At 58.4% G+C, this 114,476-nt stretch carries 109 protein-coding genes (2 of these 109 only partly in view); 66 read left to right on the top strand and 43 right to left on the bottom strand.

What is annotated here, in order from left to right; all coding sequences use genetic code 11:
* Positions 1-1,400, top strand: the 3' portion of a protein-coding gene (locus tag D4A39_RS08175; RefSeq protein ID WP_119917848.1) for a mechanosensitive ion channel domain-containing protein. 889 nt of this gene lie to the left of the window's left edge; only the last 1,400 of its 2,289 coding nucleotides appear in the window; its start codon lies beyond the left edge, outside the window; the stop codon is at positions 1,398-1,400.
* A gap of 200 nt (positions 1,401-1,600) precedes the next feature.
* On the opposite strand, the gene D4A39_RS08170 is transcribed toward D4A39_RS08175, so the two are convergent.
* Complete coding sequence (locus tag D4A39_RS08170) at positions 1,601-2,446, bottom strand: metal-dependent hydrolase (protein ID WP_119917847.1); 846 nt, start codon at positions 2,444-2,446, stop codon at positions 1,601-1,603.
* Between the two features lie 84 nt (positions 2,447-2,530).
* On the opposite strand from D4A39_RS08170, the gene D4A39_RS08165 reads away from it, so the two are divergent.
* Complete coding sequence (locus D4A39_RS08165) at positions 2,531-3,520, top strand: hypothetical protein (protein ID WP_022985853.1); 990 nt, start codon at positions 2,531-2,533, stop codon at positions 3,518-3,520.
* Between the two features lie 130 nt (positions 3,521-3,650).
* On the opposite strand, the gene D4A39_RS08160 is transcribed toward D4A39_RS08165, so the two are convergent.
* Positions 3,651-6,530: a GGDEF domain-containing phosphodiesterase gene (locus D4A39_RS08160; protein WP_233552441.1), complete on the bottom strand. Its 2,880-nt coding sequence runs from the start codon at positions 6,528-6,530 to the stop codon at positions 3,651-3,653.
* A 176-nt stretch (positions 6,531-6,706) separates the two neighbouring features.
* Here D4A39_RS08160 and uvrD point away from each other — a divergent pair, with 176 nt between their 5' ends.
* On the top strand, positions 6,707-8,869 hold the full coding sequence (gene uvrD, locus D4A39_RS08155) for a DNA helicase II (protein ID WP_119918023.1): 2,163 nt from the start codon (positions 6,707-6,709) through the stop codon (positions 8,867-8,869).
* Between the two features lie 84 nt (positions 8,870-8,953).
* The gene (locus tag D4A39_RS08150; RefSeq protein WP_119917846.1) at positions 8,954-10,090 is read left to right on the top strand and encodes a TRAP transporter substrate-binding protein; all 1,137 of its coding nucleotides are present in this window, start codon (positions 8,954-8,956) and stop codon (positions 10,088-10,090) included.
* A 98-nt stretch (positions 10,091-10,188) separates the two neighbouring features.
* Here D4A39_RS08150 and D4A39_RS08145 read toward each other — a convergent pair whose 3' ends face one another.
* The 3 genes from D4A39_RS08145 to D4A39_RS08135 all read right to left on the bottom strand — a co-directional run bounded on the left by D4A39_RS08145 (position 10,189) and on the right by D4A39_RS08135 (position 12,691).
* Positions 10,189-10,584 (bottom strand): acyl-CoA thioesterase, encoded by a 396-nt coding sequence (locus tag D4A39_RS08145; protein WP_022985849.1) that lies wholly within the window; start codon positions 10,582-10,584, stop codon positions 10,189-10,191.
* A gap of 191 nt (positions 10,585-10,775) precedes the next feature.
* On the bottom strand, positions 10,776-12,146 hold the full coding sequence (locus D4A39_RS08140; protein ID WP_438502574.1) for a TRAP transporter large permease: 1,371 nt from the start codon (positions 12,144-12,146) through the stop codon (positions 10,776-10,778).
* Positions 12,146-12,691 (bottom strand): TRAP transporter small permease subunit, encoded by a 546-nt coding sequence (locus tag D4A39_RS08135; RefSeq protein ID WP_022985847.1) that lies wholly within the window; start codon positions 12,689-12,691, stop codon positions 12,146-12,148. The genes D4A39_RS08140 and D4A39_RS08135 overlap by 1 nt, the downstream gene beginning before the upstream one ends.
* A gap of 289 nt (positions 12,692-12,980) precedes the next feature.
* On the opposite strand from D4A39_RS08135, the gene D4A39_RS08130 reads away from it, so the two are divergent.
* The 9 genes from D4A39_RS08130 (at position 12,981) to arsH (ending at position 21,439) form a co-directional block, all read left to right on the top strand.
* Positions 12,981-14,033: a substrate-binding domain-containing protein gene (locus D4A39_RS08130; protein ID WP_031226646.1), complete on the top strand. Its 1,053-nt coding sequence runs from the start codon at positions 12,981-12,983 to the stop codon at positions 14,031-14,033.
* Positions 14,034-14,199: 166 nt separating this feature from the next.
* Complete coding sequence (gene pstC / locus D4A39_RS08125) at positions 14,200-15,588, top strand: phosphate ABC transporter permease subunit PstC (RefSeq protein ID WP_022985845.1); 1,389 nt, start codon at positions 14,200-14,202, stop codon at positions 15,586-15,588.
* An 18-nt stretch (positions 15,589-15,606) separates the two neighbouring features.
* Positions 15,607-16,875 (top strand): phosphate ABC transporter permease PstA, encoded by a 1,269-nt coding sequence (gene pstA, locus D4A39_RS08120; RefSeq protein WP_022985844.1) that lies wholly within the window; start codon positions 15,607-15,609, stop codon positions 16,873-16,875.
* A 13-nt stretch (positions 16,876-16,888) separates the two neighbouring features.
* Positions 16,889-17,776: a phosphate ABC transporter ATP-binding protein PstB gene (pstB, locus tag D4A39_RS08115; protein ID WP_022985843.1), complete on the top strand. Its 888-nt coding sequence runs from the start codon at positions 16,889-16,891 to the stop codon at positions 17,774-17,776.
* A 20-nt stretch (positions 17,777-17,796) separates the two neighbouring features.
* On the top strand, positions 17,797-18,510 hold the full coding sequence (gene phoU, locus D4A39_RS08110; protein WP_022985842.1) for a phosphate signaling complex protein PhoU: 714 nt from the start codon (positions 17,797-17,799) through the stop codon (positions 18,508-18,510).
* A gap of 289 nt (positions 18,511-18,799) precedes the next feature.
* Positions 18,800-19,117: a metalloregulator ArsR/SmtB family transcription factor gene (locus D4A39_RS08105; RefSeq protein WP_031226644.1), complete on the top strand. Its 318-nt coding sequence runs from the start codon at positions 18,800-18,802 to the stop codon at positions 19,115-19,117.
* A gap of 15 nt (positions 19,118-19,132) precedes the next feature.
* Complete coding sequence (locus D4A39_RS08100; protein ID WP_022985840.1) at positions 19,133-19,627, top strand: arsenate reductase ArsC; 495 nt, start codon at positions 19,133-19,135, stop codon at positions 19,625-19,627.
* On the top strand, positions 19,627-20,646 hold the full coding sequence (gene arsB / locus D4A39_RS08095; RefSeq protein WP_119917845.1) for an ACR3 family arsenite efflux transporter: 1,020 nt from the start codon (positions 19,627-19,629) through the stop codon (positions 20,644-20,646). The genes D4A39_RS08100 and arsB overlap by 1 nt, the downstream gene beginning before the upstream one ends.
* Before the next feature lie 82 nt (positions 20,647-20,728).
* Entirely contained in the window at positions 20,729-21,439 is a 711-nt protein-coding gene (gene arsH / locus D4A39_RS08090) for an arsenical resistance protein ArsH (protein WP_119917844.1), read from the top strand.
* 43 nt (positions 21,440-21,482) lie between these two features.
* Here arsH and D4A39_RS08085 read toward each other — a convergent pair whose 3' ends face one another.
* Positions 21,483-22,034, bottom strand: coding sequence for a YaeQ family protein (locus D4A39_RS08085; protein ID WP_031226643.1), 552 nt, complete (start codon positions 22,032-22,034; stop codon positions 21,483-21,485).
* Positions 22,035-22,108: 74 nt separating this feature from the next.
* A complete protein-coding gene (locus D4A39_RS08080) occupies positions 22,109-22,663 on the bottom strand; it encodes a TMEM165/GDT1 family protein (protein ID WP_102792797.1) in 555 nt (184 codons plus the stop codon).
* A 362-nt stretch (positions 22,664-23,025) separates the two neighbouring features.
* Here D4A39_RS08080 and D4A39_RS08075 point away from each other — a divergent pair, with 362 nt between their 5' ends.
* Positions 23,026-23,232 (top strand): SlyX family protein, encoded by a 207-nt coding sequence (locus D4A39_RS08075; protein WP_102792798.1) that lies wholly within the window; start codon positions 23,026-23,028, stop codon positions 23,230-23,232.
* Between the two features lie 20 nt (positions 23,233-23,252).
* Here D4A39_RS08075 and D4A39_RS08070 read toward each other — a convergent pair whose 3' ends face one another.
* The 4 genes from D4A39_RS08070 to D4A39_RS08055 are packed head-to-tail and all read right to left on the bottom strand — an operon-like array spanning position 23,253 to position 28,851.
* The gene (locus tag D4A39_RS08070; protein WP_022985834.1) at positions 23,253-25,394 is read right to left on the bottom strand and encodes a hypothetical protein; all 2,142 of its coding nucleotides are present in this window, start codon (positions 25,392-25,394) and stop codon (positions 23,253-23,255) included.
* Between the two features lie 10 nt (positions 25,395-25,404).
* Complete coding sequence (locus tag D4A39_RS08065; RefSeq protein ID WP_147393896.1) at positions 25,405-26,787, bottom strand: hypothetical protein; 1,383 nt, start codon at positions 26,785-26,787, stop codon at positions 25,405-25,407.
* Complete coding sequence (locus D4A39_RS08060) at positions 26,771-27,403, bottom strand: hypothetical protein (RefSeq protein ID WP_022985832.1); 633 nt, start codon at positions 27,401-27,403, stop codon at positions 26,771-26,773. Before D4A39_RS08060 ends, D4A39_RS08065 begins: the two co-directional genes overlap by 17 nt.
* Positions 27,403-28,851, bottom strand: a complete 1,449-nt coding sequence (locus tag D4A39_RS08055) for a hypothetical protein (RefSeq protein WP_147393895.1) — start codon at positions 28,849-28,851, stop codon at positions 27,403-27,405. Before D4A39_RS08055 ends, D4A39_RS08060 begins: the two co-directional genes overlap by 1 nt.
* Positions 28,852-29,107: 256 nt before the next feature.
* Between D4A39_RS08055 and D4A39_RS08050 the strand changes: the two genes are divergently transcribed.
* Positions 29,108-30,163 (top strand): alpha/beta fold hydrolase, encoded by a 1,056-nt coding sequence (locus D4A39_RS08050; RefSeq protein ID WP_022985830.1) that lies wholly within the window; start codon positions 29,108-29,110, stop codon positions 30,161-30,163.
* 13 nt (positions 30,164-30,176) lie between these two features.
* Positions 30,177-30,461, top strand: coding sequence for a hypothetical protein (locus D4A39_RS08045; RefSeq protein WP_119917842.1), 285 nt, complete (start codon positions 30,177-30,179; stop codon positions 30,459-30,461).
* Between the two features lie 3 nt (positions 30,462-30,464).
* Here the strand turns inward: D4A39_RS08045 and D4A39_RS08040 are convergent, their stop codons facing one another.
* From D4A39_RS08040 to D4A39_RS08030, 3 genes are all read right to left on the bottom strand, one after another.
* Positions 30,465-31,523: an AraC family transcriptional regulator gene (locus tag D4A39_RS08040; protein WP_119917841.1), complete on the bottom strand. Its 1,059-nt coding sequence runs from the start codon at positions 31,521-31,523 to the stop codon at positions 30,465-30,467.
* Between the two features lie 153 nt (positions 31,524-31,676).
* Complete coding sequence (locus D4A39_RS08035) at positions 31,677-32,798, bottom strand: PilT/PilU family type 4a pilus ATPase (RefSeq protein ID WP_022985826.1); 1,122 nt, start codon at positions 32,796-32,798, stop codon at positions 31,677-31,679.
* A 15-nt stretch (positions 32,799-32,813) separates the two neighbouring features.
* Complete coding sequence (locus tag D4A39_RS08030) at positions 32,814-33,848, bottom strand: type IV pilus twitching motility protein PilT (protein WP_022985825.1); 1,035 nt, start codon at positions 33,846-33,848, stop codon at positions 32,814-32,816.
* A 223-nt stretch (positions 33,849-34,071) separates the two neighbouring features.
* On the opposite strand from D4A39_RS08030, the gene D4A39_RS08025 reads away from it, so the two are divergent.
* The 6 genes from D4A39_RS08025 (at position 34,072) to D4A39_RS08000 (ending at position 39,957) form a co-directional block, all read left to right on the top strand.
* A complete protein-coding gene (locus D4A39_RS08025) occupies positions 34,072-34,758 on the top strand; it encodes a YggS family pyridoxal phosphate-dependent enzyme (RefSeq protein ID WP_022985824.1) in 687 nt (228 codons plus the stop codon).
* A gap of 43 nt (positions 34,759-34,801) precedes the next feature.
* Positions 34,802-35,611: a pyrroline-5-carboxylate reductase gene (gene proC / locus D4A39_RS08020; protein ID WP_022985823.1), complete on the top strand. Its 810-nt coding sequence runs from the start codon at positions 34,802-34,804 to the stop codon at positions 35,609-35,611.
* Positions 35,612-35,769: 158 nt separating this feature from the next.
* Positions 35,770-36,318, top strand: a complete 549-nt coding sequence (locus D4A39_RS08015) for a YggT family protein (protein ID WP_022985822.1) — start codon at positions 35,770-35,772, stop codon at positions 36,316-36,318.
* 171 nt (positions 36,319-36,489) lie between these two features.
* Complete coding sequence (locus D4A39_RS08010) at positions 36,490-37,950, top strand: sensor domain-containing diguanylate cyclase (protein ID WP_022985821.1); 1,461 nt, start codon at positions 36,490-36,492, stop codon at positions 37,948-37,950.
* An 88-nt stretch (positions 37,951-38,038) separates the two neighbouring features.
* Positions 38,039-38,476 carry a PaaI family thioesterase gene (locus D4A39_RS08005; protein ID WP_022985820.1) on the top strand — a complete coding sequence of 146 codons (438 nt, stop codon included), beginning with the start codon at positions 38,039-38,041 and terminating at the stop codon, positions 38,474-38,476.
* A gap of 344 nt (positions 38,477-38,820) precedes the next feature.
* The gene (locus D4A39_RS08000; RefSeq protein ID WP_022985818.1) at positions 38,821-39,957 is read left to right on the top strand and encodes a hypothetical protein; all 1,137 of its coding nucleotides are present in this window, start codon (positions 38,821-38,823) and stop codon (positions 39,955-39,957) included.
* A 51-nt stretch (positions 39,958-40,008) separates the two neighbouring features.
* Here the strand turns inward: D4A39_RS08000 and D4A39_RS07995 are convergent, their stop codons facing one another.
* Positions 40,009-42,105, bottom strand: coding sequence for an ATP-binding protein (locus D4A39_RS07995; RefSeq protein ID WP_119917840.1), 2,097 nt, complete (start codon positions 42,103-42,105; stop codon positions 40,009-40,011).
* Between the two features lie 178 nt (positions 42,106-42,283).
* Between D4A39_RS07995 and D4A39_RS07990 the strand changes: the two genes are divergently transcribed.
* Positions 42,284-42,928 carry a response regulator gene (locus D4A39_RS07990; protein ID WP_022985816.1) on the top strand — a complete coding sequence of 215 codons (645 nt, stop codon included), beginning with the start codon at positions 42,284-42,286 and terminating at the stop codon, positions 42,926-42,928.
* 113 nt (positions 42,929-43,041) lie between these two features.
* On the top strand, positions 43,042-45,576 hold the full coding sequence (locus D4A39_RS07985) for a hypothetical protein (RefSeq protein ID WP_147393894.1): 2,535 nt from the start codon (positions 43,042-43,044) through the stop codon (positions 45,574-45,576).
* 100 nt (positions 45,577-45,676) lie between these two features.
* On the opposite strand, the gene D4A39_RS07980 is transcribed toward D4A39_RS07985, so the two are convergent.
* On the bottom strand, positions 45,677-46,600 hold the full coding sequence (locus D4A39_RS07980; RefSeq protein WP_119917839.1) for a hydroxymethylglutaryl-CoA lyase: 924 nt from the start codon (positions 46,598-46,600) through the stop codon (positions 45,677-45,679).
* A gap of 161 nt (positions 46,601-46,761) precedes the next feature.
* On the opposite strand from D4A39_RS07980, the gene D4A39_RS07975 reads away from it, so the two are divergent.
* From D4A39_RS07975 to D4A39_RS07900, 16 genes are all read left to right on the top strand, one after another.
* Positions 46,762-47,406: a VOC family protein gene (locus D4A39_RS07975; RefSeq protein ID WP_119917838.1), complete on the top strand. Its 645-nt coding sequence runs from the start codon at positions 46,762-46,764 to the stop codon at positions 47,404-47,406.
* Positions 47,403-48,563 carry an alpha/beta hydrolase family protein gene (locus D4A39_RS07970; RefSeq protein WP_102790439.1) on the top strand — a complete coding sequence of 387 codons (1,161 nt, stop codon included), beginning with the start codon at positions 47,403-47,405 and terminating at the stop codon, positions 48,561-48,563. The genes D4A39_RS07975 and D4A39_RS07970 overlap by 4 nt, the downstream gene beginning before the upstream one ends.
* A gap of 102 nt (positions 48,564-48,665) precedes the next feature.
* Complete coding sequence (locus D4A39_RS07965) at positions 48,666-49,523, top strand: esterase/lipase family protein (RefSeq protein ID WP_119917837.1); 858 nt, start codon at positions 48,666-48,668, stop codon at positions 49,521-49,523.
* A 528-nt stretch (positions 49,524-50,051) separates the two neighbouring features.
* Complete coding sequence (locus D4A39_RS07955; protein ID WP_022985810.1) at positions 50,052-50,501, top strand: OsmC family protein; 450 nt, start codon at positions 50,052-50,054, stop codon at positions 50,499-50,501.
* Positions 50,502-50,651: 150 nt separating this feature from the next.
* Positions 50,652-51,791 carry an acyl-CoA dehydrogenase family protein gene (locus D4A39_RS07950; protein WP_119917835.1) on the top strand — a complete coding sequence of 380 codons (1,140 nt, stop codon included), beginning with the start codon at positions 50,652-50,654 and terminating at the stop codon, positions 51,789-51,791.
* 861 nt (positions 51,792-52,652) lie between these two features.
* Positions 52,653-53,093 carry a hypothetical protein gene (locus D4A39_RS07945; RefSeq protein ID WP_119917834.1) on the top strand — a complete coding sequence of 147 codons (441 nt, stop codon included), beginning with the start codon at positions 52,653-52,655 and terminating at the stop codon, positions 53,091-53,093.
* Between the two features lie 111 nt (positions 53,094-53,204).
* Positions 53,205-53,555, top strand: a complete 351-nt coding sequence (locus D4A39_RS07940) for a hypothetical protein (protein ID WP_147393893.1) — start codon at positions 53,205-53,207, stop codon at positions 53,553-53,555.
* On the top strand, positions 53,556-54,047 hold the full coding sequence (locus D4A39_RS07935; protein WP_119917832.1) for a molecular chaperone DnaJ: 492 nt from the start codon (positions 53,556-53,558) through the stop codon (positions 54,045-54,047). It begins immediately after the preceding gene.
* A gap of 612 nt (positions 54,048-54,659) precedes the next feature.
* Complete coding sequence (locus D4A39_RS07930; RefSeq protein WP_119917831.1) at positions 54,660-55,622, top strand: calcium/sodium antiporter; 963 nt, start codon at positions 54,660-54,662, stop codon at positions 55,620-55,622.
* A 187-nt stretch (positions 55,623-55,809) separates the two neighbouring features.
* Positions 55,810-55,938, top strand: a complete 129-nt coding sequence (locus D4A39_RS18180; protein ID WP_267899599.1) for a hypothetical protein — start codon at positions 55,810-55,812, stop codon at positions 55,936-55,938.
* Between the two features lie 148 nt (positions 55,939-56,086).
* Complete coding sequence (locus D4A39_RS07925; protein WP_158586923.1) at positions 56,087-56,719, top strand: DUF3313 domain-containing protein; 633 nt, start codon at positions 56,087-56,089, stop codon at positions 56,717-56,719.
* A 20-nt stretch (positions 56,720-56,739) separates the two neighbouring features.
* On the top strand, positions 56,740-58,032 hold the full coding sequence (locus D4A39_RS07920; protein ID WP_119917829.1) for a carbohydrate porin: 1,293 nt from the start codon (positions 56,740-56,742) through the stop codon (positions 58,030-58,032).
* A 36-nt stretch (positions 58,033-58,068) separates the two neighbouring features.
* On the top strand, positions 58,069-58,785 hold the full coding sequence (locus tag D4A39_RS07915) for a hypothetical protein (RefSeq protein WP_119917828.1): 717 nt from the start codon (positions 58,069-58,071) through the stop codon (positions 58,783-58,785).
* Positions 58,786-59,065: 280 nt separating this feature from the next.
* Positions 59,066-59,485 carry a hypothetical protein gene (locus D4A39_RS07910; protein ID WP_119917827.1) on the top strand — a complete coding sequence of 140 codons (420 nt, stop codon included), beginning with the start codon at positions 59,066-59,068 and terminating at the stop codon, positions 59,483-59,485.
* A gap of 190 nt (positions 59,486-59,675) precedes the next feature.
* The gene (locus tag D4A39_RS07905) at positions 59,676-61,877 is read left to right on the top strand and encodes an OsmC domain/YcaO domain-containing protein (RefSeq protein ID WP_119917826.1); all 2,202 of its coding nucleotides are present in this window, start codon (positions 59,676-59,678) and stop codon (positions 61,875-61,877) included.
* Positions 61,874-62,275, top strand: coding sequence for a hypothetical protein (locus D4A39_RS07900; protein WP_119917825.1), 402 nt, complete (start codon positions 61,874-61,876; stop codon positions 62,273-62,275). Before D4A39_RS07905 ends, D4A39_RS07900 begins: the two co-directional genes overlap by 4 nt.
* A gap of 150 nt (positions 62,276-62,425) precedes the next feature.
* Here D4A39_RS07900 and D4A39_RS07895 read toward each other — a convergent pair whose 3' ends face one another.
* Positions 62,426-63,091, bottom strand: coding sequence for a GntR family transcriptional regulator (locus D4A39_RS07895; RefSeq protein WP_102790448.1), 666 nt, complete (start codon positions 63,089-63,091; stop codon positions 62,426-62,428).
* A gap of 144 nt (positions 63,092-63,235) precedes the next feature.
* On the opposite strand from D4A39_RS07895, the gene D4A39_RS07890 reads away from it, so the two are divergent.
* Positions 63,236-64,384 (top strand): alkane 1-monooxygenase, encoded by a 1,149-nt coding sequence (locus D4A39_RS07890; protein ID WP_022985802.1) that lies wholly within the window; start codon positions 63,236-63,238, stop codon positions 64,382-64,384.
* A gap of 115 nt (positions 64,385-64,499) precedes the next feature.
* On the opposite strand, the gene D4A39_RS07885 is transcribed toward D4A39_RS07890, so the two are convergent.
* From D4A39_RS07885 to def, 6 genes are all read right to left on the bottom strand, one after another.
* A complete protein-coding gene (locus tag D4A39_RS07885) occupies positions 64,500-65,126 on the bottom strand; it encodes a hypothetical protein (protein ID WP_022985801.1) in 627 nt (208 codons plus the stop codon).
* A gap of 75 nt (positions 65,127-65,201) precedes the next feature.
* A complete protein-coding gene (locus D4A39_RS07880; RefSeq protein ID WP_119917824.1) occupies positions 65,202-66,653 on the bottom strand; it encodes a TrkH family potassium uptake protein in 1,452 nt (483 codons plus the stop codon).
* Positions 66,654-66,807: 154 nt separating this feature from the next.
* Entirely contained in the window at positions 66,808-68,184 is a 1,377-nt protein-coding gene (trkA, locus tag D4A39_RS07875) for a Trk system potassium transporter TrkA (RefSeq protein WP_119917823.1), read from the bottom strand.
* Entirely contained in the window at positions 68,181-69,488 is a 1,308-nt protein-coding gene (gene rsmB / locus D4A39_RS07870) for a 16S rRNA (cytosine(967)-C(5))-methyltransferase RsmB (RefSeq protein WP_233552439.1), read from the bottom strand. Before rsmB ends, trkA begins: the two co-directional genes overlap by 4 nt.
* Entirely contained in the window at positions 69,475-70,455 is a 981-nt protein-coding gene (gene fmt, locus D4A39_RS07865; protein ID WP_022985797.1) for a methionyl-tRNA formyltransferase, read from the bottom strand. Before fmt ends, rsmB begins: the two co-directional genes overlap by 14 nt.
* A 182-nt stretch (positions 70,456-70,637) precedes the next feature.
* Positions 70,638-71,144 (bottom strand): peptide deformylase, encoded by a 507-nt coding sequence (gene def / locus D4A39_RS07860; protein WP_022985796.1) that lies wholly within the window; start codon positions 71,142-71,144, stop codon positions 70,638-70,640.
* 147 nt (positions 71,145-71,291) lie between these two features.
* Here def and D4A39_RS07855 point away from each other — a divergent pair, with 147 nt between their 5' ends.
* The 7 genes from D4A39_RS07855 to D4A39_RS07825 all read left to right on the top strand — a co-directional run bounded on the left by D4A39_RS07855 (position 71,292) and on the right by D4A39_RS07825 (position 77,440).
* Positions 71,292-72,362, top strand: a complete 1,071-nt coding sequence (locus tag D4A39_RS07855) for a LysM peptidoglycan-binding domain-containing protein (RefSeq protein ID WP_022985795.1) — start codon at positions 71,292-71,294, stop codon at positions 72,360-72,362.
* A gap of 73 nt (positions 72,363-72,435) precedes the next feature.
* The gene (gene dprA / locus D4A39_RS07850; RefSeq protein ID WP_022985794.1) at positions 72,436-73,506 is read left to right on the top strand and encodes a DNA-processing protein DprA; all 1,071 of its coding nucleotides are present in this window, start codon (positions 72,436-72,438) and stop codon (positions 73,504-73,506) included.
* Positions 73,507-73,634: 128 nt separating this feature from the next.
* Positions 73,635-74,183: an L-threonylcarbamoyladenylate synthase type 1 TsaC gene (tsaC, locus tag D4A39_RS07845; RefSeq protein ID WP_022985793.1), complete on the top strand. Its 549-nt coding sequence runs from the start codon at positions 73,635-73,637 to the stop codon at positions 74,181-74,183.
* Positions 74,184-74,222: 39 nt separating this feature from the next.
* Positions 74,223-75,131 (top strand): oxygen-dependent coproporphyrinogen oxidase, encoded by a 909-nt coding sequence (gene hemF, locus D4A39_RS07840; protein ID WP_119917822.1) that lies wholly within the window; start codon positions 74,223-74,225, stop codon positions 75,129-75,131.
* Positions 75,128-75,943, top strand: coding sequence for a shikimate dehydrogenase (aroE, locus tag D4A39_RS07835; protein WP_119917821.1), 816 nt, complete (start codon positions 75,128-75,130; stop codon positions 75,941-75,943). The genes hemF and aroE overlap by 4 nt, the downstream gene beginning before the upstream one ends.
* 14 nt (positions 75,944-75,957) lie before the next feature.
* Positions 75,958-76,389, top strand: a complete 432-nt coding sequence (locus tag D4A39_RS07830; RefSeq protein ID WP_031226636.1) for an ion channel — start codon at positions 75,958-75,960, stop codon at positions 76,387-76,389.
* A gap of 55 nt (positions 76,390-76,444) precedes the next feature.
* A complete protein-coding gene (locus D4A39_RS07825) occupies positions 76,445-77,440 on the top strand; it encodes a lipid A deacylase LpxR family protein (protein WP_022985789.1) in 996 nt (331 codons plus the stop codon).
* 46 nt (positions 77,441-77,486) lie between these two features.
* Here D4A39_RS07825 and D4A39_RS07820 read toward each other — a convergent pair whose 3' ends face one another.
* Positions 77,487-78,029, bottom strand: coding sequence for a gamma carbonic anhydrase family protein (locus D4A39_RS07820; protein WP_022985788.1), 543 nt, complete (start codon positions 78,027-78,029; stop codon positions 77,487-77,489).
* A gap of 182 nt (positions 78,030-78,211) precedes the next feature.
* Between D4A39_RS07820 and prlC the strand changes: the two genes are divergently transcribed.
* Positions 78,212-80,248 carry an oligopeptidase A gene (gene prlC / locus D4A39_RS07815; protein WP_119917820.1) on the top strand — a complete coding sequence of 679 codons (2,037 nt, stop codon included), beginning with the start codon at positions 78,212-78,214 and terminating at the stop codon, positions 80,246-80,248.
* Between the two features lie 56 nt (positions 80,249-80,304).
* Complete coding sequence (locus tag D4A39_RS07810; protein ID WP_022985786.1) at positions 80,305-80,499, top strand: YheV family putative zinc ribbon protein; 195 nt, start codon at positions 80,305-80,307, stop codon at positions 80,497-80,499.
* A 7-nt stretch (positions 80,500-80,506) separates the two neighbouring features.
* Here the strand turns inward: D4A39_RS07810 and D4A39_RS07805 are convergent, their stop codons facing one another.
* Complete coding sequence (locus tag D4A39_RS07805; RefSeq protein WP_022985785.1) at positions 80,507-81,094, bottom strand: protein tyrosine phosphatase family protein; 588 nt, start codon at positions 81,092-81,094, stop codon at positions 80,507-80,509.
* 322 nt (positions 81,095-81,416) lie between these two features.
* Entirely contained in the window at positions 81,417-82,193 is a 777-nt protein-coding gene (locus D4A39_RS07800) for a ferredoxin--NADP reductase (RefSeq protein WP_119917819.1), read from the bottom strand.
* 149 nt (positions 82,194-82,342) lie between these two features.
* On the opposite strand from D4A39_RS07800, the gene D4A39_RS07795 reads away from it, so the two are divergent.
* Positions 82,343-83,227, top strand: a complete 885-nt coding sequence (locus D4A39_RS07795; protein WP_119917818.1) for a LysR family transcriptional regulator — start codon at positions 82,343-82,345, stop codon at positions 83,225-83,227.
* Positions 83,206-83,739, top strand: coding sequence for a M23 family metallopeptidase (locus D4A39_RS07790; RefSeq protein ID WP_119917817.1), 534 nt, complete (start codon positions 83,206-83,208; stop codon positions 83,737-83,739). The genes D4A39_RS07795 and D4A39_RS07790 overlap by 22 nt, the downstream gene beginning before the upstream one ends.
* A 1-nt stretch (position 83,740) precedes the next feature.
* Here D4A39_RS07790 and D4A39_RS07785 read toward each other — a convergent pair whose 3' ends face one another.
* Positions 83,741-85,444, bottom strand: coding sequence for an alkyl sulfatase dimerization domain-containing protein (locus D4A39_RS07785; protein ID WP_119917816.1), 1,704 nt, complete (start codon positions 85,442-85,444; stop codon positions 83,741-83,743).
* Positions 85,445-85,533: 89 nt separating this feature from the next.
* Here D4A39_RS07785 and D4A39_RS07780 point away from each other — a divergent pair, with 89 nt between their 5' ends.
* Positions 85,534-86,544 (top strand): AraC family transcriptional regulator, encoded by a 1,011-nt coding sequence (locus D4A39_RS07780; protein ID WP_119917815.1) that lies wholly within the window; start codon positions 85,534-85,536, stop codon positions 86,542-86,544.
* The gene (gene cobS / locus D4A39_RS07775; protein WP_119917814.1) at positions 86,545-87,327 is read left to right on the top strand and encodes an adenosylcobinamide-GDP ribazoletransferase; all 783 of its coding nucleotides are present in this window, start codon (positions 86,545-86,547) and stop codon (positions 87,325-87,327) included. It begins immediately after the preceding gene.
* A gap of 238 nt (positions 87,328-87,565) precedes the next feature.
* Here the strand turns inward: cobS and D4A39_RS07770 are convergent, their stop codons facing one another.
* Positions 87,566-88,357 carry a DUF3298 and DUF4163 domain-containing protein gene (locus D4A39_RS07770; RefSeq protein WP_119917813.1) on the bottom strand — a complete coding sequence of 264 codons (792 nt, stop codon included), beginning with the start codon at positions 88,355-88,357 and terminating at the stop codon, positions 87,566-87,568.
* Positions 88,358-88,492: 135 nt separating this feature from the next.
* Here D4A39_RS07770 and D4A39_RS07765 point away from each other — a divergent pair, with 135 nt between their 5' ends.
* The 3 genes from D4A39_RS07765 to D4A39_RS07755 all read left to right on the top strand — a co-directional run bounded on the left by D4A39_RS07765 (position 88,493) and on the right by D4A39_RS07755 (position 89,948).
* On the top strand, positions 88,493-88,939 hold the full coding sequence (locus D4A39_RS07765) for a YtoQ family protein (RefSeq protein WP_022985777.1): 447 nt from the start codon (positions 88,493-88,495) through the stop codon (positions 88,937-88,939).
* Between the two features lie 145 nt (positions 88,940-89,084).
* Complete coding sequence (locus D4A39_RS07760) at positions 89,085-89,546, top strand: hypothetical protein (RefSeq protein WP_022985776.1); 462 nt, start codon at positions 89,085-89,087, stop codon at positions 89,544-89,546.
* Positions 89,547-89,585: 39 nt separating this feature from the next.
* A complete protein-coding gene (locus D4A39_RS07755; RefSeq protein ID WP_022985775.1) occupies positions 89,586-89,948 on the top strand; it encodes a SpoIIAA family protein in 363 nt (120 codons plus the stop codon).
* A 19-nt stretch (positions 89,949-89,967) separates the two neighbouring features.
* Here D4A39_RS07755 and D4A39_RS07750 read toward each other — a convergent pair whose 3' ends face one another.
* The 4 genes from D4A39_RS07750 to D4A39_RS07735 all read right to left on the bottom strand — a co-directional run bounded on the left by D4A39_RS07750 (position 89,968) and on the right by D4A39_RS07735 (position 92,552).
* On the bottom strand, positions 89,968-90,408 hold the full coding sequence (locus tag D4A39_RS07750) for an SRPBCC family protein (protein WP_119917812.1): 441 nt from the start codon (positions 90,406-90,408) through the stop codon (positions 89,968-89,970).
* 19 nt (positions 90,409-90,427) lie between these two features.
* Entirely contained in the window at positions 90,428-91,315 is an 888-nt protein-coding gene (locus tag D4A39_RS07745) for an NmrA/HSCARG family protein (RefSeq protein WP_119917811.1), read from the bottom strand.
* A gap of 74 nt (positions 91,316-91,389) precedes the next feature.
* The gene (locus tag D4A39_RS07740; RefSeq protein WP_022985772.1) at positions 91,390-91,620 is read right to left on the bottom strand and encodes a hypothetical protein; all 231 of its coding nucleotides are present in this window, start codon (positions 91,618-91,620) and stop codon (positions 91,390-91,392) included.
* A 92-nt stretch (positions 91,621-91,712) separates the two neighbouring features.
* Positions 91,713-92,552, bottom strand: coding sequence for a hypothetical protein (locus D4A39_RS07735; protein WP_119917810.1), 840 nt, complete (start codon positions 92,550-92,552; stop codon positions 91,713-91,715).
* 150 nt (positions 92,553-92,702) lie between these two features.
* Between D4A39_RS07735 and D4A39_RS07730 the strand changes: the two genes are divergently transcribed.
* Positions 92,703-93,470, top strand: a complete 768-nt coding sequence (locus D4A39_RS07730) for an ABC transporter substrate-binding protein (protein WP_022985769.1) — start codon at positions 92,703-92,705, stop codon at positions 93,468-93,470.
* A gap of 14 nt (positions 93,471-93,484) precedes the next feature.
* Here the strand turns inward: D4A39_RS07730 and recG are convergent, their stop codons facing one another.
* Both recG and D4A39_RS07720 read right to left on the bottom strand, forming a co-directional pair.
* On the bottom strand, positions 93,485-95,581 hold the full coding sequence (recG, locus tag D4A39_RS07725) for an ATP-dependent DNA helicase RecG (protein ID WP_119917809.1): 2,097 nt from the start codon (positions 95,579-95,581) through the stop codon (positions 93,485-93,487).
* Positions 95,582-95,676: 95 nt separating this feature from the next.
* Entirely contained in the window at positions 95,677-96,579 is a 903-nt protein-coding gene (locus D4A39_RS07720; RefSeq protein WP_022985767.1) for a hydrogen peroxide-inducible genes activator, read from the bottom strand.
* Positions 96,580-96,782: 203 nt separating this feature from the next.
* Here D4A39_RS07720 and D4A39_RS07715 point away from each other — a divergent pair, with 203 nt between their 5' ends.
* The 4 genes from D4A39_RS07715 (at position 96,783) to D4A39_RS07700 (ending at position 100,431) form a co-directional block, all read left to right on the top strand.
* The gene (locus D4A39_RS07715) at positions 96,783-97,628 is read left to right on the top strand and encodes an NAD-dependent epimerase/dehydratase family protein (RefSeq protein WP_119917808.1); all 846 of its coding nucleotides are present in this window, start codon (positions 96,783-96,785) and stop codon (positions 97,626-97,628) included.
* 371 nt (positions 97,629-97,999) lie between these two features.
* Positions 98,000-98,491 (top strand): 5-(carboxyamino)imidazole ribonucleotide mutase, encoded by a 492-nt coding sequence (gene purE / locus D4A39_RS07710; RefSeq protein ID WP_022985764.1) that lies wholly within the window; start codon positions 98,000-98,002, stop codon positions 98,489-98,491.
* 44 nt (positions 98,492-98,535) lie between these two features.
* Entirely contained in the window at positions 98,536-99,642 is a 1,107-nt protein-coding gene (locus D4A39_RS07705) for a 5-(carboxyamino)imidazole ribonucleotide synthase (RefSeq protein WP_119917807.1), read from the top strand.
* Between the two features lie 207 nt (positions 99,643-99,849).
* On the top strand, positions 99,850-100,431 hold the full coding sequence (locus tag D4A39_RS07700) for a TVP38/TMEM64 family protein (protein ID WP_031226621.1): 582 nt from the start codon (positions 99,850-99,852) through the stop codon (positions 100,429-100,431).
* Positions 100,432-100,748: 317 nt separating this feature from the next.
* Here D4A39_RS07700 and D4A39_RS07695 read toward each other — a convergent pair whose 3' ends face one another.
* The 6 genes from D4A39_RS07695 to D4A39_RS07670 all read right to left on the bottom strand — a co-directional run bounded on the left by D4A39_RS07695 (position 100,749) and on the right by D4A39_RS07670 (position 106,204).
* The gene (locus tag D4A39_RS07695) at positions 100,749-100,985 is read right to left on the bottom strand and encodes a DUF2789 domain-containing protein (RefSeq protein ID WP_119917806.1); all 237 of its coding nucleotides are present in this window, start codon (positions 100,983-100,985) and stop codon (positions 100,749-100,751) included.
* Positions 100,986-101,191: 206 nt separating this feature from the next.
* Positions 101,192-101,578 carry a RidA family protein gene (locus D4A39_RS07690; protein ID WP_102790474.1) on the bottom strand — a complete coding sequence of 129 codons (387 nt, stop codon included), beginning with the start codon at positions 101,576-101,578 and terminating at the stop codon, positions 101,192-101,194.
* 198 nt (positions 101,579-101,776) lie between these two features.
* Complete coding sequence (gene spoT, locus D4A39_RS07685) at positions 101,777-103,888, bottom strand: bifunctional GTP diphosphokinase/guanosine-3',5'-bis pyrophosphate 3'-pyrophosphohydrolase (RefSeq protein ID WP_102790475.1); 2,112 nt, start codon at positions 103,886-103,888, stop codon at positions 101,777-101,779.
* Between the two features lie 207 nt (positions 103,889-104,095).
* Positions 104,096-104,359 (bottom strand): DNA-directed RNA polymerase subunit omega, encoded by a 264-nt coding sequence (gene rpoZ / locus D4A39_RS07680; protein ID WP_022985758.1) that lies wholly within the window; start codon positions 104,357-104,359, stop codon positions 104,096-104,098.
* 110 nt (positions 104,360-104,469) lie between these two features.
* The gene (gene gmk, locus D4A39_RS07675) at positions 104,470-105,099 is read right to left on the bottom strand and encodes a guanylate kinase (RefSeq protein ID WP_199699432.1); all 630 of its coding nucleotides are present in this window, start codon (positions 105,097-105,099) and stop codon (positions 104,470-104,472) included.
* 112 nt (positions 105,100-105,211) lie between these two features.
* The gene (locus D4A39_RS07670) at positions 105,212-106,204 is read right to left on the bottom strand and encodes an oxygenase MpaB family protein (RefSeq protein WP_158586922.1); all 993 of its coding nucleotides are present in this window, start codon (positions 106,202-106,204) and stop codon (positions 105,212-105,214) included.
* A gap of 190 nt (positions 106,205-106,394) precedes the next feature.
* On the opposite strand from D4A39_RS07670, the gene doeB reads away from it, so the two are divergent.
* The 4 genes from doeB to D4A39_RS07650 all read left to right on the top strand — a co-directional run bounded on the left by doeB (position 106,395) and on the right by D4A39_RS07650 (position 110,856).
* The gene (gene doeB, locus D4A39_RS07665) at positions 106,395-107,387 is read left to right on the top strand and encodes a N(2)-acetyl-L-2,4-diaminobutanoate deacetylase DoeB (RefSeq protein ID WP_022985754.1); all 993 of its coding nucleotides are present in this window, start codon (positions 106,395-106,397) and stop codon (positions 107,385-107,387) included.
* 43 nt (positions 107,388-107,430) lie between these two features.
* Entirely contained in the window at positions 107,431-108,291 is an 861-nt protein-coding gene (locus tag D4A39_RS07660; RefSeq protein WP_102790477.1) for an RNA polymerase sigma factor, read from the top strand.
* Positions 108,281-109,054 carry a hypothetical protein gene (locus D4A39_RS07655; RefSeq protein ID WP_102790478.1) on the top strand — a complete coding sequence of 258 codons (774 nt, stop codon included), beginning with the start codon at positions 108,281-108,283 and terminating at the stop codon, positions 109,052-109,054. The genes D4A39_RS07660 and D4A39_RS07655 overlap by 11 nt, the downstream gene beginning before the upstream one ends.
* Positions 109,055-109,170: 116 nt before the next feature.
* Positions 109,171-110,856 carry a vWA domain-containing protein gene (locus D4A39_RS07650; protein ID WP_199175724.1) on the top strand — a complete coding sequence of 562 codons (1,686 nt, stop codon included), beginning with the start codon at positions 109,171-109,173 and terminating at the stop codon, positions 110,854-110,856.
* A gap of 49 nt (positions 110,857-110,905) precedes the next feature.
* Here D4A39_RS07650 and slmA read toward each other — a convergent pair whose 3' ends face one another.
* From slmA to D4A39_RS18200, 3 genes are all read right to left on the bottom strand, one after another.
* Complete coding sequence (gene slmA / locus D4A39_RS07645) at positions 110,906-111,490, bottom strand: nucleoid occlusion factor SlmA (protein WP_022985750.1); 585 nt, start codon at positions 111,488-111,490, stop codon at positions 110,906-110,908.
* A 91-nt stretch (positions 111,491-111,581) separates the two neighbouring features.
* Entirely contained in the window at positions 111,582-112,481 is a 900-nt protein-coding gene (gene argB, locus D4A39_RS07640; protein WP_022985749.1) for an acetylglutamate kinase, read from the bottom strand.
* Positions 112,482-112,603: 122 nt separating this feature from the next.
* Positions 112,604-114,476, bottom strand: the 3' portion of a protein-coding gene (locus D4A39_RS18200; RefSeq protein ID WP_022985748.1) for a phosphomannomutase/phosphoglucomutase. It continues 527 nt past the right edge of the window; 1,873 of the gene's 2,400 nt are visible here — the last part of the coding sequence; the start codon falls outside the window, past its right edge; it ends in the stop codon at positions 112,604-112,606.

Genomic DNA, 114,476 nt, shown 5'->3' with positions numbered 1-114,476 from the left:
TGCTGAACTTCAATGTGTCGCCGTCGGTGGGGAATGGGATGGGTACGCTCATTATGTTGTTGGCCCTGGTGTATGCGGCCCTGGTGATCTTGCGTAAACGGACGGTGCTGCGAACCGCCCTGGCGCAACGGGCCGAGCATCACCATGGCCCGGCCCGCCTGGCCTTGCTGGGCTTGTCACGGGTGTGGCACGGCCTGGCCCTGGCCTATGCCTTGCTGGTGTTTGCGGTGACGGTGTTGAATCCGGAAACGGCGGTGCCTTTCGTGGCCACGGCCACCTTGCAAACCCTGTTGTATGTGGGGGCGGGATTGCTGGTGTCGGTGGCGCTGGGACAGCTGATCGGCAAGGAAATCCACTTGTCTGAGCGTATCAATGCGAGCATGCCGCGGCTGCAGGCGAGGGTGAACACCTATGTGCCGACCGGGTTAAAAGTGATTCGTGCCTTGATCCTGACGTTGGTGTTGGTGGTGTGTCTGGATGCCTGGAGGGTATATGACCTTGCCGCCTGGTATGGCACTGAGGCCGGTGCCATGACGGTGTCGGCGTTGCTGGATATCCTGATTATTCTGGCGCTGGCGGCGGCGGTCTGGGTAGCTCTCGCCAGCCTGGTCGAGCACAAGCTCAGCCCCGGTGAAAACAGCACTCCTGCACAGGCTGCGCGGGGTGAGACGCTGATGGGGCTGTTCCATACCACGCTGGCGATCACCATTATCATCATGACCGTGATGATTGTGCTGTCCGAGATCGGTGTAGATATCGCGCCGCTGATTGCTGGCGCCGGGGTGTTGGGGTTGGCCATCGGCTTCGGTGCGCAGAAACTGGTGCAGGATGTGATTACCGGGGTGTTTATTCAGCTTGAGAACGCGATGAATACCAACGACTTTGTTAGCGTCGGCAGCCATTCCGGCACCGTGGAGCGCGTGGGTATCCGTTCGGTGGCGTTGCGGGATCTTTATGGTACCTACCACATTGTGCCGTTCTCCTCGGTGGATGCCGTGTCGAACTTTACCCGTGAATATGGCAACCACGTGGGCGAGTACGGCATTGCTTACCGGGAAAGCATTGATGATGCCATCGTGCAGCTGGAGGCCGCCTTCGAGGCCCTGAAAGACGGCGAGCACAAGGACAATATTCTTGCCCCCATGACCGTGGCGGGGGTCACGGCCCTTGCCGACAGCTCGGTGAATATTCGTGTGGTCATCAAGACTACCCCGGGCAACCAATGGGCCGTGGGCAGGGCGTTTAACCGGCTGGTGAAGATCTACTTTGACAAGGCGGGGATTGAAATCCCGTTCCCGCATACCACCCTGTATTTCGGTGAAGACCGGGATGGCACGGCGCCTGCGGCCCCGGTGCGATTGACCGATGACCGGGTGGTGTCGACCCAGAGCGGAAAGTAAGCCTTGCCGGTATCTGGCTCAACGCCCGCACTGCTGTGCGGGCGTTTTTGTGTGGTGACTTCCTCAAGGGGCGTGATGGCTGTCGGTGTGCCAGGGGATCGAGGGATTTGGGGTGATTTGCCAGAAGGCAAAAAAAAGGGCCGGCAGAAGGTGCCGACCCTGGAATCACCGGAAAGGGAGAGCTCGGTGAATAAAAAACCTTATGCGGCGTCCCGCAGGATATCGCCAAGCAGCGCTTCGAAGTTTTCGAGGTGCTGGCGGTTATCGTGATCCCACGGATGGAAGCCGGGCTTGAACCAGTCCAGCCAGGGTAGGGTAATGTTGCGGAAGATGCCTTTCTTGCCCCAGGTGTGTTTGGCCACGGCGCGCCAGCCTTTCAGGTCGGTCAGGCCGCCCTTGATGCGCACGTTGTGCAGGTAGAAAGGAATGAACAGGGCAAAGAAGATCCCGGTGGCCGCCACCAGTGTTGTGGTGCGCAGGGCGTAGGCGCCCGGGTTGCTGTCACGACCAATGACAGTGGTGTAAACATCAAAGGCCACGGCCTTGTGCTCGGTTTCTTCCAGCGCGTGCCAGTTCCAGATGGCCTGATAGCCCGGGTCTGACCCATCCATGATTTCCGGCAGGTCCAGCAGGCCGCCTCCCAGAATCGCTGTCAGGTGTTCCAGTGCTACGGTAGCGGCCAGCTGGAAGGCTTTGGGAGTGTAGGCCTGAACAGCATTGAGCAACTGGGTGACAACTTCTTCCTGCGCATGCAGCGGGATACCGCTGTCAGCCACGTAGTTGTTGTACTCGTCGTGCTCGCGGCCGTGCATGGCTTCCTGACCAATAAACGCGGTAACGGCTTTTTTCAGTTCGGGATCCGTGATCTGATCGCGGTAATTGCGTACGCTATCAATGAAAAAGCGCTCCCCTACCGGAAAGAACAGGCTCATGGTATTCAGAAACTGGCTGACATTAAGCCCGTCCCGATGCCAGGTCAGGGCCTTGGCCGGATTGAGGTTGAACTTCAGGTTGCGACGAATCGGAAGAATCGAGATCGCTTTCATGGCGCGCCTCCAAAACTGTTACATTGGTTAATGATACAATTAACCCTCAAACCATCAAGGACTTTTCCGCCCAGGCAACAGGACATGACAGACAATAAACAGGAAGTGGCAAATCGTTTACTTGATGGGTTGGTGGATTATCTGCTGGCCCGTCTCGCGCCTGCCCAGCTGGAGGGCCTGATCGAATCAGAGCTGGATTACCTGCTGGAACAAGCTGGCCGTTACACCCTGACCGAGTGGGTCAGCGCGGAGCAGATCCATCACACCGCCCGCAAGTACGCCGTGGAAATGCACATCAGCGGTGCGATTCCCGAGCTGGTGGGCGATATGGTCGAGAAATTCTATGACCAGGCAGCGGATAGTGAGCGGGTGGTGGCCGATGTCGTTGATGAAGATGTGGTGATGGCCTTGTTGGACAAGGTGCTGGAGATTCCGCTCTCTCGTCAGGGAATGGCATGGCTGGGGCGTAACCCGGTGCTGCTCGCGTTGCTGGCAGGGGGGGCCCAGATGGGACTCAAGACCTTGCTGCACCAGGGGCTACCCGCGCCGCTGCGCGAACAGCTGGGCAAACGGTTGCCGGCACGCTGGGTGTCCAGCGTGGAAACCCGCCTGCAGGAATGGTTGCTGCGACGAACCGAGCAGCTGCTGAGCGACCCCTATCTCTATCGGGACGAGAATCTGGATGAGCTGCGCGAGCTGGTGTTGGTGGCCTGGCAGGAGTTTGCCCAGCGCCCGGTGGCCGAGGTGCGTGGGCTGGTCACCAGTGAGGATATCCAGGAGCTGTTCGTGATCGGTTTCGAGTATTGGCGGGAGCTACGTCATACCGACTATTTCAACAGTCTGCTGTTGTCCGGGGTGAATGCCTTCTTTGAAAAATACGGCGACACCAGCCTGACCGAGCTGCTGGAGGAAATGGGCGTCACCCGCGAAATGATGCTCGACGACGCCCGCCGCTTCGCCCCGCCGATCCTCGACAAGCTGCGTACGGAAGGCCTGCTTGAGGAGTGGCTTCGTCGTCATCTGAAGGGGTATTTTGAGGCGGAGGAGACGCTCGCGCTGTTGAGTGAACAGTGAACAGCGCGCGGTGTCGTCGTGTGCGGTTCTTGAACACAAGAGGCCGCGTCCCAGTGATGGGCGCGGCCTCTTTGCTTCCAGTCACAGCCAGACGCCGATCGCGCCGCTGTTCACTTTTCACTGTTAACTATTAACTGTCGATGGCTTTTCTATACGCCTGCGTATGCAGCAACTCCACCAGCTCCCCTTCCGGTACCGGCTTGCTGATCAGGTACCCCTGGATGCTGTCACAGTCCATGTCGCGCAGGATGCTGAGGTGGTCTTCGGTTTCCACGCCTTCGGCGACCACGTTCATCTGCAGGCTGTGAGCCATGTCGATGATGGCGCGGGTGATGGCGGCGTCGTCGGGGCTCTTGTCCAGATCCATAATGAAGGACCGGTCGATTTTCAGGGTGTCTACCGGGAAGCGCTTCAGGTAGCTCAGTGAGGAATAGCCGGTGCCGAAATCGTCCAGGGCCAGCTCGATACCGCGGGTGCGCAGTTGCTGGAGCAGCTCGATGTTCTGCTCCATGTCTTCCATGATCAGGCTTTCGGTGAGCTCCAGTTCCAGCAGGTGGGGGGGGAGCTCGGTGCTGGACAGTACCCGGTCGACAATATCGGCCACATTCCCCTTGCGGAACTGGTGGGCGGACAGGTTCACCGAGACGCAGATGTCGCCCAGCCCCTGCTTGTGCCATTTGTAGGCCTGGCGACAGGAGCGTTCCAGTACCAGCTCGCCAATGGCGGAGATCAGGCCGGTTTCTTCGGCCAGCGGAATGAATTCGGCGGGTGGCAGCAAGCCCATGGTCGGATGCTGCCAGCGGACCAAAGCTTCCACAGAATTGATGCGGTTGGTGGCCAGGTCCATTTTCGGTTGGTAATGAACCACAAACTCGTTCTTGAAAATGGCCTTGCGCAAGCTGGTTTCCAGGGCCAGTTGTTCCACCGAGGCCACACGCATGTTACTGCGATAGAACTGGTAGTTGTTGCCGCCACTGCGCTTGGCCTGATACACCGCCATATCGGCCTGATTGATCATGCTTTGCGCTTCTTTGGCGGTATCCGGGAACAGGCTGATCCCGATACTGGCTCCCAGCAGTAACTCATGGCCATCGATGAGGAACGGCTTTTTCATGGCGTTAATGAGTTTCTGGCATTGCTGGGTGATGACATTTTCGCCGCCATGGTTTTCCAGCAACAGGGTGAACTCGTCGCCGCCGACCCGCGCCATGTTCTCGACTCCACCGGCGTGCTCGCCAAGGCGCTCTGCGGCCGCTTTGAGCAGACGATCGCCGATCTCATGACCGAGGGATTCGTTGATGGGCTTGAAACGATCCATATCGATCATCAGCAAGGCCACTTTTTCCCGGTTCAGGCGTGCCAGGGTGAGCGACTTGTGCAGGTGTTCGCGGAACTGGGACCGGTTGGGCAGTCCGGTCAGGCGGTCATAATTGGACAGAAACTGCAGTTGTTGCTCGGTTTCCTTGCGTGCGGTGAGATCGGACATCATCCCTACGTAGCGGATCACCCGTTTGTGCTCATCGCGAACGGCGCTGACCTGCAACCATTCAGGGAACATTTCACCGTTACGCCGCCGTTCGTTGATTTCCCCTTCCCAGAAGCCGTTTTCCTTGAGTGCGGCGGTAATGGACAGATAAGTCTCGCGGTTGGGGGCGGTGTCTTCATGGTCGAGAACCCGCTTGCCCAGCATCATGGATTCAGAATATCCGGTGATTTGCTCAAAGCGTGCGTTCACTGCCAGGAAGCGGAATTTGTGGTCGAGGATGAAGATCCCTTCGGGGGCGTTTTCGAAGACCGTGGCGGCCAGGCGTTGTTGCTCCTGAGCCTGACGGTCTTCGGTGATATCACGGCGAGTGCCGATCATGCGGGTGGCGCGGCCTTTTTCGGACCACTTGACCACCCGTCCCTCATCTTCGATCCAGCGCCAGTTGCCATCGGCATGGCGAAGCCGGTAGACGGCGTGGTAGCGATCGCTGTCGCCCTTGAAATGGGACACCATGGCCCGGCGGATACGGGTCAGGTCTTCCGGATGCACCAGGGTTTCCAGGTCACCGAAGAAATTCTTGAAATAGGCGCTGTCGTAGCCCAGCAGGCGGTCGAAATTGGTGTGGTAGTTGCGCCCGGTGTCCAGCATCCAGTCCCACAGGCCGATATTGCTGGCTTCCAGTGCCAGTTCCAGCCGTTCGCCGGTGGCGCCCAGGGCCTGGTTGCTCTCCTCCAGCGCCTGGGTACGTTCTTGCACCATGGTTTCCAGCCGCTCGTTGGTTTCCTGCAGGCGCTGGCGGGCTTCTTTCCGCTCGTAGATTTCCTGTGCCAGTTTCTCGTTGAGAGCTTCGGCGTCGCTGCGGGCGCGGTTCAGGTAATCAATCAAGGAGCGGTTACTGGCTTGCAGCATCATCGCCTGGTGCCCGGTGTTATGAATGCGGCGGGCGGCCAGCAGGAAGAACAACCCGAGCACGGACAGCAGCACCAATAAGGACAGTTCCGTCTCTGCCTGAGTTTGGGACAGCCGGTACATGGTGGGGCCAAGCAACATGGCCAGATACAGGAAAACCGTTGGGAAATGGCTGCTGTAGGCGGCCAGCGCCATGGTGCTGAGGCCCAGGCCAAGGCTGGCGCAGAGTAACTGGACACTGAGCAAATCCGGGCGGAAAAGCAGTTCCACAGGATTGAAAAGATAGCCGGCCATGCCAATCAGCAGGGGGGTGCTCAAGGCCAGAATGGACAGCCTCAGCCGACAGGTGGGGGTAATTTCGTCGCGTAAGAGCCGCTGGCGGCATACAAACAGCAGCGGAAGGCGAAGGATTTGAACTACGACGAAAGCCAGCAACCAACCGCTCAGCAAGGTGCGTGAGATTTCGGTGCTCCAGTACACCCCGGCCAGTGCCGCGGCGCTCAGTGACTCCAGCACAAACAGCACGAGGAGACCACTGAACAACAGTTGGCATTGTTCAGAGAGTACGCCCTTGAAAGGGGCGTGGACTGTTTTGTTCGGAGACTGCGAAGACACCTTGGTTGTTATCCTTTGGCGCTTATGCCGAGTGTTTTTGTTTGTCAGTGTACCCATCGGCAGGAAGAAGGGGAACCGCCTTTATTTGCCTATCGAAAGGGGTTTTGCAGTGGCTGCAGGAGCACGCCCTTTCTGCAGGGGTTTCTTGGGGCCACATTCTGCTAAACTCCCGCGCCATGGATGATGTGACTTCCCTTATCGATGGTTTGAACCCGGCCCAGCGCGATGCGGTGGCCGCCGATGATCGCCATTTGCTGGTATTGGCCGGTGCCGGCTCGGGCAAGACCCGGGTGCTGGTGCACCGCATTGCCTGGCAGATTGCCACCGAACAGGCCTCGCCGTTCGGTATTTTGGCGGTGACCTTTACCAACAAGGCGGCCGCCGAGATGCGCGGCCGGATCGAGCAGCTGCTGGATATGTCCGCCGAGGGTATGTGGGTGGGCACCTTCCACAGCATTGCCCACCGTTTGCTGCGCTCGCACTGGCAAGAGGCCGGTTTGCCCCAGGGCTTCGAGATTATTGATGCCGATGACCAGCAGCGCTTGATCAAGCGGGTGATCAAGGAGCTGGGGCTGGATGAGCAGCGCTGGCCGGCCCGCCAGGCCACCTGGTTCATCAATAGCCAGAAGGATGAAGGCCTGCGTGCCAAACACATGGACGCGAACGGCGACCTGTTCGCCCAGACCATGCAGAAGATTTACTACGGCTATGAAGAGGCCTGCGAGCGCGGCGGGCTGGTGGATTTCAATGAGATGCTGTTGCGGGTGCTGGAACTATTCCGCGACAACGACAGCCTGCGGGGCCACTACCAGCGCCGCTTCCGCCATATTCTGGTAGACGAATTCCAGGATACCAACAGCATCCAGTACGCCTGGTTGCGGTTGTTGGCCTATGAGGGCAATGCGGTGACCATTGTGGGCGATGACGACCAGTCCATTTACGGCTGGCGCGGCGCCAAGATCGAGAATATTCACAAGTTCAGTCGTGATTTCCCGGATACCCGCACCATCCGCCTGGAGCAGAACTACCGCTCCACAGGCACTATCCTGAAAGCGGCCAACGCGGTGATTGATAACAACAGCGATCGTCTGGGCAAGGAACTCTGGACCGAAGGTGGCGATGGCGATCCGATTCGCTTGTATGCCGGCTTCAACGAAGTGGACGAAGCCCGCTTCGTGGCGGGTCGGGTGGACAAGCTGTTCCAGGAAGGGACCGCGCGCCGGGAAATGGCAGTGCTGTACCGCTCCAATGCCCAGTCACGGGTGCTGGAAGAAGCCTTCCTGCAGGCCGGTATTCCCTACCGCATCTATGGGGGGCAGCGTTTCTTCGAACGTCTCGAGATCAAGAACGCTCTGGCGTATCTGCGCCTGATCAGCAACCGTCATGCAGATGCCGCCTTTGAGCGGGCGGTCAATACGCCCACTCGCGGCATTGGCAACAAGACCCTGGAAACGTTGAGGGAAGTGGCCCAGGCCCGCGGTTGCTCGCTGTGGGATGCCGGACAGGCCATTGTCAGTGAGCAGTTGCTTACTGCCCGGGCGATCAATGCGCTGGCCGTTTTCCTCAATCTGGTCGACCAGCTCGCACTGCAGTGTGATGGGCTGAATCTGGGGGAAACCGCCGAGCATGTGATCGAGGCCAGTGGTCTGGTGGCGTTCCATGGCAAGGAAAAAGGCGAGAAGGGGCAGCAGCGCCAGGAAAACCTGCGAGAGCTGGTGTCTGCCACCCGTGAGTTCGGTGAGGAAGATGAAGATTCCGAGATGGACTCGCTGACAGCGTTTCTCGATCACGCGGCGCTGGAGTCTGGCGAGGGTCAGGCCGATGCCCATGAGGACGCGGTGCAGATGATGACCCTGCACTCGGCCAAGGGGCTGGAGTTCCCGGTGGTGTTCATTTGTGGCATGGAAGAGGGCCTGTTTCCTCACCAGCGTTCCAGTGAGGACCCCAGTGGCCTGGCCGAAGAGCGTCGTCTTTGCTACGTGGGTTTGACCCGCGCCATGCGTGAACTGTACCTGACCCATGCGGAAAGCCGTCGCCTGTACGGCAACGAAAACTACAACCCGCCCAGCCGCTTCCTGCGCGAGATTCCCGCCGAGGCCATGGAAGAGATTCGTGCCCGCGCCGGTTTCAGCCGCCCCATGGGCGGTGGCAGCAAGCCGATCCGGGAAACCGAGGCCAACGGTATTGTGCTGGGCGCGCGCGTGTTGCATCCCAAGTTCGGTGAAGGCACGGTGCTGCACTTTGAGGGGCAGGGCCCCAATGCACGCTTGCAGATCAATTTCGACGGCGCCGGCACCAAATGGTTGGTCAGTCAGTACGCGCGTCTGGAAGTGATTTAAAGAAGGTCTGACGTCAGACGTCCGACCCGTCGACAAGAACCATGGGGTGGCCGATGACTGCTGCCCAACCACGGAGGATGACTCTTGGACCGTCGTAAATTCGTTTCTGCCCTCGGATTGGGTTTGGGTGGCCTGGCGCTGGCAGGGTGCGAGCAGAAAGACTGCCCGCCGGCCGAGCAGACCGCCGCCAGTGAGCCGGAAAAGAAGAAGCCGCAGCCGCAAACTTACGAATGGAAGATGGTTACCACCTGGCCGAAGAACTATCCGGGCCTGGGAGCCGGGGCCAACCGGTTTGCCAAGCGAGTGGAAGAAATGTCTGCCGGGCGAATCAAGATCAAGGTGTACGGCGCCAAAGAGCTGGTACCGGCATTCGAGGTGTTTGATGCGGTGCGCCAGGGCAGTGCCGAAATGGGCCACGGCGCCGCCTACTATTGGAAAGGTAAACACCCCGCCACTCCGTTCTTTACCGCCGTACCCTTCGGACTTACCGCCCAGGAAATGAATGGCTGGCTGCACCATGGTGGTGGTCAGGAACTGTGGGATGACCTGTATGCCCAGTTCAATCTCAAGCCGTTTGCCTGTGGCAATACCGGTACCCAGATGGCGGGCTGGTTCAACAAGGAGATCAACAGCGTTGACGATCTCAAGGGCCTGAAAATGCGCATGCCGGGCCTGGCCGGAGAAGTACTGGCCAAGGTCGGCGCCATCCCGGTGCAGTTGCCGGGGGCTGAAGTGTTTACCTCGCTGCAGACCGGCGCCATTGACGCGGCGGACTGGGTTGGCCCCTACAATGACCTGACCTTTGGCTTGCACCGGGTGGCCGAGTACTACTACTACCCGGGCTGGCAGGAGCCGGGCCCGACGCTGGAACTGACCATCAACAAGAAAGTCTGGGACAGCCTGCCGGCAGACCTGCAGGCGATTATTCGCTATGCCGCCCAGTCAGAAAACCAGGACATGCTGGATGAGTACACCGCACGCAACAACGCCGCCCTGGACGAACTGGTCAACAAGCACGGCACCAAACTGCGTCGCCTGCCGGATGATGTGCTGAAAGCCTTGAAAGAGGCCAGTGATGAAGTGGTCGAGGCACTGGTGGCAGATAACAAGGATGCCCGCAAGGTGTATCAGTCGTACCGCAAGTTCCGCGATGAATCCATCAATACCATGGCCATCGCCGAGCAACCGTACCTGAATATTCGCAGCGAGCTGGAAGGCTGATCGCTACGGGTTAAGGAAGCGAGTGACGAGTTTCGAGTTGTGAAAACCCTCATCCGGATGGGGGTTGTGTCCAGATCTTCGAAACTCGTTTCTCGAAACTAGTCTTGCGGCACTACCCGGGTACGCCCGGTGTCATCAATGGCTACAAAGGTGAAATGCCCTTCGGTCACCTTGGAGAGGGTGCCGGTGTCTTCACGAATCCAGACTTCCACCAGAATCTGCATGGAGCTGCGGCCGATATCCTGCAGCTGGGTATAGCAGCTGACCACCGCGCCAATGGGGACCGGGCGCAAGAAGGCCATGGAATCGATGGCCACGGTGGCGACCCGGCCACGGGCTTTTTTGCGGGCGGTAACGGCGCCGGCCAGGTCCATCTGGGACACCAGCCAGCCGCCAAAAATGTCGCCGTTCCAGTTGGAATCCTGGGGCATGGCAATGGTCTGGATGGCCAGGGTGCCAATCGGTTGCGGGGTGTCATCGGTGTGATCGGTCATGTTGTTATCCACATTTTGGTCGCGGGCCCGGGGCCGTGCGTGAAAGTGTTCGTCTGTCTTTCCGAATAACGGAATAGACCTCCAACTCGTTGAGTTCGGCGCCACTAAACAGCCTGAGCACCCTGCAGGAGCCATGCTCGCATGGCGATCCGGCCGAGGCGAGACCGGGATTGCCGCGCCCAATAGCCATGTCAGGGGTACAGCATGGCGGGCAACCAGGTGGCCAGTTGCGGAAACAGTGCCAGTATACCCAGCATCACAAGCTGAATAACGATAAAAGGTACTACCCCCTGATAGATCTGTGCGGTGCGTACCTCCGCCGGGGCCACCCCGCGCAGGTAGAACAGTGCGAATCCGAAAGGTGGGGTCAGGAACGAGGTTTGCAAGTTCAGGGCCAGCATCACTCCCAACCATACCGGATCGAGCCCCATCGCCAGCAGCACAGGTCCGACAATCGGCACCACCACGAAGGTGATCTCGATAAAGTCGAGAATAAAGCCGAGCAGAAAGATCAGCAGCATGACCATCAGGGTGGCGCCAATCACCCCTCCGGGCATGGCCTCGAACAGGCTGTGTACGGCATCTTCGCCGCCAAAGCCCCGGAACACCAGTGAAAACAGGCTGGCCCCGATCAGGATCATAAACACCATGGCGGTCACCCGGCTGGTGCTGCGGACGACTTCGCCAACAATGGCCAGGTCCAGGTGCCGGTTGAAAGCCGCCAGCAGCAGGGCGCCGAAGGCCCCGACCCCGGCGGCCTCAGTGGGGGTCGCCTTACCGGTGAGAATAGAGCCCAGTACCGCTGCGATGAGCAGCAGTGGCGGCAGCAGTCCGCGCAGGATATCGCCCCACCCGATGTCATTTGCCTCGTCGCGGGGCATGGCGGGGGCAAGATGGGGCTTCCACCAGCTAATGACCAGCACATACAGCAGGTACAGGCCCACCAGTATCAGCCCGGGGATCAGGGCTCCGACGAACAGGTCACCCACCGAAACCGTGTCCAGTGACCACAACCCCTGTTTGAGTTGAGCCTCCTGATAGGCGTTGGACAGCACGTCCCCCAACAGCACCAGGGCAATGGACGGGGGGATAATCTGCCCCAGCGTACCGGTAGCACAGATCAGTCCGGTGGAAAGTTGCGGCTGGTAGCCCTGGCGCAACATGGTGGGCAGCGACAACAGGGCCATGGTCACCACGGTGGCGCCGACGATGCCGGTGCTGGCGGCCAGCAGTGCACCGACCAGAATGATCGCCAGGCCCATGCCTCCCGGCAGTGGGCCAAACAGGCGGCCCATGCTGGATAACAGGTTTTCTGCCACCCGGGATTTTTCCAGCATGACCCCCATGAACACGAACAGTGGCACCGCCATCAGGGTGGTGTTCTCGATGATGCCGAACAGGCGGTTGGGCACAAAGGTAAGGTCAGCGGGGTTAAAGATGCCGGTGGCCATGCCGCCCGCGGCGAACAGCAGGGCGGTGCCCCCCAGGGCAAAGGCTACCGGGTAGCCGCTGAGCAGCACCAGGCACACCGCGACGAACATGATCAGCGGAATCCACTCGATCACAGGGTGTCCTCCGGGTGTGCGCTGGGTGGGGCCAATGGTGTCCCCAGCAGGGTCAGGGTATGGCGCAGCAGGTCGGCCAGTCCCTGAATGCCCAACAGGGCAGGTAGCACCAGCAACAGGGACTTGAGCAGATAGACGAAGGGCAAGCCGCCGTTGGCGGAACCTTCCTGCTCTCGCCAGCTGCTGGCCACATAGTCCAGCGACAGCCAGAACAGGGCGGCACACACTGGCAGCAGCAGGAAAAGGGTACCGAGCAAATTGACCCAGGCTCGGGTACGCGGGGAAAACCGTTGATAGAGCACGTCCACCCGAACGTGCTCGTCTTCCGCCAGGGTATAGGCAATAGCGAGCATAAACAGGGCGCCATGCAGGTAGGTCAGCGATTCCTGCAGGGCAATATTGCCAATCCCAAAGGCGTAGCGCAGTGCCACCACCAGCACCATGCCGAGCACCAGAAACAGGGCAAGCCAGGCGGAAAGGCGGCCAACGGCCGTGGTCAGGCGGGTCAGGCGATGCTGCCAGCGCAGGAACGTGTGCTTCATGACACCTTGTTATTGTTGGGTCCGAGTCAGTATGGGGGCGGATTATACGGGGCTTGGCATGACTTTTCAGCCGTCAGGCCCCGTGGTTGGCGGGTTTTTCGTTTCTGGTCAGGGGTGAGCAAATGAAAAAATTCGAATTGCTACATGGGTGTAATGTGGTTGTCATAAAGCGTCTCTAGGATGCGCTGTGCTGAAACATGAACTGGCTTGCAACATTTAGAACGACCGGGGTGGACCAAAACAATCATCGCCGGTGCCATGTAACTGGAGGCTTATTGTGAACTTCAAGATCAAAGCAACCCTGGCGAGCGCCGCCGCTGCCCTGGCTTTCGCCAGCGCCCCGGCCACTGCCGACACCCGTGATTACATTTCCATCGTGGGTTCTTCCACTGTGTACCCGTTCGCGACCACCGTCGCTGAGCGTTTCGGTCGCAGCTCTTCCAACCCGACCCCGAAAATCGAATCTACCGGTTCCGGCGGCGGCATGAAGCTGTTCTGTGCGGGTGTGGGGACCCAGCACCCTGACGTGACCAACGCGTCCCGTCGCATGAAGAAGTCCGAGTTTGCCCAGTGCCAGGAAAATGGCGTGAAGGACATCACCGAAGTGGTTATCGGTTATGACGGCATCGTGTTTGCCAACTCTTCCAAAGGCAAGCACATGGACGTTACCTTGCGTGATCTGTTCCTGGCCCTGGCCAAGGAAGTTCCGGATCCGAAAGGCGGTGAGAAGCTGGTCGCCAACCCCTACAAGACCTGGAAAGAAGTGAACCCGGCGCTGCCGAACACCAAGATCGAGGTTCTCGGTCCGCCGCCGACTTCCGGTACCCGTGATGCGTTCAACGAGCTGGCTATCGAAGGTGGTTGTAAGACCTTCCCGTGGCTGAAGGCCATCAAGGGCGAAGACAAGTCCAAGTACAAGGCGATCTGCCGCAGCATCCGTGAAGACGGCGCCTACGTAGAAGCGGGCGAGAACGACAACCTGATCGTTCAGAAGCTGGAAAAGAACCCCAACGCATTCGGCGTGTTCGGTTTCTCCTTCCTGGATCAGAACCGTGGCAAGGTACAGGGCGCTAAAGTAGGCGGTGTGGCCCCGACTTTTGATAGCATTGCGTCTGGCGACTACCCGGTATCCCGCTCTCTGTACTTCTACGTGAAGAAAGCTCACGTAGGTGTGGTACCGGGCATCGAAGGTTACGTGAAGGAATTCACCAGCGAGAAAGCCTGGGGCGGTGAGGGTTACCTGGCCGAGAAAGGCATGATCCCGCTGGCCGATGACCTGCGCGGTGACATGCAGAAACAGGCTCGTGGCCTGGTATCCATGACCGATGCCGAGCTGCACTAAGCGCTGAGTTCTGGAAGAGAAGAAAAAGCAGGGATGCTTTCAGCCCGACGGTGGAACCACCGTCGGGCTTTTTAACCAGCGATCAAATTTATGACATTTTTTTTGCAGTCAACGGTGCACCAAGGTCGCTGCGTTGACTGGAGAAAAAACCTAAACGGAGAACACCATGCAAACCGGTAATCTGCTGTTGCTGCTGGTGGTAATGATCGCCGGGGCCTATTACATGGGGCACCGCCGTTCCTTTGCCCTGGCTCGACCGCTGGGCGGCATTCGCCACCTGCACTCATTGCCGTTCTATTACGCCATGCGTACGGCAATCTGGTGTGCTATCCCGGCCCTGGTCGTGCTGGGGGTCTGGCTGGCGTTTGATGACACCCTGATTCGCAACATGGTGATGGGAAGCCTGCCGGCGGCCAGTCAACCGGTGGATGGCTCCGCTGCGAACCTGATGCTCAACCAGATCAGCAATGTGGCCAGTGGTGCCCTGTCTCCGGCTTCGGTATCACCGGAAATTGCGGCGGCAGCGGAGAAACTGAATAGCCTGCGTCAGCTCAATACCATGGCAATTACGGTTGTTGTGATCGTGGTGGCTATGCTGGGAACGGCCTGGGGCTGGGTGAAAATTTCGCCGCAAATGCGTGCCCGGCAACAGGTCGAAAAAGTCCTGCAAACACTGTTCATGCTGAGTGCCACCATCGCCATCCTGACCACGGTTGGCATTCTGATGTCGGTGCTGTTCGAATCCATCCGTTTCTTCGGCAAGGTGCCGGCTACGGATTTCCTGTTCGGCCTGCACTGGAGTCCGCAGACGGCTCTGCGTGCTGACCAGGTTGCCTCTGAAGGGGCTTTTGGGGCTATTCCCCTGTTTGTCGGCACCTTGCTGATTTCTGCCATCGCCTTGCTGGTGGCGGTGCCGGTGGGGCTGATGTCTGCCATCTACCTGGCCGAATATGCTCCCGCCAGAGTGCGCGCGTTTGCCAAGCCCGCTCTGGAAGTGTTGGCAGGCGTGCCGACGGTGGTATACGGCTTCTTTGCTGCACTCACCGTGGCCCCGGTGATTCGCCAGATCGGTGAATCCATCGGCCTGGATGTGGCCTCGGAGTCGGCCTTGGCGGCGGGCCTGGTGATGGGCGTGATGATTATCCCGTTTGTGTCGTCGCTGGCGGATGACGTGATCACGGCGGTGCCTCAGGCGCTGCGCGATGCGTCACTGGGGCTGGGGGCTACCCGTTCAGAAACCATCAAGAAGGTCATCTTTCCGGCGGCTCTGCCGGGCATCATGGGCGGTATTCTGCTGGCGGCATCGCGGGCCATTGGTGAAACCATGATTGTGGTGATGGCGGCGGGACTGGCGGCGAATCTCACCGCAAATCCACTGGATGCGGTGACTACGGTGACGGTGCAGATCGTGACCCTGCTGACCGGTGACCAGGAGTTTGACAGTGCCAAGACCCTGGCGGCCTTCGCCCTTGGCCTGATGCTCTTTATCACTACCTTGTTGCTCAACGTGATCGCGCTTCACATTGTGAAGAAGTATCGCGAGCAGTACGACTAGCGCCTGGAGGCATTCGACATGAGCAAGACCACCGAACAGGTACGCAAGTCACTGGCCAAACGCTACCGTGCTGAGCGTCGTTTCAAGGCCTTTGGTGTGGGCGCCATTGGTTTTGGCCTGCTGGCCCTGGTGCTGTTGTTTACGGACATCATTGGCAAGGGCCATAGCGCGTTCTTCGAAACCTACGTGAAGATGGAGGTGACCTTCGATCAGGACACGCTGGATATCAGTGATGTTCGTGATGAAGAGCAGCTCAATTTTGCCAATTATGATGGTGTTATTCGCAACGCCCTGCGCGAAGAGTTTCCGTCGGCCAGTGGTCGCCAGGAAAAGCGTGAGCTGTACAGCCTGATCAGCACCGGGGCCGGCTATGAACTGCGCGATTTGCTCAAGGATGACCCTTCCTTGATGGGCAAGAGCATCACCCTGTGGTTGCTCGCCGATGACGACGTCGACGTATATGTGAAATCTGCCCAGGACGACCGGTTGGAGTCCCGTCTCAGTGATAACCAGAAGAGCTGGATCGAGAGTCTGGAGGCGCAGGACCGTGTGGAGTTGCAGTGGAACCAGTCCCTGTTCACCCACGGGGATTCCCGCGAGCCGGAGCTGGCGGGTATCTGGGGGGCGGTGACCGGTTCGTTCTTCACTATGCTGGTGACCTTGATACTGAGCTTCCCTATTGGGGTGGCCGCGGCCATTTACCTGGAAGAATTTGCGCCCAAGAACAAGTTCACTGATTTCATTGAAGTGAACATCAACAACCTTGCGGCGGTGCCCTCTATCATTTTCGGCCTGTTGGGTCTGGCGGTGATTATCGGTTTGTTCGGGTTGCCCCGTTCGGTACCTGTTGTCGGGGGTATCGTTCTGACCCTGATGACGCTGCCCACCATCATTATTTCCAGCCGTGCTGCCATCAAGGCGGTGCCGCCGAGCATCCGCGAAGCGGCCATGGGCCTGGGCGCCTCGAAAATGCAGGTGGTACTGCATCATGTGCTGCCGCTGGCCCTGCCTGGCATGCTGACCGGCGCCATCATCGGTATGGCCCAGGCACTGGGCGAAACGGCCCCGCTGCTGATGATCGGTATGGTGGCGTTCATTGTGGATGTCCCGGGTGGGCCGCTGGATCCCTCCACCGTGCTGCCCGTGCAGATTTACCTGTGGGCCGATAGCCCGGAGCAGTCCTTCGTGGCCCTGACCTCCGCGGCCATCATGGTGCTGCTGTCTTTCCTGATCGCCATGAATACGCTGGCGGTGTTCCTGCGCAAGCGCCTTGAGCGGCGCTGGTAACGAGGTAAGAATCATGGATACTGCAGAAAAGTTTGATGACAAAGCGCCAGGTAACATGAAGCTGGCTGACCAGATTGAAGGTGAACAGGCAATGGACGAGACAATCCGCTATCCGGACCAGACGGTCGGAACCCCTTATGTGGACAACCCGAAGATGCGCATGCGCGACGTGGAGGTGTTCTACGGCGAGAAGCAGGCCATCCACGGCGTCAGCCTGGACATCGGCAAGAACGAAGTGGTGGCGCTGATCGGTCCTTCCGGTTGCGGTAAATCCACCTTTCTGCGTTGTCTGAACCGCATGAATGACACCATCGATATCTGTCAGGTAAAGGGCAACCTGCACCTGGAAGACCAGGATCTTTATGATCCCAAGCTCGATGTGGTGGAGCTGCGTGCACGGGTGGGCATGGTGTTCCAGAAGCCGAACCCTTTTCCCAAGTCGATTTATGACAACGTGGCCTATGGTCCCCGGATTCACGGTCTGGCCAACAAGAAATATGACCTAGACGAAATCGTGGAAACCAGCCTGCAAAAGGCGGGTTTGTGGAATGAAGTAAAGGACCGTCTGCATTCCCCTGGCACGGGCCTGTCCGGTGGTCAGCAGCAGCGCCTGTGTATCGCCCGTACCATTGCCGTAAGCCCGGAAGTGGTGCTGATGGATGAGCCCTGTTCTGCGCTGGACCCCATTGCCACCGCCAAGATCGAAGAGTTGATCGCTGAGCTGAGCGAGTCCTATACCATTGCCATCGTGACCCACTCCATGCAGCAGGCGGCCCGTGTCTCCAACCGCACCGCTTACTTCCATCTGGGGCGTCTGGTGGAAATGAATGATACCGATACCGTGTTCACCAAGCCGGAACACGATCTGACAGAAGCTTACATCACCGGCCGCTTCGGTTAAGGCACAAGGAGAGCAGGATCATGGATCGCATGCATTTTGGTGAGCACAGCTCATCCCAGTTCAACGACGCGCTGGAGTCCATCCGCAACAACCTGATGGAAATGGGTGGCCTGGTAGAAAAGCAGGTGGTGGACGCGTTGCAGGCATTGCTGCAGGCCGATTCCGCCCTTGCGGAAAAGGTGATGGAAACCGAGGACAAGGTCGACAAGCTGGAAATGCTGATCGACGAGGAGTGCACCAAGGTGCTGGCGCTGCGCCAGCCGGCGGCGTCGGATCTGCGGTTGATTATCGCCGTTACCAAAGCGGTGTCAGACCTGGAGCGCATCGGTGACGAATCCGCCAAGATTGCCCGTATGGGGCAGCAGCTGGCGGAAGAGGGTGAGTCTCCACGGGGTTATGTGGAAGTGCGTCATATCGGGAACCACGTGCGTAACATGTTGCGCGATACGCTGGACGCCTTTGCACGCTTTGATGCCAAAAAAGCGTTGGAGGTGGCTGCCGAAGACAAGGAAGTGGACCTGGAATACCGCAGTGCCATGCGCTCGCTGGTCACGTTCATGATGGAAGATCCCCGTTCCATTTCCCGGGTACTGAACATCATCTGGTCGCTGCGCGCGCTGGAGCGCATTGGTGATCACGCCCGCAATATTGGCGAGCAGGTGATCTATCTGGTGGAAGGCAAGGATGTGCGCCACATCAGCGTGGACGAGATTGAAGCGAAGTTGAAAAAGTAGGGCAGCCTCAAGCTACAAGCTACAAGGAAAACCCGGCCAGACAAGGTCGGGTTTTTTGTTTGGGCTTCCGTAGGAGCGTCGCTCGCGTCTCGTAACTCGAAACTTTCTCCTCGCCAAGGCTCGGTAATCGCGCCGCGAGCGACGCTCCTACGGCAAGGTTGTACTTTTAAACGAGGCCACGGGCCTGCCCGCTGTCACAAAGCCTTCCCCCTTTGAAACTTGTCTTTTGTAACTTGGAGCTTATAATATCCGTATTTCCGGATATATAGATATAGGGATGCCAGCGGCCATGATGACACCGACCCAATTGTGCAAATGCCTGGGTGATGACACCCGTCTCAGCCTGATCTGCCTGCTGCACGGTCAGGGTGAGGTGTGTGTGTGTGATCTGGTAGACAGCCTGCAGGCACCGCAGTCCACCATTTCCCGGCATCTGGCCCAGCTGCGCCAATGCGAGCTGGTAGTGGCTCGCCGTCAGGGCACCTGGATGCATTACCAGCTGAACCCGGCATTGCCGCAATGGGCGGCCGAGGTAATTGCCACCCTGGTGATTCCGGCCCGTGAGGACCTGAACATTACCCTTCCTAACACCGCTTGCTGCGGCTAACTCTGAGAGACGGATATGAATACGCCCCTGACAATTCTGTTTTTGTGCACCGGCAATTCCTGCCGATCCATTATTGGCGAAGCGCTGGCCGATCATCTGGGTCAAGGCCGGCTTCATGGCCTGAGCGCGGGTAGCATGCCCACTGGCACCGTTAATGAAAACGCGCTGGCTGTGTTGGCGCGCCACGGTGTCGAGGTGAATAACCCCAGCTCCAAGACCATGGATGCTCTGGAGGGTGAGCAGATTGATCTGGTGATTACCGTGTGTGATGCCGCCGCCGGGGAATCCTGCCCGGTGTGGCTGGGTGATACGCCCAAGGTGCATTGGGGGCTGGCAGACCCGGCCCACGTTACCGGTAGCGAAGACACCATTCGTGCTGCGTTCGAGACCACCTATAACGAACTGCACGCACGGATTGAAGCGCTGGCATCGCTGGACCTTGAGAGCATGAATGGGCTCGGTCTTGTCGCTTGTGCACAGAAAATCCACCGTGAGATGGGTAGCGAGTAATGCCGTTTTTTGAACGTTATCTGAGTCTCTGGGTGGCCCTGGCCATTGCCGCGGGGGTCGGGCTTGGGTTGGTCATGCCGGGTGCCTTCGAAGCCGTAGCCGGGTTTGAGTACGCCCATGTGAATCTGGCGGTAGCGGTCTTTATCTGGGTGATGGTCTACCCGATGATGATCCAGATTGATTTCACCGCCATCAAACAGGTCGGCAAGAACCCCCGCGGCCTGTTACTGACACTGGTGATCAACTGGCTGATCAAGCCATTCACCATGGCTGCGCTGGGGTGGCTTTTTTTCAAGGTATTCTTCGCCGGCTGGGTAGACCCGCAAACCGCAACAGAATACATCGCCGGCATGATCTTGCTGGGCGTGGCACCCTGTACGGCCATGGTGTTTGTGTGGAGCCAGCTTACCCGCGGGGATGCCAATTACACCCTGGTGCAGGTGTCCGTTAACGACATCATCATGGTCTTTGCGTTTGCACCGATTGCCGGTTTGTTGCTGGGCGTCAGTGACATCACGGTGCCGTGGGATACGTTGTTGCTGTCTGTGGTGTTGTATGTGTTATTGCCGCTGATTGCCGGTTTTGTTACCCGTCAGTGGCTTGGCAGCGATGAGCGGGTGGCGCAGTTTGTTCATGCGCTGAAACCGGTAAGCGTGATGGGCCTGTTGGCGACAGTGGTGCTGTTGTTTGGCTTCCAGGCCGAGACCATTTTGGCCAAACCCATGGCCATTGTGTTGATTGCCATTCCGTTGCTGATACAGACCTATGGCATTTTTGTGATTGCCTATTGGGCGGCCAAAAAACTGCGTCTCAAACATAACGTGGCAGGACCCGCTTGCCTCATTGGTACCAGCAACTTTTTCGAGTTGGCGGTGGCGGTAGCAATCAGTGTGTTCGGTCTGCATTCCGGCGCGGCTCTGGCCACGGTCGTGGGCGTGTTGGTAGAGGTTCCGGTGATGTTGTCACTGGTGGCGATTGTTAATCGTACCTCTCATTGGTTCGAGACAAGCAATTCATAGTGAATAGTTAACAGCGAAAAACCTGGATCAAGAAAGTCGTAATCATTTCTGATATTGGGTTTTCGTTGGATGGAAAGAAGAAATGAGTGATACCCCCAATCTTGATAACAACTGTTTCCGGGTTCCGACCGCGGATGCCGTGTTTCGCGACACGCCGTCGGAGCACAAACCTCGCATTTTGTTGCTGTATGGTTCGCTGCGTTCGCGGTCGTTCAGCCGGCTTGTGGTGATGGAGGCGGCCCGGATTCTGGAAGCCATGGGCGCGGAAACAGCCATCTTTCATGCCGATGGGTTGCCATTGCCCGACAGCGAAGAGGTCGATCACCCCAAGGTGAAAGAGCTGCGTGACCGGGTTACCTGGAGCGAGGGTATGGTGTGGTGTTCGCCGGAGCGTCACGGCGCCATGACCGGCATCATGAAAGCGCAGATCGACTGGATTCCTTTGTCGCTGGGGGCAGTGCGTCCCACTCAGGGAAAAACCCTGGCGGTGATGCAGGTGTGTGGCGGCTCGCAATCATTCAACACGGTAAACCAGTTGCGCGTGCTGGGTCGCTGGATGCGTATGGTGACGATACCCAATCAGTCATCGGTGCCGAAAGCCTTTCTGGAGTTCGACGACAACGATCGCATGAAACCCTCGGGGTTCTACGACCGTATTGTCGATGTGATGGAAGAGCTGGTGAAGTTCACCTACCTGACCCGCGACCGCAGCGACTATCTCGTGGACCGCTATTCCGAGCGCAAGGAAAGCGCGGAACAGCTTATGGCGCGGGTGAATCAGCGAAGCATGTAGTCGCAAAAATCAGGGCACCGACGTGATGGGTGCCCTGCCTGCTTCAGTGCGGGTTGGCCGGGTACCACTGGTCCAGCCCCATCTCTACGGAGTGCTCCGCGCTGCCGAACCACACCTGGCCATCCTGAATCATGGCCTGCAGCTGCATGCTGCGCTGGGTGCTCTCGGCGAGGGCGGCTTCACTGTCTGCGCTCACATGGATAACGCGCAGGTTATCGAACCGGGTAACCTTGTTCTTGATGCTGTCCCACCATACCTGCGGAGCACGGGGGCCATAGCAGTAGAGGGTGACCTGACGCGCCAGGCCGCAGGCTTTGCGAAGGCGTTTTTCGTCGGGCATGCCCAGTTCGATCCAGTGCTCCAGAGTGTCATCGGGGTTGCGTTGCCACAGATCCGGTTCATCGGTGCTCGACAGCCCTTTGGTGAAGGTCAGGTCTTCGTGGGCGCTGAGCGCAAACGCCATCAGGCGTAGCATCATCCGCGATTCGGTTTCCGAAGGGTGTAGCGCCACCGTCAGGTTATGGGTGGCGTAGTAGTCCCGGTCCATATCCGAGATGGTCAGCTCGGCTTTGTAGATGGTGGCAGTCAGGGCCATGGTTTCACTCGCAAACAGGGGCGCTGGCAATACGCACAGACGCAAAGTTGGATTGTAGCAGGCCTGGGGGGCCGTCAGGTCACCAGCGCGAGAATACCGAAGCCAAAAAACAGGGCGGCGCTAATCCGGTGTGCGCGGCGCTCGAACTGTTTGCCACCAAACTGGTGGGCCAGCCAGATGACTGGCAGGTTGGCGGCGATCATGCCCAGGGTTGAGCCACTGAGTACCGGCCAGAACTGGTCCTTGAACTGCACCGCCAGGGCAATCGTCGCCAGCTGGGTCTTGTCGCCGATCTCGGCAATGAAGAACAGCACGAGAGCGGTGAGGAAAGGCCCGTATTTCGGCTCTTCCTTGATCTCTTCATCGCCATCGGGAATCAGCATCCACAGGCCCAGGGCCATAAAGCTGATGCCGAGAATCCAGCGCATCCAGTCCATCGGGACGGTGTCCGCCAACCAGTCGCCAAACCAGACCGAGGCGCCGTGATTCAACAGGGTGGCGACGACTACGCCGGCCAGAATGGGCCAGGGCTTGCGGAATTTAAGGATCAGTGCCAGCGACAGTAGCTGAGTCTTGTCACCGATTTCGCCAAGGGCAACCAGCAACAGGGAACTGAACAGGGCTTCCATTGAGGTTATTCCAGAGGGGCGGGATTAACGTTGACATGAGACACCACCTGCCAATCCCGCCCCAGCGGAATGCAAGTCGTGTCTCAGGTCTCGTCAGTCCGCGTGGCCCGGAGGGCAGTGCGGGCGTGGACGCCATGCGCATGAGGCGCAACTATGTTGACGGCCACCTTGAGGCTTGTGCCGTGAAACGGCAGAGGAAAGCGATCGAGCGACTACTCCCCCAAGACGGCACAAACCATAGCGGAAATATGGATAAAGGGCCAGTACAATGGTGCGAACAGCTGCAAGCTGCCAGGCGTGCAGGTGGGCTGTCTTGCAGCTTGCCCCAGCCATTTCCGCAGGAGCGCAATAGAGAGATTCCCATGAGCGAAGACCGCTTGATTGATATCGAGACCAAACTGGCCTATCAGGAAGACCTGATCGAATCCCTCAACCAGATCGTCAGTGATCAGCAACGTCAGATCCGTGAGCTGGAAACCGCTTGCCGCAAGATGGTGGATCGATTGGTAGACCTGAGCGAGGCATTCGCTGCCACACAAGTGGAAGATGCGCCTCCACCACACTATTGATCTTCAGGCGGCGATATCCGTCAGGGAATCTTCAGCCTGATCTCGTTGTGCCATGTGCCTGCGGGAATGACCATGCGCCCAAAATCTTCTGATCCAAACCCGACCGTTCCAATCAGTGGATCACCTGCGGCGCCACCAAAATGTGCGGATTGGCCAATATCCAAATCGTTACTGATCGCCAGTTGCGGCAAGCCATCAGCGGTGTGCTGACCGGAAACCATTGACAGGCTGCCGTTGCGCCATGCGACTCGCCCGGACAGGGCGTCGATATAGAATCGGGATTGCGGGCTTGATACCTCGCCGACTCGAATATAGCTATTGTCCAAATCCAGCAGACCATTAAAGCCGATGGGTGCCGCTCCGGTGTTGGTGTCGACCGGTAGCGGGTTGAGTACAAACAGGAACTGATCGGTTTGCAAATTCACATCTATCAGTGAAACCCTGGTGAGGGCATCGTAGCTAAGGTCGCTCATATTGCCACCACCAAATAGTGCTCGAAAACGGTACTGAGCCAGATTATCTGTCTGTAACCACAGCCCACCGGGAAGTTGGGGGTAACGAGAATCACCATCGGTTACGCGCAAGAATAGGTCCCGTGCACGGTAAAAAATATCACCATTCATGAAGCCTACGCCGCGATGACTCTGGGTATCCACCAGCATAAAATGGGTGTTGGTTTGCCAGCCGTCGCCTGCGGTTGAACGCACTGCCGGATCGCTGCTGTTGGCTCGACGCCAGGCATCAGGAGATTGCGCTATCAGGGTGATATCGGCACGAATTCCCGAGTCAGTGGTTACTACGCTGGCACCCGATGCGCGACCATAGGGATAGAGAAAAATATCGGCATCAAGCTTTCCGAAGGTAAAGGCGGCGCCCCAGTCAAGCGGCGTAACTGTCCCACCGGAAAGAGGATCTTCTACTTCAACGCGCGTGTTGTAGGCAAGTAATCGCGCATCACGCATCAATATCGCGAAAGCACTTTCGTTGCTACCGGGCAGGTCATTACTGTACCACTCCCCTCCAGTGGCCATGCAGGATGACTGGTCCAGGACCCCTGAAGTGGCAGCGCCGGCACACAAACCTGAGGGCCCGCTCCCTCCTTGCATCACATCGAATACAACGGGCAGGGCGAACATCGGCCCGGGTGCTGCACCAAGTCGTTGCCATTGGCTAAAGCGGGCCACGGTTCCGTTACCACCGGCCTCCCCCAGCGACAGGGCGAAGTCGCTGTCAAAATCCCAGGCGGTGTAAAGGCTAATGCCTTCTGAGCGACTACCGGTAACGCTGCCATCAGTATCCTGAAAGGTATTGGGGCCGTTGACATAGGTGTTATAACCAACGCCCCCTGCTTGTAGATGCCATTGAGGGTTGACCAAGCCACCACGCCAGCCAAAACGCAGCAGGTTACTGCGACCACTTACATCAAAGTTGGTCGGCGAATTCTTGAACGCCAGGTCAAAGCCGATATTTACATCGGCATAGGGGGCTTGCAGAAGCAGGCCCCGGGAGTCAATGCCAACGCGTCCAAGTCCGGCGGATTGTCCATTGGCCGCGCCGGTACTGAAACGGGTATCAAGTTGCAGGTTGGCAAAGCTGAGTTCCGGACTGCCAGCAGGCCCCTGGCGATATATCACGTCACCGTTAAGTGAAAAATCCAGCGAAGCAAGATTATCCTCAAGATTAAAGGGGCCACCTCGATTACTGAGCGAAAATTGCCCGGCTGACAATAGTGCAAGACTGCCAAGTGAGCGGTCACTGGCATCGTCATTGGCGGTGTGCAGAGAGAGGGATCCAAGGGTCAATTGCTGGTTTGACCATTGTCCGGAAAGGCTCAGGTAGGGCTGCCCGGAGCCATCACTGCCAGCGTCCAGGTGCCATTGCTGCTGAAGGTTGCCACCGTGCCCCTCCAGAACAATATCCTTAACCAGGGTGCAGGCATGCTGACCATTCAGTCCGCCGGTGCAGGCACCGTTATTCAACGAATTATCATCGGTAATCCACTTGAGGGTATCGAGACGCAGTGGAGCTTGACTGCTTAGTGTCACTGATACGCCATCTGCGCCGTTAATAGATGACAGTGCGTCATCGCTCATGGCCTGCAGTGCAAGAGCGTATGGTGTGAAAAAGAGTAAAGGGATCCATAACGGGCCTGGTCGATTCATAATCGCCTCCTTAGCAGAACACCGCGCTGCCGTAACAATTGGATACCCTTGGCAAATCGATCTTGGGATTATCAATCAAAAGTTGTCCTTCAGGACCGAGCAGGCTAACCGCCGTGCCCAGGTCCACGTAGCCCACATCAATACGGTTAGGCGGATTGATGTTCAGAATTTTTGCCCCGGGAGCGTTCAGCCACCAACCCGTATTGGCAGTAGGGGCATAGGCACTTGAGCAACGGCCATTAGCAGGAATCTGCCCATACGCAGGATTGCAGGCATCAAAAGCCTGGTTATTGGGTGGTGGTGCCTTGCTGTAATTTGGCCACGCAACCCGTTCGCGTTGCATGGAAAGGAAAAAGTTTTCTGTATCTGGTGTGAGCAGGTAATGCACCTGGCGCATGTCAATGCGAAGTTGCCCATAGCCCTCATCAATGATCAGATTGGCTACACCTTGCGCGGGAAGACAGACCGCGAAATTCCAGAAATTACAGTTCAGATCGATAGCGTCGACCGTGAGTTTGGCGGCCGCCACGTGCAGGGTTTGCAGACGTGTACCACTGGCATCGACAAAGAACGGTGTTGAGTTGGCGTTACAGCCATACTGGGCTGGATTCATACGACCAAAACAGGTGTTGAGGTCAGCATCAAAAAAATTCAGCAGGTTTGCTCTCGCACGAATCGCGGCAGAAAGCTCCAGCGACAGAAATCCAGACACACTATTAATGCCAGAATGGCAGTTGACTACACCCTGACCTGTGGTGGCAGAGGGGTTGCATGCGCCACCATGCTCCTGATTGATCAGGTTGCTTTCCAGCCCTGGCCCGATGAAGCCTTCTGAAGGTTTTCCCGAGCCGGTATAATCACGACCAATTGACAGTGCACCATTAATACGCTGGCCGCCTATCTTGATACCGGCAACTTCACGCAATGTGGCGGTGCTGTCGTTTTTTATTGCCAGCTCTACATAAGGACGGATCAGTTCAAAGGCGCTTTCCGGACCGTCCAGGGATGGAAAATCCCCGTCGTTATTCACTCCCATAAAGCTCAGGTAATCAATATCAATGTCGCAAGGGGCTGACGTCGTCAGCAAATCGTTTACCCCGCCACAGCCAAGCTGGAATTTTGCAATATTGGCATTCAGGTTGAGTTTGACGTCCAGACCCATGCGATAGAAATCGAAGTTGGCGGAACCATCGCTGGGGGCATTGGCCAACGCATTGGGACCGATGTGATCAGACAGGAAAAGGCTGCCATCCTGTGCCAGTACTTGTGACAGTGCGTCATCTTCCATGGGTACCAGTTGCGCATGTACGGTTGCAGACAGGCAGGCGAATCCCAGCAGCGACAGTGCGCGCCACATACCCTTGCCGCTATGGGATTTAGAATCCGAAAACATAGGAGACACCCTCAAAACGCATGTTGGCCGGAGCATTCAATGCCCTGCTGTCTGTGGCCCGAAATCCCAACACACTGCCGGAGGCGGCATCGCGCATATAACCCGGGATGGCATTAACGGTGTCGTCGTATTCGAGGGCAACGCGACCGATGTTGGTGAACAGGTTAAGATCGTTGTAGGCGCCAACAGCTTTGTTGAATGGGTAATAGGTTCGTAGTGCGAGCATGCCGCCAGGATTGCAGTTGTCGATCAGGCATTCGCCAGCTACAGATTCGAAACGCTCAGGATCAAGATAGGGCGTATTGATCGTTGGCAAGGGGGCGCTGTCAATTCGCAGGTCATTGATCTGCAGTTCGCCATAATAATCCTTGAGCATGAGCCAGATTCCTTCGCGATCTGAAAACTCAAACCCCATTCGGCACGGGTTGAGCCCGCCGTTGTTACAACCAATCGGATTGCCTTGTGCGTTGACGTTGTTACGCAGTAGCAGGGTCAGTTGAACACCCTCGCCAGCCTGACCGGCGATGAGCGCCATTTCGTTATCGGCAAGTGGAGCAAGAGAGTCACCGTAGGCACCAGGAAACATCAGAAGAAGAAGCAGACCATAGCGTTGCATCAGCACACCCCCGGTCGGCAGCTTTCCATGTAGAACTGGTTGATCAGTAGCCCTTCAATACGAGCAGAACCCAGACTTACCCGATCGGTGGTGTAGTAAAGATTATTGTTGCCGGGCCCGCTGCTGACCGGTCCTTCTGTTGGCGTAAAGCACGCGCCGGGGCTGTTGGGATCGCAGCGGTAATTCTGGGTGCGCTGCATGCTGGAATTTTCGCCACGCTTGTCGATGCGGACCGGGCGTTTGGCGAACGCATTAAAGGTGCTGCCATTGCGAGCCTGAAACACGATGCCGTCGTCGCTGGCATTCACGGTTTCACGTGTGCCAAGGGCATTCCAGCCTGCCATGGCCGGATACCAGTCACCGTAGCGGACATAGCCATGTGATAAGCGGTAGTTCTGGCAGGCGCTGTCACTTTCGCCGCAGGCCTGTTGCCAATCCCGTGTCGCTGTTCGTGCTGTTTCGAAGCCGCGAACATCGCCGCTGTCGAGACCGTAGAATCGGTTGTAGACCGCTGGATTATCAGGAACAGGGGTGAGTTCAAGGTAGAAGTCACCGTTGTTGCCAACCGGCCCCAGCACCAATGCCTGATAGTAGACCTGGCCGAAAGGGAGAAAGGCATCCACATTACGAAAGAACAGGCCTTCATCCGGATCGAACGTTGGTGCTTCCCCAATCTGGTCGGTGGCGTTGTCAGCAGCCTGAGCAACGCTGAAACGGAAATCCCCTTGAAGGTAGCTGTGATAAAACATACCGAAGGTTTCATTGCCCGGTTCGGTATGTTGGAAAAGGCGGAAAATACTGCCGGCGGCATTACCGCGTATCAGTGTCTGGCTTTTCAGTAGTCCGCCGCCGCTGGGATTATTTGCCCCCTGTCCCATTTGCAAGGCCTGGGTGGCGGTATCGCGAGTGGCCCCTGCTTCAATCTCGCCCCAGAATGAAAAGGTGTAATCCGGCTGACGGGTAGGGGCCAGAAACTCGTAAATGGTTTTGTCAGGATTGGATGCGTCCTGGTTGATCAGGCTGCCGTCCCAGGCCATGCCTTGGGGTGACCATGAGCGCATTACGTACGGGTTGTCGAAGGGAGAGAACCAGGCAATCTGGCCGCCACGGGGACATGCTGCCGTGGAGGCATCGCAGCTGCTTTCATTCCAGTGACTGCCACCCGCCCCGGTTCCCGAAATATTAACCCCGTACCAGCGCAGGTCGCCGCGTCGCCAGCACCCTACGTTGCCACTGTTGTTACCCGCTGCGGTACAGGCTCCGGCTGGAGTGATTCCTGTTTGTTCGAAGTAGCTGGTAGGGGCCATGGCATAGCGGAACTGGTCCAGTGCCACGGCAATGCCCGCGCCGTGAGCTGCCGACATTTCCGTCTCATTGAGAGGTTGCAAGTGTGCCTGCGCTGTTCCCAGGGTGAACAGTAACAAGCCGCTTATTATTATTCTGGACATGCTCGGCTCCGCACGGAGGCGTAATGAACGAAACGCCAATGGTGCGCCCTGTGGCGATAAGAAACGCAGTGGTAAAATTTGTCAGGAAGGGGACAAATCGCGTCGCCGGGTGCCAGTATTCGCATCAGGGAAGACATATCCTGACACTCACGCGGCAAATGCAGCCATGCCGTGGGGGCGCTTGTGTCCGTGACCTAGACTGCGCCTGTCTCCACTCGCATTGAGTGGCCTGAATAAAAACAAGACAGGTAGTGTGATGATCCGGTTGTCTCTGACATTGATGTCGCTGTTGTTGTTCTTGCCGGGGTGTCAGCGACTTCCTCCCGCGAGCCCGGCGCCTGAATTTTATCTTGCCTATCCCGGTGTGCAGGAAACCCGACTTCTGCAAACTGCAGATGGGCTACAGCTTTATGGCCAGTGGTGGGCGCCTGAGCAGCAAGCACCGCGGGCCGTGATTTTGTTGCTGCATGGCACGGCGGCGCATACTGGCGTGTATGCCCCATGGGCGAACCATCTGGTGGAACACGGTTATGCGATGTTCGCCTATGACATGCGCGGCTGGGGGCAATCGCAGGGGTTTGGCCGTGCAGGCTTCAGCCGTGATGCCGAGGTGTATGTAGAGGATCTGGCCTTGGCATTTGAAGAAGTGGCACGCCGGTATCCCGGGGTGCCTGTGTACCTGCAGGGAGAATCGTTGGGGGCTGCCATTGCATTGCAATGGGATATTCGCGGAGATCAGAGGGGGCATGGTTTGATTCTGAATGCCCCGCCAGTGGTTGTGAACCTGAAGGTGGGCCCCTGGCGACAACCGGATTGGCTGTCCAATGCCATGACCTGGAATGCGGGCTTGGTTGGCCGCATGGCTCCCAATGCTGCGGTATTCAGTATGGCGGGCCGGCGCGGGCAATGGATGTGGAACAAGGCGATCTTTGATCCGTGGGCGAGGTCCTGGGTTGCCAGCGAAGTGAACATGACGCACTCGGCAATCGCTGCCAGCTACGTGACGCACTTGCAAAAGATGACAGCCGAAATTCGTGCCAATCTGGATCGTATTGATAAGCCCATGATTGTTTTGCAGGGAGCAGAGGATTATCTCGTGTCGCCAAAAGCGGCGCGGCGGTTAGTCGAGGAAAGCGCGTCTAGCGACTCGCGTTGGCATCTTTATGAAGACGGCTCCCATTGTGTGTTGCACGATGGACAAAAAAAACAGGTCTGGAATGACATTATTGTTTGGCTGGATGAACGCCTGGATCAGCAAGCAAAAGAATCGTCACCTTTCGTGATTACCCGCTTTGCGCATCATCAGCCTTGAGGTGAAACTTCCAATGAAAGACATTACGGTATTGGGCATTGTCATGATGCTGCTTGCGGGATGTTCGGGTTCGGTGCGACAAGGGCCTGTGGTGGAGCAAGAGATTTCGCCAGCGATGCTGGCGCGGACTCAGTCATTGGGGTTGCCGTTGTCATCGCAAGCGATGCCACGGTTGGCCAATGCGCTTGCTCAGGCGCAACAGTATTGCCAGCTGGATGAGCGGGAACTGAAGGTGGAAGTGCGGCAGCAATCACGTGGGGGCGATAGCATTCCTGTGGTGAAAGTGGATTGCGAATAACCGTTAGCCGTGTTCGCGGTATTGCGATGGAGTCATGCCTCTCCACTGCTGGAAGCGTCGCTGAAAGGAGCGACTGCTGGAGAACCCTAGCCGTTGGCTGATTTCGGCCACGGTCATTCCTGTTACCTTCAAATAGTCACAGGCCAGTTGTTCGCGAGTCTCGTCGAGCAACTGTTGCCATGACAACTCCTGTTCGGCCATGCGTCTGTCGAGGGTTCGAAGACCAATGTTGAGGCGGTCGGCTACGGTCTTGCGCCGTGGCAGGCCCGATAACATGAGGTCGCGAGCCAGCCATCGTACCTGCCCAATAAAGGACTGTTGTTGCTCTACGGCAGCCAGCTGTTCCCGCGCGAGTGCTTCTGCCTGTACCTGGCGTTGGTCATTAAACACATTGATGGGTAAATCCAGCGTGTGGCTGTCCAGCTCTACCTGGTTGCTGCCAGCAGAAAAGATCACCGGGCAGCCGGTGAGAGCCTCAAACGTTTCGCGTTCCTCGTCATTGATGGCTGGGTGCTCCAGCATCATGTTTAGTGGGGCCAGCGCAGGTTGTCCGGTAATAAAACGTACCATGGCCGTGCCCAGCAGCATCAGGTTGGTCATGAGATGACGGCGTAGTACGGGGTGGCGGGTCACCATGGAGGCGGTCAGCAACATGTTGCCATTGGGGCGTTCTTCCACATGGAAGCCGCCGGAGTTGCCACCAATCAAGGCCTGATATTTGGTCGTGAAGTGAAGCGCTTCGCGCAGGCTGGTGGCGCTGAAGGCCAAAGACGTCAGCGTGTTGAATATGGCAGGCATCATTTGCTGGCCAATGTGCATGCCCAGCAGTTCGTCCTGGCTGACCAACAGCAGCTCCTGAACAAACGTTTCCAGTTGGGCTGTGGGTACCCGGGCCATGGGCTGCAGTGCGCTGCCGGGATCAAGCCGGGCGCGACGCAGAACATCTTCGACCGGCAAACCCAAACGCTGTGCGCCATAGTACAAGTGGGCAAGACCGACACCGGAAACGAAATGTTCCGTGTCGCAGGCGAAGGCGTCGCTGGTTGATGGCAAAGGGTTCATGACATCATTTTGCAATAAACCGGTGTCCGGTCACAGCCTGCGAATACCGTTCGACGGAAATTCTGACAGCAGGGGAGATTTCTCCGGGGGATCGATGTTGCGGCGAGGCTGGGCGGACAAGGAGGTTATCCTTGTCCGGTGGAACCGCAGAGGCTATTCGGTATCTTCCAGGCTCAATCCGCGGGTGGCGACATCCAGGCTTGAGGCATCAGTCTCGTTGCCGAGTTTGATCATCAGGCGCAGATCGTTTGGCGAATCGGCGTGGAGCATGGCGTCTTCGTAGGTGATTTCCCCGGCGGAGTAGAGGTCGTACAAGGCCTGGTCGAAGGTCTGCATGCCCTGTTCGCGGGATTTGCTCATCAGCTCCTTGAGCATGTGCACTTCACCCTTGCGGATATGGTCCTGCACCAGCGGCGTGCCGAGCAGAACTTCAATGGCCGCGCGGCGACCCTTGCCGTCCGGGGTGGGGATCAGCTGCTGGGCGACAATGCCTTTCATGTTCAGGGACAGGTCCATCCACAGCTGGTCGTGCATATCGGCGGGGAAGAAGTGAATGATCCGGTCCAGCGCCTGGTTGGCGTTGTTGGCGTGCAGGGTGGCCAGACACAGGTGACCGGTTTCGGCGAAGGCGATGGCCTTGTCCATGGTTTCCCGGGTGCGGATCTCACCAATCAGAATCACATCAGGCGCCTGACGCAGGGTATTCTTCAACGCCACTTCAAAGCTGTCGGTGTCGATGCCCACTTCGCGCTGGGTCACGATGCAGCCCTGATGCTGGTGAATGAATTCGATGGGGTCCTCGATGGTGATGATGTGACCCTTGGAATTCTTGTTGCGGTGGCCAATCATGGACGCCAGCGAGGTGGATTTACCGGTACCGGTGGCACCCACGAAAATCACCAGGCCACGCTTTGTCATGGCCAGTTCCTTGATCACCGGCGGTAAGCGCAGGTCATCCACATTGGGGATCTTGGTTTCAATACGCCGCAGCACCATGCCGACCAGGTTGCGCTGGTAAAAGGCCGAGACCCGGAAACGGCCAATGCCGCGGGCGGAGATGGCGAAGTTACACTCGTGGTGTTCAACGAAATCCTTGCGTTGTTTTTCGGTCATCACGCCGAACACGATATCCCGGGTCATGTCCGGGGTCAGGGCGTTTTTGGTCACCGGCAGAATCTTGCCGTGGACTTTCATGCTGGGGGGCACACCGGCGGTAATGAACAGGTCGGAACCGCCTTTCTGGACCATCAGTTTGAGGAGCTCTTCGAATTCCATGGTGACATCTCCTCGTTAGATCGAGTCCGGGCTCTTGGCTTTTTCGCGGGCCACTTCCCGGGCCACCAGGCCCTTCTGCACCAGCCCCTGCAGGCACTGATCCAGGGTTTGCATGCCCAGGGCGCCACCGGTCTGAATGGCGGAATACATCTGCGCGACCTTGTCTTCACGGATCAGGTTACGGATTGCGGGGGTGCCGATCATGATTTCGTGGGCGGCTACCCGACCACCGCCGTTCTTTTTCATCAGGGTTTGTGACACTACCGCCTGCAGGGATTCGGACAGCATGGAGCGCACCATGGCCTTTTCTTCGGCGGGGAAAACGTCAACAACCCGGTCAATGGTCTTGGCGGCTGAGGTGGTGTGCAGGGTGCCGAACACCAGGTGCCCGGTTTCCGCCGCGGTGAGTGCCAGGCGGATGGTTTCCAGATCCCGCATTTCCCCTACCAGAATGATGTCCGGGTCTTCCCGCAGGGCCGAGCGCAGGGCTTCGGCGAAGCCCAGGGTGTCACGGTGCACTTCCCGCTGGTTCACCAGGCATTTCTTGGATTCGTGTACGAATTCGATGGGGTCCTCGATGGTGAGGATGTGCTCGTAACGGGTGTTGTTGATGTAGTCGAGCATGGCCGCCAGCGTGGTGGACTTGCCGGAGCCGGTGGGGCCGGTGACCAGCACAATGCCACGGGGGAACTCGGAGACCTTCTGGAAGACCTTGCCCATTCCCAGGTCTTCCATGGTCAGTACCTTGGACGGAATGGTCCGGAATACCGCACCGGCCCCCCGGTTGTGGTTAAAGGCGTTGACCCGGAAACGGGCTACACCGGGGACTTCGAAGGAAAAATCGGTTTCGAAGAATTCCTCGAAGTCCTTACGCTGCTTGTCATTCATGATGTCGTAGATCAGCGCGTGGACTTCCTTGTGCTCCATGGCGGGAAGGTTGATGCGACGTACGTCGCCGTCAACACGGATCATGGGGGGCAGACCTGCGGACAGGTGGAGGTCAGACGCGCCGTTCTTGGCGCTGAAAGCGAGCAGCTCGGTAATATCCATGGTGTCTTCTGGCGTTATTGTGCGTTATGGAAAAGGGCATGGAGAGCCCGGTTCCGTTATTATTCACCGACCGTCGGCGCACCGACGGCATCAGAAAATCGTCCTAATCGCCCTAAAGTAACCTGACCTTTTCAGGCGTTCAAGGAACTGCACCGGGAATTCGCTTTCGGCGGGAAAGCGGCGCCGCGCAGCCACACCGACAGATCAGCAGGTAAAACCGCCCATGTCCGAGACAGCCAGCCCCCTGAATACCCTCCGCCAGTCCATTGCTGCCGCCTGCCATCAGGCCAGTCGTGACCCGGAAACGGTCACCCTGCTGGCGGTCAGCAAGACCCGCAGTGCCGATGAAGTGGCGGCGTTGGCGGATCAGGGGCAGCATCATTTCGGTGAAAACTACCTCCAGGAGGCACTCGACAAGATGGATGCCCTGGCGGAGCGAGGGTTGGTATGGCACTTCATCGGCCCGATACAGTCCAACAAAACGCGTGACATCGCCGCCCGGTTTGACTGGGTGCACTCCGTGGACCGGCTCAAGGTGGCGCGCCGTTTGAGCGAGCAGCGCCCGCAGACGCTGCCCCCTCTGCAGGTGTGTATACAGGTCAATGTGGACGACGAAGCCAGCAAAAGCGGGGTGCCCCTGGAGGGCGTGGCCGAGCTCGCGAAGGCTATTGTGGACCTGCCGAACCTTACGCTGCGCGGCCTGATGGCGATTCCCCGGGCGGACAGTGATGACCACAACCGGGCGGCTTTCCGACAGCTCGCCATGACACTGTCACAATTGCGCAATACAATGCCGGCCCTCGACACGCTCTCCATGGGCATGAGTGCGGATTTCGGGGTGGCCATTGAAGAAGGCGCTACCCTGGTTCGCCTGGGTACGGCCCTGTTCGGTCCCCGCCCGGCCCGCTAGTTTCGGCGTGTCGCTTGCGCGACAACTACAGGACAACGCAGTTATGGCACAGCAACTGATCGGTTTTATCGGTGCCGGCAACATGGCAACCAGCCTGGCCGGTGGCATGGTGGCGAAAGGAATTCGCCCGGCCCGAATCTGGATGAGCGACCCCTCAAAGGATCGTCTGGACGAAGTGGCCCAGCTGCATCGGGTACACGTGAGCGCCGACAACCGGGATGTGCTTAGCCGTGTGGATGTGCTGGTGCTGGCTGTGAAACCGCAGATGATGCAGGAGGTGTGTGAGAACCTGCGTGATCTGATCGCTGATCGCCAGCCGCTGGTGATCTCCATCGCTGCCGGTATCACCGTGGCCAACCTGAAAAGCTGGCTAGGCGAGACCCCGGTGGTGCGTTCCATGCCCAACACGCCCTCACTGGTGCAGGCGGGCGCCACCGGACTGTTTGCGGCGGCGGGTGTCAGCGACGAACAAAAGGCCATGGCCAAGGAAATCCTCGGCTCTGTGGGCCTGACGTTCTGGTTTGCCGAAGAGAAAGAGCTGGATGCGGTGACGGCCGTCTCCGGGTCTGGGCCGGCCTATTTCTTCCTGCTGATGGAATCGCTGATCGAAGCGGCCAAAGCCCAGGGGCTGGATGCTGCCACCGCTCGCCAGATGGTGCTGCAGACTGCCTGGGGAGCCGCTCAGCTGGCCATTACCAGCGAAGTCGGTCCGGATGTGCTGCGCCAGCAGGTCACCAGCCCTGGTGGCACCACCGCCGCCGCCCTCAACGTGTTCGAAGAAGCCGGCTTCCGCGAACAGGTCCAGGCGGCAGTTGCGGCAGCGCGGGAACGGTCGGAAGAGCTGGCGGGATAAAGCAGTCACGAGTAACGAGTTGCGAGAAGCGAACCCCCAAACCGGCTCTGCTTTTCGAAACTCGTTACTTGCTTCTCGCTACTGATTTTTGTCCACCCTTTGAAATCTGCCCCCCTTGCCCCAAACTCTACCCCCTGTTGCGACCAACGGAGTGATCCATGAACCCCCAGGGTGCCCTGATTTACCTGCTGGACTTTGCCTTCAGCGCCTACATTTTCATTGTGCTGACCCGGTTCGTGCTGCAATTGGCCCGGGCTGACTTTTACAACCCTATTTCCCAGTTCGTACTCAAGGCCACCAATCCCTTGCTGAAGCCTCTGCGGCGCGTTGTCCCTGGTTATGGGGGCCTGGATGTGGCGTCACTGGTGCTGGTGGTAGTGCTGATCATCCTGAAAGCCATCACCATCCTGTCGATTCAGGTCGGTGGGTTCCCCTCGGGTATTGGCGGGCAGCTGATCCTGTATTCGCTGAGGGAGCTGGCCGCAGTCATTCTTAACTACATTTTCTGGGCGGTTCTGTTGCGGGTGATCCTCAGCTGGGTGGCCCCGGATCCCTACAACCCGGTGGTACGCATCGTGGTGCAAATCACCGAGCCGGTGATGGCGCCAGTCCGTAAATTGCTGCCGCCCATGGGTGGGTTTGATCTCAGCCCGCTGGTGGTGCTGTTGGGGATCCAGTTGCTGCAGATCCTGTTCAAACTTCACTGAGATATGGGTGATGTGACTCAAAAAGGCGCCGTTGGCGCCTTTTTTGTTTCGGCGGCCCAAATTTGAGGATCAGTGATATGCATTTATTGTCTTTCTGCTTTTTACTTGCGCTCAATTCGGTGGGATAAAGAACAATAGCGATGAGCAAAAAAATGAAGGGAGAGGCGTGTGATGGATGACCGCCGCGATTTCAGTGTTAGCAGCTTGCGGGAGCTGCACCGGCTGGCATTGGAGGATTATCAGGATCTGCCCAGCCTCTATCAGTCCTATCTGCGCACGGGGTGTGAGTTGCTGGGGGTGTCAGTGGGTATCGTCAGCCGTATCCAGGATCAGCAGTATACCGTGCTGGCTGTGGAAGACGAGGCGCGTACCATACAGGTGGGGGATGTCTTTACATTGGGCGATACCTACTGCTCGACAGTGATCAAGAAACAAGGCTCTGTTGCCTTGCATCACGTGGGTGCCCTGGAAGAAATGCGCAGCCACCCGGTTTATCAGGGGATGGCGCTGGAATCTTATATTGCTGCGCCGATACAGGTCGCGGGCCAGGTATTCGGCACCCTCAATTTTAGCGACTCGGCCATCCGCGCTTACCCTTTCACCATTGAAGAAATCGAGTTTCTCGAGCTCATGGCCCAGGCGATTGGCCAGGCGGTAGAGCGTGACAATCTGCGCCGTCAACGGGAGAAAGCGATTGTCGAGATGGAACACAGCGTGGCGCTATTTGAGGGGGCCTTTCGTTTTGCAGCCATCGGTATGGCCATTGTCTCGCCTGAAGGACGGTGGCTGCGAGTGAACAAGGCTTTGTGCAAGCTGGTCGGTTACAGCGAGGAGGCCTTGCTGGAGATTGACTTCCAGACCATCACGCACCCCGAAGATCTGGACACGGACATGGAGTTCGTCAATGCGCTACTGCAAGGCAAGAAAAACAGCTACTGGATGAAAAAACGCTATTTCCACAAAGAGGGGCATATTGTCTGGGTGTTACTGGCGGTATCTATTGTGCGGAATCGGGATGGTTCACCCCGGTACTTCCTGTCACAGATCGAAGACATTACTGCCCAGGTGCGGGCAGAAACGGAATTGAAAGAGCAGCGCGATGAGCTGGCCCAGCTCAATCAGGAGCTGGCAGACCTGGCGCGCACAGACCCACTGACCGGGTTAAACAATCGCATGGTATTGATGGAGTTTCTGCGCCAGGCCCATAGCGCCAGTTTGCGCTCCTGTGAGCCTTTGTCAGCGGTGTTCATGGACGTGGATTATTTCAAGGAATTTAACGATGAATATGGTCATCGTGAGGGCGATGTGGCGCTCCAGGCGGTGGCAGAAGCGCTGCAGGGGGTGACCCGTGGCAGTGATATGCTGGCCCGTTATGGGGGCGAAGAATTTGTGGCCCTGTTGCCGGGGGCAGGGATAAACCAGGCCCGCGCTGTGGCAGACCGTTTTCGCACCGCCGTTTCCGATATTAATGATCTGCCTCGCGAGATACACCTGAGTGTGGGCGTTGCAACCCTGGTGCCGGAGACCGGGACAGAACCCCCGGATGCGGACGACCTGCTTGGAGCAGCCGATCAGGCGCTCTATGCCGCCAAGGAGCAGGGGCGTAACTGTGTTCGTGCAGTGGCGCTGTAGCAGGGCGCGCAGGTAAACGGCCTGTATGGGATTGTAAGTTCCAAAAAGGAACCTAGAATGGAGTCCATCATTTCAAGAGGATTCCACCATGAACCCTGCGTCCATGACCGGCCTGCAAATCATGCAGGCTTTCGCGGCGGGCAAGATTCCCCGCGCCCCGATTTCCGAAACGATCCCCATGGATCCCGACACGGTAGAAGAAGGCCGAGTGGTGTTCATTGCCACCGCAGATGAGCGGCACACCAACCCGCTTGGCGGGGTGCATGGCGGTTTTGCCGCCACCGTTCTGGATTCGGTGACCGGCTGTGCCACGCATACCGTGCTTGGCGCTGGTGAGAGTTACGGCACCACCGACCTGAACATCAAAATGTGCCGTCCGGTTCCGTTCAACACTCCACTGAAAGCCGAAGGCAAAGTCATCAATCGGGGTCGTAACCTGGTGATATCGGAAGGCCGCATTGTCGATGACGAAGGGAAACTCTACGCCCATGCCACCTGCACCTGCATGATCATCGCGCCGCGCTAAGCGTTCGTCCCCTTCACCGCACCCCCCTGTTCAGGGGGGTCACGCTTCACCGGCAGCACCGTAGGATGTGACCAACTTCTCATGGCAGGGAAGTTGGTCATGGCAAAGGATGTGTTGGTCGTGTACCTGGCCGGCAAGGATGCCCGTTCTGCCAGTCGTACACATGACTTTCCATTTTCTCCCCTCCCGCTTTGCCGGGATTTCTGACCAGCTTTTCTCACCGTGAACACCTGATTCCGTTGTCAGGATTGGATGCATACCGCTGGGTCGATGGCCTGAACTTGCGTCATGAATCCGTATGCTGCCAACAGGGAAAAAATCAAAAAAATCCACGGGGAAAACCAATGAAAATGACATTTGGGAACAAGGCTGTTCCAGCCATGGCGCTAACCGTACTGGTGTCCGGTTGTGCAACCACCGCAAGCGAAGCACCGACCTATGATGCCAAGGGTTCTGCCGCCAGCCAGGCGGACACCTTTATTGCAGCGGAAAACGAAAAGTACATGGAAGGGGTCGACAAGATCGGGGTGTTGTCCTGCAACGTCATGTTTGGTGTCAACAGTGCAGCGTCTGCCTCAACCAGCGGCGGCTTCCGTTCCGATGCCACCCGCGCCACGGGTACAACCCGCCGTTCCGATGTCAAAGTGACCGTAACGTATGCGGCCAAAGGGGTAGAAGAAGCCGAGATGCAACGTCTTGCCAACCAGGCCTGTGATAACGCTGAGCAGCAGCTGGCCAAAGCGGGGTTTGAGGTGGTGCCGCATCAGACCCTGAAGGCGAACCCTCATTACCAGGCCATGCATGCTGAAGGCCGGGAAAGCCCCTTTGAGTACAAGGGAACAGGGGGCACACGTTATCTGGTGATGGGCCGTGAGGGAGAGACTATTTCTGATCCTCGTTACATCGGCACAGCAAGCGGTTTTGGCCAAGCGTTCAAGGCTGCAGCGGGCAGTTCTGCCCAACAACATGAAGGTCGCCTGATCAAGGATCTTGGACTCACTGGTGTGAACATCAATATCCTGATCGACTTTGCCAAGCTGGAGTCGGATGGCCATAAAACTTTTGCCGGGCTTTCCAACAAGGACTCCGCCAAGGTGGATGCCACGATTCAGCTAACCGCTCGTGGAGATGTTCGCTTCCAGCCGGTGGCACAGCAAAAATGCTGGAGTCGTTTTGGCAAGGAAGAGTGCATGATCAAGACAACCCATATGCCGGTATTCAGCACCAGCAATGCGCTGGCTACGCCCAACGCGTTCTACAGCAGCATCGAGAATGTCACGACCACAACGGACAAGCTTACTTCTGGTCTCAGCAAGGGACTGGGTTTGTTGAGTGCCATGAGTGGAACGTCCAATTCCACAGCCAGAGACATTACCCGCTACCAGGTTAATCTGATTCCTGCGTCCTATGACGCAGAAACACAGACTCTGGCCCAAGGGCTGGTTGGCATGGTTGCCGTGAAAGCGGCCTCCTCGCGCTGAAGGCGAAGCGATAAAAAGGGCCGCATTGCGGCCCTTTTTTTCGCCGTGGTATCAGACCATGGTGCTGGAGAGAGGAACTTCCAGCCTGACCTGCCAGCGACCCTGAACCTTGCGGTATTGGCAGTCTCCTCCCAGTTTGCGAGCCCGGCTGTCCATGATTTTCAGACCCCGTACCGGACCCTCGGGATGATCTGCGTTCACGCCGTCATTCTCGATTATCAGTGTTAAAACCGAGCCGCGTTGTTCAACGGTGACAGACAAGACGGTGGTTGAAGCATGTTTGAGGGCATTGGTCACCGCTTCACGCAGCATCCGGGTTAGCTCACTGAACTCGCTGGCGCCTAAAACCGTTGTACTGGCGCGGGCTTGCCAAACCAGTTCTGCGCCATGATCTTTGCAGCGCTGCAGGGTTTCTTCCTGCCACTGGAGGGTCGCGGCTTCCAGGGAGAGTGATTCTCCTTCCATGTCCTTGAGAAGATCCCGCAAGTCGTGAATGGCTTCGCGAACCAGGGGTTTGGTGGTGTCGGAGGAACGGTGCAGTAACTGCAGCAGTTTGGCGCCGAGGTCATCGTGCATATCCCTGCGTATGCGAAGCCGCTCCTCTCTGACTCCCTTGGCGTGTGCAATCCTGGCTTCAGTCACCAGCTGGTGCAGTGACAATACCAGGCTGGCTACTTGTGTATCCTGTCGATTGAAAATGCGCCCGCCTTGTTGGGCGTGCTGCAGCTTCCAGGTACGTTGCTCCAGGGGTTCAGGCACAATCAGGGTTTGTCCCTTATCAGGAATGTGAATGTGACTATCCATCATGGGTTGCACGTCAATCGCAAGGGGCTGGAATACCGCGTTCAACGCTTGCTTCATGCCGGCATTGGCCTGGGTATCCTGTTGGGCTTTGAGCATGGCGGGCAAAGCCTGTGCCAACCACTCATCCAGTTCCTGCCGATGGCGAAGGAACATTTTTTTCCACAGATACTGGCGTAACGGGAAGTACAACCAGCCAATCAGGGCGACGGACAGGGTCAGCGTGACCGGCCCGGAGAGGCTGAGCATCATGGCCAGCAGCAGATCCGTGAGCATGATAAAGAGGCCGCCCAACAACCAGGACCATAACGAAAACCACCACGGCTCCAGTGCGAAAAGGCGATGCCTTACCACGCCTAATGCCATGCCCAGATACATCAGCAGGAAAGTGGTAAAAAGCAAACCCTGAGAAGCCGGTTGAGCGACTTGGAGCATGGCAGGAAGAATCATGCCGCCGGCGAAAAAGGCGGTGCCCGCAACAATGGAAATGACGACCCAGCGTAACGCGGATCGGTCGCCCTGCTGTTGTCGCGTTTGCCGCCACTGCCAGACTGAACCTAATAACCCCGCCAGAAAGATCCCCATCACCCAGGAATGAAAACCGTCAACCGGGCTTGCAACCCATTGTCCTTGATCAATAACGATGGCCACGGCAAACGTGAGGTAAAACCCTGCGGTAAGCCAGCGATACGGGAAGCGGCGCGGGTAGTTCCACAGGAAAGCGGCGAGCGATGCGGAAAACAGCAAGGCGCCAAAATGATTCAGACCGGACAGCCAGGTAAACAGTGAGCCGGAAATAAAAAAATCACGGGTGCTGTAGATTGCCGCGGCCGAAGAGAACAAGACGTAACTCAGCCCTGTTACCGCGAATGAATGGATGGAAAGCTCGCGCTTGGCGGGTACCCAGACAAGAATACAAATCACCATTCCGGCTAGCCCGCAGACCAGCTGTAACCAGAAAAGGCCGGGAAGCTGGGTCAGCTGGCGTTGCTTTGACTGCACGGGGTAGTGGTTGTCGGCGTCATCTACCAGCAGCAACGTGCCCTCGGTAAGCCATTGGGACAGTTTGCTATGTGTGTCGAAAAAACGATTGAGATCGCTGTAGTAAGGCAGCACATCCGGCTCTTCCAGTAGCAGGGTGGGCGTGGCGGGAAGGGTGGATTGGCCATTACTGAACGCAACCACCGTCACTTTTCCTGAATCCGGAAGGTGGGCGACAAGTTGTTCGTCATTCTGTTGAAAAACCATGTTGCTGGAGGGCAGGGTCAGCGCGATGGCGATGGCCGTCAGGCCATAAAGCGCGACAAGGAAAAGCCCGGTGATAATTCGTGTTTTCAGCGAAAGCATGCATGTTCCCTGTGTGCAAAGACATTGTCCCACCCCCGCTTTCGGGGGGTTGATCCTTGGGGTTGTCAGCGATTACTACTAGCGTTCTTCGAACAATCTGTTTTTGGCATGTTGAAGAATATATGATTTGTGTGTGTTGAATCACATTTTATGTTTATCGCGAGTTTGGAGCACAAGCATGGATGCAATCAGGCAGGTATTGATTGTTGAGGATCTGCCAGATGTGGCTCAATGGCTGCGCGATCAGGTAATGAATTTACTGTCACCTGAGCGCATAGAGCAGGCCAGCACGCTGTTGCAAGCCCAGGAAAAAATTCGCGAGCAGGCCTATGATCTGGCGCTGATTGATTTGGGGCTGCCTGACGGAAGCGGGGTGGAATTAATTCGCCCTTTCAAGGAAGCCAACCGTGAAGCCATGTGTGTCGTGACCACCATCTTCGACGATGCCGAGCATCTTTTTGGCTCTTTGCGGTCTGGTGCTGATGGCTACTTGTTAAAAGATGATACTGAAGCAGAATTCAGTGACCAGCTTTCGGGAATTCTTGCCGGGCGTCCTCCGCTATCGGCGTCTATCGCCCGACGGCTTCTTGAGCAGTTTCATCCTGTTTTCGGTGAAAAGGAAGTTACGCTGACACCAAGGGAAAAAGAAATCCTGACCTTGATCGCCAAGGGATTGAGCGTGAAGCATGCAGCCCAGAAGCTGGGTATCTCCCACTATACGGCGGCCGGTTACATGAAAGACGTCTACGCCAAGCTGCAGGTCAATACCCGTGCGGAAGCGACCCTGAAAGCGATCCATATGGGGCTGGTGAATCCCTCCTGAACGAGCCCCCCGTGCTTACCGGTTTCCTCCCCCCTGTTTAAGGGGTGCTGAAATTTCCCCACCACTCCTATGCTGCCAGTATCCATTTTAATCAGGCAGCGTGGGGATCGGGTATGCAGCCAACAATAGGGAAGTTCGTGTTTCGTGCCGGACTGCTGGGGGTCATCCTGGCCGTGGCAGGTTGTGGCGGCGACAGCAGTCGCGATAGTTCGGGCGGTAATGGCGGAGGCGGTGGCCCGTCTGCGCCGGCCGCGTCAAGCCTTTCTGGTACTGCAGCCGTCGGTGCCGCCATCCAGACCGGCACCGTTACCGCAGAATGTGCCGATGGCAGTGGCTTCACGTCCACCGTTACCACCAATGCCGATGGGGTCTGGAGTGGCGACATCACCAGCACTGCCTTGCCGTGTGTGTTGACGGTAACCGGCGGCACGCCCTCGGTAACCCTGCGCAGCTATGCCAGTCAGGCAGGAACGATCAATATCACCCCGATCACCGACATGGTGCTGGCCCTCGCTACCGGCCTTGCCGACGGCAGCTGGATTGCGACCCCGGCCAACTGGCCTGATGCCAGCACCATTGCCAGCAAGAAAACCGAGCTGCTTACGGCCATGACCAATGCCGGTTTTACCCTGCCCGGCGGCGACCCGTTCAGCACCGCGCTGGCGGTTGGCGATGCCTGGGACCAGGTGCTGGATGCGATCCAGGAAGCCATTGATGACGACCCCTCTATCGCTGATTACAACGCACTGCTGAATCTGGTGAAAGACGGCAACCTGGGCCAGTTCCCGGACGCGCCGGAAGACGAAGAACCGGTTGACCCGGAATTACCCGCGAACCTCAACGTACTCACGAATTACGCCGGTACTTACACGGTGATCGGTAACGGCGAGGGTGACCCGGGTTACTGCGCGAGTTGTGGAAGTGCCACCCGTAACCATGCCCGTGGCACCGTTATCATTTCGGCACAGGGTGATATCGATTTTGACACCGACATCGGTTTTACCGTTGCCGACATTGTTGAAATTTATGACCGTACCAATGTGGCCACCGACCGTCGTGTCGCGGTGAATTATGGCCAGTCTGATAGCGACGAGCGCGTACGGTTGTATCTCAACGCAGACCTGGAGGTCATGGAAATCATTCATGATGACGGGGCTGGTGCAACCACGCGTGCCCTGATTCAGGAAGACAGCACAGACCCGGAACCGGAGCCCGGTGCGGAGTTGCTGGAGATGCGCAATGGTGTCGCAGTGGTGCACGATGGCAAGGTCTGGGCCCTGGAGCAACCGTTTATCGAATCGTTCATGGCCAGCACGGCCAAGCGCCAGATTCGTGCCCATAACTATGACAGTGATTACAACACCATTAATTCGACGCCGTTTAATGGCGATGATCTGGCCTGGGCTCAGGTGAACGTGGCCCACGGCAATCTGGGCACCCAGCTGTGTGGCCAGAGTACGGGTGTCTCCCTGCTGACGGTAGACTACGCTGCCAGCCCAGTGGTGCAGAAAACCTGGACGGCTACAGAGTGCGAGCTGTACGTGGATTACCACTTCAGCAATGGCGCCACGGAAGGCCGCATCATCAGCGCCACGCTAAGCAACGACAAGGATGATGAACAAATCACCCTGAGCGGTGGCCAGTTCCGTATTTTCATTCACACGGGCACAGAGGGTGAGGCGCCGGCGCTGGCAGATGAAATCCGTTGGGACATGACCATTGATAGCGGTACTCGCGAAATGCGCTCTGGCCATTTCCTGGGTGGCAGGCCATTGCTGGATGGCTCACATCCTGACCACACGCTGAAATTCGAGATCCAGGCCGGCAGCAACAATAACCCGGAAGCTGGAGAGTACAGCTGCGAGGATGGGGACACGGAAGTGACTCTGAAGATGGGGTGGGTGACGGTCAGTGACCCGCTGTTCAAGTTCCAGAGTGCCAACGGGGGCAGTTGTACGGTTACCGTCGAACAGAATGCCGGCCGTAAATATGTGGGCACGTATACGGCTACCTTGATGGGGCCGAGTAATGGGGGCGGTGCCGCCTTTGGCTCAGGGTTGGGGACAGGCGATATTGAATTGCCGGCGGCCGAGCGAACCCTGGTCGTGCATGGCAAGTTCCGTAACTTCACCACGCAGACCTTCCATGCTGACAACGGCGGTGATGAAGGCGCCCTGGGTCAGGAAACCCAGGGGATTTCCATGACCATTGATGATGGCAACACGCATTTCACCCAGGGGGAGCGCTTTCAGCTGGCCTCGGAGTATTCCTCCAACGGCAGTAACGGTTACTTCTCCAGGGTGTTCAGTGATCTGGAATCGCCGAACAATCAGCTGCGGATGGTGTGGTCCAACATTCCCATGCAGGTGGGCAGCTTTACCTGCAACACTGATGTGGGTGGCTTGAAGCCGACCATGTCACTGTCAACGCCGGCCAACATTCCCTACGGCGCGACCTACACCCAGTCAGGCACCCAAAACCTGTCTGAAGGCGCCTCCTGTACCATCAATGTGACCAGCGTAAGCGATGGCGTGGTAGAAGGGACGTATATCGCAACCCTGGTGGCGAGGAATATGGGGCCGGTCCTGCCCAACAATGATGATGCCATTTCCTTGTCTGGCGAGTTCCGTTATCCCTACACACCCTGATAACGGGATAGACAGGCGATAAGACGCCATACAATGAAACGCCGGGCAGTGAGGTTGCCCGGCGTTTTTGATGGTGGGGGTTGGCCTCTTTGTTGGCCGATTACCACAGGCAGGGCGTCTTGCCCTGGTTCTCCTGGGATTCCATCCAGCTGAGGATGCGGCCACCCAGTGGTCGCTGGGTCGCTTGCTGCGCCAGCGCCACCGCGGCGCGCAATCTTTCCACATCAACACCGGTCTTCAGGCCGGCACTTTCCAGCAGGTAGACCAGATCTTCCGTGGCCATGTTGCCGGTGGCACCGGGGGCAAACGGGCAGCCGCCCAGGCCGCCCACCGAGGCATCGAAACGGCGCACACCCAGATCTGCGGCGGCCCAGGCCATGGCAGCAGCCAACCCGCGGGTGTCGTGCAGGTGTACGTAGAATTTCTCCGCCCCGAATTCCCGGATCAGCGGCGCCATGATGTCCTTCATCTGCTGGGGGTTGCCGGCGCCAATGGTGTCGGCGATGGCCACTTCGTCGCTACCGGCGGCAAACATGCGCGCGGCCAGTTTCTGCGGCAGGGTGACTGGCATGGGGCCGTCGTAAGGGCAGGCGAACGAACCGGCAATGTAGGTGCGGGTGGCAATGCCGTCCTCTTTTGCGGCGGCAATGATCGCCTCGCAGCTTTGGGCGGCCTGTTCCAGGCTCATGTTCAGGTTGCGCTGGTTAAAGGTATCGGTGGTGGACAGCACCAGCGCCACCGTGGGGTAGCCTGCGTCCCGCGCCAGCTGGTAGCCCTTCAGGTTGGGGACCAGCGCGGTGTAATGCAGGCCCTCGTCGTGGGGTAGCAGGGGGGTGAGCGCCGCGGCGTCGGCCATTTGCGGAATGGCTTTCGGGCTCACGAAGCTCACTGGCTCCAGGTAGCGCATGCCCGCGTCTACCAGCAACCGGGCAAGCTGTGCCTTGGTGTCGGTGTCGACGGTTACCGGCTGGTTCTGCAGCCCGTCGCGCAGCCCCACTTCATTGATGATGGCCTGGTCGCTCATACCTTTGTCCTACCCGTTAACTGGGCGCTCAGTGTGCCACTGTGCAACGGCATGCGCGAGTGGCCAGAACTGACAAGTTCTTGGTGGTTTCGGTTTTCAGTTCGGCGCGCCCCTGTGACCACAATGGGCCACTGATACCGATAACAAACAGGAGCGACTCCATGAGCAGCCTGACCCCCTGTGCCACGCTCAAACACGTCCATCACGGCGCCTACCGCTGCCGCGATGCGGAACAGACCCGCTGGTTTTACGAGGATGTGCTGGGCATGCCACTGACCCTGGCCATGGTGTTCGATGAAGAGCCCGGCACCGGCCGCAAGGTGGATTACATGCATCTCTTCTTCCAGATGGGGGATGGCAACTTCGTGGCCTTCTTTGATGCCCCGGACAGTGCCGACGAGATGATGTTTCGCCCGCGCCATGCCTTCGATCTCCACCTGGCCTTCGAAGTGGACACCATGGAAGAGCTGAAAGACCGGCGCCGTCGCATCAACAAGGCCGGCCGCCCCTGCTTTGGCCCGGTAGACCATGAATTCATTCATTCCATCTACTTTGTCGACCCCAACGGCATTCCGCTGGAAATCACGGTGCGTGATCCCAGTTACGACCAGGTGGTGGAAGAGGGTGCCGCCCAGGCCCACGATGCGCTCAAGGCGTGGACAGAAAAAACCCGAGCCCAGAAAGAGGCGCTGTTTGGCGCCGCCCTGGACATGCGCGGCATCGATATGAGCAAGACCGATTTTTCCAAAGTGAAAGCCGCGGTCGAGAAAGGCGAGAAAGACAAGAACAAGGAACAGGCAGAATGAGCAAGCACTACGACCGCACCCCGCATCTGATCGCGTTTACCGAGCAATCCAGCTTCAAGGATACCTATGCCGGCCCTATGGACCTGGTGACCCTGGAAGCCCACCTGCTGACCCCGAAAAGCGGGCCCGGCAAGACCGTGGTGGTGTTCATGCACCCGGTGGGCGGTGGCGCCTACCTGCCGATGGTGTCGGCGCTGGCCAAGGCCGGGTTGTCGGTGATTTATTGCAACAGTCGCTATCGCGGTGCCGACAGTGCCCTGTTGATGGAAAAAGTGGTAGCGGATCTGGGCGCGTGTGTGCGCTACGCCAAAGAAAAACTGGGTTACGAAAAAGTGGTGCTGGGTGGTTGGTCGGGCGGCGGTTCCCTGAGTCTGATGTACCAGGCCGAAGCGGAAGACCCGCAGATTACCGAGACCCCCGCGGGCGACCCCTACGACCTGGTGTCCCAGAAGCTGATTCCCGCCGACGGCATCATGTTGCTGGCAGCCCATGTGTCCCGTGCCATTACCATGACCGAATGGCTGGACCCGTCGGTTAAGGACGAGAACAACCCGGACGACCGAGACCGGGAACTGGACATCTATCATCCGGACTGCCCCAATCAGCCGCCCTACAGCGAGGCGTTTGTGGCCCGCTTCCGCCAGGCACAGATCGACCGCAACCGGCGCATTACCGACTGGGTGAAAAGCAAGCTGGAAGACTTCCGCAGCAAGGGCCAGAACACGGAAGAGTTTGGTTTCGTGGTACATCGCACCATGTGTGATGTGCGTTGGCTGGACCCGGAACAAGACCCCAATGAACGCGCCCCCGGAACCTGCTATCTCGGTGACCCGGAAACCGTCAACAATGGCCCGGTGGCGCTGGCCCGTTTCAACACCTTGCGGGGCTGGCTCAGCCAGTGGAGCTTTGATGATTCCCGTGCCAATGGCCCGGCCTGCGCCAAACGCATCCGCATACCGGCGCTGGTGATCGGCAACACCGCCGACAACGCCTGTACCCCCAGCCACACGCACCGTTTGTATGACAGTTTTGCCCCGGGGCAGGCCGAGCTGCGTGAAGTGAAAGGCGCTAACCACTATTATTTCGGCCAGCAGGACAAGATGGCTGAAGCAGTGGGCTACTGCACCGAGTGGCTCAAGGCCCAGGGGCTGATGTAGGCTGCATTTCGCTATCCTGTCTGACAGTCTTACCGGCTGGTGCCAGCATTCGGTGCCGGCTGGTAGTGTCGATAAAAATAATTCGAAAGAGGCGGCCTGTTTATGAGCGTGATCCTGATGTTACTGGCGTTGCTGGTATTGGGCACGGTGTTGACCACTCTGGCGTTTTACCTGTGCTGGTATTACGACCGCCGCAGTTTTCCGGAGCAGGCAGCACTGCCAGGTGAGGAGCCGTTGCGCCCGCTGTCGGTGGTGCTCGGCATCGTCAAGGAAGTTGCCGCCTTGACCCTGCTGGTGGCCAGTTACCCGTTGCGCCTGATCCATGATGCTTCGCCGGCGCGTACCCGCCATCATGGTGAGGTGCCGGTGATTCTGGTGCATGGCTACGGTGGTAACAGTGCCAACTTTCTGTTCATGCAGTGGCGACTTAAATGGCGTGGCTGGTCCAACGTCTATTCAGTGAGCTACACCCCGCCGCACATCAATGCCCGTAAACTCTCGCAGCAGGTAGTCGACCACGTTCAGCGTATTCTCGATGCCACCGGCGCAGAAAAAGCCCATCTGATTTGCCATTCCATGGGCGGCCCGCTGACCCGCTACGCCATGAAAAATCTGGGGCTGGACGGTAAAGTAGACCGCGTGGTGACGCTGGGCAGCCCACACTATGGTTCGCGTATTGCTGCCCTGTTCCCGCCGCTGGGTGCTGCCGCGCAGCTGCGCTATCAAAGCCCGTTCATTCGCGAACTGGCCACGGGGGAGCCCTGCCCCGGCAGTGCCCGCTATTTTTCCATCTACTCCAACATGGACAACTTCGTCCTGCCGGTGTCCACCGCCGTGCTGCACGGAGCAGAAGAAAACATCAATGTGCCCTATCTGGGACACTGCGCGTTGCTGTACAGCACCCGGGTGATGGATCAGGTTGAGCGCTGTCTGCTCAAACCGGTTCCGAGCGCGGAGTAACCCTGAAGACCCGGCGAGCTGAGGGTGGCAGACGCTATGTTGCCTTGCTGTCGCCCGCAGGTGTCAGGCGATAGAGTGGGAGCGGTCGTTCGACCGCGATTGCCCTTCTCGGCCCTTGATTCATGGTAAAACCGCCGTCTACCCACCAAACCTTGACGGTGATCAAGGGAGCCTCTGAATAACTCCTTGCGTGCTCAGCGTGTCCTGGAGCGTGCAGCTGTTGTGTCTTGTCTCGACGGTAAGGGTGGTTCCCTTTTCTAGAGGCAAGGCGCAGCAGATGTGCGCTCCAGGCCGCGCCCTTCGGGTCTTCCAGGCTGGTCCGCACTCGTTGTTGCGTTTTTTCGATGGATGGACATACACCTTCAAAATCGCGCCCCTCTTTACCTTGGCCGAGGGGGCGAACCAGCCTGAAAGACTGAGCATGCAAGGAGTTATTCAGAGGCTCCCAAGATCGACCTTGGTTGAGTTGCCTTTCGGCGCCAACCGGCTCATGGTGAAAGTCATCGTGTAGAGAAAGGGAGATCGACCATGAATGAATATGGTGCAACGGTAGCCTGGCATCTCAAGCCGAACACACCGTTCGACTATGAATCCTTCAACCGGGATCACGAATGGACCCTGGGGGGAGGGGAGGTCGTGCAGGCGTCGGCCTCGCCAGACTTTTTTGGCCAGACCAATCGAGTCAACCCGGACGAAGCGGTTGTCGCTGCTACCGCCAGTTGCCACATGCTCACGTTCCTTTCCATCGCCGCCAAGCGCGGCATCAAAGTCCTCAGTTACATCGATCAGCCCTCGGGCGTTGTGGAAAAGAACGCCGACGGCCGCATGGCCATCACCCGCATTGTGCTGCGGCCGCGGGTGGTCTTCGACGAAACCGATCTGGATGGCCCGGCCCTGCGCAAGCTTCACGACAGTGCGCACCGCAACTGTTTTGTGGCTAATTCGCTCACCGCAGATATCGTCGTCGAACCGGCGTAAATGACAGGGCGTGATCCTGCCGGGGTATACAACGGACCGAAGGGTCACCCCGGGAGGATGTGAGCCGCCCGGCTTGTCGCTAGAATGTTGGCCATATTTTGCCGGCAGGGCCTTGCCCGTGCCCGTTATTGACCAACAGGACTAGCCAGTATGCTTGATCAGAACGAAATCGAACTGTTCCGCGACAACGTCAAGAAATTCCTCGAAAACGAAGTGGCCCCCTACTACAACCAGTGGGAAAAGGACGAAAAATTCCCCCGCGAATTGTGGAACAAAATGGGCGAAAACGGCCTGTTGTGCGTTGACGTACCGGAAGAGTACGGCGGCTTCGGCGCCACCTTCACCCTGTCGGCCGTCATCATCGAAGAGTGCTCGCGTGCCGGTTACGGCGCCCTGGCCTCTAACCTGTCTGTGCATTCTGACATTGTTGCCCCCTACATTCTTCACCTGGGTTCAGAAGAGCAGAAGCAGACCTGGCTGCCGAAAATGGTTTCCGGCGAAGCCGTTGGCGCTATCGGCATGACCGAGCCCGGTGCCGGCTCCGACCTGCAGGGTATGAAGACCCGTGCCGACAAGAGCGGCGATAACTACGTGATCAATGGTCAGAAGACCTTCATCACCAACGGTCAGCACTGCGACGTGATCGTACTGGCCACCAAGACTGACCCCAATGCCGGCTCCAAAGGCATGACCCTGTTCACCGTGGATTGCACCCTGCCCGGTTTTTCCCGTGGCCGTAACCTGGAAAAAATGGGCCACCACGCGGCCGATACCTCCGAGCTGTTTTTTGAAGACGTTACGCTCAGCGCCGACCAGATTCTGGGTGGCGAAGGCAAAGGCTTTGCCAACCTGATGAACGAGCTGCCCCGCGAGCGCCTGATCCTCGCCCTGGGTGCTGTGGCCGCCTGTGAAGGCATGATCGAGCGCACCATTGAATACACCCAGGAGCGCATGGCCTTCGGTCAACCGATCAGCAAGTTCCAGAACACCCGCTACGTTCTGGCAGACCTGCACGCCCAGACCCAGATCAACAAGGCGTTCTGCAGCCAGTGCACCGCCGAATACGATAAAGGCGAACTCAGCACCACCAACGCCTCCATCGCCAAGCTCACCACCACCGAGTTGCAGGGCGTGGTCGCCGACAAGTGTCTGCAACTGTTCGGTGGTTATGGCTACATGCAGGAGTACCCGATCTCCCGTGATTACGTGGACGCCCGCATCCAGCGTATCTACGGCGGTACCAGCGAGATCATGAAAGAAATTATCTCCCGGGATATTCTCGGCCGGTAATTCCCCCAGGGGATGTCGAACAAGAACGCGGCTTCGGTCGCGTTTTTTTATGGTTGGGGAAAATCAGCTACGAGCTTTGAGCTATGAGGAAAGCCAAAGTCAAAACCGGATTGGTTTGGGCGGTCTTTCGTGGGAGCCTGCCTGCAGGCGCAACCGGATCGTTGGAAGAAAAACCGAAACCGGCCCGGAAAAATGATGCCACTAATTAGTGGCATAAGCCGTGCTCAACGGATAGCAGGGCATGGTGTGTAAGATATGGCTTACAGAAAAGGCTAAGTGATTGATATAGAGTGCTTTTATTCGAGGGGTAAATCGGCGGAACAGTACGGTCGTCCCGGCATTATGTCGAACGATTCGAGTTTTGTCGGATGGGAGAAGTTCTCAGCTACGGCTTAAGTAATTGTTAGTGCGGAAGTTTTTGCGGGTTAAACCGCAAAGGCGAAAATAAATATGTCGAATTGAGTTAAGTCGATTCGTTCGACTTAATACGCTGTTAAATGGCTCTGATTTTTCTGTGGCATAGCAAGATTCCACGTCGGTGCCATGGCCATGTTTTTGGTTGCCGTTAGAAGAATATGAGGTTGTGGCTCGGTTTTCCCATTCGTTGTGGGCGGCCACATTTCAGGTTGGGAGTGTCTTCAGGGTTTAAGTCCTTGCGGGTGCCATAAATGTAGTCTGGTTCGCAGGCTCACATCGTGGTCTTTGGTTAGGCTGGTGTGTCGCCACTTAACCAGGCAAGGCAGCGTACGCAAAAACACGCGCCGCTGCTCGCGGCGTTACGTTGATTAAATAATGAGATTTCTAGCGCTACTAGTGGCATTAATGGTTGGTGGATGTACTGTCCTGGCTAAGGATGAGTACATGGCTGTATCTGATCCCGTCGGATACAAGCATGATGATTTCGAGAAATTGGATTGCTACGAAACTGAAGAATTAGAAGTCTGCTCGCATCCGTTCAAGAGTAAATCATTAATGATTGGAGTCATTGTGCCAATCTGGCCGCAGTTTACGAGGGGAAGGCTTTCCTACGATATCGAGCGAGAACGATCCATACGGGTTAAAAATACATCAGAGGGTGCTGCTAAGTTAGTTTTGGTCGCATCCGGTAATTCTTGCGCAGATGCTGAGGCCCAGCAGGCATGTGAAAAGTTAGAGGGTCTTGAGCTTATGCCAGCCGAAAATGTCTGGATGAAACTGCCAGAGTATAGCGGCCTCGAATTACGAGTTTATTTCGAAGAGACTGTACGTATTATCAAACTACGTACTCAATCACGGCTTAATATTCATGCTGTGGCGGTGTAGAACGTAACAAGTAGCAGCAGACCGACCTTCGGCGGCTGCGCCAGGCGTTATGCACAGAAAATCCAAGGAGTATAGTTTTGCTGAGGATCTTTTTAGCCGCATTGTTTTTTTTTGCCAGCCTTGGCAGGCGCAGCTGATTACAAAAAGCATTTTATCGTAGCCAACAAAGTCGCCAAAGCCGAAGGCGAACCTTGGATTGATGAATATCGCACCAATACTAAGGACTTCGAACGTGGAAAGGATCCATCTGCTGCGATAGCAGAGTTTAACTATCTTGCGTTTGATGGCTCCGTGGCTTCCTCTATAAGGCTATGCGCGATATATGCTTATGGCGTGGAAAGTGAAGTAAACCCGATTGCGGGCCTATTTTGGTGTGGCAAGGCCTATGAGGCCGGATATAAAGCGGCTGAAAGTATAAGGCGTGAGCTATTTTTAAAACACTGGCCGGAATATGAAGGCTAAATGTATAAGAAGCGGCGGAAGGCGGATCAAATTCCCGCTCGTTCCCCGCTCCAATTTGGCCGCTGCGCCTGGCGTTATGCATATGAGGGAACCGATGAAGAAAATATCTGTTCTGGTATTTGCGGCTTCGCTTTTGGCTGTGGGGTTGCTTCCCCAGTTAAGGAGGAACTCGGGTATGAAGGTCAAAATTCAGATGGGTTGGCTGTCTCAGAGCTGTTGGAGACGATGAAATCAAATCCTGATGTGCAAGTAAGAGTGGATCGTGGTTGGCAAATAGCAGAAGTTAAGTCAGAAAGGGCGCTGTATTCATTTACGCCAGAAACGCATCCGGCTCACCCTTCGTATGTAAAACGTCAAATAATACAGAAGGAAGGCTCAATTTTTATTGAAACTAGTGCTCGTTGCGGTGCTGAAAAAAACGTTTGCGATCAGCTTGTAAGAAGGTTTGTTGAGCTAAACAATAAGGTCAAAAACAGTATCGGTGCCAAGTAATGCATAACATATACATCATCGGGGTCAGGTTTCTCCTTTCCCAAATCTGGCGCTCAGAGAGAATTGGGGGGCCTGACCCCAGGCGTGCATAAGCTCGCAATTTTCCTGTGAGCCAAGCGTTATGCAAGAGGGAGATACGCGATGCGGCAAGATTCGGGACTTATGATTGTTGGTGTTCTATTCACTGGCCTGGGCGCTGCCGTCGTTTTCAATGGATTGCATGGCACAGGGGTAAAGTCTCCCTCAGGAATGAGAGGGGCTATCCATGCTTCACCTGAGGAGGCAGTGATAATGGGCGTTTTACTGTTAGTGGCTGGGTTGCTATTGGTGTGGCAACCTTGGGCGCGGTGAGCTTTTCTCTGCATCGAAAGTGAAAACGCATAACAAGGCACTGCTGCCGAAAAGCATTAGAATGCAGCGTTGGATGGCAAAATGTTCATTTTTCCATTAGAAGGTGAAAACCCTACAAGGCATAAACACTACGTATTGTGGTCAATTATTATTATTTGTATCGGGCTAAATAGGATGTTGATCCTGCCGGCATCATTCTGATGCAGTTGGCAGCGAGGGAGTAAATGCCAATTCATGGTTGGGTAGAGGCTGCATAGCACTATGACAGGCGTTTTGCTTTTTATTCTTGGTTTGTTGTTGTTAACCCTGGGCGGTGAAATGCTGATCCGGGGGGCGCTGGCGCTTGCCCATCGTGTTGGTGTATCCCCACTTCTGAGTGGGCTTGTCATCGTCGGCTTTGGTACCTCGGCTCCCGAATTGGTGGTGTCGGTGAATGCTGCGATTGAAGGAAAGCCAGATATTGCGATTGGCAATGTGGTGGGCAGCAACATCGGCAATGTGCTTCTTATCCTTGGCGTGTGCGCATTGATTACGCCACTGACAGTAACCCCGTTGGCGCTTCGTCGAGATGCGATGTGTGTCGTCGCAGCCAGCCTGCTTTGTGTGGCTCTTGGGGCGGGAGGCAGCCTGGACCATTGGGATGCTGCCCTGCTACTACTTGGTTTAACCGGGTATCTGTCGCTGGCTTATTGGACAGAGCGTTCCGGTGGCCTGCCCTCGGCACAAGTACATGAAGCGGAAACTGCTGCGGTGCCGAGGGTGACTGGTAATCTGGCGATTACGGTAGGGGTGCTGGTTGCGGGATTGTGCGTGTTGATTGCCGGCTCACAGGTTTTTGTCGTAGCAGCCAGCAGTATTGCTGTGTCCATGGGAATCCCGGAGGCAGTAGTCGGTTTGATCCTTGTCGCGGTTGGAACGTCGCTGCCGGAATTAACGATCTCTGTTATGTCCGCGTTGCGAAAGCAGGCCGATGTGGCGGTTGGAAATATTCTCGGAAGCAACATTTTCAACTTGCTGGGGATACTGGGAATATCCGCATTTATGCAGCCACTGCCGATGCCTGTGAGGGTGATTGAGATAGATCAATGGATCATGCTCGGCACCTCCTTGCTGTTGTTGCTTTTCCTCTACACAAGCCGCCGTCTCACACGAATAGAGGGGGCGGTGTTGCTGTGCGGCTATGGATTCTATGTCTGGGCCAGCTTTTCAGGATGGCTTGGCTAGCTGGATCGTCGCCCTGTCGCCATCATGTTGCGTGCCACAAGCATATCTCACTTGCCGTAAAAGCACGCAAGTGTGCCTCTGTTTGCCTTGCTCAACCTCCCGAGTACGCAATAGAGTGTAGCCGTGGATTTGCTTATGAAAAAAGCGCCGTAATTCAGTGGGCAGATTTATCCCAAGGCGCATGAAAATGACCCATTTTCTGAGCGGGCTGCGTCAGGATAGTGCAGCGGATTCATTGGTGAACTCCATTCGTCAGCTGGGAGTGGGGAACGTTAACGGCGCGCAGTTTTTCCCTGATTTTTTCGGGTATCTTTAACGAACGGTTGAAGCTTGAAGCAGCACGGATTTCGTTAACTCGCCTGAATGTTGAGCTTGGCCGTCCATTGATTGATTTTATTTATCTTGTCTAGGGGAAAAACATGAAAAGGTAGCCGGTTTTTGCCGCGCTTGCTACCGCTCTATTGGTGGCAGGTTGTCAGTCCCAACCGAAAGTCAGCCCTTCAGGGTTCCTGTCCCAGGAATATTATAGCCAGCTTCAGTCGGTAACCTCGCCCGATGATCAGGTGGTGTTTCGCTATATCTCACCCGACTTCAATGCCAATGATTACTCTCATGCCATTGTAGAGAAAGTGGTGGCGTATCCTGAGCCGCAACCCACCGAGCAGGTGAGCATGAAAACGCTGGTGGATATACAGAACAGCATCACCAATGTTATTCGTACAGGGGTCGGCAATGTACTGGAAATCACAGACAAGCCCGGCAAAGGCACCTTGCGAATGGAAACGGCCATCACCGGGGTGAATGTATCTGACAAGTCACTGGCCGCTTATGAGTATATTCCTACCGCGCTTGTGGCTGTCGAGCTGACCAAGGTAGCAGGGATACGCGATCAGGAAATTCGCCTGTACCTTGAGACTCGGGTGACTGATACCTATACCGGCGAGTTGATGGGAGCGGGCATTCGCGAACTGACAGGGGAAAACCTCAACAACGCTCGACAGAAACTGGGGGTCGATGATTTCGACCAGGCCCTGGTTGTGGCGAGTGAAGATTTGCTCTCTATTCTTCTGGGCGTTTTCGACGATACCCGTAAATAATAATATTGGTGGTGAAAAAAATGCCAGAAAAACAGCCGTTATGGACGCTTCCTGCCGGGGTGCTTTTGGTGTGTGCGTCAACGAACGGACTCGCTATGGAAGCGGACTCTGAAAAGAGCACTGAGGCTGTCAAGCAATACAATGCTGTCCCATTGGAAGGTGGCGACAGTGTGACAGATGATCTTGCTCAGGATGCGATCCCTGTTGGTTCCTGGTTGCGATCAGACATTCTCCAGGATGCGCTCTCTCCGTGGTTTGAGGCCAAAAAATCGCTCAAAAAAAATTATGGGCTGAATGTTCAGCTGAGCTATCAGGCGCTGTATCAGCAGGTCGACGTGGAGGATATCGATACGGACGATGCTGCTGCAGGCCGGGCTGAGTTTCAGGGGGTATGGACGCTGTTCGATCGTAACGGCCCCAATAAGGGATCTCTGTCGTTCCGTTTTGAGGATCGCCATACCCTGGATTCGGAAATCCCTCCGACCAGTCTGTTCCGTGAAATCGGCAGCATTGTACCTACCGCTACAGGGTTCAGCGATTTTGGTGGTGCCTGGACAGAACTGGCCTGGCGTCAGACGGCCATGGGCGGCCGCCTGAAGTTGATTGGCGGTAAAATCAGCGCGATCAGTTGGTATAACGCCCATGCTCTTTCCGGAGCCAAGAAGGGTTTTGTTAACCCTTCACTTCAAAGCAGCCTTAGCAAGCCTTTGCCGGGTCGAGGCCTGGGGGCCGGAGGGGCGTTCATGGTCTCTCCGGGTTTTGTTGTGGTGGCAGGTGCCCACGATGCCAATGCGAAGTCAGCGGAAAACCCCTTTGATTCCATTGAAGAAGAGGAATACTACAGCTCAGTAGAATTCCGGTGGTTGCCCAATAGCATTGAAAATGCGCGGTGGGACAAGGTACAGGTGCAGCTCTGGCACCAGGATGCCAAGGAGAAGGCGGGCGTTCAATCTGGCAAGGGCATGACCTTTCTGGTCAGCAAGTTGCTTGATGACCGCTGGATGCCCTACGTGCTTGGAGGGATATCGGACGGTGATGCCTCCACATTTGAACAGGACTTTGTCGCGGGGCTTGGTGTGGGTTTCAACAGTAAGGCTGGCGCCGCACGGGACGTGCTCGGTGTTGCGGTTGGCTGGGGCAACCCGTCTAATGAACTACTGCGTGAGCAATATAGTTCAGAGGTTTTTTATCGCTTCCCATTGATAAGGAATTTCACTATCACCCCTTCGCTGCAATATATCGTAAACCCCGCACTTAATCCTGATGAGGACGATGTTGTTGTTGCCGGGATCCGCATGCGGGCAAACATTTGATGCGTTCTACAAAATAAATTCAATACGGAGTCAATAATGAATAAAGGGAAGTCAAATTTGCGTGGGGCCAGTTGGGTTGCCGGGGCATTCGTACTCTCTGTTGCAGGTGCGCAGATGGCGGTTGCGGATGTCACCATGTCGACGGGTTCTGGTGAAGAAAAAGTGCTGAAAATGCATGTCCTGGAAGAATCCAGAGGATACCGCTATTGCGAGCTGGTATTCGATTATGGTGAGAAGGGCAACGATATCTATAGCACTTCGCATAACGCGGAATGTGACCTTGAGTGGTGGGGGGCGTTAGATTTGACCTCCCTTGCCCAGGAGTTTGGTGCGCGTGCAGTGTTCAAGAATGGCCCGCAGTGGTGGTCGTCAGATGTGGTGGGTCTGATGATGTCGGATCCAGTTGACGTAGCCGGAACCAAGATGCGGTTTGGGGCCAACCTGCCGCCGGGCACCATGAGCATTCCAAAATATACCGTTTTCTCGCCTGCCAAGTATCAGAAGCTGGAATGGAAAGCTGGCTTGCCGGTTTACAAGATAGTGGACGATCAAGGCAATGAGTTCGTTTTGCAGGGCAACAAGGTTGTCACCGAGAAGTTGTCTTCTCTGGGCGCCTCCATGGAAGGGTTGCCGGAGGGATGGCGCTATGAGGTTGAAGTGCTGAAGGAGGACCTGGTGATGGATTTGGATCCCAGCAAACCGATCCCCTCTGTGCAGGATGAGTACAACCAGATTTATATCCAGATGAATTAGGGATTCACCCTGAATGGCGGCTCCCCTTTCTGGCTTGAGGGGGGCTCGCAGGGTTTGGATCGATATGTACTTATCAGAAAAGCGATACAAAAGGACGCGGCATCGACCGCGTTTTTTTGTGCGTTCAGAGGTAACGTTTTTCGGTAGCCAGGGTGTATCGCTGAGATCTGATCACGCTGGTGTGTAAGGCCACGAATAGCAGGTTATCATGCATGGCCGTATGGACAGATCGCCCGTCCATTGAGGTACTCCAATTCCTTGGTTGTGAAAGGCAAAGAGCATGCGGTGTTGTTATTTGATGGTGATGTTGGGTGTGATGGCCCTGTCAGGCTGCACCAATGTGGCGGGAGAGCCCCCCACAACCCTTACCCGTACGGACGGGCACGTCATGGAGACGCCTGCTCTCCTGGAGATGGCGCTTTCCTACTTTTCCGGGGCCGGCTATGACTGCGGTGAAGATTCCAGGAGCGAGCTACGTTGTCGAAAGGATCTTCGTGACCTCTATATTCACCAGACCCATGCGGTGGTGGAGATTTTTGAGGATAAAGAGGCGGGTCACCATCTCTTGATGACCACCCGTTGGGATGAAGGACTGATTCCGGGTGAGTTGATTTCCAGTGAGTTCGAGAACCCGGATGTGGCGGGCTTTTGCAGGTCGCTTGAAGGCTCAGGACAAGGCGTTTGCCAGATTACGGAATGAGTGTTTCCGGGCCGGCTCGGGGGCAGAGGCCTGGGGGAGCTTGGTCGGAGCAGATTGCCGCGCCAGGGTGATCGTGGTCGGTCGCTCATTTCTACGGTAAGCCGTGTTGCCCGCGGTGCAAGACGGGGAGGGTCAAAACCGGGATAATGCTCCCTGGATCTACTCACCTCCCAACCTCGGCTGTACCCTCATGGAAATCAAGGTCAACTTTCTCGACAACCTGCGTCTGGAAGCCAAATTCGACGACTTCACGGTGATTGCCGACCAGCCCATCCGTTACAAGGGTGATGGCTCAGCCCCCAGTCCGTTTGACTACTTCCTGGCGTCGTCAGCCCTGTGTGCCGCCTATTTCGTGAAGGTGTACTGCAAGGCCCGGGATATCCCCACGGATAATATCCGCCTGTCGCAGAACAATATTGTCGACCCGGAAGACCGCTATAACCAGATCTTCCGGATTCATGTGGAGCTGCCCGAGAACCTCTCCGACAAGGATCGCACTGGCATTTTGCGGGCCATTGACCGGTGTACGGTGAAGAAGGTGGTGCAGACCGGTCCCGACTTCCAGATTGAAGCGGTAGAGAACCTGGATGAAGATGCCCAGGCGCTGCTGACGGTGAACCCGGAGCAGGCGGGCCGGACACTGATCGAGGGCAAGGACCGGCCGCTGGAGGACACTATCGCCACCATGAGCGGCATCCTCGAAACGCTGGGGATGAAGATCGAGGTGTCGTCCTGGCGCAATATCGTTCCCCATGTCTGGTCGTTACATATTCGTGATGCGGCCTCGCCCATGTGTTTTACCAACGGCAAGGGCGCCACCAAGGAGAGCGCCCTGTGTTCCGCGCTGGGGGAATTCATCGAGCGGCTGAGTTGCAACTTTTTCTACAACGACCAGTTCTTCGGGGAAGAGATCGCCAACAGCGAATTCGTGCATTACCCCAATGAAAAGTGGTTCAAGCCGGGGCCGAATGACGCGCTGCCTGCCGAGATCCTGGATGCCCATACCCGGGGGATTTACAACCCGGACGGGGAGCTGGGCGCCTCCAACCTGATTGATACCAATTCCGGCCGTGTGGATCGCGGTATCTGTTCGCTGCCGTTTGTGCGCCAGTCCGATGGCGAGACGGTGTACTTCCCGAGCAACCTGATCGAGAACCTGTTTCTGAGCAATGGAATGAGTGCCGGCAATACCCTGGCCGAAGCGCAGGTGCAGTGTCTGTCGGAAATTTTTGAGCGGGCAGTGAAGAAGTACATCATCGAGCAGGAGATCGTGTTGCCGGATGTGCCTGACGCGGTGCTGGCCCGTTACCCGGAGATCGTGGAAGGCATCAAGGCACTGGAAGCCCAGGGTTTTCCGGTGCTGGTGAAGGACGCCTCTCTCGGCGGGGAATTTCCGGTGATGTGTGTGACCCTGATGAACCCGCGCACCGGCGGTGTGTTTGCGTCCTTTGGCGCGCACCCCAGCTTCCATGTGGCGCTGGAGCGCAGCCTTACCGAGTTACTGCAGGGGCGCAGCTTTGAAGGTCTGAATGATGTGCCGCCACCCACCTTTAACAGCATGGAAGTGTCCGAGCCGAATAATTTCGTTGAGCACTTTATCGATTCCACCGGGGTGATTTCCTGGCGCTTCTTCAGTGCGGCAGCGGACTACGAGTTTGAGGACTGGGATTTCTCCGGCACCACCGAGGAGGAAACGGAGAAACTGTTCGCGATTCTCGAAGAGCAGGAAAAAGAAGTCTACGTGGCCGTGCATGACCAGCTGGGCGCCCCGGCCTGCCGGATCCTGGTGCCAGATTTTTCCGAGGTGTATCCCGTGGAAGACCTGATCTGGGATAACACTAACAAGGCGCTGGATTACCGTGAGGATATCCTCAATTTGCATCGCCTCAGCGATGAAGCGCTGGCGGCGTTGGTGGCGCGTCTGGAAGACAGCCAGATCGACAATTACACCGACATTATCACCCTCATCGGCATTGAGTTTGATGAGAACACCGTCTGGGGGCAGCTCACCGTGCTGGAGCTGAAGCTGCTGGTGTATCTGGCCCTGGGGCGTTTGGAAGAGGCGGCCGAACAGGTCGAGATGTTCCTGCAGTACAACGACAACACGGTGGCGCGGGTGCTGTTCTATCGCGCCATGAATGCGGTGCTGGAGATCGTGCTGGACGAGGAGCTGGAACTGGACGACTACCTCTATAACCTGAAGCGAATGTTTGGCGACGAGACCATGGACCAGGTGGTCGGCGCGGTGGAAGGCCGTGTGCGCTTCCCGGGGCTGACCCCGACCAACATGCAGCTCGAGGGCCTGGACAAGCATCTGCGCCTGATCGACAGCTACAAGAAACTCCACGCGGCGCGGGCGCGCCTGGCCGGGTTGTCAGGAGACGAGGCATGACACTGCAATGGAATGAGCAGGCTCAGCAAGAAGGGACCGTGCTGTACACCCTGGACTGCGCCGGGAATGACGAGGACGCCATCAAGGCTGGCGTGGAAGCGGCGCTGGAAAAAGCGGTAAGCCTGTTGGACCGGAATGTGCGCGATGATTCCCGCTACCTGCTGTGTGAATGGAATGCCGATGCGGCCAGGTTGCAGGTTGTGGTCAGCGATGACAGCAAGACAAAGGATGCGCCAGAGGTGGTGGAGTGCCGCTTTGAGCCTTTCGATGCCGCGTTGGATGTGGCGTTGCTGCAATTCCTGATCCGCGATTACCTCACCACCTGTACGGCATTTCTGGGGTGGTCTTTGCTCGCCGCCTTCCACGAAGGGGATCGGCAGCGCTCTCGCTTGCTTTGAGTGTGGCTATCGCGCCGCGACCGAGCGCAGCGAAGGAACGCCCGCAGGGCGGCCCGAAGGGTGAGCGTAGCGAATAACCGACGCTCCTACGGAGGGGGGTTGGGCGCAGATGCTCCAGCCATCACCTCGCTATTAGCGGTTCACTGTCCTTTATGCGGCGTTGCGCTTGGCGATGGCGCGCAGGACGATCTGGCACTGATTTTCCCCGTATTCGCGGATATCGGCACCGGCGTCTTTCTGGCGTCGTCCCACGATGTTGACCAGGAGGCGTTTGAAAATTTTCAGGGAGACATCGAATTCCGAGGTGTCTTCCTGCAGTGCCATGTAGGAATAACGCTTCAGCAGGGGAATCAGGTCCTGAATGTCGGTTTGCAGGTAGCGGTTGCCGGCAAAGCGGACGGTGGCGATTTCCACAAAGCGGAAGGCCAGCTGGTGTGCGCCGGGCAGGTCATCGTTCATAAAATGCTGCTCCAGCTGGGGCAGCATGTTCATCAAATCCTCAATTTGCCCCGGCTGCCAGACGACGGCGGCCCGTTCTGCCAGCTGCGACAGCAGCAGGAACAGGAATTCGTACAGGTCTTTCACCTGGTCATCGGTCACCTCACACACCCGCGCGCCCTTGCGCGGTTGCAGCTCAATCAGATGCTGCTTTTCCAGCAGCCTGAAAGACTCCCGAAGTGAGTTAGTACTCACATCAAGCTCTTTGGCCAGCTCATTTTCCGGCAGGCGGGCCCCCGGGGGCAGCTCCCCCTTGATAATGCGCTCGGCAAGATGGGAGGCGATCTGTTCGCTCAGGCTGACGGCTTTCAGTGACATGACGGGTCCTTTCCGTTGATGGCGGCATTATCCGGCATGAGGGTGACTATGTCATGAATTGAGTTGTTTGACAATTCAGGAAATGAGGTATAATGTTGTCATCGATGACTGTTACTGTTGGCTTGAACTAGCGAGGACAAGGCCATGTTCGAGAATGTGAATCCGGACCGGATGCTGACAATAAAAAAATGGAGCTACGTGGTGTTCTGGGGAACCATGGTGCCGCTGGTGCCGTTTTCCGCGTACATCGGTGTAGAGAGCGGGACCCAGGATTACTGGGCCTGGTTTATGTACTTCGTCATCTTCGGGATTATCCCGGTGGCCGATTACATCATCGGCAAGGACCCCTCCAATCCGGATGAAGAAGTGCAGGTGCCTTCCCTGACCGAGGAAGTGATCTACCGGGTGTTCACCATTTTGATGGGCTTTGTATGGATCGCGGTGCTGTTCTATGCCGGCCATATCTTTATGACCAACGATTACGGTCTGCTTGGCAAGATCGGCTGGATCGTCTCCATCGGTACCGTGGGTGGGATCATTGCCATTAACCTGGGCCACGAACTGATCCACAAGGATCCGAAAATTGAAAACTGGATGGGTGGCCTGCTGCTGTCATCGGTGACGTATGCCGGTTTCAAGGTCGAGCATGTGCGTGGGCACCACGTGCACGTGTCGACGCCGGATGATGCCTCGTCCAGCCAGTACAACCAGGGCCTGTATGACTTTTTACCGAAGGCGTTCGTGCGTAACTTCATCAACGCCTGGAGACTGGAAAAGCAGTACCTGGAGCGCAAGGGCAAGAAAAACATCAGCCTGTCCAACGAGCTGATCTGGTGGTACAGCATTTCTGCCCTGTTCGCGGTGGCCTTTGGTGCCCTGTGGGGCTGGCAGGGTGTGGTGTTCTTCCTGGGGCAGAGCTTCTTCGCCGCCCTGGCGCTGGAGATCATCAACTACATCGAGCATTACGGTCTGCACCGTCGTGTGAACGACAAAGGGCGTTTCGAGCGAGTAACCCCGGCGCACAGCTGGAACTCCAACTACCTGCTGACCAATATTGCCCTGTTCCAGCTGCAGCGACACAGTGACCACCACGCTTACGCCAAGCGTCGTTACCAGGTTCTGCGTCACTACGAAGAAAGCCCGCAACTGCCGGGTGGCTATGCCGCCATGTACGTTCTGGCTCTGTTCCCGCCGCTGTGGAAGAAAGTCATGAACCCACGAGTGGAAGCCTACTACGAGGGTGAAATGGACCAGCTGTTCCGTGAGGCGAAGCGGGTGAACAACATTGCCTGAAAAACAATGAATCACTAACCGCGAAACAAAAAGCCCCGGCAATGCCGGGGCTTTTTGTTGAGGGGCGGGCTGCGAAAGTCGCTGGCACGGATGGGGCGAACTCGCGGCTAGCCGTTCAGTAACCGCTGTATTCGCTTGCCAGGATAGCCATCACGGCGAGCAGGACCAGTACCCCAATCAGCATCAGGACAGTGGCAATGATGCCGAGTACCTTGCCTGCCAGGGTCATGCCCTCACCGCTTTTGTCCATGCGGCCATCGCGAATGGCGGCAAGATCCTTGCTGCCGATGATCCAGGCAGCGATGCCGAGCGGGGCAAACATCAGCAGTCCCAGCAGGCCAAGGATGAGTACCAGTGCGCCACGATGCGCCAGGGTCGGGCTTGCCTCGTTGAGAGGAGCGGGAATCGCCACCTCGTGATCTGTGGGCGAAGGTTCTGGTCGGCGGCCGGTAAACGCCGCGGCCAGTAGCAGGGCACTGATCGCGATATAGAAAAAAGTGTAGCTGCCCGCGGCAATCAGACTGTAAATATCATTGCTTAGCTGGCCATCAATCATGCGTTCCAGCAATACCTTATGAGTAAAGATGGAAAAGGCACTTTGCAGCAACGTCAGCACACTGGCGAGGATGACAAGAATGGCCGCGGTGCGCGCCCGTTGAAAGAAAATGCCGGCGAGTACAAACCCGCTTAATACCATCAAAAATGCTGGCAGCTGCATAAGCAGTTGCGAAAGCCAGGACATGATTTTTCCTTGTTGTCAGGTGAAGTGAGTCGGTCCGCGCAGGCACAGAGTTGCGCTGGGGCGCGGGAAAGCCGTTTATTGGCGCCAGAACATGGGGGTGAAGAGAACCAGCAGGGTGAAAATTTCCAGGCGCCCGGCAATCATCAGAACGGTCATCATCCATTTGGCGCTATCGGTAATATTGATGAAGCCTCCCCCTACCTGCCCGATGCCGACGCCCAGATTGTTCAGGCTGGCGGCAACCGCGCTGACCGCGGTGGTCAGATCCATGCCGGTCATGGTGAACAGCAGGGTAAAAATCACCGAGATGGTGATGTACACGCCCACAAAACCCCACACTGCTTGCAGTACGCGATCCGGAACGGATTGACGACCAAAGCGCAGCGCGAAAATGCCATTAGGGTAAATCAGGCGGCGCAGTTCCCGGATGCTGTGATGGAAGACCAGGGCCGCACGTACCGCTTTCATGCCGCCACCGGTGGAACCGGCACAGCCACCAATAAAGCTGGTGAACACCAACAGGTAGGGGATGAAGCCGGGGAAGGCGGCAGCATTGGTGCTGGTCAGCCCGGTCCCGGTGCTGAACGATGCAACCTGGAAGGCGGAATGCCGCAATGCATCCGCAAAATTAAAATCATAATGGAAGAATAACAGTCCTGCCGTGATGATGGCGGTGTACATCAGAAACAGGCCAATAAAAAAGCGGAATTCCGGATCGCGAAGATAGGCGAACAGGGAGCGGCCCCGCCATACCGCAAAGTGCAGCGCAAAGTTCAGGCCGCCGATCAGGATAAAAATGGTGGCGGTCCAGTCAATCAGTGGGTTGTCCCAGTACGCCATGGAGGCGTCATGAGTGGAAAAGCCGCCCGTGGCAACGGTGCTGAAACTGTGGCAAATGGCGTCGAAAACACTCATGCCGAAAGCCCAGTAAAGTGCCGCGCAGGCCACGGTAATAAACAGGTAAAGGAACCACAGGGCCTTGGCAGTTTCCGCGATGCGGGGAGTCAATTTGGCGTCTTTCATGGGGCCGGGAATTTCGGCCTTGTACAGCTGCATGCCCCCGATCCCAAGCATGGGCAGAATCGCCACTGCCAAGACCACCACCCCCATGCCGCCGAGCCATTGCAGCTGCTGACGGTAGAACAGAATTGATTTAGGTAAAAAGTCGATGCCGGAAAGAATGGTGGCGCCGGTGGTGGTAAGCCCGGAGACGGACTCAAACACCGCATCGGTAAAACCTACGGGTACATCGTCGCTGATGATCAGCGGCAGTGCCCCGATAACGCCGAGTACCGACCAGAACAGGGTGACGACCAGAAAGCCGTCACGGGTTTGCAATTCCGCCTTGTTGCGGAAGAACGGCAACCACAACCCGAGCCCGAGCAGTAGCGTGATCACAAAAGAAATCAGAAATGGCCCTTCGCTGCCCTCCTGGTACCAGTACGAGACTGCCACGGGGGGCATCATGGTAAAGCTGAATACCACCAGTAGCAGGCCAAGGATCTTTGAGATCAACGCGAAGTGCATGATTAGCCGTCCTGCCCGGACGTCTGGCGTCGGATGTCTGGAGTGAGTACATCATGTTGCCGCAGGGGCTTGTCGGTACTCGAGATCCGGCCTCCGGTGTCCGGCCCTGGGATGGAAACTGCCAAGCTGTCCGTTGCTGCAATCATTGGATGCCCTAAAAGAACGTGAATCCGACCTGGAACAGTTTTTCCACGTCCCGGGTGCGGCGTTTGTCGATCAGGAACAGGATGACGTGATCGTCAGGTTCGATCACCACATCATCATGGGCAATCAGCACTTTCTCTCCGCGCACGATGGCGCCGATGGTGGTGCCTTCGGGCAGATCGATATCTTCAATGGCACGGCCAACCACCTTGGACGATTTGGCGTCGCCGTGGGCAATGGCTTCAATGGCTTCGGCGGCGCCGCGCCGCAGGGAGTAGACGTTCACCACGTCGCCACGGCGTACGTGGCTGAGCAGGCTGCCGATGGTGGACTGTTGGGGCGAAATGGCGATATCGATGTCGTGCCCTTGCACCAGATCCACATAGGCCGGGTTGGAGATCAGGGTCATGACTTTGCGTGCGCCCAGCCGCTTGGCCAGCAGCGAAGCCATGATGTTGGCCTCGTCGTCGTTGGTCAGGGCGCAGAATACATCGGTGTTTTCGATGTTGGCCTTGAGCAGTTCGTCGCGGTCGGTGGCGAGGCCTTGCAGTACCACGGTCTGGTGCAGTTTTTCCCCAAGCCACTCGGCGCGTTCCGGATTGCGTTCCAGGACTTTGACGTTGTAGCGAGTCTGGATGGTCTTGGCCAGGCGGTAGCCGATGTTGCCGCCGCCGGCGATGACCACGCGCTTGTAGTTGTGCTCAAGACGACGCAGTTCGCTCATGACGGCGCGGATGTCGTTCTTGGCTGCAATAAAGAACACTTCGTCATCGGCTTCGATAACGGTGTTGCCTTCCGGAATGATGGGGCGCCCGCGACGGAAGATGGCCGCCACGCGGGTGTCCACATTGGGCATGTGCTTGCGCAGTTCGCGCAGCTCGTTGCCGACCAGGGGGCCGCCATAATAGGCGCGCACCGCCACCAGCTGTACCCGGCCGCCAGCAAAGTTGACCACCTGCAGGGCGCCGGGGTGTTCGATCAGGCGACGGATATAATCGGTGACCACCTGCTCGGGGCTGATGATCACATCGATGGGCAGGGCGTTTTCGTTGAACAGCTTTTCCGACCGACTGGTGTAGTGGGCGGTGCGGATACGGGCAATCTTGGAGGGGGTGCGGAACAGGGAGTAGGCCACCTGACAGGCGATCATGTTCACCTCGTCAGAGTTGGTTACGGCGATCAGCATGTCGGCGTCTTCGGCGCCGGCCTCTTTCAATACCGCCGGGTAGCAGCCCATGCCGCGCACGGTGCCGATGTCGAGCCGGTCGCCGAGCTCACGCAGACGCTCCGCATCGGTGTCGATGACGGTGATGTCGTTGCGCTCGTTGGCCAGGTTTTCCGCCAGGGTGCCCCCCACCTGACCGGCACCGAGAATAATGATCTTCATGTATCCTGCTGAGCCCCCTTGCGCAGGCAAGCCAGATAAAAGCCATCCGGTCCGTCTTGCTGCGGAAACAACTGCCATCCCGCGTCGACCATTGTGGCCTGTTCCGGCCGCGGCGTCACATCCCGGGCTTGTGGCTGGCGCTGCAGGAAGGCGCTGATCTGGTGATCATTCTCTTCGCGCAGTACCGAGCAGGTGGCATACACCAGCATGCCGCCGGGTTTGAGCAGCGGCCATAGTGCATCCAGCATGCGGGCTTGTAAATCGGCCAGTACCGGAATGTCCGACGACTTTCGGTGCCACTTTACATCCGGTTGGCGGCGCAGGATGCCGGTGGCGGAACAGGGAGCGTCCAGCAGGATGGCATCGAATGGCTTGCCGTCCCACCAGCTGTCGGGCTGGCTGGCATCGCCCTGCAACAGGGTGGCGGTGGCGTTGAGGCGGGCCAGATTCTCTTCGATACGGCGTAGCCGTTTGTCTTCCAGCTCCAGCGCGACCAGCTCGGCGTTGGGGAATTTCTCGCGCAGCTGGCCAGTCTTGCCACCGGGGGCCGCGCAGGCATCGAGAATGCGGCCAGTGGGCGGTGCCTGCAGTAATTCTGCGGGCAGTTGGGCGGCTTCATCCTGTACCGACAGGGCGCCTTGCTCAAAGCCGGGCAGATCGAACACCGGCCGGGCCGGCGTCACATAAATGCTCCAGGGGGACAGTTCACCGGGGCGGGCGCCCTCACCCAGGGCGGCAATGGCGCCGGCGCGCTGTTGCTGCTGACGATTGACTCGCAAGGTAAAGGGCGGCGTGTGCAGGTTGGCCTGGGCGATAGTGTCGGCTTGATCCGGCCAGTCCTGGCACCAGCGTTTGTACAGCCAGTCCGGCAGGCTCAGGCGGATATTCGGGGTGGCGTCGGCAAGCGCTTGCTCAGCACGTAGCTGGCTGGCTTTACGCAACACGGCGTTGCTGAGCCCGGCGGCCCAGGGGGCCTTCAGCTTGCGGCACAGGGCCGGGTACGCGTTGACGATGGCATGGGCCGGACGTTCGGTGAACCACAGCTCGTACAGTCCGGCCAGCAGGGCCAGGCGTACGGGTTGAGCGCTGGCTTTGAGGGGCTTGGATAATTGCTGGTTGAGCCAGTGGTTGAGGGGGCGCAAATGGCGGCAGACCCCAAAGCTGATGTCGCGCATCAGGCCGCCGTCGCTGCCTGCCAGGGGGAAGTCCCTTAGCACCTCGCGCAGGCTTTCCCCGTCGCCCTTGCCGGGAATCACCCGGTCAAGGACACGCACGGCGCTGAGCCGCGGGTCAGGCGTCGCCACGGTCTGTATCCAGCGGATCACCAAGAGGCTCGCCCACCTGGAACAGGTCGGGGTTGCCACGCAACAGGTCCGCTACGGCCATGCGCCGTTTGCCGGGCAGTTGCAGCTCTTCCAGCGTCAGGATGCCATCACCGGTGGCCACCTGAATGCCGTTGTCATCCACGTTGAGGATATGGCCGGGTTCGTCGTCATCCTTGCCGGGCAGGGGGCTTTCGCTGGCTTTCCAGACGCGCATGGGTTGGCCTTTCAAAGGCACCCACGCGACAGGAAAGGGGTTGAAGGCACGAATGCGGTTATACAGGGCGCGCGTGGGCAGGCGGAAATCCAGCTGCCCTTCCGCCTTGCTGAGTTTGTGGGCGTAGGTGACACCGTCGTCAGGCTGCACGGTGGCGTTGGCCAGATACGGCTCCAGATCATTCAGTACGGTGACCAGCAGGCGAGCGCCCTGGGCAGCCAGCCGGTCGTGCAGCTCGCCGCCGGTCTCGCTGTCACCGATGGGTAGCGCTTCGCTGAGCAGCATGGGGCCGGTATCAAGCCCGGCTTCCATCTGCATGATGGTGTTGCCGGTCTCGGTGTCGCCCACGCTGATGGCGCGCTGGATTGGCGCTGCCCCACGCCAGCGGGGCAGCAGGGAGCCGTGCACGTTCAGGCAGCCCAGCCGCGGGATGTCGAGCACGGCCTGGGGAATGATCAGGCCGTAGGCGACCACCACCAGGGCATCCAGATTCAGGTCGCGCAGCTGCTGGCGAATGGCCTCGCCCTTGAGGTTTTCCGGTTGCAGTACGTCTATGTGATGGGCCAGAGCGAGCTGTTTCACCGGACTCATCTGGACCTTCTTGCCGCGGCCGGCAGCGCGGTCCGGCTGGGTGAGTACGGCTACCACTTCATGCGGGCTGTCGAGTACGGCCTGCAGGCTGGCGGCGGCGAAATCCGGGGTGCCGGCGAAGGCGAGACGTAGGGGTTTCAATGAACGGCCTCTTTAGAGCGGTGAGCTACGAGCTATGAGCTGCGAGCCTCTACGCGATTGATGATGTGTGCAGGCTGAAGCGAATCAGCCGCGTTTGCGGTTTGGGCGCGGGCACTGAGGTGAATCAATCAAGGAGTGCGATCGCGCCTCGCAGCTGGTCGCTCGAAGCTGTCAGCTGCTTTTCACCCCTGCAGCCGGTGCACTTTCTCCAGCTTCTTCTTGATCCGGTCGCGCTTCAGGCGTGAGACGTAGTCCACGAACAGCTTGCCTTCCAGGTGATCAATTTCATGCTGGATACAGGTGGCCAGAAGCTCGTCGGCCTCTTCCTCGAAAACATTACCGTCCCGGTCCAGCGCCTTGATCTTCACCCGTGCCGGGCGCTTGACCTTCTCATAGAAGCCGGGGACCGACAGGCAGCCTTCCTCGTAGGGGGCAAGATCGTCGGTGAGCGGAGTGATTTCCGGGTTGATGAACACCCGTGGCTCGGACTTGTCTTCGGACAGGTCCATGACGATGACACGCTTGTGTACGTTCACCTGGGTGGCGGCCAGGCCAATCCCGGGGGCGTCGTACATGGTTTCGAACATGTCGTCGATCAGTTTGCGAAGCTCGTCATCCACCTTTTCCACCGGCTTTGCTACGGTTCGTAGCCGGGGGTCAGGGAATTCCAGTATTTCCAGTTTGGCCATGTACGTTCTCGGCAGTTGCGATAGCACTCGAAATTTGGTTGCTAAATATATGATCGCATTGCTAATATCCAAAAGAAACCGTGCCTGCCTCAAGGACGCACGGCAGCTCTTGGGGATGAGTCCAATAATGATAAAAGGAATCCGATGATGATGAAATCGGTCCAGCGCGCCTTCACTGTCGGGTTGATGCTATCGGTTGCCACTCTGGCCTCCGCCGCCGTCACCCTGAAAGACGGGCATCCCAGCAAATATTACGTGAAAAACGGCGACACCCTGTGGGATATCAGTGGCCGTTTTCTGGAAGAGCCCTGGCAGTGGCCGGAAATCTGGCAGATCAATGAGGAAATCAGCAATCCTCATCTGATTTATCCCGGTGATGAAATCCGTCTTTCCTATGTGAATGGCGAGCCCCGGCTGAGCGTTGAGCGTGGCGTCCAGGAACAAGTCATGAACAACGGGGTGGTCAAGCTGTCCCCGAAAGTGCGTGAAATTGCCAACGATGAAGCCATCCCGGCGATCCCTGCCAGTGCCATTGCGGCGTATTTGAAGGAAGGCCTGGTGGTTACCCGTCAGGAAATCCAGGAGGCCCCCTATCTTGTTGGCGGCCGCGATCGTCGTGTGGTCTTTGGTGAGGGCGATACGGTGTACGCCCGTGACACCCGCACGCAGTGGGAGGGCCTTGAGCAAGGCTACGGCATTTATCGTACCGGGGAGCAATATGTGGACCCGGAAACCAAGGAAGTGCTGGGCTACGAAGCCCGTCAGATCGGTCTGGGGCGAGTCTCCAACCATGAGGGCGAGATGCTCAGCCTGCGGGTAACCAGTTCCACAGAAGATATCCGCATTGATGACCGGATTTTCTCCACCGAGGATCGTCGCGTACGGGCAGTGTTGTATCCCTCTGCGCCGGATACCAAGGTAGAAGCCAAGATTATCCGTTTCTTCGACCGCATCAACAGTGTGGCTCGCAACGATGTGGTGGTCCTGAATAAAGGGCTACGTGATGGTCTGAAGGAAGGGAATGTGCTGGATATCTTTGGTGCCGGTGAAATCGTTCGTGACCGCCAGTTGGGGGATAATGTCCAGTTGCCCCGCGAGAAGACCGGGTCGCTGGTAATCTTCCGGGTGTTCGATAAAGTCAGCTACGGCTTGATCATGGAATCCAGTCGCCCGATCTACATGAACGACTCTGCTGAAAGCCCGGTGGGAAGCTACTGAGACCCTGACCCGGCGTCTGCGCTCGCCAGCTTTCAGTCCCGATAAACCGTCAACGCACACAAGGAGGTGGGCGATGGACGGACAATTCAAACGCCTGCTGTTGCAGGCGTTGTTTTCCCCGTCATCCGCGGCTCTGGGCCGCGCACTGAAACAACATCGGATCGCCTCCGCACCAGTATCCGAGTTTCTCCCCTTGTTGCCTGCCGGGCTAAAAGAGCGGGCGCGTCTGCTGGATAATACGGGCTCGTTGTCTGCCCACTACGCACACCTACGAGAGCAGGGCTGGCGATGGATTGCGCTGGGTGATGAGGAGTATCCCGCGTTGCTGGCGGATATTCAGGATCCGCCCGGAGTACTGGCTGTGCGCGGGCAAATGGACACCCTGCATGCGCCGGCATTGGCGATTGTCGGAGCCCGTAATGCCTCTGCGGACGGTCTCGACAACAGTCGACGTTTTTCGCGCCAGCTGGCCGCTGCCGGCTTTGTGGTGGTGAGCGGGCTGGCGCTGGGGGTCGATGCTGCCGCTCATCGCGGGGCGCTGGCGACTGGCAACACCGTTGCGGTTCTAGGCAGTGGTCCGGACCGAATTTACCCGCCTCGCAACGCCATGTTGGCCGGACAGATTGTCGATAGCGGGGGGGCTGTGGTGACAGAATTCGCACCGGGCTCAGCGCCGCTGCCGTCCCAGTTTCCCCTGCGTAATCGTATCATCAGCGGGTTGTCACTCGGGACTCTGGTGGTAGAAGCGGCGTTGCGCAGTGGTTCTCTCATTACGGCGCGCACGGCCTTGTCTCAGGGGCGAGAGGTCTTCGCCATTCCGGGCAGTATTCACAATCCCCTCAGTAAGGGCTGTCACCAGTTGCTACGTGACGGCGCTAACTGGCTGGAATCGGTGGACGATATCTTCCAGGCATTCGGTGACTTCCGGCGTTGTGTGGAATCCAGCGGCGTCAGGGAAGACGCCGCCCAGCCCGCGTTGCTGCAGCATTTGACCTCGGGGCTCAATTCCATGGATGTGTTACAGGCGCGTAGTGGGCTGCCGATGAATGAGTTGGCCGGGCAGCTGTCGGATCTGGAGTTGGAAGGCTGGGTGGAAAGGGTCTCAGGGGGATACCTGAAGCGCTCTGCCAGCCATACGTCTTGAGTCAGGCCTGCGGGCAGGGTAAGTTCGCGCTTTTCCTTGGGAGCCTCTGAATAACTCCTTGCACGCTCCAGGACACGCTGAGTACGCAAGGAGTTATTCAGAGGCTCCCTAATCCCGCAGGACCTGTCATGTATCAGCATCTTCTCAGTGCCGCACACATCATCCAGTCAGGCGGTGTGGTGGCTTACCCTACCGAATCCGTCTACGGGCTCGGTTGTGACCCTTTCAGTCGGACGGCAGTCATGCGCCTGCTGGCGATCAAGCAGCGCCCGGAGCACAAGGGGCTGATTCTGATCGGCGCGGATCTGGAGCAGCTGGCGCCCCATGTGGTACTGGATGCACGCCAGCACGAGCAGCTGGGCCGTGAATGGCCGGCGCCCCGTACCTATCTGGTAGAGGCGGGGCCCAGTGTGCCAGCGTGGGTGACCGGCAAGCATCGCAAGGTGGCGATCCGGGTGCCGGATCACCCGCTGGCACGGGAGTTGTGTCGGCTGGTCGGGCACCCGATCATTTCTACCAGTGCCAACCTGTCCGGGCGTCCGTCTACCCGAAACCGGTTTCAGGTGGCGCGCCAGCTTGGGGATCGGCTGGACTTTATTGTGTCCGGCGCCTGTGACCGCGCGAGCAAACCCTCTACCATTATCGATCTGGAAAGCGGCCAGACCCTGCGCGCCTGACGCGTGTGCCTGGCCTCTGTCATTCCCGGGGAGAAAAGCATGTCAGACGTTTCACTGCAGGCGGTAAAAGACTACCTGCTGGACCTGCAGGACCGTATTTGTGAGGAACTGGCGGCCGAAGATGGCGGCGGTGCGTTCCGTGAAGATGCCTGGGATCGCGAACAGGGCGGCGGTGGCCGCAGTCGCGTGATGGAAAACGGCACTGTGATCGAGAAAGGCGGGGTGAATTTTTCCCACGTATTTGGCAGTCAGTTGCCACCGTCGGCTACCGCCGCACGACCTGAACTGGCCGGTCGCAGTTTTCAGGCCATGGGGGTGTCTCTGGTGATTCACCCGAAAAACCCCTATGTCCCCACCAGTCATGCCAATGTGCGTTTTTTCGTGGCCGAAAAGGAAGGCGAAGCACCGGTGTGGTGGTTTGGCGGTGGCTTCGATCTGACGCCCTACTACGGTTTTGAAGAGGATGTAACGCAATGGCATCGCACCGCCAAGGCGGCCTGCGATCCTTTTGGCGATGACATTTATCCGGAATTCAAACGCTGGTGTGATGACTACTTTCATCTCAAGCACCGGGACGAGCCCCGTGGTGTCGGCGGCCTGTTTTTCGATGATCTGAACCGTTTCGATTTCGATACCAGTTTTGCCCTGATGCGCAGTGTCGGCGATGCCTATGTGAAGGCGTACCGGCCGATCATGGCCCGTCGCAAGGACTTGGCGTTCGGTGAGCGCGAGCGCAATTTCCAGCTCTACCGCCGTGGCCGTTATGTGGAGTTCAACCTGGTCTTCGACCGCGGCACCATCTTTGGTCTGCAATCCGGTGGCCGTACGGAATCCATTCTCATGTCGCTGCCGCCGCTGGTGCGCTGGGACTACGATTGGCATCCGGAGCCCGGCAGTGCTGAAGCCGAGCTGTATGACAAATTCCTGATCCAGCGGGAGTGGCTATGACCGCCTTGTACTGTGTTTTTGGTAATCCGGTGGCGCACTCTCGCTCGCCGGATATCCACCATGCTTTTGCCGCCCAGCAGGGTGACGACCTGCGTTATGAAAAACGTGAAGCACCGTTGGGCGATTTTGCCGGAGCGGTAAATGCGCTGCGCGCTGATGGCGGGCTGGGGGCCAATGTCACGGTTCCGTTCAAGGAACAAGCCTATCAATTATGCGGTGCAGTCACCGAGCGAGCTGACCTTGCGGGGGCCGTCAACACCTTGTGGTGGGAAGGGGATCAACTGAACGGTGACAACACCGATGGCGCCGGGCTGGTCACCGACATCCGCGAGAATCTGGGCTGGGCGATTCAGGGCAAGCGCGTGCTGGTACTGGGTGCTGGTGGTGCGGTGCGGGGTGTCATGGGGCCGTTGCTGGCAGAAAAACCGACCCTGGTGCGGGTCGCGAACCGCACCCGAGAGAAAGCGGAAATTCTGGCCCGCCAGTTTATGGACGGCAGCAACTCACCGGTGCTTGGCAGTGGCCTGGAAAATCTCATGGGGCAGTTTGATCTGGTCATCAATGCCATTTCAGCGGGGCTGCACGGTGACATGCCTGACTTGCCCGACGGGCTCTTGGCGGAGGGCGCCGTGGCCTACGACATGGTCTATGGCAGCGAACCCACGCCGTTCATGCGCTGGGCGCAGCAGCAGGGCGCGGCGGCCACCGCAGATGGACTGGGCATGCTGGTGGAACAGGCTGCGGAAGCCTTTGCACTCTGGCGGGGCTGGCGGCCCGATACGGCCCCGGTCATGGCGATGATGCGCCGATGATGGAAGGTGGGGTGATGTATGAGGTGATTTATGCTTCGGTGGTCTCGCTGGCCATGGTGCTTGTCACTGTCACCCTGCATTTTTGGACTCTGGCCGGGCTGTCCGAATTGCTCAAGCGTTGGAAGCAGCGGGTACGGGGTGAAATTCTTGTGGTGGTGATCATCATGTTCGCTGCGCACATGGTTGAAATTTCGCTCTACGGCCTCATTTATTTCTGGATCGACAATAACGATACCGCCATGAATCTGGGAGGCGCCGTGGATGGCAGTTTCCTGGATCACCTGTATTTTTCGGCAGCCTGCTATACCTCATTGGGGCTCGGGGATCTCTATCCCATGGGCACCTTGCGGCTAGTGGCGGGGGTGGAAGCTCTCAATGGATTGATTTTGATTACCTGGTCGGCATCGTTTGCCTTCCTGGTCATGCAGCGGCGCTGGCGTTTCTGATATTGCTGCAGGGCGGCCTTTCGGGGGCAACCACATAATCTGTTGAGAGAAAGGTATGTCCACACCGCTGTTGGCCCGTGCATCGAGCCTGGGTCTCTTTATTATCGCTTTGCCTGTAGCAGCCTCCGCATCGACGTTAGGTTTTTCCTGGGATAACGATCTGTTCGTCGGTTCTGATGGGCAATATACCAATGGCGTTCGCCTCAGCTGGGTGGGGGATGGGCATGATTGCGGCCAGGCAGGCTCTGTGACCTGCTCGTTGGCAAAAGGGCTTTCCCCCTTGCCGGGAGTGGGGGTGAGAGATCGACAGAATGCCATGACCCTGAGCCTTGAGCAGGCCATGATCACGCCTTCAGATATCAGCCGGACTACGCCGGATTACCAGGACCTGCCCTACATCGGCTACAGCAACCTGGAAGCCGGCCTGTTCAGCTGGGGGGCAGACAGTCTGACCGGTTATGGCGTGCGTATCGGTGTGGTCGGGGAAGACTCCGGTGCGGAGCAAAGTCAGAAAATGGTGCATCGCATCACCGGTTCTACCGAGCCGCAGGGCTGGGAATACCAGCTTGGGCCGGATGTGATTGGTGGTGCGTACGTTATCCATGCACGCCGGGCGTGGCAGCGGGTTTCAGACAGTGGCTGGCAGACCGAGTTGGGATATGCCGCTGGCGTGGATGCCAATAATTTCCATGCCACCGCCTCGGCGGGGGGCTTCCTGCGCTTTGGCAGAAACCTGCCGCGTAATTTCATACCGGATTATGCGGGTATCGGCACGGCGGGTTCATTGGTGGGGTTGTTCGATGGACACGGTTTTGGCTGGGAAGCCTTTATTGCCACGTTTGGGGAATATATCGGCTATTCCTATCTGGAAGCGCACAGTGGGCCCTATCAGGTAGAAACCCGCGACGGCATTCTCGGCCTGGTGATTGGCGGCGGCGTTCGCTGGGACCGCTTTTCTTTTACCCTGACCTTGCAAGGCTCCAGCTCACCACTGCGTGACAGCGATGAACCGCTGAGCTTCGGCAACATGTCGTTCATGTGGCAGATCTGATTGTCCTGCAAGACCTGGTTCCTTCAAGGCGGCGCGCTTCCAAGGGTTACACATGCCCCCCTTCCTCCAGATAGCGATCCTTCAGGCGCACATAATTCCCCGCCACATAGGTCAGGAACTGCCTTTCTTCCGAGGTCAACGGGCGCGCCTGCCGGGCGGGCTGGCCGCGGTACAGAAAACCACTTTCCAGCCGCTTGCCCGGGCCTACCAGAGAACCGGCCGCCACGATCACCTCGTCTTCCACCACAGCACCATCCATGATGATTGCCTGCATGCCCACCATGACCCGGTTACCCAGTGTGCAGCCGTGCAGCATGGCCTGATGGGCAATGGTGACATCGTCGCCGATCTTCAGCCCGTAGCCGCCGGGATTGAAGGTGGAGGCATGGGTGATGTGTAGCACGGCGTTATCCTGAATGCTGACCCGCGCGCCAATTTCGATGCGATGCATGTCGCCCCGGATCACCGCCTTGGGCCACACCGAGCAGTCATCGCCCAGGTGTACCTCCCCGATGACGGTGGCATCCCTGTCCACAAATACCCGTTCACCCAACTGCGGGGCCTTGTCTTCAAAGCGGCGAATCCCCATCACTGATACACTCTGGATTAACAAATGAATAACTGTAGGGCGGAAAGGGGCCAGTCCATCTCCGCCATCAAACGCCAAATCGGCGGAGATCGCCTGAGGCGATTTCCGCCCTACGGTGCAACACACCGTGAAGGTCCATTATCCACCTTCAGGTTGTACAGACAACGCAGGACCGAGACCCCATGAGCAACAACAATCCGCTGATTGATTACACCGACCTTCCGCCCTTCTCCGAGATCAAGCCGGAGCATGTGCTGCCCGCTGTCGAGCAGCTGGTCGCGCAGGGGCGTGCCCGTATTGAGCAGGTGCTGGCGGCGGGACAATTTGATTACGCCAGTCTGGTGCAGGCGCTGGATGAGGAAGATGACCGTCTCGGCAAGGCCTTCGGCCCGGCCGGGCACCTCAACGCCGTTGCCCAGAATGAGGCCCTGCGTAATGCCTACAATAGTTGCCTGCCCCTGCTCAGCGAATACGGCACCGAAGTGGGACAGAACGCGGCCTTGTGCGCGGCCTATCAGTCCTTGCGCGACAGTGCGCAATGGGATTCGCTGACCGAGGCCCAGCAGAAAGATATCGACAATACCCTGCGGGATTTTCGTTTGTCCGGGGTGGATCTGCCGGAAGACAAGAAAGCCGAGTACATGGCCAATTCCAAACGGTTGTCCGAGCTCACCAGCACCTTTTCAGACAACGTGCTGGATGCCACCCAGGCCTGGAGCAAGCACGTGACCGATGAGGCCGAGCTGGAGGGGCTGCCCGAAAGCGCCCGTGCCGGGGCGGCCGATCGAGCCAACGCGGAAGGCAAGGAAGGCTGGTTGCTGACACTGGATGCGCCGGTGTTCATCGCGGTGATGAGCCACTGCAGGAACGCTGCGTTGCGAGAAGAAATGTACACCGCCTGGACCACCAAGGCGTCGGACCAGGGCCCTCATGCCGGCAAGTTCGACAATGCCGCGATCATGGATGAAATTCTGGCGCTGCGTCATCAGCAGGCCCAGCTGCTGGGGTTTGCCAACTATGGCGAAAAATCCCTGGCGACAAAAATGGCCCGCGATGTACAGGAAGTCATGACCTTCCTGGAAGACCTGGCCGAAAGGGCCAAGCCGCAGGCAGAACAGGAACTGGCTGAACTGAAAGCGTACGCCGCAGAGCAGGGGGCGGATGACCTGCAGCCCTGGGATATCGGTTTCTGGAGCGAGCGTTTGCGAGAGGAACGCTACAGTATTTCCGAAGAAGAGCTGCGTCCGTGGTTCCCGGCAGATACCGTGATTAACGGCATGTTTGCGATTGTCGGCAAACTGTTCGGCATCCAGTTCCGGGCTCGCCAGGACGTGGAAACCTGGCATGACGATGTGCGTTTCTATGAGCTGGTGGATGATGACGGCAGTGTTCGCGCGGCCTTCTATCTGGACATGTATGCCCGCACCGGCAAGCGCGGTGGCGCCTGGATGGATGATGCGCGCATTCGCCGCCGCCTGGCGGATGGATCGGTACAAACGCCGGTGGCCTACCTGACCTGTAATTTTGCACCGCCCGCGGGAGGCAAGCCGGGCCTGCTGACACACGATGAAGTGGTCACCCTGTTCCACGAATTCGGTCACGGGCTGCATCACATGCTGACCGAGCAGGATGTGTCCGGGATTTCCGGTATCAATGGTGTCGCCTGGGATGCGGTGGAACTGCCCAGCCAGTTTCTGGAAAACTGGTGCTGGACCGAAGAAGGCATTGCCCTGATTTCCGGTCACTTTGAAAGCGGTGAACCGCTGCCGAAGGAAAAACTGGAAAAAATGCTCGCCGCCAAAAATTTCCAGAGCGCCATGCAGATGGTGCGTCAGCTGGAGTTTTCGTTGTTCGACATGCGGATTCATGCCGAGTACCAGCCGGGCATGAACCTGTATGACGTGTTGAAGGATGTGCGTGAACAGGTGTCGGTGATTCAGCCGCCGGCGTTCAACCGCTTCCCCAACAGCTTTGGCCATATCTTTGCGGGCGGCTATGCGGCGGGGTATTACAGCTACAAGTGGGCGGAAGTGTTGTCTGCCGATGCCTACTCGCGCTTTGAAGAAGACGGTGAGTTTAACGAACAAACTGGCCGCGCTTTCCGCAGCGAAATTCTTGCCAAGGGCGGCAGCCGCGAACCCATGGAACTGTTCAAGGCCTTCCGAGGGCGCGAGCCCAGTGTGGAACCGCTGCTGCGTCATTCCGGTATCAACGGCTAGGGAGCCTCACCGCAGGAGCGGCGCTTGCGCCGCCCCTGTGTAAGAGAGGGAGCAACATGAAACGTCAGTTTATTGCCGGGGCCACGTGCCCGGAGTGTGGTCAGCAGGACAAGATTCAGCGCGTCATCGAAGACGATCGCCAGTGGATGGAGTGTGTGTCCTGTGGTGCCAGCAAGGACCTGGATGCCAAGCCGCCTGAAGCGACCGATGCCCTGGCCAGGCCGGTCACCCTGTTGCCGCCCAAGAAATAGTGCTTCATCAGCGGCCCGAACTCCGCTCTGTAGAACCGGTTCGTTCGATGAAGGATTTCCATTCCCCGAAAGGGGTCCAGATGCGGGCCAGGTCGGCAGCAGCCTGTTCCCTGCCCGTTCCCAGCTTCTCGATCCGGTAACGATAAAGAAAAGCCGACACGCGCATGTTGGCGGCGCAGTGTACCCACACCGGCAACGTCCCTGCTTCTTTCATGGCAAAACAGAAGCGCAGATAGTCCCATTCCGTCGGGTTTTTGAAGTCCACCGGGATATGTACGTAGCGCATGCCGAGTCGGGTGACCACGGTCGCTTCATCTTCCAGGGCATTCTCTGCGCCGTGGGGAGCAAGATTGATCACGGTGGCGAAGCCGGCTTCGGCGATGCGAGTAAACTGAGCCACCGTGGGTTGCCCGGAGCTTGATAGCGTGGAGCTGATTGGAAGGTAGTTAAATATCTGTTCCAGCCGCACGGCACGGGGCGCAGGTCGAAACAGGGTACGGGTAAAGCCCAGGCTGCTGCGCAGACTGTTGAAGCCGTTGAAGTAGCGGACATCAAACAGCTTGATCAGGGTTCTGATTTTGCCTGGCCTTGCCATGGATCGGCTTCTCTGCAGTGGCGGCGAATAGGCACAGTGTTGGGGCAGTGGTAGGTTCCAGCAATGACCAATAGTGCACCGCGTATACATAAACAGCCATTGCATGCTGCGCGCTGGAGGGTGTGATCCCCACCCCCGTTTCTTGTTTTTCTCTCTCCGGTTTACGTATCCGCAGCAGCGGGAATATCCGGGCTCTCTGACATTCTTGGCGGAAACGGTGGTGATTCGCCGACAGTCTGGCCCGTTGCAGCGGCCGGTGGCGCCAGCAAAAAGGGCCGCAATGCGGCCCTTTTTCTTGGTGTGTTGTCGTGAAGCGTACTGTCTACTTCTCCACAAACGCCCGCTCGATCACGTACTCACCCAGTTCGCCGCCACGGGTTTCCTTGAACCCCCAGTCGTCGAGGATGGCGGTGGTGTCCTTGAGCATGGCCGGGCTGCCGCACAGCATGAAGCGGTCGTTTTCCAGGCTCGGCTTGGGCAGACCCAGGTCCTCGAAGAGTTTGCCACTGGTCATCAGGTCGGTGAGGCGGCCCTGGTTGCGGAACGGCTCACGGGTGACCGTGGGGTAGTACATCAGCTTGCCTTTCAGGAATTCACCAAAGAACTCATTGTTGGGCAGTTCGTTTTCGATGGTGTCCTGGTAGGCCAGTTCGGAGACATGACGCACACCGTGGGTCAGGATCACGCGGTCGAACTGGTCGTAAATCTCCGGGTCACGGATGATGCTCATGAACGGGGCCAGGCCGGTGCCGGTGGACAGCAACCACAGGTTCTTGCCGGGCAGCAGGTGGTCTGCCACCAGGGTGCCTGTGGGCTTGCGGCTCACATAGATCTTGTCGCCCGGCTGAATTTTCTGCAGCTGTGACGTCAGTGGGCCGTCCTGCACCTTGATGCTGAAGAACTCCAGTTCTTCTTCATAGTTGGCGCTGGCAATGGAGTAGGCGCGCAGCAGCGGGCGGCCATTGTCCTGCTCCAGACCAATCATGGTGAAATGCCCGTTCTTGAAACGGAAACCCGGGTCCCGGCTGGTAGTAAAGCTGAACAGGGTATCGTTCCAGTGACGAACGCTTGTGACGGTTTCAGTATTCAGATTAGACATAGTTAAATCAGCGCTTATTCCAAAATTCCAGTTGGTGGAAATTTAATCGAAATGGATTTATCGGTAAAATGGGTTGTTCCGATATTTGATATCGACAAAATCGATATCTATTAACGATAACGATTATCATTTAATCATGGAAAGCGATCATGCGCTACACCCTCAGGCAGCTGGAAGTGTTTCTGGCCATTGCGCATTTTGAGAATGTGAGCCATGCAGCCAGCCATTTGAATATGTCCCAGTCTGCGGCGTCCGGTGCGCTCAAGGAGTTGGAAAGCCTCTACGAGGTGAAGTTTTTCGAGCGTGCCGGCAAGCGCCTCAAGCTCAATGAGCTGGGCCGCCAGTTCTGGCCACGGGCAGAGGCGCTGCTGGCCCAGGCCCGGGAACTGGAGTCGGACTTGCAGTCTCACCGGGATTTGGGGCGCTTGAATGTGGGGGCGACCCTGACGATCGGTAACTATCTGGCGGTGGCCATCATGGCCGAATACATGGCAGAGCAACCGGGCGCACGGGTACATCTGGAGGTGGCCAATACCCGCGCCATCGTCGACCGGGTGCTTACCTTCGAGCTGGATCTGGGCCTGATTGAAGGGGAGTTGAATCACCCGGATCTGGAATTGCTGCCCTGGTGTGATGATGAGTTGGTGGTGTTTTGTAGCCCGGAGCATGCGTTAGCGGGTAAGGGAGCGCTTACAGACGACGACCTCAGCGCGGCCCACTGGATTGTGCGCGAATCCGGCTCTGGCACCCGGCAGACCTTCGAGCGGGCGCTGCACGGGCTGGTGCCAGAGCTGGATCTGGCCCTGGAGCTGGAGCATACCGAGGCCATCAAACGGGCGGTGGAGGCCGGGCTGGGGATCAGCTGCCTGTCGCGGGTTTGCCTCAAGGAAGCGTTTAAACGGGGCTCGCTGGTGGAGTTGCCGGTGCCGCACCGGGACTTCAGCCGGGAGTTTTACTTTGTCCTGCACCGGCAGAAATACCGTAGCCCGGGCATTGAACGGTGGTTGGAACTATGCCGCGATTCCGTACGGTAATCCGGCGCGGCCTGTGGGGGCTGCTGGCCTTGCTGATCATTGGGCTGTTGCTGCCAGAGGGGCGGCATATTCCCGTGCAGGGGGCGGATAGCCACGATTGGCATCCGCAAACCTTCTGGTATCACCCCTGGGGGAAATCCGGGGTCCACAAGGGCGTGGATATCTTTGCCCCGGCGGGTACCCCGGTGGTCGCCAGCAGTGGCGGTCTGGTGCTGTATCGCGGTGACGTGTCCCGCGGCGGCAAGGTGGTGCTGATACTGGGGCCGAAATGGCGGCTGCATTACTACGCCCACTTGCAGAGCATTGCTGACAGTGGGGTGTGGTTGGCAGCGGGTGAGCCGGTGGGTTCGGTGGGGGACAGTGGCAATGCGGCGGGTAAGCCGCCGCACCTCCACTATTCCCTGCTCAGCCTGTTGCCGATGCCGTGGCGCCGGGATGCCGCACCGCAGGGTTGGAAGAAGATGTTCTTTCTCGACCCCATGGCACATTTCACCCTCGATCGCGACGGTTGAATCAGTCGATCTTCTCGAAGTAACCCAGCACTTTCATGGCGGACAGGGTGCTTCCGTCGATATCCAGGGCCTCGCCGGCAAGGGCGGTGGCAGGGTTCTGGATGCCGGCAGCAATGGCCTTCCAGGTGGCTTCGGTGGTGTCGAGCGTGGCGACCACATCGTCATCAATGCCGGTGTGAACCTTGGCCACGCCACGACGAATACGCAGTGTGAATTGCTTATTGCTGTCACGGAAGGCGTAACCCAGCGCTACGTTCTCGTCGAGTGTGTCTTCCGCCTTTAGCAGTGCCGGCATGGCCTGGAGGAAATTCTCGATGGGCAGGGTGGCCAGGAAGTCCTCGCTCATTTGTGTACGGAAAGCCGGATTCAACCCGTCCGCGACTTCACGGGCAACGGTGAAGTAATAGTTGCGGGCATTGGGATTGGCTTCTTTTTCACCGAGCTGGCGCAGCGCATCCGCGCGCAGGGTTTTGACGGCATCGTCATCCGGTTTGAGCAGCATCAGATGATCACTGAGATCCAGCGCCCATTGGGCATCCTGATTCGCCAATGCCTGTCGGGCTTTGTCCAGCAGGGCATCGCGGCCTCCGGCCAGCTCCGCCATGCGTCGGGCTTCTTCCTCTTCCGCCAGCGGTTGCAGTTCGCTGGGGTTACCGCTGAACCAGCCCAGGTAGCCGTCAAACACCGAGCGCACCGACCAGCTGACCTTGCCATAGAACTCCTGTAGCCAGGGGTTGCTGGCCAGGTGCTCGGGCAGGTGCACCTTTTCCACAATTTGATCCGGGGTCAGTCCCAGATTCATGTAGCGCAGGGTCTGGTCGTGAACAAAGTTGATGGCATCACTGTAGTCGGTGAGTAGCTGTGCCACCTTGTCTGCGCCGTGAACCGGGCGGGTGTGGCTGGGCACAAGGTGCTCGGCACCCAGTTCGCGAATCGTATCGAGACTGTTGGCCCACTGCTTCACGTCCCGATAATAGGTACCGCGAATGGTGTAGAGATTGGGAAAGGTCTGATAAATGTTATCGCCGGTCAGCACGGTACGCTTTTCCGGCAGCCAGACAAACAGTTGATCTTCGGTTTCACCGGGAGCGTGGACCAGTTCGATCTGCAGGCCGGCGATGTTGACGGACAGCGAGTCCTTGAAGGTGTGCGTGGGCGGCAAGGCATAGAGCTGGCTGTCCGGGGTTATGCCCAGATGGGGGCCGATACCGTCATTGATGTGTTCGCCGTGAGGCAGGTGGTTGCCAAACATGCGCATGGAACGCGCGGTGATAATCGGCCGGATCTGATTGACCACCCGGTTGATGTAATAACTGGTGCTCTCATGGGCATAGACCGGGATGTCATTTCCTTCGGCAAACGCCGCTGCGCCGAACACATGGTCGGTATGGTTATGGGTGTAGATGATGGCCTTGACGGGTTTGTCGGTGAGGGTACGGAATGCGGCGAGCACTTCACGGGCTTCTTCTTCCGTTTCCATGGTGTCGACGATGATGATGCCATCGTCCCCTTCCAGCATAATGGAATTGGCTAGCCCGTAACCGATGGCCACATAGACTCCGTCGGTGACTTTTTCGACGCCTTTTCGGAACAGGTCGCTATGGGCCTTGAGTGCCTCCGGGGCGAGCTGGGTCGTACTGGTGGGCAAGGGCTCTTCGCCGCACGCCGCCAACAGGGCGGCAAACACAACAAACAGGTAGCGCATGATGTTCTCTTGTCTTGTGGATGATCCCCGCAGGCTAGTGCCGACTCGATCGTTGGCAAAGGTTCCGGCTGGCCAGAGTGCGGTGCTTCGTGGCCACTGATTCCATGGCCTCTACCACGGTGGCCGCCTGGCCTTTGGCCGTGCTGGAAACCCTCAATGGCTATGGGGTGGACGGGGTCGCCTTGATCAGGGAGGCGGGGCTGGATCTGGATGCCTTGAAGGCCAACCCCGGTGGCCGGGTCCCCACGGCCGCCATGACCCGGTTATGGACATTGACTGCCGAACGCAGCGGCGAACCGGCGATAGGGTTGCAGGTGGGCAAAACATCGTTGCCCATGCATCTGCGAGTGATGGGGTTGCTGATTCAGACGGCGCCAACCATTGGCCATATTCTGGACGTGGCGGTGCGTTACCAGCGGTTGATTTCCACCGGCGTGATCGTGCGGTTACAGCAACGGCCGGAGGCGGTGGGGCTGGAAATCTGCTGCTTGCCGGATGTGGTTCTCCATCCCGCATCAATTGATGCCTTCGTGGCAGCGCATGTGGGTAATCTGCGACGGCTTTATCCCGAGGGCGGCGTCTCTCAGGTCACGCTGCAGCGTACTGCCCCTGCCAGCGCCGCTGCCTGGCAAGCGGTGCTGGGTTGCCCGGTGCTGTTCCAGCAGCAGGGGAATATCGTCTGGCACTCGCGGGAGTGTCTGCAGCAACCTTTGCTGCTGGGGGATGCGGGCCTGTGGCACCAGCATGAACAATTGGCCAGCAAGGAGCTGGAAGCGCTGGATGCCACCCCGCCACTGATCCTCACCCTGCAAGGGTTGTTACGGGCCCAGGGGGATGCTGTGCCCGGCCTGGCGGCACTGGCGGCGGCGGTGTCCATGAGTGAGCGTTCCTTGCGGCGGCGTCTGTCAGAGTTGGGCAGTGGTTACCGCCAGTTGGTGGATGGCTGGCGAGCCGAGCGTGCAGCACAACTGGTTCGCGGTGGCGACAGCCTGGCAGAGGTGGCGCATCGATTGGGGTTTTCTGACGCCAGCAATTTCAGTAAGGCATTTCGTCGCTGGTACGGTGTTAGCCCGGATACCTTTCGACAGCAGGATTCATGAATGACTGAGCAGCAAACGACGGCCGCAGGCCTGCGCCGGGAATGGCAGGCGTTCTGGTTGGCGATGGGCTTTCTTACCCGGATCCCGGTGCCGGTGACAGTGGATTACAGTCAGCGGTTGATGAACCAGTGCAGTGTCTATTTTCCGCTGGTAGGGCTGTTGTTGGGTGGGCTGTATGCGGGGCTCTATACGCTGCTGGCCGGGTTCTGGTCGCCGCAGGTGTGTGTGCTGCTGGTGTTGGGCTTTCACCTGTGGATTACCGGCGCCTTCCATGAAGATGGCATGGCCGATTGTGCTGATGGGCTGGGCGGTGGCTATACCGTGGCGCGGCGCCTGGAGATCATGAAGGATAGCCGGATCGGCACCTACGGGGCGGTGGCGTTGGGGGTGACACTGGCATTGAAAGTCGCCTTGCTGACCGACATGCAGCCGGTGTGGCTTGCCCTGCTGCTGGCCCCGGCCATCAGTCGCCTGACGCCGTTGTGCCTGATGCGAGCGCTGGTCTATGTCAGTGACCCGGACACCAGCAAGAGCAAGCCTGTGGCAGAAGGCTTCAGTGGCCAGCGGCTGGGGGTGGCGGTGGCCGGTGTGGCGGCGCTGGCACTGGTGGCCGGCGTAGCGTTGGAAGCACTGATGGCGGTGGTATCCGTTGTGCTGGTGTGGGGCGCCATGTTGCGTCGCAGCCTGGGCGGTTACACCGGCGATGCGCTCGGCGCCAGTGTGATTCTGTCAGAGCTGGTTTTCCTGCTGATGCTGGTGCAGGGCCAGGAAGGACGATTCTAGGGCGCCTTGCAGGTGATTCTACGCCCACAAGCGGGGCAATGAGAGTGGTAGCGGTCGTCTGACCGCGATGGCCTTGCCCGGCTTTTTTTTCGCGGTGGAACCACCGCTCCCACAGTGTGTGGCAGCCTGCAGTGAGGGCTTGCTTGCAAGCGAATCGAGCGCCAGCGAGTTCTGTCTTGAAACCTTTCGCGTGCAAGCACGCTCCCACCGGCTGGCTCTTGTCCTGAACCCGGCAAGGTCAAGGCAGATAGGTGTCTCGGATCACGCCTTCCAGTGCGTCGTAGCGCAGCGTCAGCTCCGGTTGCCCCATGGCGTAGGGCGCGATGTGGTAGACGTTATAGAGCAGCACCAGTCCCTGTTCGCTGAAGTACGCCTGGTCGGTCTGGTCAAACGGCCAGCTGTCGCGGAAGTTCTGGTCCAGTTTCTGTTGGTCCAGCCATTGAGTGTGGGCGTCACGGGCCAGTGCCCAGAAGGTGTCTTGCTGACCGGGGACGATCAGATCGTCGAGGGCGAGCCGTTGCTGGCGGGCCAGATCCCAGTGGAAAAAGGTCACGGCCGGGTTGCCGTGGGCGCCGCCGGTGTATTCATGGCTTTCGATGCGCAGGGTGAGCAGGTCGCCACGTCGGGATTCCTTGCTTAGCCTGGCGGACAGGCTCCAGCCCTGGGAGCCCATGGCCATGTCGGCGGCATCGGCCAGGAACGCCTCGGCCAGTCCTTCAATGGTTCCGTCATGGGTGGCGTTGCCTTCCTGTTGCACCAGCACGGCGGCTAGACGGTTTTCGATCGCCTGGTTCAGCTCGGGCTGGTCTTCGAAGGTGATCCATTCGATGCTGACGCGAGCGCAATGCTCACCATCGCACTGAGGGTCGGTACGGTCCAGGTTGTGCAGTACCCGCACCAGTTGGCCGGGAGAATTCGCGGCGGTAGAGGGGCTTGCCGTGTCGCCTGTGGAGGTCGGCGAGGGGTCGTTATTGCTGTCACATCCTGCCAGCAGTATTACACCTAGCAAGAACACAATTGTCATACGCATGGGACACCCTTCATTCCTACCCGAAAAACTGCAGGCATTTAACGGCAGCCAACGGTCGGGTTCAAGGGGCGTTTTTGCAACCCGGCTCCGCTGTCACTATGCTGCCACGCACTGAAACCCAAGGGAGACACCGCTATGAGCTTCTGGACTGTTTATCTTTCCGGCGAAATTCATACCGACTGGCGTGAGCGTATCATTCAGGGCTGTGCTGACAAGGAGCTGGATATCGAATTCAGCAGTCCGGTGACGGATCATGAAGCCAGTGACAAGGTTGGGGTGAATATCCTGGGCGCCGAAGAGAAGCGTTTCTGGGAAGACCGGTTGGGCGCAGGTATCAACGGTATCCGCACCCGCAAACTGATTGATGAAGCGGACCTGGTGGTAGTGCGCTTTGGGCCCAAGTACAAGCAGTGGAATGCGGCGTTTGATGCAGGCTACACCGCCGCCTTGGGCACCCCGATGATTATCCTGCATGACGAAGAGCATGATCACCCCCTCAAGGAAGTGGACGCCGCGGCGGATGCGGTGGCCCGCACACCCGAGCAGGTCGTGGAGATGCTTGCCTACATCCTTAACGCCTGATCGTTCGCCTTTCTGTTGCCCCCCGCAGGCCGGTGTCTGTGGGGTGTTGCACCGGGTAATTAACCTGGTTTTGCAAATTCCCGGGAGTCATCTTCGCCTTTTGTCTGTCACAGTGAAGACAAGCGAAGAATCAAGGAGAGCTCCCATGACCCACAAAATCCTGGCCGCTGCCACCCTGATGCTGGTGACGACCGCCGCTGCCTGGGCGGACAGTACCGAAGGTGTGCCCAACATCAAGACGCCGGAACCGGAGAAAGTGGAAGTCCAGATGGAAGAGTCCATGGAGGACATCCGCGAGTATTCTGTTGAGCAGAAAAACGAAGCCATGCAGGTGGCTCGCCATGCGCTGGATGAACTGCAACAGCAGATGACCCTGCTGCAGGCGGATATCGACAGCCGGTGGCAGGAACTTTCCCAGGATGCCAGACTGCAAAAGCAGGAAGCCCTGTCGGCATTGAAGCAGGAACAGAAAGAGCTGGAAACCCGCTATCAGTCCATGCAGGAAGCCGGCAAGGAAAACTGGGATGCAGCCAAACAGCAATTCCAGGAAAGCTGGGCGGCGGCCAAACAAAACTGGCGGGCCCTGACGGCAGGTAACGAATCCTGATGGGACGATAGCTACGACAGTGACACAGGGGAGGCACGTATGCTGACGCTGATTCCCTTCGACGATAGCCGGGTGGTAGGTGCGCGGATTTCCGGAAAAATTACCCGCCCGGAATTCGAAACGGTGGCTGCCGCACTGGAGACGGCGCTGGAAAAACACGACAAGGTGCGCTTTTACGCAGAAATGGAAACCTTTGGTGGTGTGGCTATGGATGCCCTGTTTGAAGACTTGAAGTTTGGTCTTCGCCACTGGAGGCAGTTTGAGCGCGAGGCCGTGGTCACCGACTCAGACTGGCTGCGCCGGCTGGGCGTGTTGGCCGACAAGCTGCTGCCGGGCATCGATGTTCAGGTGTTTCCCCGCGACCAGCTGGACGCAGCCAAACTCTGGATCTGTGAGGGCTGAATCAGGCGCCCCATGAGGGTTACTCGCTGTCCAGCAAGCCGGCCAGGTGTGACAGGCAAAAACGGTACATTTGCTCGGCGCCCTGGCGGGCTTTCTCTACCTTGTCTGCCGGGGCGTTGTTGCCGGCCCGAAAATCGGCCTGCCAAGTCACCTTGCAACCACCACCGGCGGCGCCCAGTACCGTGAGCGTGGCGACAAAGTCGGCACTGGCGCTGACCCCCGGGGCCTTGAGGATACGGTAGGAAAACTGCCGTGCATCGTCGTCATACCCCACCAGTTCCTCCACCACCTCACCTCCGTTGGCCGTGGCCACGGTGCGGATCGCGCCGACGCCTTCCCCTTCTACAGTGCAGCCGGTAACGCCGGGCAACCAGCTCTGCAGATCGGCAAAATCGTGGATGCGCTGCCACACGGTGTTGGCGCTCTGCGGGTAGCAGTGTTCAGCATGAATGGCGGGCATGGTGGTCTCCGTAATGAATTCAGGCCGGGGTATTAAGGCGCTGGCGCAGGAAAGATTCGAACGAGGTCAGGAACGGGAATTGCTGTTGCAGTGGCGCCAGCGGGAAGCGCCAGCGTACCTCGTTATTCCAGACATATTGCCGTGCGGCTTCTGCGTTACTCAGGCGCAGGGCCCATAACGGGATCTTGATCGGCAGCGGTCGCTTGCCGGTTACATGGCGGTAGATCGCTTTCATGTCCGCCACGGTCAGCACATCACTGGCCAGGTCCAGTTTCTGGCCAAGCCAGGTCTCTGGCGCGGCGAAAATCGCCGCGCTGACGCGGGCAATGTCTTCCACGGTCACCATGTGAAACGGCACATCCTTGTTCAGGCAGCCGTCCAGGGTGGCCAGCACCAGGGCCGGGTTTATGGCTTTTTTGCCCTTGTTGCCCATCACCGGTTCGAAAAAGTTCTCCATAAAGAACACTTCGCGGAGCATGGTGAAGGGGAGTGACAGGGATTCGATGTGCTGCTCGATTTCCCACTTGCTGGCGAAGTGCAGCACGTTGCCGGCTTCTTCGCAGCCGGCGACGGACGTTTGCAGGAAATGTTGTACACCGGCGGCGGCTGCGGCATCGGCCAGGCGCTTGCCCTGCTCGATCTCGCGGTCATAACCCACACCCTTTTCCCAGAAATTCTGCACGGCGAAGACGCCATAACAGTCCTTGCAAGCCAGCTGCAGGGAAACGCTGTCGTCGAGATCACCGGCCACCACTTCCACGCCCCGGTGGTAGAGCGCACGGGCGGAGGGCTTGTCCGGGTTGCGGGTGAGCGCGCGAACGGCAAAACCCTGCTCCAGCAGCAGGGGAATGAGCGCGCCACCCTGGGCGCCGGTGGCACCGGTGACGAGAATGCGTTTGTTGGCCATAAAGGGTCCTGCTCAGAACTTGTCGGTTCTGAGCAGGATAGCGTGAGCGTGCCGGACAACAATGACGAAAACCGTCAGCAAGTTGATGAAAGTCGCCGCCAGCGGCCCATAACGCACGAAGGGCCTTTCGGCCCTTCGATATCGTCGCTGTGCAGGGGAGCCTGCCAGTCATCGAATTCGTCCAGAGCCTGACGCCAGTCCAGTCGCGGGCGCAGTTGTTCGCGGGGTGCCTGATGGGCACCCCCCTTGCGCATCAATGGGTCCATTGCCGCCCAGTTGCGCAGGGGTTTCGGGCCTTTGGCCATGGGGAGTACCTCCTGAAGATGAATGAAGCCCGCCAGCCAGTCTGGCGAGGGCGCGCGATCATACGCTTGCCCCGCCCCCCGTGCCAGCGAAATCAGTGTGTCCAGGACAGGTAAAAATGTGCCCCGCTTAAACGGTTGTCGTAGCGGAATTTGTAGTCGGAGGTGGTTTCGGTAACGACCAGACTATCAGTGGCCAGGCCGATACCTGCCCCGAGCCCTTTCCACAACCGGTATTCCATGCCCACTTCAATATCGGTAAACATGCCGCGCCAGTCGTCGTACTCCAGATAGAACCCCTCGCCACGCAGGTACCAATAAAGTTTGGGGTTAACCTGATAATTAAGGCCAAAGCCCAGGGTGGGTAGCGGAAGGGTGGTTGCGGCGTTTTCTGTGCGCTGGCTTGACGGGGTCCCCAGGGGGGTGTTGAGCACATCCAGATCGATAGCGAAGCGGGAGACATGCAACCCGGCCCCTGCCATGAGCTCCACCTTGTCGTTGTGGTAAAAAGACCAGTAGTAACTGGCTTTGGATATATCATATTGCAGTGAACTGCTTACCCGGCTTCCTGCGGAAATGGTGATATCGTCTCCATCCGGGTTTACCCATTCCACATCGGATTCAAGGTGGCGCGTTGCACTGGAGTCTACTTTGTACCAGGACAGCACCACCTGGGATTTGGGGCTGAACCGGTAACGACCATTTACCTTGAAAACGGTGTTTTCCAGATCCAGGCCAAGGGTGTCGGCCGGCCGTAGTGCGGCGCCGGCGCCTGCATTGCGGCTGACCAGTGAAAGGGTGGTGTCTGCGCGAAACACGTGGTACCCCCCGGCGGTAATGGAGAATTTTTCGTCACCGGTCAGGTTGTCCGCCAGGGCGTTGACGGAAATCAGCAGGGACGCAAGTGTCACAATGGGGCTGAGGCTGGTGCGCATGAACAAATTCCTTTTGGCGGGCTCCGGTCCCGACATCCTGAACGAGAATGGCCGCGATGGGCAGGAAAAGGTTCAAATAATTGCATCGCTCGCACTCTCGAATGAGTACGATGATTACAGTTAACAGGTATCTGGCGTTAAGGAGTGTGCATGGGAATCTTACGACGATTGTGGCTGGTGGTATGGGTGGTGCTGGCAGGGTGCGCCAGTACCCATGAGACTCCGGGGAATCCGCTCAGGGTAGGAGTGATGGCCGATTATCCACCTATCGTTTTTTACCAGGAGGGTGAGCTGGCGGGACTGGAAGTGGATTTTGCCCATCAGCTCGGTGATGCGTTGGGTCGGCCGGTCCAGTTTATGGAGTATGACTTTTCCGGCTTGTTTGATGCTCTGGACCGTGGCGACATTGATTTGATCATGTCGGGTATTTCAATTACGGAAGAGCGACAACGTGATTACCTGTTCAGTTTGCCTTATACGTATATCGGTCAGATGGCCGTGGTCAGACTGGAGGACGCAGCCAAACTGGCGGCCCCGGGTGTACTACTCAGGGGCGGTTTTCGTATCGGGTTCAAGAACGGCACCACCGGGGAAGCGCTGGTCAATGCCCGTAGTGTTAATGGCGTCGGGTTTGATAGCAATGACGAGGCCATGATGGCGTTGTTGAATGGTGGCGTGGATGCCTACGTACATGATGCGCCGACAGTCTGGAATCTGGCGAACCGTCGTGAATATCAGGGAACGTTATTAGGGCTCTACAAGCCGCTTACGGAAGAGCCGTTGGCCTGGGTGTTGCGTCAGGACAATGTGCAATTGAAGAAAGAAGTGGATGACGTGCTGACCTTATGGATGAACAACGGTGAGCTGATGCGCTTGAAGCACAAGTGGATGCCAGTGAAAATTCTGGCGGGGGAATAGGCGCGTGCTTGCCATCAAATATCCGCGTAATCCTGGCCGCCCTTGAGCCAGCGCCGCAGGAGTGGGTCGACCAGCGAGGGGCACTCCTGCAGTAGCCGGTCAGCCACGTTGCGGGCCGGTTCCATCAACGCTTCGTCACGCACCAGATCGGCAATCCGGAACGCCAGGTCACCGGTCTGGCGGGTGCCCAGCCACTCGCCGGGACCTCGCAGTTTCAAATCTTCTTCAGCAATCACGAAGCCATCGGTGGTGTCACGCATGACCGCCAGGCGTTGTTTGCCGGTCAGCGATAGCGGGCTCTTGTAGAGCAGAAGGCAGTAACTCTGTTCGCCCCCCCGGCCTACCCGGCCCCGTAGCTGGTGCAGTTGTGCCAGTCCCAGCCGTTCGGCATTTTCCATCACCATCAGGGTAGCGTTGGGCACATCCACGCCGACCTCGATCACGGTGGTGGCGATCAGTAACTGGGCCTGGCCGGAGGAGAAGCGCGCCATGCGTTCCGCCTTTTCCTTGGCCTTCATGCGTCCGTGCACCAGTTCCACGGTCAGGTCAGGCAGCGCCGCCTGTAATTCCTCGTAGGTGGCCTCCGCGGCCTGGGCTTGCAGTTCTTCGGATTCCTCGATCAGGGTGCAAACCCAATACGCTTGTGTGCCGGCCTGACAGGCATCATTGATGCGTTCAATTACCTGGGGGCGACGCCCTTCCGGCAGCACCAGCGTATCGATGGGTTTGCGCCCCGGCGGCATTTCGTCGATCACCGATGTATCCAGATCCCCGTACACACTCATGGCCAGGGTGCGGGGGATGGGTGTGGCCGTGAGTACCAGCTGATGGGGCACCTGTACCCCGTGGCGGGTCTCGAAGCGGCCTTTTTCCCGCAGGGCAAGACGCTGCTGGACGCCGAAGCGATGCTGTTCATCAATGATGGTCAGGCCCAGGCGATGAAACTGTACGGCATCCTGAAACAGGGCATGGGTGCCGACCACGATATTGGCGCTGCCATCGGCCAGGGCGGCGTTGGTCTCGCGGCGTGCCTTTGCCCCCAGGCTGCCGGCCAGCCAGTGCACCTCGATGCCCAGCGGCGAGAGCCACTGGCGGAAGTTGTCACGGTGCTGTTCGGCCAGCAGTTCGGTGGGGGCCATCAGTGCCACCTGGTAGCCGGCCTCAATGGCGGCCAGTGCGGCGGCGGCGGCCACCAGTGTCTTGCCGGAGCCCACGTCCCCTTGCACCAGCCGTAACATGGGATGAGGCTGTCCCATGTCTTTCATTAGTTCGGCGATGACCCGTTGTTGCGCCCCGGTCAGAGCGAAGGGCAGGCTGGCTTGCAAGCGATCGAACAGGGTGGTGCCGGTGAGCCGGGGGGCATGAAAGGCTTTCTGCCCGGCCCGTTTTTGCAGCATGCCGAGTTGGTGGGCCACCATCTCTTCCATCACCAGGCGCTGCACTGCCGGGTGCTGGCCTTCCAGCAGCAGATTGACCGGGTCATCCGGGCGCGGGTTGTGCAGCTTGGTCAAGGCGTCGGTGAGGCTGGGCAGGCCGCTCTGATCCAGCAGGGTGGAAGGAATCAGCTCGCGGGGCGGGTGTGCCTGCAAATACGCCAGAGCCTGGGTGGTGAGGTTGCGCAGGGTTTTCTGGCTGACGCCATCGGTGGTGGGATATACCGGTGTCAGCGCTTTTTCCAGCGGCGGTAGCGGCTGGTGGCCATGGGCGATCTGGTATTCGGGGTGATAGAACTCCAGGCCGGCGGCTCCCGGGCGGGGTTCGCCGTATACCCGGATCGGCCGACCCCGTTCCAGGTTGTTCTTCTGTGCGGCAGTAAAGTGATAAAAACGCAGCGTGACCATGCCGGTGCCGTCTGCCACCTTGCAGAGCAGGGAGCGGCGGCGGCCGAAGACCACATCGGCGGCCATGACTTCCCCTTCAATGACCACCCCGGTTTCCGGTCGCAGGCTGCCAATGGGGGTAATGCGGGTGCGGTCCTCGTAGCGAAAGGGCAGATGGAAGAGCAGGTCTTCCAGATTGTGCAGCCCCAGCTTGGTCAGTTTCTCGGCCGCAGCCGGTCCCACGCCCTTGAGGCGATTCAGTGGGAGGCTGGAGAGAGAATCACTGGCCATCAATAATGCGTTCCGTCAGCGAGTTGCGAGGAGCGAGTGTCGAAAGGCAAAACCGCTTTTGCACTTCGTCACCCGTCACTCGTGTGTCGACACGTTTACCCCGACAGTCCTTCCTTGGGCACGGCCTGGCGCAGTACCTCGATGGCCTTGGGACGCGGGAAGCTGTCACGCCAGACCAGCGCAATGGTTCGTGACGGGACCGGCTCCTCGAAGGGACGAACGGTAAAGGTGTCTTTGTCATAGCCGTGCTGATAGAGCGCGGAGTTGGGCAACACCGTGACCCCGAGACCGCCGGCCACCATGTGGCGCAGGGTTTCCAGGGAGCCACCTTCGATCTGCACCAGGTTTTTCTGGCTTTGAGAATCGATGGCCGGGCACAGCTCCAGCACCTGGTCCCGGAAACAATGGCCTTCGCCCAGCAGCAGCAGGGTTTCGTTAAGCAGCTGTTCCGGGGCGATTTTCTTTTGCGAGGACCAGGCGTGGTCCTTGGGCAGCAATACCGAGAACGACTCTTCGTACATGCGTGCCCGCACCAGACCACCACCGGAGAACGGCAGCGCCACAATGATGGCATCCAGCTCGCCGTGTTCCAGTTTACGACGCAATACGTGGGTGTAGTTTTCCTCGATAAACAGAGGCATGTCCGGGGCCGCCTTGCGTACTCGAGGCACCATGGCCGGGAACAGATAGGGGGCGACAGTAAAAATGGCGCCAACACGCAGGGGGGAACCCAGTTGGTCACGCTGACTCAGGGCCATTTGCGACAGCAGGTCGGCTTGCTCCAGTACCCGCTGTGCCTGGGTGACGATGGGCTCCGCCTGCGGGGTCACCACCACTTCTCGGGGACGGCGCTCGAACAGGGGCATGCCGAGCTGTTCTTCCAGCTTCTTGATGGCGGCACTGAGGGTTGGCTGGCTGACGTTACAGGCCTGGGCGGCGTGGCCGAAATGGCGTTCACGGGCCAGGGCGACTAGATAGCGAAGTTCTGTTAATGTCATGGTGTCGATATGTTTAGTCGATGATGGCCCATTGTGCACCTCGTAGAACCTCGATGCTAGAGGGTCGGGCAGTTAACAGTTAACAGTGAATAGTTAACAGCTCGCGGAGCGGGTGTGGTACCAGATTTTGGGCTGTTGTGCCGCGGTTGCAGAATGTCGTGCGGCCAGCGGTTGTTAAACACGCGTTTTTAATTTGGAGCGATATGTCTCATATCCTGATTGCGGGTCTCGGGGATCTGGGCTCGGGGCTGGCGCAAGTGTTGTTGGCCGAGGGGCATCGGGTCAGTGCCATCCGCCGCGGGCAGCAGTGTCCGGCAGGGGTGGAGTTGTATAGCCAGGATCTCACTGAGGGCGCGGCCATGTTGCCGCCGGATCAGGTGGATCTGCTGGTGATCATCATGACGCCGTCCGAGTACAGCGAAGCGGGTTACCTGAAGGCGTTCGTGCGGGCGCCGCTGACCTTGCTGGATGCCCTGGCCCAACAACAACCCCTGCCGCCAGTGGTGTTTGTGTCCAGCAGTGCCGTCTTCGGTGAACTGGCCGGCGAGGTGGATGAGCTAACGTCGCCCAGGCCGTCCCGCTATAACGGCAAGGTATTGCTGGCCGCGGAAGAGGAAATCAGCGCCCGCAGCATGGCCACGGTGGTACGCTTCACCGGTATCTATGGGCCTGGCCGCTATCGCCAGATCGACAAGGCGGCGCGGTTGGCCAGGGGCGAAGAGGCCCTGCCGGCGTCTCAGTGGACTAACCGTATCCACCGCGATGACTGCGTGGGCCTGCTGCACTGTGTGGTGAGCGGCTGGCTGGAGGGGCAGGAGATGCCGCCGCTGGTGGTGGGTACGGACTCGGTGGGTGGCCGTAATCTGGATGTGTTGCAGTGGTTGGCACAGCAGCAAGGGCTAAGCCTGGAGGTTCCCGGCGATACGCGCGACGCCCCCCCCGCCGGCAAACAGGTTAGAAGTCGGTATATCTCTCAAGGTCACTACACCCTCAAGTATCCCGGTTACCGTGAAGGGTATGCACGGGTGCTGGCGGACCGGGATAGTTGAAAGTTCAAAAGGGGCAGGTGGTGTCCCCCTCTGTGGGAGCCGGCCTGCCGGCGATTTTGAGCTTTCCGGCCTGAATCGCTTGCAGGCAAGCTCCCACAGGATGGGCAATCTGGCTGTTGGCTGCATGCCGGGCCCACGTTTTAACGTTCACCTTGTTCCCTTGAACGGCTCTTGAAGCGCATTTCCGGCGTTTTCACGCTAAAATCGCCCTCCTGTCGGGCAATGACGGTTTCGTTGGTCATTTTTTCGCCGTCAGACTTGCCTCCGGCGCTGGCATTAGTAAAGTGTGCGCCTCAAATTTTATCCGTGGCGGTGCCAGACCCTCCTGATGCGCCGCAAAGGCCCGTGGTGGGCGCAATGGAGAGATGTGCATGAGTACACCGGTTGCCGTGGTAATGGGCTCCCAATCCGATTGGGAAACCATGAAAGAAGCCTGTGACGCCCTGACCCAGTTCGGTGTTGGCTGGAAAGCCGAGGTGGTCTCTGCCCACCGCACCCCCCAGCGCATGTACGACTTCGCCAAAAGTGCCCACGAAAACGGCTACAAGGTCATCATCGCCGGTGCCGGTGGTGCGGCTCACCTGCCGGGCATGATCGCCGCCCTGACCCCGCTGCCAGTGCTCGGTGTGCCGGTGAAAAGCCGGACCCTGTCTGGCTGGGACAGCCTGTTGTCCATCGTGCAGATGCCCAAGGGCGTGGCGGTGGGTACCTTGGCGATCGGCGCGGCCGGGGCCTGGAATGCCGGGCTGCTGGCGTCGCAGATGCTGGCAGCGGAGAATCCAGAGCTGCTGAACAAGATTGCTGAATGGAAAGCCTCGCGTGCTGACGAGGTGCTGGCCAACGCGGAGCTGGGCCAGGGCTAGGCCCGACCCTCAATTCGCCCCTGCTTGTGACTAACGGATCTGCTATGAATCGCGTACTCGTTCTTGGTGGTGGCCAGCTTGGCCTGATGATGGCGGAGGCCGCAGCCCGGCTGGGGCTGGTGGTGGACCGTTACGATCCGGAGCGAGCGCTGCTGCTGCCAGGCACCTCTGATCTGGCGGTACCGGTCAGCTGGGAAGAATGCCAGGAGCGTTACCCGGTGATTACCGTGGAGCGCGAAGCGTTTCCGGAAGAGGGCCTGTCGGCGGATCTGGCCAGAAGCGACCGCTGCGTGGCCCGCGGTGCCCTGCAGGTGATCCCGGATCGCTTCACCCAGAAATCCATGCTCGACAAGCTGGGCATCCCCACCGCGCCCTGGGTCACCCTGGACAAGGCAGAGGATCTGCAGGCGGCTGTCGCGCAGTTTGGCGGTGTGGTGGTGAAAGCCCGCACCGGCGGCTATGACGGTCGTGGCACCTGGATTGTGGGCGAAGGGGGTGATCTCTCTTCCGTGCCTGCGGCAGAGCTGGCCGGCAAAGCCATCATCGAGCAAAAGATTCCCTTCCGCCGTGAACTGTCCATCGTGGGGGCGCGCAGTATTAGCGGCGAAACCCTGTTCTACCCGCTGACCCGCAACTGGCATGTGGACGGTATCCTGCGCCTGAGTCTGGCACCAGCCAATGCCTGTAGCGATCTGCAGAAGCCAGCGGAACAGATGCTCAAGGGCATCATGGAAGAACTGGATTACGCCGGTGTCATGGCGGTGGAGTTCTTCGAAGTGGATGGCCAGTTGATGGTCAACGAAATTGCCCCGCGGGTCCACAACTCCGGTCACTGGACTCACGAAGGCGCGGACTGGTCCCAGTTCGACCTGCACGTCCACGCCCTGGCCGGAGTGCCGCTGCACGCGCTCAACGTCCATGGCCCCTCTGCCATGGTTAACCTGATCGGCACGCCTTTCGAAAGCGCCTGGTTGCAACACCCGGGTGTGGTGCACTGGTACGGAAAGAGCGTGCGACCGGGCCGCAAGGTGGGCCATGCCAACCTGGTGGCGGATACTCTGGAAGGGTTACGAAAGGGCCTGGATGCCTGGGCCGACGTGCTTCCGGAAGGCTATCAGGCGGTCCTGGATTCCGAGCTGGGGCTGGGCTGATCGCCTGGCTTTTGCCTTGCGGCAGCTGGCTCAACACTTTAATCGCTTGCAGGCAAGCTCCCACAGGGGGCAGGTTGCCCTGCCTGTAGGCGACGGGGGCTGACTGAGAGGCGCTGTCAGTGACAGGGTCATGCTGCCTTCACATTCTCTCCCGTGGCCAATGGGGTACACTCACGGCTGACTGCAATCAGGATGCTTGTCGTGCCCATGTCACTCTCTTCACTCACGCTCACGCGCTATCGTCGATTGATCATGCTCGTCATGATCGTGGCACTGGTGCTGATCACGGTTGAGCTTAGCGGCCTGCGGGAGCAGATGTCGGTATCCTTTCTGCGTGCCCAGCTTGAAGCCAATCCGGTCACGGGTGTGCTCGCCTTTGTGCTGGTGTTTGTGATCGGTAACCTGATTCAGCTGCCCGGCTGGATTTTCCTTGTGGCGGCGATCCTTGCGCTGGGTACCGTGATGGGGGGGCTGGTTACCTATCTGGCGGCGGTTACGTCATGCCTGGTCACCTTCACGCTGGTGCGTGGGCTGGGTGGTAATGCCCTGAGAGAAATCAACAATCCCTGGGCGAAGAGTATTCTGGCCCGGCTGGATACCCACCCGATTCGCAGCGTGGCACTGCTGCGGATCCTGCTTCAGACCATGCCCGCGTTGAATTACACCCTGGGGCTCAGCGGTGTGCCTCTGCGCCCCTATCTTGTCGGTACCCTGATTGGGTTACCGATACCTATTGCGTTGTACTGCCTGTTTTTCGACAGAGTTCTATTGTTGCTGCCGATCGGGTAGATACAAGCTTCAAGTTTCAAGCTGCAACGCGAATTGAGGCTGTGCCACACAAAACAAGACAGTGCTCGCGCACCCACTTCGGGGCTGCCTCTGTAGGAGCTTGCCTGCAAGCGATCCGAGCGATAGCGAGGTTTGCAGTTGAGTTGCGAGTGTTTTGCCTTTCGAAACCCGCTACTCATCACTCGTTTCTGGAATCTTTACCTTCGCCAAGGCTCCGATCGCTTGCAGGCAAGCTCCCACAGCGGGGATGCTTTTGAAAGCTCAAAGCTCAAAGCTCAAAGCTCAAAGCTCAAAGCTCAAAGCTCAAAGCTGCCCCTTCAATGTCTTAACAGGGCGCTGAGCGAGTCCACCACTTCTGCCCAATCCGCATCTTCGCGCACGGCCTCTGCCAGGAATTTCGACTGGGAGGGGTTCCAGAATGGGGCTTGATGAAGGTGCATGCTGTCAGCCAGCTGCCCACCATGTTGGTGAATGAACTCTTCGATATCGTCATCACTGTTGGCCAGGCCAAGCTGGGCAAACAGGGTGTTCAGGTCATGGGTGGCGGTATCCATATCGCTCTCCCTTGCTTGATGTGATTACGCTTTGATGCCGCTGCTGCGGACTCCTGTCCTTGGCATTGCGTTATTGATATTGCGCTTTTTCAACGGAGCTGTCCCCCCTGCGTTGGTCTTAATGGAGGAACGCCGTTCATCCTGTGGGCCGAAAACAACAACGCCCGCGCGAAGCGGGCGTTTACTCCGGTGTGTGCGGGTAAGGCTCAGGCGATATCCATGATCCCGTCCATTTCCACCTGGGCGCCCTTGGGCAGCGCGGCGACGCCGATGGCGGCTCGGGCTGGGTAGGGCTGCTTGAAGTGGCGTGCCATGACTTCGTTCACCAGGGCGAAGTGGCTCAGATCAGTGAGGAAGATATTCAGTTTCACGATGTCCTGCAGGTTGCCACCAGCGGCTTCGCAGACTGCCGTCAGGTTGCTGAAGACCTGCTCGATCTGCGCTTCCATGTCACCTTCCACCAGCTCCATGGTGTCCGGAACCAGGGGAATCTGGCCAGACAGATAAACGGTAGAGCCGGCCTTGATGGCCTGGGAGTAGGTGCCAATGGCTTGCGGTGCCTTGTCGGTGCTGATGACGGAATGGTTAGACATGATGCGTTCTTCGTCGGTTGAGCCCCGGCCATGGCCGTCAGGCGAAATAAGGAAGCGGCTATGCTGGCATGCCGCCCGCCGGCACGCAATACCGCCCACATCCCTGCTGTGGGGAGCTTGCCTGCAAGCGATTTGCTGTATTGGATGTATGACATCGCTTGCAGGCAAGCTCCCACAGGGGCACAGGATTCAGCGACCTCAAAGGCGATGAATTCGGACGATGCTGTCCAGGGTTCTAAGTTTCTTGATGATGCGGGCCAGGTGGATACGGTCTTTCACCGTCATGGACACGTTCAGTGTGGTGAGGGTGGGGTCTTTTTCTGCCATGTCGATGGTGTCGATATTGGAGCCCAGTTCGGACACGCTGTTGGCCAGAGTGGCAAGTACCCCCCGTTTGTTGATCAGCTCGATGCGCAGCGCCGCGGTGAATTCCTGCTCCACGTCCTTGTCCCAGCTCAGCGCAATGCATTTTTCCGGGGCGTTACGCATTTCGGCCAGCAGGTTCTTGCAGGTGTCGCGGTGGACCACGATGCCCCGGCCTGCACTGAGGTGGCCGATAATGGTGTCGCCGGGCAGTGGATAACAGCACTTGGCATAGCTGACCATCAAGCCTTCGCTGCCGCGGATTGCGAGAGGGCGGCGATCGTCTTCATGCTGGCGTTCGTCATCGTCGCGGGCGCCCGCCAGCTTGCGGGCCACCAGCGGTGCCAGTCGGTTACCGATACCGATATCTTCCAGCAGGTCGTCCAGCTCCACATAGCCGTTGCCGGCCAGTTCGCTGACCACCCGTTCGATGGGCAGATCATCCAGGCCCATGTCGTAGCTGTGCAGGGCTTTTTCCAGTAGTCGCTGCCCCAGCTCCACGGCATCTTCGCGTTGTTGGTGCTTCAGGAAGTGGCGAATGTTGGTGCGCGCCTTGCCGGTGACGACAAAGTTGAGCCAGGCCGGGTTGGGGGTGGCATTGGGGGCGGTGATGATCTTGACGGTCTGCCCCGATTCCAGTGGCGTGGACAGCGCGGCGAGCTTGCCGTCGATACGGGCCGCCACGCACTTGTTGCCCACCTTGGTGTGCACGGCGTAGGCAAAATCCACCGCGGTGGCCCCGCCGGGCAGCTCCTTGATGTCCCCCTTGGGGGTGAATATATAGGCTTCGTCCGGGAACAGGTCCACCTTCACATTCTCGATAAACTCCATGGAGTTACCGGTCTTCTGCTGCAGTTCCAGCAGGCGCTGCATCCAGCTCTGGGTGCGGCTGTGGGTGGGCGTGCCCGGTTCGCCGTCGGACTTGTACAGCCAGTGGGCGGCGATGCCGTTGTTGGCCATGGCCTCCATTTCCTCGGTGCGGATCTGCATTTCCAGCGGAATGCCGGAGCGCGCCTTGAGGGTGGTGTGCAGGCTCTGATAGCCATTGGCCTTGGGGATGGCGATGTAATCCTTGAAGCGACCGGGGATCGGCGTGAAGTAATTGTGCACCGCCCCCAGTACCCGGTAGCAGGTGTCTACCCGGTCGACGATGATGCGGAAACCGAACACATCCATGATGTCCGCGAACGGTTTGTGCTGTTCTTTCATCTTCGAATAGATGCTGAACAGGTGCTTCTCGCGACCCAGGACCCGGGCTTCGATGCCTTCTTCTTCCAGGCAGTGCTCGAGGCTGGTCTTGATGGTGGTGAGGATTTCCTTGCGATTGCCACGGGCCTTCTTCACCGCCTGGCCAATCAGCTTGGCGCGCATGGGGTGAATGGCATGGAACGCCAGGTCCTCGTACTCCACGCGCATGTTGTACATGCCCAGCCGGAAGGCGATGGGGGCGTAGATTTCCAGGGTTTCTGTGGCGATACGGCGGCGTTTTTCAGCACGCATGACATGCAGGGTGCGCATGTTGTGCAGACGATCGGCCAGCTTGATCAGAATGACCCGGATATCCCGGGTCATGGCCAGCATCATCTTGCGCAGGTTTTCCGCTTGCTGTTCGGCCTTCGATTCGAACTTGATCTGGGCAATCTTGGAGACGCCATCGACCAGCTCGGCCACTTCTTCGCTGAATTCCTCGGCCAGTTGTTCCTTGCTGATGCCGGTATCTTCGATCACATCGTGCAGCATGGCCGCCATGAGCGAGGCATGGTCCATGTGCATGTCCGTGAGAATGTTGGCCACGGCCAGAGGGTGGGTGATGTAAGGGTCCCCGGTGCGCCGGTACTGGCCTTCATGGGCCTGCTCGGCGAAATGGTAAGCGCGTACGACCTGGGCGATCTGCTCGTCGTCCAGATAACTGCGTAACCGTTTTTCCAGGTTATGAATCGTGGGCAAAAGGCCTCGTCACGCCCTTGGCGAGTAGCAAGTAAGAAGTACCTGTTAGCTTAGATTTGAGGGCAGGTTTTGTCTATGACAAGGAGACATGCAACGGGTGATAACCCGCAGAGGGAATAACTATCAGGGAAATGCAGGCATCGGGAAGGCAGGTGCCTTCCTGTTTCCGCTCCTGCGCGGGTGCGCAGGAGGGCAAAGATGGCGCGCTTATTCGCCGAAAGACTGGGTCAGCAGTGCCAGCTCGTCCACGTCGGCGCTGCGGTCAGCCATGGGGCTGTCCACGGATTCGGCCGTGACGTGACCTTCAGCGATTTCACGCAGGGCCACTACGGTGGGCTTGTCGTTTTCCCAGGCGACGCGGGGCTCTTTGCCACCGGTCTGCAGTTGGCGGGCGCGTTTGCCTGCCACCAGCACCAGCTCGAAGCGGTTATCCAGTTGTTCCAGGCAATCTTCAACGGTTACACGGGCCATGCTGTTCTCCTACAGGCGGGTGCCACCACCGGGCAACACCAACTCAAATTCGCAAGGCGGGGATTTTAATGGCGAAAGCTTGATCAGTCCAGTCTGGCGCGCCCGCAGCCTTAGTGGCGACGATCGCGGAGCAGGTCTTCCAGGGTGCTGGCCAGCCGCGCTTGCTGACGGGGAGTGTCCAGACGGCGAGCCTCGACGATGGCTCCCAGCTCGTAGAGGGCCCGTTGAAAGTCATCGTTGACGATCAGGTAATCGAACTCGGCGAAGTGGCTCATTTCGTCCTGAGCACCGTCCAGACGGTGCTGGATTACCGCATCATCGTCGGTCTCCCGACCACGCAGGCGTTGGGCAAGGATGTCCAGAGAGGGGGGCAGAATGAAGATGCTGACGGCATCGGGCAGCTGTTTGCGGATCTGGGTGGCCCCCTGCCAGTCGATTTCCAGGATCACATCTTCGCCGCCGTTAAGGGTCTGCTTTACCCAATCGGCGCTGGTGCCGTACAGGTTGCCGAACACTTCGGCGTGTTCCAGAAAGCGCCCTTGTTCGACCTGGCGGACAAAGCTGTCGCGGTCAGTGAAGTGGTAGTTGACCCCGTCTTCCTCGCCCGGCCGCATGGTGCGAGTGGTATGAGACACCGAAATGCGCAGCCGTGGCACCTTCTCCACCAGGGCGGCGACAAGGCTGGTCTTGCCGGCGCCAGAGGGGGCGGAAACGATATAGAGCGTGCCTTTGTCGGCCATGATGACGGTGTCCTGTGATCCCGGTAAAAGGCGCATTATAGGGGGAAGGTTGCGGCCCGTCATACCCGCTGCGCCCGAGGTTCTGTTCCTCCGGCGCAGCGCGCTGGTGGGGTTACGACACCAGCAATGGGCGCCCGTAGACGATTTTGTTGGTCAGTCGCGTGATCAGATCCGCTTTTTTGCCCTGGATGCGGCGGCGCGCTTCGATCTGTGAGGGAATCCAGCGCAGGTGTACCGGCACACACTTCATGGCCGTTCGGATCAGGCGCACATCCATGTCGAACTTTTTCTGCACCTCGGGGGTGACCTCGGGCATGCCGAAAGGCCTGCGCAGGGAGTCTGGCAGCAGTACGGCAGTATGAATGCGATGGCGGTTGAGGAACGGCATTAGCCAGGGGCGCATGCTGAACAGGTAGTCCACCAATTCGCGGCCCACCGTACCTACCGCCAGCAGATCGGACGTCACCACCTCGTTGAACCAGGCCACATAGGCATCCCAGTTCTCCGGCATGGCCTGTTCGGGAATGCCGAACAGGAAGGCAAACAGTTTTGATTCCTCGTAATACTGTTCCCGCTCGGCCTGGCTGAGCGCGCCATAGAACATTTCGTGGACCCGCAGGGCGACGATCCACAGGGTGGCGTGCACCCACAACAGCGCTTCTACCTGGTTGGCGAAGTACTGGCTTTGTTTCTGGGTACGCCCGGTGGACTCGGAGATCTGGCCGGTGATTTTTGCATGGATGTTGTGTACCCGTACGGCCGAGTCCAGCACCTGGTCCAGATTGCCGAAGACCATGGAGTGCACATTCAGAAAGGTGCGTTGCAGTCGGCCCATGGGGTCTGTCTGGGTCTGGAAATGCTGATCAATGGCCTGGGAGACCCAGGGATGGGCCAGCTGCAACAGGTTGGCGGCGCCAGCCCCAAACATCACAGAGATATTGCCGTGAATCTTCCAGGCCATGGAGTCGGGTCCGTAGAGGCCGATGTCCGGGTCCAGCACTCGCTGGGTCATGATTTCCAGCTGTTGGTGTAACGCCTCTTTGGTCACGGCCTGGCTAAGGGCGGGATTGCGCGGTTGGATGGGCTTGTTGGGCTGGGGCTGCATAGGGTGTCCTCCATTGATTCGCCTCAGGCTAATCAAGCAGAACTTGCCAGTTTTGATGCAGATCAACTTTTCTGTCTCAAGGCGGCTGGCGGATACAGATTTCGTCATCGTGATGACAGCCAAACCCGGTGAAAGTAAACATGGAAAGGCGCAATATGGCGACACTGTCCAGTAACGGGTGTCCTTCTGCATGAGCAACAGTCCCCTCAGCGCCACTGTGGAATTCCAGCGTGATGGCATTCAGCACGGCTTTCTGAAACTGCCCTATTCCCATGATGGCTCGGCCTGGGGGCATGTGATGACGCCCATCACGGTAGTGCGCAATGGCGATGGGCCAACCGCACTGTTGACCGGGGGCAATCACGGTGATGAATACGAGGGCATTACCGCGCTGATCAAGTTGGCCAATCGTCTGCGGCCGGAGCAGATTCGTGGCCGGGTGATCATTCTTCCCATGCTCAATCATCCGGCGGTGGTCAATGGTAGCCGCACCTCGCCGCTGGATGGCGGTAACCTGAATCGCTGTTTTCCCGGCAATCCCGCCGGGACGCTGACAGAAAAACTGGCGGATTACCTGACCCGTTATCTGGTGCCGCTGGCGGATGTGGTGCTGGATATCCATTCCGGGGGCCGCACCCTGGATCTGCTGCCTTTCGCGGCGACCCATCGCATGGACGACAAGGCCTTTGAGGCGCGCTGTTTGGCGGGGGCCACGGCCTTCGGTGCGCCCTTCACCCTGTTCATGGCCGAACTGGAAGGGGAGGTGCTGTTCGACAGTGTGGTGGAAGCCCAGGGCAAGGTGTTTATCAGTACCGAACTGCGTGGCGGCGGCACCACCACGCCGGAGACGGTCGCGTTGGCGGAGCAGGGGGTGGACAACGTGCTGCGCTTTGCCGGGATCCTGCCTGGCGAGCCCGTGGAGGCCGTCTCGCAAGCGCTGGAAATTCCGGATGGCGACGCCTACCGGGTCAGCGAGCATGCGGGCATTCTTGAATTCACCGTGACGCTGGGCCAGTGGCTGCAGCAGGGAGAGGTGATTGCCCGGGTGTATTCGCTGGAGCGGACCGGCCAACCCCCGGTGGAGTATCGCGCTCCCTATGACGCCATGCTGCTGGGGCGTCGGCATCCTGCCCGGGTAAATATTGGCGATACCTTTGCGGTGCTGGCGGTGCCGCGGGTTTAATGGAGCCCGACGTGACTGATCGCAACGTGATTCCTTTCTCTTGATGACTTCAGCAAACAGGTCCGACATCCCGGTGGACTGGTCTTCCGTGATTCTGGACCCGGCATTTCTTGCCGGGCTCGACCGTATGGCGGCAAAGCGGTTTGTCCAGCCGGCACTGGCGGAAGAGGCCGCTGCGGCCATGCTGGACGCGCTTAGCGAAGCGGATTGGCAGCGTTTACGTGCTTTTGGTGGAAAAAGCGCACCGGCCACGTATGCCTATGCGGTCGCTGGCCGAGCCATGGAAGATTTTGCCCGTCGCCGTTTTGGGCGGCCCCGGCCCCCGCAATGGCTGCAGGAGAAGGGGCAGGCCTGGGTTCGGTTATGGCGGATGCTGTGTCTGGAGCGTCAGTGGCCGGAAACCCTTATGCAGGTGTTGGGTAAAGAGTTTGTCGACGGACTGGTACGTGAGGCGATTGCGGTGATCAAGCAGCGTATTCCGCGCTGTGGTGAACCGGGATTCTCGGAATGTTGTGTGACAGAGCTGGGGCTGGAGCAGTTGCCTGACGATGCCGGAGACAGCGTGGATCAGGCACTGGCCCGCACGCAACATCAGCACGCGTTGGCCGTGCTGGGTCGCTTGCTGAATCCTGCTGATGCAACCGTGGGGTCGGGTCCGTCTGATGAAGAAGACGTGCTGAACGAGCTGATCAGGCGTTTGGCTTTGACGGCAGACGATCGTTTGTTGCTGTCGCTCAGTTACGAAGACGGCCTCTCCAGTCGCAAGATTGCCACGCTGCTGGGAACCAGTGCGGCAACGGTGCAGCGCCGTCTGGCGGGCTTGCACCATCAACTTGAGCAGGCCCTGCGTGTGATGGGGCTGGCCGACACTACCGCTGCCGGGGAGGTGAACCTTGAATCCTGAAACAGAAAAAAGCCTGTTCAGGGCATTGCGGTATCAGGATCAGCCGTCCCTGCTGTCGAGGCCGGAGTTTGAGGGCTTTGCCACCACGGATGAGATTCTCGCCGCTCATGCCGACGGCCGGCTGACGTCGGCGCAGCAGGAGTGGCTGACGGTTGCGTTGGCCAACAGCAATATACTTCGGCAGCAGTGGGTGGCCTTGCTGGAGTCCCGGGAGACGGTGGCGGCACGACAGGGTGTCTGGCGGCGTTTCGCCATGGCCGGGGCGGCGGCCAGTGTGCTGCTGGCGGGTGTGTTGGTGTTTGTGAATGACCCGCCCCAGGAGTTCTCTCCGCCGGCGTCGCCCATGGCAGAATCCCACCCAGCCCCACAGGCAAGGGCGCAGGTGGACGCCCCGATGCACAAGCAATCGTCTGCCGATCAGTCGTTCGCGTTCGAAGACAGGGCTGAGCCGCCACAACGCCCGGCGGCGGCTCTGGCGATGCCCGTTCCGGATTGGAATGGGTTCATGGCCGTGTATGCCGGTGATCAGGCGCATCTTTCTGATAGCCCGGAGGGGCGTTTCCAGGCATTGGCGCTATCGCTTCGGCACTTGCAGCAAGAGGACTGTTCTGTGGCGGCGGCGGAGACGTTTCTGCAACGGCTTACACTGTCCCGCCAGGATTATCCCGCCCCATTATCGCCGCTGGAGCCGGGCTTGACCGCAGACGCATGTGCTCTGGGGGAACAGCTGATACAGATGGCACGGCAGGCCGTGGGGCAATAGCAATCGCAGGGTAACGTCTTGTTGTCGCAGGTTCCTTCGAAAACGGGTCACAGTTCCTGAAGCAATTGTCCAGGCTGTCCGTCTCATTAAGGAAACCGACCTTGATGGAGATCGACATGAGCCTTACCCGTCCCATTGCAACGCTGCAACGTTACCGTTCCCTGATGCCCTCTGGTCCACTGGCTGTGGGCTTGTGTACGGGGGTCCTGACGCTGTTGAGCGCGGGTTGCCAAAACGGCGGCCAGGAAACGCTGGCGGACAGTCAGACGGGCCAACCGGCCCAACGAGAGCAGCTGCTGGTGGATGCCATGGCCTCACCGGCGCGGATGCAGCCGCAGGCCAAAATGATGGCGATGCCGGCGCCGCAGCCCCTGCCGCAGCCGTCCCGTGACCGCTTTGAGGCGGTTGAAGAAAACACCGTCAAGCAGGCTTCTGTTGATCCGGTGTCGACGTTTTCCATTGATGTGGATACCGCGTCCTACAGCTTCTCCCGGCGGATGATCAACGAGGGGCGGCTGCCGACTCCGGACGCAGTGCGCCTGGAGGAGTGGGTCAACTATTTCGATTATGACTACACCGCCCCGGCCAGCCCGGATACACCGTTCAGCACCGGGGTGACAGTGGTGGAATCACCCTGGACTGCAGGCAACAAGCTGGTGCATATCGGCATCAAGGGTTATCAGGTGGACGCCTCCAGCCGTCCCCGCGCCAATCTGGTTTTCCTGCTTGATGTCTCCGGCAGCATGGGCGCGCCGGACAAGCTGCCACTGCTACAGCAATCGTTATCGATGATGGTCAAGGACATGCACCCCGAGGATAGCGTGGCCATTGTGGTGTATGCCGGGGCCTCCGGGGTGGTACTGCCGCCCACGGCCGTGAAAGACCGTACGGCGATTACCCAGGCCCTGAGCCGCTTGCAGGTGGGCGGCTCTACCGCTGGAGGGGAGGGTATCCAGCTGGCGTATCAGCTGGCAGAACAACACTTTGATGAGAAGGCCATCAATCGAGTGATTCTTGCCACCGATGGTGATTTCAATGTTGGCGTTACAGACCCGCGGTCACTGGAGGCGCTGGTCAGTCGCCAGCGCGAGAAGGGCATTTACCTGTCTGTCCTGGGGTTTGGCCAGGGCAACTATAACGATCATTTGATGCAGACCCTGGCCCAGAACGGCAACGGGGTGGCGGCCTATATCGATAACCTCAACGAAGCGCGCAAGGTGCTGGTAACAGAATCAACCTCGTCGCTGTTCACCATTGCTGAAGACGTGAAAATTCAGGTGGAGTTCAACCCGGCCACCGTGCAGGAGTACCGTTTGCTGGGTTACGAAACCCGCGCGCTGGAGCGTGAAGATTTCAATAACGACAGCGTGGACGCCGGGGAGATCGGTGCTGGCCATACCGTCACGGCGCTTTACGAAATTACCCCGGCAGACAAGACGCCGTTAATCGACCCCCCGCGTTATGGTGCCAGGGAGAATGCGGCGACCGCAGGGGCGCAGAGCAACGAGTATGCGTTCATCAAGTTGCGTTATAAGCGGCCGGGGGAATCCCGTTCCCGACTGCTACAGACCCCGGTAGCCATGAGCCAGCCGGCCCTTTCTGCAGAGGCTCGCCAGGAGGTGGAATTTGCTGTGGCGGTGGCGGGCGCTGCCCAGATCATCAAGGGCAGCAAGTTCAGCGGCAACTGGACCCTGGAGGAGGCGATTGCATTGGCACAGAACAATCGCGGCGAAGATCCGTATGGTTATCGGAGTGAGTTTGTGCAGTTGCTGCGTCAGGCGCAGGTCAGCCGGGACATCTGAGGGCCGGTGTGCCCCGTGATGAATTTCGCCCGGCAAGGCCGGGCGGCGTTCAGCGGAACAGGGTGGGGGCCAGTAGCTCCCATTGAGCGGGCCAGTCCTGGCTGGGTTTCTGCTTGAAACCGGAACGTACAAACTGGGCAATGCGGCCTTCCACTACGGCCAGCAGCAAGTTGGCGGTGATCGTGGGGGTGGCCTGGGTGCGTAGCCCTTCCTTGAATTCCGCGTCGCGCAATACCTGTTTGAGCTGGGTCTCCACGCGGTCGTAGAACTGCTGGATACGTTGGTGCAGGCGCTCGTTTTCACCGGTAAGGGCATCACCGGTGAGCAGTCGGGTAATGCCCGGGTTGCGCTCGGTGAAGGCCAGCATCAGTGCGAGAATCTGCTCCACCTGACTGGCGGCGCTGCCGTCTTCGGTGATGCGATTGATCCGCGAGAAAATCGCTTCTTCAATAAAACTGATCAGCCCTTCGAACATTTTCGCCTTGCTGGGAAAATGCCGGTAGAGGGCCGCCTCGGAGACACCCACTTCGCGGGCCAGCCCGGCGGTGGTAATCCGCCCTCCGGGTTCGGCTTCCAGCATGTGGGCGAGCGACTGCAGGATCTGCTCTTTGCGAGACGGTTTCTTGTCTGTCATGAATCGTCGTTCCCCAGTGATTGTTCTGTTGTAGCGATGCATCTGATGGCAAGGTGCCTTCCCCCTGGCACCTTGCTCGGGTTGTTTGTGCTCAGTCCTTGCTGATCAGGGTGCCGATGCCTTTGTCGGTCAGGATCTCCAGCAGCACGGCGTGGGAGACGCGGCCATCAATGATGTGCGAGGTATGCACACCGTTCTGGACTGCTTCCAGGGCGCAGCCGATTTTCGGCAGCATGCCGCCGTGAATGGTGCCGTCCTTGATCAGGTCGTTCACCCGGTCCGCATTGAGACCGGTGAGGACCTTGCCTTGCTTGTCTTTGAGACCGGCCACGTTAGTCAGCAGGATCAGCTTTTCCGCGCGAAGGACTTCGGCCACCTTGCCGGCCACCAGGTCGGCGTTGATGTTGTAGCTGACGCCGTCATTATCGACCCCGATGGGGGCAATCACCGGGATGAAATCACTGCCGGAGAGCAGGTCGATAACGCGGGTGTCGATGCCCTGCACTTCGCCCACATGACCGATGTCGATGATCTCGGAGGTCTTCAGGGCCGGGTCGTTTTCGTCCTGGGCCTTGAGCAGCATCTTGCGCGCCTTGATCAGTCGGCCGTCCTTGCCCGTCAGGCCGATGGCCTGACCGCCGTTGTGCTGAATCAGGTTGACGATGTCCTTGTTGACCAGCCCGCCGAGGACCATCTGTACCACGTCCATGGTCTCTCGGTCGGTCACCCGCATGCCCTGAATGAATTTGGATTCCTTGCCCAGGCGCTCCAGCAGGCTGCCGATCTGTGGGCCACCGCCATGGACGATCACCGGGTTGATGCCCACCTGTTTCATCATCACCACATCACGGGCAAAGCTGTTCTTCAGCTCGTCGTTTTCCATGGCGTTACCGCCATATTTGATGACCACGGTGGTGCCGGTAAAACGCTGAATATAAGGCAGCGCTTCAATCAGAATCCGGGCGGTATCGTGCGCACTGTTGGCGTCCATCATGTCTCCTGAACGTGGGCGGTGAATTCCGGGCAGGGAGGCAATGGCCTGTGCCATTGCCTCCCTGCGAAGCGGGATTATACGGGAAAAACCGCAGTTTCGCGTTGCCCGGAACGGTGCCTCTAGAACGGCACGTCCAGGCTGTCGTCAACGGCTTTCAGGTGGTTGCGGAACTGGGTCTTGACCCGTTGCAGGGCTTCCTCGTCGCGACCTTCAAAGCGGGCGACCAGTGAGGCGGTGGTGTTGGAGGCCCGCACCAGGCCCCAGCCATCCGGGAAGTCCACACGTAGTCCGTCAATGGTCGTGGGGCGGCCGCCGGCAAATTGCTCGGCGCGGGCGCTAAGTGCATCCACCAGCTGGAACTTCTTGTCTTCCGCTACCTCAATGTAGAGAGCGGGCGTGGTAATGCCGGTCTTCAGGCCGGCAAACACCTGGCTGGCCGGATCATCGAGTAGCGACAGGATTTCCAGCAGGCGGCAGCCGGCATACATGCCGTCATCGCAGCCAAACCAGCGATCCGCAAAAAAGATGTGACCACTGATTTCGCCAGCCAGAGGGGCGCCGGTTTCTTTCATCTTGGCCTTGATCAGGGAGTGCCCGGTTTTATACATCATCGGACGGCCGCCGCTCTTGCGGATGATAGCCGGAAGGGCGCGGCTGCATTTCACGTCGAACAGGATGTCGGCGCCGGGGGTGCGGCCGAGCAAATCGCGGGCGAACAACATCAGCAGGCGGTCAGGCCAGATAATTTCGCCCCGATTGGTGACCACGGCAACCCGGTCGCCATCGCCATCGAAGGCCAGGCCGAGATCCAGCTGTTCCTGTTGAACCATGCGCACCAGGTCTTGCAGGTTGTCCGGGTTGCCCGGGTCCGGGGCGTGGTTGGGGAAGTTGCCGTCGATATCGGTGTATAACGGTGTGACTTCGCAGCCCAGCTGGGTGAACAGGCGCGGCGCCAGCTCGCCGGTGGCGCCATTACCGCAATCGATAGCGATCTTCAGCGGGCGGGCCAGCACGATGTCGTTGACCACGTCGTTCAGGTAGCGGTCGGTAATGTCGCGTTGCTCTTCTCTGCCGCGGCCTTCGGAGAAGTCCCGGGACTTGATGCGTTCCTTGAGCGACTGAATACGATCACCAAACAGGGTCTCGCCATTGATGACGATCTTCATGCCGTTGTGGGACGGAGGGTTGTGACTGCCGGTGACCATGACGCCGGTCTGGGTTTCCAGCACCTCGGTGGCGTAATAGAGCACCGGGCTGGGTACCAGTCCCAGGTCGATGACGTCACGACCGGCTTCCAGCAACCCCTTGATCAGTGAGCGGGTCAGCTCCGGGCTGGACAGGCGACCATCGCGGGCTACCAGTACGGTTTGCTGGCCGGCATCGCTGGCTTCGGTGCCGATAGCCCGGCCTAGCAGGTAGGCAGCCTGGGCGGTAAGGGACACGCCAGCCACGCCGCGAATGTCGTAAGCACGGAAGATATCATCCGGCAGGGACTCGGTTTGTTGCTCATCGGTCAGCAGGATGCCGTCATCCATTTCTTCGGCGATTTCCATGGGGGCGGCTTCCGGCGTTTTGCGGGCTTTGCGCACTCCGCCTCGCTCCCGTAATTTCTCAACGGTCTTGGCGTGGGCGGTGTTAACAGTCTGGAAAATATCGAAGTGAAAGTGGTTGCGGGCGGTGACGCCGGGCTGTCGTGCCAGCTCGTCGCTGTAGCGGATCAGCTCGGCGGCATCCTGGCGCAGGGCGCGTGCCAGCAAGCGGTTCACGACCAGAGTGACCAGTAGCAGCAAGACAACCGAAAGCCCGATGGCCGCTGTCGCCAGTACCACGAGTTGGCTGTCGGCACGGGGCAGGACGACAGTGGCCTTGACGGGGCCCGCAGAGGCCGTGCTTTTTGCTCCATTGGCGCTCTGTCCGTTGGCAAAAATACCGGCATTGCCAAACTTGATTTCCAGTTTGGCGCCATCGGGGAGGGCTGCATTGACCAGCGTT

Source organism: Alcanivorax profundi, assembly GCF_003597125.1.
Taxonomy (GTDB): domain Bacteria; phylum Pseudomonadota; class Gammaproteobacteria; order Pseudomonadales; family Alcanivoracaceae; genus Alcanivorax; species Alcanivorax profundi.
The sequence above is the reverse complement of the archived record's forward strand: the minus strand, read 5'-3'. Positions and strand labels throughout refer to the sequence as shown.

Coding starts and splice junctions, on each gene's coding strand:
- D4A39_RS08170 (WP_119917847.1), bottom strand. CDS start 2,446: ATGAAAGCGATCTCGATTCTTCCGATTCGTCGCAACCTGAAGTTCAAC.
- D4A39_RS08165 (WP_022985853.1), top strand. CDS start 2,531: ATGACAGACAATAAACAGGAAGTGGCAAATCGTTTACTTGATGGGTTG.
- uvrD (WP_119918023.1), top strand. CDS start 6,707: ATGGATGATGTGACTTCCCTTATCGATGGTTTGAACCCGGCCCAGCGC.
- D4A39_RS08145 (WP_022985849.1), bottom strand. CDS start 10,584: ATGACCGATCACACCGATGACACCCCGCAACCGATTGGCACCCTGGCC.
- D4A39_RS08135 (WP_022985847.1), bottom strand. CDS start 12,691: ATGAAGCACACGTTCCTGCGCTGGCAGCATCGCCTGACCCGCCTGACC.
- pstC (WP_022985845.1), top strand. CDS start 14,200: ATGCAAACCGGTAATCTGCTGTTGCTGCTGGTGGTAATGATCGCCGGG.
- pstA (WP_022985844.1), top strand. CDS start 15,607: ATGAGCAAGACCACCGAACAGGTACGCAAGTCACTGGCCAAACGCTAC.
- pstB (WP_022985843.1), top strand. CDS start 16,889: ATGGATACTGCAGAAAAGTTTGATGACAAAGCGCCAGGTAACATGAAG.
- phoU (WP_022985842.1), top strand. CDS start 17,797: ATGGATCGCATGCATTTTGGTGAGCACAGCTCATCCCAGTTCAACGAC.
- D4A39_RS08105 (WP_031226644.1), top strand. CDS start 18,800: ATGATGACACCGACCCAATTGTGCAAATGCCTGGGTGATGACACCCGT.
- D4A39_RS08100 (WP_022985840.1), top strand. CDS start 19,133: ATGAATACGCCCCTGACAATTCTGTTTTTGTGCACCGGCAATTCCTGC.
- arsB (WP_119917845.1), top strand. CDS start 19,627: ATGCCGTTTTTTGAACGTTATCTGAGTCTCTGGGTGGCCCTGGCCATT.
- arsH (WP_119917844.1), top strand. CDS start 20,729: ATGAGTGATACCCCCAATCTTGATAACAACTGTTTCCGGGTTCCGACC.
- D4A39_RS08085 (WP_031226643.1), bottom strand. CDS start 22,034: ATGGCCCTGACTGCCACCATCTACAAAGCCGAGCTGACCATCTCGGAT.
- D4A39_RS08080 (WP_102792797.1), bottom strand. CDS start 22,663: ATGGAAGCCCTGTTCAGTTCCCTGTTGCTGGTTGCCCTTGGCGAAATC.
- D4A39_RS08075 (WP_102792798.1), top strand. CDS start 23,026: ATGAGCGAAGACCGCTTGATTGATATCGAGACCAAACTGGCCTATCAG.
- D4A39_RS08070 (WP_022985834.1), bottom strand. CDS start 25,394: ATGAATCGACCAGGCCCGTTATGGATCCCTTTACTCTTTTTCACACCA.
- D4A39_RS08065 (WP_147393896.1), bottom strand. CDS start 26,787: ATGTTTTCGGATTCTAAATCCCATAGCGGCAAGGGTATGTGGCGCGCA.
- D4A39_RS08060 (WP_022985832.1), bottom strand. CDS start 27,403: ATGCAACGCTATGGTCTGCTTCTTCTTCTGATGTTTCCTGGTGCCTAC.
- D4A39_RS08055 (WP_147393895.1), bottom strand. CDS start 28,851: ATGTCCAGAATAATAATAAGCGGCTTGTTACTGTTCACCCTGGGAACA.
- D4A39_RS08050 (WP_022985830.1), top strand. CDS start 29,108: ATGATCCGGTTGTCTCTGACATTGATGTCGCTGTTGTTGTTCTTGCCG.
- D4A39_RS08045 (WP_119917842.1), top strand. CDS start 30,177: ATGAAAGACATTACGGTATTGGGCATTGTCATGATGCTGCTTGCGGGA.
- D4A39_RS08040 (WP_119917841.1), bottom strand. CDS start 31,523: ATGAACCCTTTGCCATCAACCAGCGACGCCTTCGCCTGCGACACGGAA.
- D4A39_RS08035 (WP_022985826.1), bottom strand. CDS start 32,798: ATGGAATTCGAAGAGCTCCTCAAACTGATGGTCCAGAAAGGCGGTTCC.
- D4A39_RS08030 (WP_022985825.1), bottom strand. CDS start 33,848: ATGGATATTACCGAGCTGCTCGCTTTCAGCGCCAAGAACGGCGCGTCT.
- D4A39_RS08025 (WP_022985824.1), top strand. CDS start 34,072: ATGTCCGAGACAGCCAGCCCCCTGAATACCCTCCGCCAGTCCATTGCT.
- proC (WP_022985823.1), top strand. CDS start 34,802: ATGGCACAGCAACTGATCGGTTTTATCGGTGCCGGCAACATGGCAACC.
- D4A39_RS08015 (WP_022985822.1), top strand. CDS start 35,770: ATGAACCCCCAGGGTGCCCTGATTTACCTGCTGGACTTTGCCTTCAGC.
- D4A39_RS08010 (WP_022985821.1), top strand. CDS start 36,490: ATGGATGACCGCCGCGATTTCAGTGTTAGCAGCTTGCGGGAGCTGCAC.
- D4A39_RS08005 (WP_022985820.1), top strand. CDS start 38,039: ATGAACCCTGCGTCCATGACCGGCCTGCAAATCATGCAGGCTTTCGCG.
- D4A39_RS08000 (WP_022985818.1), top strand. CDS start 38,821: ATGAAAATGACATTTGGGAACAAGGCTGTTCCAGCCATGGCGCTAACC.
- D4A39_RS07995 (WP_119917840.1), bottom strand. CDS start 42,105: ATGCTTTCGCTGAAAACACGAATTATCACCGGGCTTTTCCTTGTCGCG.
- D4A39_RS07990 (WP_022985816.1), top strand. CDS start 42,284: ATGGATGCAATCAGGCAGGTATTGATTGTTGAGGATCTGCCAGATGTG.
- D4A39_RS07985 (WP_147393894.1), top strand. CDS start 43,042: ATGCAGCCAACAATAGGGAAGTTCGTGTTTCGTGCCGGACTGCTGGGG.
- D4A39_RS07980 (WP_119917839.1), bottom strand. CDS start 46,600: ATGAGCGACCAGGCCATCATCAATGAAGTGGGGCTGCGCGACGGGCTG.
- D4A39_RS07975 (WP_119917838.1), top strand. CDS start 46,762: ATGAGCAGCCTGACCCCCTGTGCCACGCTCAAACACGTCCATCACGGC.
- D4A39_RS07970 (WP_102790439.1), top strand. CDS start 47,403: ATGAGCAAGCACTACGACCGCACCCCGCATCTGATCGCGTTTACCGAG.
- D4A39_RS07965 (WP_119917837.1), top strand. CDS start 48,666: ATGAGCGTGATCCTGATGTTACTGGCGTTGCTGGTATTGGGCACGGTG.
- D4A39_RS07955 (WP_022985810.1), top strand. CDS start 50,052: ATGAATGAATATGGTGCAACGGTAGCCTGGCATCTCAAGCCGAACACA.
- D4A39_RS07950 (WP_119917835.1), top strand. CDS start 50,652: ATGCTTGATCAGAACGAAATCGAACTGTTCCGCGACAACGTCAAGAAA.
- D4A39_RS07945 (WP_119917834.1), top strand. CDS start 52,653: ATGGCTGTATCTGATCCCGTCGGATACAAGCATGATGATTTCGAGAAA.
- D4A39_RS07935 (WP_119917832.1), top strand. CDS start 53,556: ATGTATAAGAAGCGGCGGAAGGCGGATCAAATTCCCGCTCGTTCCCCG.
- D4A39_RS07930 (WP_119917831.1), top strand. CDS start 54,660: ATGACAGGCGTTTTGCTTTTTATTCTTGGTTTGTTGTTGTTAACCCTG.
- D4A39_RS18180 (WP_267899599.1), top strand. CDS start 55,810: ATGACCCATTTTCTGAGCGGGCTGCGTCAGGATAGTGCAGCGGATTCA.
- D4A39_RS07920 (WP_119917829.1), top strand. CDS start 56,740: ATGCCAGAAAAACAGCCGTTATGGACGCTTCCTGCCGGGGTGCTTTTG.
- D4A39_RS07915 (WP_119917828.1), top strand. CDS start 58,069: ATGAATAAAGGGAAGTCAAATTTGCGTGGGGCCAGTTGGGTTGCCGGG.
- D4A39_RS07910 (WP_119917827.1), top strand. CDS start 59,066: ATGCGGTGTTGTTATTTGATGGTGATGTTGGGTGTGATGGCCCTGTCA.
- D4A39_RS07905 (WP_119917826.1), top strand. CDS start 59,676: ATGGAAATCAAGGTCAACTTTCTCGACAACCTGCGTCTGGAAGCCAAA.
- D4A39_RS07900 (WP_119917825.1), top strand. CDS start 61,874: ATGACACTGCAATGGAATGAGCAGGCTCAGCAAGAAGGGACCGTGCTG.
- D4A39_RS07895 (WP_102790448.1), bottom strand. CDS start 63,091: ATGTCACTGAAAGCCGTCAGCCTGAGCGAACAGATCGCCTCCCATCTT.
- D4A39_RS07890 (WP_022985802.1), top strand. CDS start 63,236: ATGTTCGAGAATGTGAATCCGGACCGGATGCTGACAATAAAAAAATGG.
- D4A39_RS07885 (WP_022985801.1), bottom strand. CDS start 65,126: ATGTCCTGGCTTTCGCAACTGCTTATGCAGCTGCCAGCATTTTTGATG.
- D4A39_RS07880 (WP_119917824.1), bottom strand. CDS start 66,653: ATGCACTTCGCGTTGATCTCAAAGATCCTTGGCCTGCTACTGGTGGTA.
- trkA (WP_119917823.1), bottom strand. CDS start 68,184: ATGAAGATCATTATTCTCGGTGCCGGTCAGGTGGGGGGCACCCTGGCG.
- def (WP_022985796.1), bottom strand. CDS start 71,144: ATGGCCAAACTGGAAATACTGGAATTCCCTGACCCCCGGCTACGAACC.
- D4A39_RS07855 (WP_022985795.1), top strand. CDS start 71,292: ATGATGAAATCGGTCCAGCGCGCCTTCACTGTCGGGTTGATGCTATCG.
- dprA (WP_022985794.1), top strand. CDS start 72,436: ATGGACGGACAATTCAAACGCCTGCTGTTGCAGGCGTTGTTTTCCCCG.
- tsaC (WP_022985793.1), top strand. CDS start 73,635: ATGTATCAGCATCTTCTCAGTGCCGCACACATCATCCAGTCAGGCGGT.
- hemF (WP_119917822.1), top strand. CDS start 74,223: ATGTCAGACGTTTCACTGCAGGCGGTAAAAGACTACCTGCTGGACCTG.
- aroE (WP_119917821.1), top strand. CDS start 75,128: ATGACCGCCTTGTACTGTGTTTTTGGTAATCCGGTGGCGCACTCTCGC.
- D4A39_RS07830 (WP_031226636.1), top strand. CDS start 75,958: ATGTATGAGGTGATTTATGCTTCGGTGGTCTCGCTGGCCATGGTGCTT.
- D4A39_RS07825 (WP_022985789.1), top strand. CDS start 76,445: ATGTCCACACCGCTGTTGGCCCGTGCATCGAGCCTGGGTCTCTTTATT.
- D4A39_RS07820 (WP_022985788.1), bottom strand. CDS start 78,029: ATGGGGATTCGCCGCTTTGAAGACAAGGCCCCGCAGTTGGGTGAACGG.
- prlC (WP_119917820.1), top strand. CDS start 78,212: ATGAGCAACAACAATCCGCTGATTGATTACACCGACCTTCCGCCCTTC.
- D4A39_RS07810 (WP_022985786.1), top strand. CDS start 80,305: ATGAAACGTCAGTTTATTGCCGGGGCCACGTGCCCGGAGTGTGGTCAG.
- D4A39_RS07805 (WP_022985785.1), bottom strand. CDS start 81,094: ATGGCAAGGCCAGGCAAAATCAGAACCCTGATCAAGCTGTTTGATGTC.
- D4A39_RS07800 (WP_119917819.1), bottom strand. CDS start 82,193: ATGTCTAATCTGAATACTGAAACCGTCACAAGCGTTCGTCACTGGAAC.
- D4A39_RS07795 (WP_119917818.1), top strand. CDS start 82,343: ATGCGCTACACCCTCAGGCAGCTGGAAGTGTTTCTGGCCATTGCGCAT.
- D4A39_RS07790 (WP_119917817.1), top strand. CDS start 83,206: ATGCCGCGATTCCGTACGGTAATCCGGCGCGGCCTGTGGGGGCTGCTG.
- D4A39_RS07785 (WP_119917816.1), bottom strand. CDS start 85,444: ATGCGCTACCTGTTTGTTGTGTTTGCCGCCCTGTTGGCGGCGTGCGGC.
- cobS (WP_119917814.1), top strand. CDS start 86,545: ATGACTGAGCAGCAAACGACGGCCGCAGGCCTGCGCCGGGAATGGCAG.
- D4A39_RS07770 (WP_119917813.1), bottom strand. CDS start 88,357: ATGCGTATGACAATTGTGTTCTTGCTAGGTGTAATACTGCTGGCAGGA.
- D4A39_RS07765 (WP_022985777.1), top strand. CDS start 88,493: ATGAGCTTCTGGACTGTTTATCTTTCCGGCGAAATTCATACCGACTGG.
- D4A39_RS07760 (WP_022985776.1), top strand. CDS start 89,085: ATGACCCACAAAATCCTGGCCGCTGCCACCCTGATGCTGGTGACGACC.
- D4A39_RS07755 (WP_022985775.1), top strand. CDS start 89,586: ATGCTGACGCTGATTCCCTTCGACGATAGCCGGGTGGTAGGTGCGCGG.
- D4A39_RS07750 (WP_119917812.1), bottom strand. CDS start 90,408: ATGCCCGCCATTCATGCTGAACACTGCTACCCGCAGAGCGCCAACACC.
- D4A39_RS07745 (WP_119917811.1), bottom strand. CDS start 91,315: ATGGCCAACAAACGCATTCTCGTCACCGGTGCCACCGGCGCCCAGGGT.
- D4A39_RS07740 (WP_022985772.1), bottom strand. CDS start 91,620: ATGGCCAAAGGCCCGAAACCCCTGCGCAACTGGGCGGCAATGGACCCA.
- D4A39_RS07735 (WP_119917810.1), bottom strand. CDS start 92,552: ATGCGCACCAGCCTCAGCCCCATTGTGACACTTGCGTCCCTGCTGATT.
- D4A39_RS07730 (WP_022985769.1), top strand. CDS start 92,703: ATGGGAATCTTACGACGATTGTGGCTGGTGGTATGGGTGGTGCTGGCA.
- recG (WP_119917809.1), bottom strand. CDS start 95,581: ATGGCCAGTGATTCTCTCTCCAGCCTCCCACTGAATCGCCTCAAGGGC.
- D4A39_RS07720 (WP_022985767.1), bottom strand. CDS start 96,579: ATGACATTAACAGAACTTCGCTATCTAGTCGCCCTGGCCCGTGAACGC.
- D4A39_RS07715 (WP_119917808.1), top strand. CDS start 96,783: ATGTCTCATATCCTGATTGCGGGTCTCGGGGATCTGGGCTCGGGGCTG.
- purE (WP_022985764.1), top strand. CDS start 98,000: ATGAGTACACCGGTTGCCGTGGTAATGGGCTCCCAATCCGATTGGGAA.
- D4A39_RS07705 (WP_119917807.1), top strand. CDS start 98,536: ATGAATCGCGTACTCGTTCTTGGTGGTGGCCAGCTTGGCCTGATGATG.
- D4A39_RS07700 (WP_031226621.1), top strand. CDS start 99,850: ATGTCACTCTCTTCACTCACGCTCACGCGCTATCGTCGATTGATCATG.
- D4A39_RS07695 (WP_119917806.1), bottom strand. CDS start 100,985: ATGGATACCGCCACCCATGACCTGAACACCCTGTTTGCCCAGCTTGGC.
- D4A39_RS07690 (WP_102790474.1), bottom strand. CDS start 101,578: ATGTCTAACCATTCCGTCATCAGCACCGACAAGGCACCGCAAGCCATT.
- rpoZ (WP_022985758.1), bottom strand. CDS start 104,359: ATGGCCCGTGTAACCGTTGAAGATTGCCTGGAACAACTGGATAACCGC.
- gmk (WP_199699432.1), bottom strand. CDS start 105,099: ATGGCCGACAAAGGCACGCTCTATATCGTTTCCGCCCCCTCTGGCGCC.
- D4A39_RS07670 (WP_158586922.1), bottom strand. CDS start 106,204: ATGCAGCCCCAGCCCAACAAGCCCATCCAACCGCGCAATCCCGCCCTT.
- doeB (WP_022985754.1), top strand. CDS start 106,395: ATGAGCAACAGTCCCCTCAGCGCCACTGTGGAATTCCAGCGTGATGGC.
- D4A39_RS07660 (WP_102790477.1), top strand. CDS start 107,431: ATGACTTCAGCAAACAGGTCCGACATCCCGGTGGACTGGTCTTCCGTG.
- D4A39_RS07650 (WP_199175724.1), top strand. CDS start 109,171: ATGAGCCTTACCCGTCCCATTGCAACGCTGCAACGTTACCGTTCCCTG.
- slmA (WP_022985750.1), bottom strand. CDS start 111,490: ATGACAGACAAGAAACCGTCTCGCAAAGAGCAGATCCTGCAGTCGCTC.
- argB (WP_022985749.1), bottom strand. CDS start 112,481: ATGGACGCCAACAGTGCGCACGATACCGCCCGGATTCTGATTGAAGCG.